Origin of the sequence: Desemzia sp. C1 (genome assembly GCF_020882875.1) — a bacterium.
GTDB lineage: Bacteria > Bacillota > Bacilli > Lactobacillales > Carnobacteriaceae > Desemzia > Desemzia incerta.
In genome coordinates this window covers 436,834-552,176 of sequence record NZ_JAJIZP010000003.1, presented here as the reverse complement: position 1 = coordinate 552,176, position 115,343 = coordinate 436,834, and the positions used below count along the sequence as shown (strand labels likewise).

113 protein-coding genes and 2 pseudogenes (1 of these 115 running past the window's edge) are annotated in these 115,343 nt (G+C 37.9%); 86 read left to right on the top strand and 29 right to left on the bottom strand.

The features are described 5' to 3' along the window. Positions 1-8: 8 nt before the first annotated feature. From flgK to LMF32_RS02885, 34 genes are all read left to right on the top strand, one after another. On the top strand, positions 9-1,448 hold the full coding sequence (gene flgK, locus LMF32_RS03050; protein WP_230523820.1) for a flagellar hook-associated protein FlgK: 1,440 nt from the start codon (positions 9-11) through the stop codon (positions 1,446-1,448). Between the two features lie 6 nt (positions 1,449-1,454). Then, positions 1,455-2,396, top strand: a complete 942-nt coding sequence (locus LMF32_RS03045; RefSeq protein ID WP_230523819.1) for a flagellin — start codon at positions 1,455-1,457, stop codon at positions 2,394-2,396. Positions 2,397-2,594: 198 nt separating this feature from the next. Further along, positions 2,595-3,848, top strand: a complete 1,254-nt coding sequence (locus LMF32_RS03040) for a flagellin (protein WP_230523818.1) — start codon at positions 2,595-2,597, stop codon at positions 3,846-3,848. 132 nt (positions 3,849-3,980) lie between these two features. Beyond that, on the top strand, positions 3,981-4,340 hold the full coding sequence (locus LMF32_RS03035) for a flagellar protein FlaG (protein ID WP_230523817.1): 360 nt from the start codon (positions 3,981-3,983) through the stop codon (positions 4,338-4,340). Between the two features lie 13 nt (positions 4,341-4,353). Further along, positions 4,354-5,820, top strand: a complete 1,467-nt coding sequence (gene fliD, locus LMF32_RS03030; RefSeq protein WP_230523816.1) for a flagellar filament capping protein FliD — start codon at positions 4,354-4,356, stop codon at positions 5,818-5,820. Positions 5,821-5,857: 37 nt separating this feature from the next. Next, complete coding sequence (locus tag LMF32_RS03025) at positions 5,858-6,214, top strand: hypothetical protein (protein WP_230523815.1); 357 nt, start codon at positions 5,858-5,860, stop codon at positions 6,212-6,214. A 41-nt stretch (positions 6,215-6,255) separates the two neighbouring features. After that, positions 6,256-6,621 (top strand): flagellar export chaperone FliS, encoded by a 366-nt coding sequence (fliS, locus tag LMF32_RS03020; protein ID WP_230523814.1) that lies wholly within the window; start codon positions 6,256-6,258, stop codon positions 6,619-6,621. Positions 6,622-7,163: 542 nt separating this feature from the next. Continuing rightward, positions 7,164-7,541 (top strand): flagellar basal body rod protein FlgB, encoded by a 378-nt coding sequence (flgB, locus tag LMF32_RS03015; protein ID WP_230523813.1) that lies wholly within the window; start codon positions 7,164-7,166, stop codon positions 7,539-7,541. 28 nt (positions 7,542-7,569) lie between these two features. Further along, the gene (gene flgC / locus LMF32_RS03010) at positions 7,570-8,001 is read left to right on the top strand and encodes a flagellar basal body rod protein FlgC (RefSeq protein ID WP_230523812.1); all 432 of its coding nucleotides are present in this window, start codon (positions 7,570-7,572) and stop codon (positions 7,999-8,001) included. 75 nt (positions 8,002-8,076) lie between these two features. Continuing rightward, positions 8,077-8,397 carry a flagellar hook-basal body complex protein FliE gene (gene fliE / locus LMF32_RS03005; RefSeq protein ID WP_230523811.1) on the top strand — a complete coding sequence of 107 codons (321 nt, stop codon included), beginning with the start codon at positions 8,077-8,079 and terminating at the stop codon, positions 8,395-8,397. Positions 8,398-8,422: 25 nt separating this feature from the next. Beyond that, complete coding sequence (gene fliF, locus LMF32_RS03000; protein WP_230523810.1) at positions 8,423-10,021, top strand: flagellar basal-body MS-ring/collar protein FliF; 1,599 nt, start codon at positions 8,423-8,425, stop codon at positions 10,019-10,021. A 3-nt stretch (positions 10,022-10,024) separates the two neighbouring features. Continuing rightward, a complete protein-coding gene (fliG, locus tag LMF32_RS02995) occupies positions 10,025-11,032 on the top strand; it encodes a flagellar motor switch protein FliG (protein ID WP_230523809.1) in 1,008 nt (335 codons plus the stop codon). Continuing rightward, the gene (locus LMF32_RS02990) at positions 11,016-11,765 is read left to right on the top strand and encodes a FliH/SctL family protein (protein ID WP_230523808.1); all 750 of its coding nucleotides are present in this window, start codon (positions 11,016-11,018) and stop codon (positions 11,763-11,765) included. Before fliG ends, LMF32_RS02990 begins: the two co-directional genes overlap by 17 nt. Positions 11,766-11,781: 16 nt before the next feature. Next, positions 11,782-13,089, top strand: a complete 1,308-nt coding sequence (fliI, locus tag LMF32_RS02985; RefSeq protein WP_347401925.1) for a flagellar protein export ATPase FliI — start codon at positions 11,782-11,784, stop codon at positions 13,087-13,089. Between the two features lie 35 nt (positions 13,090-13,124). After that, positions 13,125-13,559, top strand: coding sequence for a flagellar export protein FliJ (gene fliJ / locus LMF32_RS02980; protein ID WP_223155932.1), 435 nt, complete (start codon positions 13,125-13,127; stop codon positions 13,557-13,559). Positions 13,560-13,594: 35 nt separating this feature from the next. Then, positions 13,595-14,977 carry a flagellar hook-length control protein FliK gene (locus LMF32_RS02975; protein WP_230523807.1) on the top strand — a complete coding sequence of 461 codons (1,383 nt, stop codon included), beginning with the start codon at positions 13,595-13,597 and terminating at the stop codon, positions 14,975-14,977. A 13-nt stretch (positions 14,978-14,990) separates the two neighbouring features. Then, on the top strand, positions 14,991-15,440 hold the full coding sequence (locus LMF32_RS02970; protein WP_230523806.1) for a flagellar hook assembly protein: 450 nt from the start codon (positions 14,991-14,993) through the stop codon (positions 15,438-15,440). Beyond that, complete coding sequence (locus tag LMF32_RS02965) at positions 15,424-15,798, top strand: flagellar biosynthesis protein (protein ID WP_230523805.1); 375 nt, start codon at positions 15,424-15,426, stop codon at positions 15,796-15,798. The genes LMF32_RS02970 and LMF32_RS02965 overlap by 17 nt, the downstream gene beginning before the upstream one ends. A gap of 79 nt (positions 15,799-15,877) precedes the next feature. After that, positions 15,878-16,729: a flagellar hook-basal body complex protein gene (locus tag LMF32_RS02960; RefSeq protein WP_188203964.1), complete on the top strand. Its 852-nt coding sequence runs from the start codon at positions 15,878-15,880 to the stop codon at positions 16,727-16,729. Positions 16,730-16,810: 81 nt separating this feature from the next. Then, entirely contained in the window at positions 16,811-17,017 is a 207-nt protein-coding gene (locus tag LMF32_RS02955; protein ID WP_188203963.1) for a flagellar FlbD family protein, read from the top strand. Beyond that, the gene (locus tag LMF32_RS02950) at positions 17,017-17,826 is read left to right on the top strand and encodes a motility protein A (protein WP_188203962.1); all 810 of its coding nucleotides are present in this window, start codon (positions 17,017-17,019) and stop codon (positions 17,824-17,826) included. The genes LMF32_RS02955 and LMF32_RS02950 overlap by 1 nt, the downstream gene beginning before the upstream one ends. After that, positions 17,819-18,565, top strand: a complete 747-nt coding sequence (locus LMF32_RS02945; RefSeq protein ID WP_230523804.1) for an OmpA family protein — start codon at positions 17,819-17,821, stop codon at positions 18,563-18,565. Before LMF32_RS02950 ends, LMF32_RS02945 begins: the two co-directional genes overlap by 8 nt. Then, positions 18,565-19,032 (top strand): flagellar basal body-associated FliL family protein, encoded by a 468-nt coding sequence (locus LMF32_RS02940; RefSeq protein WP_230523803.1) that lies wholly within the window; start codon positions 18,565-18,567, stop codon positions 19,030-19,032. The genes LMF32_RS02945 and LMF32_RS02940 overlap by 1 nt, the downstream gene beginning before the upstream one ends. Positions 19,033-19,056: 24 nt before the next feature. Beyond that, positions 19,057-19,446 carry a flagellar biosynthetic protein FliO gene (locus tag LMF32_RS02935; protein WP_230523802.1) on the top strand — a complete coding sequence of 130 codons (390 nt, stop codon included), beginning with the start codon at positions 19,057-19,059 and terminating at the stop codon, positions 19,444-19,446. A 26-nt stretch (positions 19,447-19,472) separates the two neighbouring features. Beyond that, complete coding sequence (gene fliP, locus LMF32_RS02930) at positions 19,473-20,195, top strand: flagellar type III secretion system pore protein FliP (RefSeq protein WP_092479599.1); 723 nt, start codon at positions 19,473-19,475, stop codon at positions 20,193-20,195. A gap of 9 nt (positions 20,196-20,204) precedes the next feature. Continuing rightward, on the top strand, positions 20,205-20,468 hold the full coding sequence (gene fliQ, locus LMF32_RS02925; protein WP_092479099.1) for a flagellar biosynthesis protein FliQ: 264 nt from the start codon (positions 20,205-20,207) through the stop codon (positions 20,466-20,468). Further along, on the top strand, positions 20,468-21,238 hold the full coding sequence (gene fliR, locus LMF32_RS02920) for a flagellar biosynthetic protein FliR (protein ID WP_230523801.1): 771 nt from the start codon (positions 20,468-20,470) through the stop codon (positions 21,236-21,238). Before fliQ ends, fliR begins: the two co-directional genes overlap by 1 nt. Positions 21,239-21,254: 16 nt before the next feature. Next, positions 21,255-22,340 carry a flagellar biosynthesis protein FlhB gene (gene flhB / locus LMF32_RS02915; protein WP_230523800.1) on the top strand — a complete coding sequence of 362 codons (1,086 nt, stop codon included), beginning with the start codon at positions 21,255-21,257 and terminating at the stop codon, positions 22,338-22,340. A 48-nt stretch (positions 22,341-22,388) separates the two neighbouring features. Further along, a complete protein-coding gene (gene flhA, locus LMF32_RS02910) occupies positions 22,389-24,470 on the top strand; it encodes a flagellar biosynthesis protein FlhA (RefSeq protein ID WP_230523799.1) in 2,082 nt (693 codons plus the stop codon). Between the two features lie 48 nt (positions 24,471-24,518). Continuing rightward, positions 24,519-25,235 (top strand): FliA/WhiG family RNA polymerase sigma factor, encoded by a 717-nt coding sequence (locus LMF32_RS02905; protein WP_230525065.1) that lies wholly within the window; start codon positions 24,519-24,521, stop codon positions 25,233-25,235. After that, the gene (locus LMF32_RS02900) at positions 25,228-25,971 is read left to right on the top strand and encodes a flagellar hook-basal body complex protein (protein WP_230523798.1); all 744 of its coding nucleotides are present in this window, start codon (positions 25,228-25,230) and stop codon (positions 25,969-25,971) included. The genes LMF32_RS02905 and LMF32_RS02900 overlap by 8 nt, the downstream gene beginning before the upstream one ends. A gap of 45 nt (positions 25,972-26,016) precedes the next feature. After that, entirely contained in the window at positions 26,017-26,799 is a 783-nt protein-coding gene (locus LMF32_RS02895) for a flagellar hook basal-body protein (protein ID WP_230523797.1), read from the top strand. 147 nt (positions 26,800-26,946) lie between these two features. Further along, the gene (locus LMF32_RS02890; protein WP_230523796.1) at positions 26,947-27,177 is read left to right on the top strand and encodes an excisionase family DNA-binding protein; all 231 of its coding nucleotides are present in this window, start codon (positions 26,947-26,949) and stop codon (positions 27,175-27,177) included. Between the two features lie 22 nt (positions 27,178-27,199). After that, positions 27,200-27,691 carry a hypothetical protein gene (locus LMF32_RS02885; RefSeq protein WP_188203951.1) on the top strand — a complete coding sequence of 164 codons (492 nt, stop codon included), beginning with the start codon at positions 27,200-27,202 and terminating at the stop codon, positions 27,689-27,691. A 48-nt stretch (positions 27,692-27,739) separates the two neighbouring features. On the opposite strand, the gene LMF32_RS02880 is transcribed toward LMF32_RS02885, so the two are convergent. Beyond that, entirely contained in the window at positions 27,740-28,342 is a 603-nt protein-coding gene (locus tag LMF32_RS02880) for a 50S ribosomal protein L25 (RefSeq protein ID WP_230523795.1), read from the bottom strand. A 677-nt stretch (positions 28,343-29,019) separates the two neighbouring features. Between LMF32_RS02880 and LMF32_RS02875 the strand changes: the two genes are divergently transcribed. Beyond that, on the top strand, positions 29,020-29,808 hold the full coding sequence (locus tag LMF32_RS02875) for a 3D domain-containing protein (RefSeq protein WP_092479117.1): 789 nt from the start codon (positions 29,020-29,022) through the stop codon (positions 29,806-29,808). Here LMF32_RS02875 and LMF32_RS02870 read toward each other — a convergent pair. The 4 genes from LMF32_RS02870 to LMF32_RS02855 form a co-directional block, all read right to left on the bottom strand. Next, positions 29,785-29,961: a hypothetical protein gene (locus LMF32_RS02870; protein WP_230523794.1), complete on the bottom strand. Its 177-nt coding sequence runs from the start codon at positions 29,959-29,961 to the stop codon at positions 29,785-29,787. The genes LMF32_RS02875 and LMF32_RS02870 overlap by 24 nt on opposite strands. A gap of 84 nt (positions 29,962-30,045) precedes the next feature. Beyond that, entirely contained in the window at positions 30,046-30,339 is a 294-nt protein-coding gene (locus tag LMF32_RS02865) for a hypothetical protein (RefSeq protein ID WP_188203950.1), read from the bottom strand. Positions 30,340-30,473: 134 nt separating this feature from the next. Beyond that, complete coding sequence (locus tag LMF32_RS02860) at positions 30,474-31,928, bottom strand: UDP-N-acetylmuramoyl-L-alanyl-D-glutamate--2,6-diaminopimelate ligase (RefSeq protein WP_230523793.1); 1,455 nt, start codon at positions 31,926-31,928, stop codon at positions 30,474-30,476. A 264-nt stretch (positions 31,929-32,192) separates the two neighbouring features. Continuing rightward, on the bottom strand, positions 32,193-33,527 hold the full coding sequence (locus tag LMF32_RS02855) for a CHAD domain-containing protein (RefSeq protein WP_230523792.1): 1,335 nt from the start codon (positions 33,525-33,527) through the stop codon (positions 32,193-32,195). 253 nt (positions 33,528-33,780) lie between these two features. Here LMF32_RS02855 and LMF32_RS02850 point away from each other — a divergent pair, with 253 nt between their 5' ends. After that, positions 33,781-35,022: a dicarboxylate/amino acid:cation symporter gene (locus LMF32_RS02850; RefSeq protein WP_092479125.1), complete on the top strand. Its 1,242-nt coding sequence runs from the start codon at positions 33,781-33,783 to the stop codon at positions 35,020-35,022. A 96-nt stretch (positions 35,023-35,118) separates the two neighbouring features. Here LMF32_RS02850 and LMF32_RS02845 read toward each other — a convergent pair whose 3' ends face one another. Together LMF32_RS02845 and LMF32_RS02840 are read right to left on the bottom strand one after the other, a co-directional pair. Then, a complete protein-coding gene (locus tag LMF32_RS02845) occupies positions 35,119-36,663 on the bottom strand; it encodes an AbgT family transporter (RefSeq protein ID WP_092479127.1) in 1,545 nt (514 codons plus the stop codon). A 261-nt stretch (positions 36,664-36,924) separates the two neighbouring features. Then, a complete protein-coding gene (locus LMF32_RS02840) occupies positions 36,925-37,755 on the bottom strand; it encodes an AraC family transcriptional regulator (protein WP_177192455.1) in 831 nt (276 codons plus the stop codon). A 653-nt stretch (positions 37,756-38,408) separates the two neighbouring features. On the opposite strand from LMF32_RS02840, the gene LMF32_RS02835 reads away from it, so the two are divergent. The 3 genes from LMF32_RS02835 (at position 38,409) to LMF32_RS02825 (ending at position 43,630) form a co-directional block, all read left to right on the top strand. Continuing rightward, positions 38,409-40,169, top strand: coding sequence for an ABC transporter ATP-binding protein (locus LMF32_RS02835; RefSeq protein WP_230523791.1), 1,761 nt, complete (start codon positions 38,409-38,411; stop codon positions 40,167-40,169). After that, on the top strand, positions 40,156-41,937 hold the full coding sequence (locus LMF32_RS02830) for an ABC transporter ATP-binding protein (RefSeq protein WP_230523790.1): 1,782 nt from the start codon (positions 40,156-40,158) through the stop codon (positions 41,935-41,937). The genes LMF32_RS02835 and LMF32_RS02830 overlap by 14 nt, the downstream gene beginning before the upstream one ends. A gap of 283 nt (positions 41,938-42,220) precedes the next feature. Next, the gene (locus LMF32_RS02825) at positions 42,221-43,630 is read left to right on the top strand and encodes an ISLre2 family transposase (RefSeq protein ID WP_230523789.1); all 1,410 of its coding nucleotides are present in this window, start codon (positions 42,221-42,223) and stop codon (positions 43,628-43,630) included. 221 nt (positions 43,631-43,851) lie between these two features. Here LMF32_RS02825 and LMF32_RS02820 read toward each other — a convergent pair whose 3' ends face one another. Together LMF32_RS02820 and LMF32_RS02815 are read right to left on the bottom strand one after the other, a co-directional pair. Then, the gene (locus tag LMF32_RS02820) at positions 43,852-44,148 is read right to left on the bottom strand and encodes a hypothetical protein (protein WP_230523788.1); all 297 of its coding nucleotides are present in this window, start codon (positions 44,146-44,148) and stop codon (positions 43,852-43,854) included. Positions 44,149-44,213: 65 nt separating this feature from the next. Next, positions 44,214-44,408: a hypothetical protein gene (locus tag LMF32_RS02815; RefSeq protein WP_230523787.1), complete on the bottom strand. Its 195-nt coding sequence runs from the start codon at positions 44,406-44,408 to the stop codon at positions 44,214-44,216. A gap of 217 nt (positions 44,409-44,625) precedes the next feature. Here LMF32_RS02815 and LMF32_RS02810 point away from each other — a divergent pair, with 217 nt between their 5' ends. From LMF32_RS02810 to LMF32_RS02795, 4 genes and pseudogenes are all read left to right on the top strand, one after another. Then, positions 44,626-45,372: an acyl-ACP thioesterase domain-containing protein gene (locus LMF32_RS02810; protein WP_230523786.1), complete on the top strand. Its 747-nt coding sequence runs from the start codon at positions 44,626-44,628 to the stop codon at positions 45,370-45,372. Positions 45,373-45,472: 100 nt separating this feature from the next. Next, a complete protein-coding gene (locus LMF32_RS02805; RefSeq protein WP_230523785.1) occupies positions 45,473-46,330 on the top strand; it encodes a VOC family protein in 858 nt (285 codons plus the stop codon). Positions 46,331-46,415: 85 nt separating this feature from the next. Next, positions 46,416-47,171: a helix-turn-helix domain-containing protein gene (locus tag LMF32_RS13680; protein WP_091898820.1), complete on the top strand. Its 756-nt coding sequence runs from the start codon at positions 46,416-46,418 to the stop codon at positions 47,169-47,171. Further along, a pseudogene (locus tag LMF32_RS02795) lies at positions 47,129-47,962 on the top strand (IS3 family transposase); the annotation flags it as partial. The gene LMF32_RS13680 and the pseudogene LMF32_RS02795, both read left to right, overlap by 43 nt. A 105-nt stretch (positions 47,963-48,067) precedes the next feature. On the opposite strand, the gene LMF32_RS02790 reads toward LMF32_RS02795, so the two are convergent. Further along, positions 48,068-48,625 carry a general stress protein gene (locus LMF32_RS02790; RefSeq protein WP_092479139.1) on the bottom strand — a complete coding sequence of 186 codons (558 nt, stop codon included), beginning with the start codon at positions 48,623-48,625 and terminating at the stop codon, positions 48,068-48,070. Between the two features lie 181 nt (positions 48,626-48,806). On the opposite strand from LMF32_RS02790, the gene LMF32_RS02785 reads away from it, so the two are divergent. Further along, positions 48,807-50,258 (top strand): DEAD/DEAH box helicase, encoded by a 1,452-nt coding sequence (locus tag LMF32_RS02785; protein ID WP_230523784.1) that lies wholly within the window; start codon positions 48,807-48,809, stop codon positions 50,256-50,258. Between the two features lie 316 nt (positions 50,259-50,574). Here LMF32_RS02785 and LMF32_RS02780 read toward each other — a convergent pair whose 3' ends face one another. Then, entirely contained in the window at positions 50,575-52,203 is a 1,629-nt protein-coding gene (locus tag LMF32_RS02780; RefSeq protein ID WP_092479143.1) for an ATP-binding cassette domain-containing protein, read from the bottom strand. 200 nt (positions 52,204-52,403) lie between these two features. Between LMF32_RS02780 and LMF32_RS02775 the strand changes: the two genes are divergently transcribed. Next, positions 52,404-52,865, top strand: coding sequence for a DNA starvation/stationary phase protection protein (locus LMF32_RS02775; protein ID WP_230523783.1), 462 nt, complete (start codon positions 52,404-52,406; stop codon positions 52,863-52,865). A gap of 248 nt (positions 52,866-53,113) precedes the next feature. Then, complete coding sequence (locus tag LMF32_RS02770) at positions 53,114-54,076, top strand: phosphoglycerate dehydrogenase (protein ID WP_230523782.1); 963 nt, start codon at positions 53,114-53,116, stop codon at positions 54,074-54,076. 47 nt (positions 54,077-54,123) lie between these two features. On the opposite strand, the gene LMF32_RS02765 is transcribed toward LMF32_RS02770, so the two are convergent. Then, positions 54,124-55,107, bottom strand: coding sequence for a LacI family DNA-binding transcriptional regulator (locus tag LMF32_RS02765; RefSeq protein WP_230523781.1), 984 nt, complete (start codon positions 55,105-55,107; stop codon positions 54,124-54,126). Positions 55,108-55,275: 168 nt separating this feature from the next. Here LMF32_RS02765 and brnQ point away from each other — a divergent pair, with 168 nt between their 5' ends. Further along, positions 55,276-56,628: a branched-chain amino acid transport system II carrier protein gene (gene brnQ / locus LMF32_RS02760; RefSeq protein ID WP_230523780.1), complete on the top strand. Its 1,353-nt coding sequence runs from the start codon at positions 55,276-55,278 to the stop codon at positions 56,626-56,628. 100 nt (positions 56,629-56,728) lie between these two features. Beyond that, positions 56,729-57,487, top strand: a complete 759-nt coding sequence (locus LMF32_RS02755; RefSeq protein WP_188203932.1) for a MerR family transcriptional regulator — start codon at positions 56,729-56,731, stop codon at positions 57,485-57,487. Between the two features lie 53 nt (positions 57,488-57,540). On the opposite strand, the gene LMF32_RS02750 is transcribed toward LMF32_RS02755, so the two are convergent. The 3 genes from LMF32_RS02750 to LMF32_RS02740 form a co-directional block, all read right to left on the bottom strand. After that, positions 57,541-59,631, bottom strand: coding sequence for an RNA degradosome polyphosphate kinase (locus LMF32_RS02750; protein ID WP_230523779.1), 2,091 nt, complete (start codon positions 59,629-59,631; stop codon positions 57,541-57,543). Positions 59,632-59,657: 26 nt separating this feature from the next. Next, on the bottom strand, positions 59,658-61,217 hold the full coding sequence (locus LMF32_RS02745; protein WP_188203930.1) for a Ppx/GppA family phosphatase: 1,560 nt from the start codon (positions 61,215-61,217) through the stop codon (positions 59,658-59,660). A 128-nt stretch (positions 61,218-61,345) separates the two neighbouring features. Beyond that, complete coding sequence (locus LMF32_RS02740; protein ID WP_092479160.1) at positions 61,346-61,825, bottom strand: nucleoside 2-deoxyribosyltransferase; 480 nt, start codon at positions 61,823-61,825, stop codon at positions 61,346-61,348. 165 nt (positions 61,826-61,990) lie between these two features. Between LMF32_RS02740 and LMF32_RS13555 the strand changes: the two genes are divergently transcribed. The 3 genes from LMF32_RS13555 (at position 61,991) to uvrC (ending at position 65,348) form a co-directional block, all read left to right on the top strand. Beyond that, positions 61,991-63,142 carry a 3D domain-containing protein gene (locus tag LMF32_RS13555; protein WP_278046253.1) on the top strand — a complete coding sequence of 384 codons (1,152 nt, stop codon included), beginning with the start codon at positions 61,991-61,993 and terminating at the stop codon, positions 63,140-63,142. A gap of 23 nt (positions 63,143-63,165) precedes the next feature. Then, positions 63,166-63,426, top strand: a complete 261-nt coding sequence (locus LMF32_RS02730; RefSeq protein ID WP_092479164.1) for a hypothetical protein — start codon at positions 63,166-63,168, stop codon at positions 63,424-63,426. A 149-nt stretch (positions 63,427-63,575) separates the two neighbouring features. Beyond that, positions 63,576-65,348 (top strand): excinuclease ABC subunit UvrC, encoded by a 1,773-nt coding sequence (gene uvrC / locus LMF32_RS02725; protein WP_230523778.1) that lies wholly within the window; start codon positions 63,576-63,578, stop codon positions 65,346-65,348. A gap of 41 nt (positions 65,349-65,389) precedes the next feature. Here the strand turns inward: uvrC and LMF32_RS02720 are convergent, their stop codons facing one another. Next, positions 65,390-65,737, bottom strand: a complete 348-nt coding sequence (locus LMF32_RS02720) for an iron-sulfur cluster biosynthesis family protein (protein ID WP_230523777.1) — start codon at positions 65,735-65,737, stop codon at positions 65,390-65,392. Positions 65,738-65,824: 87 nt separating this feature from the next. Beyond that, entirely contained in the window at positions 65,825-66,169 is a 345-nt protein-coding gene (locus LMF32_RS02715) for an iron-sulfur cluster biosynthesis family protein (RefSeq protein ID WP_230523776.1), read from the bottom strand. A gap of 696 nt (positions 66,170-66,865) precedes the next feature. Here LMF32_RS02715 and LMF32_RS02710 point away from each other — a divergent pair. After that, entirely contained in the window at positions 66,866-67,432 is a 567-nt protein-coding gene (locus LMF32_RS02710; protein WP_230523775.1) for a GNAT family N-acetyltransferase, read from the top strand. Between the two features lie 63 nt (positions 67,433-67,495). Here LMF32_RS02710 and LMF32_RS02705 read toward each other — a convergent pair whose 3' ends face one another. Further along, positions 67,496-68,020: an LURP-one-related family protein gene (locus LMF32_RS02705; RefSeq protein WP_188203925.1), complete on the bottom strand. Its 525-nt coding sequence runs from the start codon at positions 68,018-68,020 to the stop codon at positions 67,496-67,498. A gap of 250 nt (positions 68,021-68,270) precedes the next feature. Here LMF32_RS02705 and LMF32_RS02700 point away from each other — a divergent pair, with 250 nt between their 5' ends. Next, positions 68,271-68,540: an ACT domain-containing protein gene (locus tag LMF32_RS02700; protein ID WP_188203924.1), complete on the top strand. Its 270-nt coding sequence runs from the start codon at positions 68,271-68,273 to the stop codon at positions 68,538-68,540. Between the two features lie 14 nt (positions 68,541-68,554). Beyond that, positions 68,555-69,910, top strand: coding sequence for a PFL family protein (locus LMF32_RS02695; protein ID WP_230523774.1), 1,356 nt, complete (start codon positions 68,555-68,557; stop codon positions 69,908-69,910). Positions 69,911-70,135: 225 nt separating this feature from the next. On the opposite strand, the gene LMF32_RS02690 is transcribed toward LMF32_RS02695, so the two are convergent. Then, the gene (locus LMF32_RS02690; protein ID WP_092479180.1) at positions 70,136-70,300 is read right to left on the bottom strand and encodes a YvrJ family protein; all 165 of its coding nucleotides are present in this window, start codon (positions 70,298-70,300) and stop codon (positions 70,136-70,138) included. Positions 70,301-70,663: 363 nt separating this feature from the next. Here LMF32_RS02690 and LMF32_RS02685 point away from each other — a divergent pair, with 363 nt between their 5' ends. Genes LMF32_RS02685 through LMF32_RS02675 form a run of 3 tightly spaced genes read left to right on the top strand, consistent with a single transcriptional unit; the run spans position 70,664 to position 71,625 of the window. Next, a complete protein-coding gene (locus LMF32_RS02685) occupies positions 70,664-70,936 on the top strand; it encodes a Gfo/Idh/MocA family oxidoreductase (RefSeq protein WP_230523773.1) in 273 nt (90 codons plus the stop codon). Between the two features lie 11 nt (positions 70,937-70,947). Further along, a complete protein-coding gene (locus LMF32_RS02680; protein ID WP_230523772.1) occupies positions 70,948-71,295 on the top strand; it encodes a hypothetical protein in 348 nt (115 codons plus the stop codon). 57 nt (positions 71,296-71,352) lie between these two features. Beyond that, positions 71,353-71,625 (top strand): hypothetical protein, encoded by a 273-nt coding sequence (locus tag LMF32_RS02675; RefSeq protein WP_230523771.1) that lies wholly within the window; start codon positions 71,353-71,355, stop codon positions 71,623-71,625. Between the two features lie 108 nt (positions 71,626-71,733). On the opposite strand, the gene LMF32_RS02670 is transcribed toward LMF32_RS02675, so the two are convergent. Beyond that, a complete protein-coding gene (locus LMF32_RS02670; RefSeq protein ID WP_230523770.1) occupies positions 71,734-72,624 on the bottom strand; it encodes a Cof-type HAD-IIB family hydrolase in 891 nt (296 codons plus the stop codon). Between the two features lie 157 nt (positions 72,625-72,781). Between LMF32_RS02670 and LMF32_RS02665 the strand changes: the two genes are divergently transcribed. Beyond that, positions 72,782-73,471, top strand: a complete 690-nt coding sequence (locus LMF32_RS02665) for a uracil-DNA glycosylase (protein ID WP_280521781.1) — start codon at positions 72,782-72,784, stop codon at positions 73,469-73,471. 236 nt (positions 73,472-73,707) lie between these two features. On the opposite strand, the gene LMF32_RS02660 is transcribed toward LMF32_RS02665, so the two are convergent. After that, the gene (locus tag LMF32_RS02660; protein ID WP_230523769.1) at positions 73,708-74,982 is read right to left on the bottom strand and encodes a transposase; all 1,275 of its coding nucleotides are present in this window, start codon (positions 74,980-74,982) and stop codon (positions 73,708-73,710) included. 323 nt (positions 74,983-75,305) lie between these two features. Here LMF32_RS02660 and pta point away from each other — a divergent pair, with 323 nt between their 5' ends. The 6 genes from pta to LMF32_RS02630 all read left to right on the top strand — a co-directional run bounded on the left by pta (position 75,306) and on the right by LMF32_RS02630 (position 79,625). Continuing rightward, a complete protein-coding gene (gene pta / locus LMF32_RS02655) occupies positions 75,306-76,280 on the top strand; it encodes a phosphate acetyltransferase (RefSeq protein WP_230523768.1) in 975 nt (324 codons plus the stop codon). A gap of 171 nt (positions 76,281-76,451) precedes the next feature. Then, positions 76,452-76,925, top strand: coding sequence for a tRNA (adenosine(37)-N6)-threonylcarbamoyltransferase complex ATPase subunit type 1 TsaE (gene tsaE, locus LMF32_RS02650; protein ID WP_092479195.1), 474 nt, complete (start codon positions 76,452-76,454; stop codon positions 76,923-76,925). A 3-nt stretch (positions 76,926-76,928) separates the two neighbouring features. Continuing rightward, entirely contained in the window at positions 76,929-77,459 is a 531-nt protein-coding gene (locus LMF32_RS02645) for a GNAT family protein (RefSeq protein WP_188203916.1), read from the top strand. A 116-nt stretch (positions 77,460-77,575) separates the two neighbouring features. After that, on the top strand, positions 77,576-78,319 hold the full coding sequence (truA, locus tag LMF32_RS02640; RefSeq protein WP_188203915.1) for a tRNA pseudouridine(38-40) synthase TruA: 744 nt from the start codon (positions 77,576-77,578) through the stop codon (positions 78,317-78,319). 279 nt (positions 78,320-78,598) lie between these two features. Next, the gene (locus LMF32_RS02635; RefSeq protein WP_230523767.1) at positions 78,599-79,126 is read left to right on the top strand and encodes a GNAT family N-acetyltransferase; all 528 of its coding nucleotides are present in this window, start codon (positions 78,599-78,601) and stop codon (positions 79,124-79,126) included. Between the two features lie 112 nt (positions 79,127-79,238). Beyond that, a complete protein-coding gene (locus tag LMF32_RS02630) occupies positions 79,239-79,625 on the top strand; it encodes a GntR family transcriptional regulator (RefSeq protein WP_230523766.1) in 387 nt (128 codons plus the stop codon). 188 nt (positions 79,626-79,813) lie between these two features. Here LMF32_RS02630 and LMF32_RS02625 read toward each other — a convergent pair whose 3' ends face one another. Beyond that, positions 79,814-80,920, bottom strand: coding sequence for an IS4 family transposase (locus LMF32_RS02625; RefSeq protein WP_230523765.1), 1,107 nt, complete (start codon positions 80,918-80,920; stop codon positions 79,814-79,816). Between the two features lie 100 nt (positions 80,921-81,020). On the opposite strand from LMF32_RS02625, the gene LMF32_RS02620 reads away from it, so the two are divergent. After that, complete coding sequence (locus LMF32_RS02620; protein ID WP_230523764.1) at positions 81,021-82,160, top strand: DUF5808 domain-containing protein; 1,140 nt, start codon at positions 81,021-81,023, stop codon at positions 82,158-82,160. Positions 82,161-82,808: 648 nt separating this feature from the next. Here LMF32_RS02620 and LMF32_RS02615 read toward each other — a convergent pair. From LMF32_RS02615 to LMF32_RS02605, 3 genes are all read right to left on the bottom strand, one after another. Further along, positions 82,809-83,540: an amino acid ABC transporter ATP-binding protein gene (locus LMF32_RS02615; protein ID WP_092479214.1), complete on the bottom strand. Its 732-nt coding sequence runs from the start codon at positions 83,538-83,540 to the stop codon at positions 82,809-82,811. Next, positions 83,533-84,996, bottom strand: a complete 1,464-nt coding sequence (locus tag LMF32_RS02610) for an amino acid ABC transporter substrate-binding protein/permease (RefSeq protein ID WP_230523763.1) — start codon at positions 84,994-84,996, stop codon at positions 83,533-83,535. Before LMF32_RS02610 ends, LMF32_RS02615 begins: the two co-directional genes overlap by 8 nt. A gap of 176 nt (positions 84,997-85,172) precedes the next feature. After that, positions 85,173-85,706, bottom strand: a complete 534-nt coding sequence (locus LMF32_RS02605; RefSeq protein WP_230523762.1) for a 3'-5' exonuclease — start codon at positions 85,704-85,706, stop codon at positions 85,173-85,175. A 163-nt stretch (positions 85,707-85,869) separates the two neighbouring features. Between LMF32_RS02605 and LMF32_RS02600 the strand changes: the two genes are divergently transcribed. Then, the gene (locus tag LMF32_RS02600; protein WP_230523761.1) at positions 85,870-87,273 is read left to right on the top strand and encodes a glycoside hydrolase family 1 protein; all 1,404 of its coding nucleotides are present in this window, start codon (positions 85,870-85,872) and stop codon (positions 87,271-87,273) included. A 58-nt stretch (positions 87,274-87,331) separates the two neighbouring features. Here LMF32_RS02600 and LMF32_RS02595 read toward each other — a convergent pair whose 3' ends face one another. Continuing rightward, positions 87,332-88,204, bottom strand: coding sequence for a DUF368 domain-containing protein (locus LMF32_RS02595; RefSeq protein WP_230523760.1), 873 nt, complete (start codon positions 88,202-88,204; stop codon positions 87,332-87,334). A gap of 317 nt (positions 88,205-88,521) precedes the next feature. On the opposite strand from LMF32_RS02595, the gene LMF32_RS02590 reads away from it, so the two are divergent. Further along, positions 88,522-89,814: a PTS sugar transporter subunit IIC gene (locus LMF32_RS02590; protein ID WP_230523759.1), complete on the top strand. Its 1,293-nt coding sequence runs from the start codon at positions 88,522-88,524 to the stop codon at positions 89,812-89,814. Here the strand turns inward: LMF32_RS02590 and LMF32_RS02585 are convergent. Then, positions 89,742-90,350, bottom strand: a complete 609-nt coding sequence (locus LMF32_RS02585) for an MBL fold metallo-hydrolase (RefSeq protein WP_230523758.1) — start codon at positions 90,348-90,350, stop codon at positions 89,742-89,744. The two genes, LMF32_RS02590 and LMF32_RS02585, sit on opposite strands and share 73 nt — an antisense overlap. Before the next feature lie 208 nt (positions 90,351-90,558). Between LMF32_RS02585 and LMF32_RS02580 the strand changes: the two genes are divergently transcribed. Continuing rightward, positions 90,559-91,989 (top strand): 6-phospho-beta-glucosidase, encoded by a 1,431-nt coding sequence (locus LMF32_RS02580; protein ID WP_092479228.1) that lies wholly within the window; start codon positions 90,559-90,561, stop codon positions 91,987-91,989. Positions 91,990-92,324: 335 nt separating this feature from the next. On the opposite strand, the gene LMF32_RS02575 is transcribed toward LMF32_RS02580, so the two are convergent. Continuing rightward, a complete protein-coding gene (locus LMF32_RS02575; protein WP_230523757.1) occupies positions 92,325-94,961 on the bottom strand; it encodes a cation-translocating P-type ATPase in 2,637 nt (878 codons plus the stop codon). Between the two features lie 616 nt (positions 94,962-95,577). On the opposite strand from LMF32_RS02575, the gene LMF32_RS02570 reads away from it, so the two are divergent. The 3 genes and pseudogenes from LMF32_RS02570 (at position 95,578) to LMF32_RS02560 (ending at position 99,390) form a co-directional block, all read left to right on the top strand. Beyond that, a complete protein-coding gene (locus LMF32_RS02570) occupies positions 95,578-96,972 on the top strand; it encodes a glycoside hydrolase family 1 protein (protein ID WP_230523756.1) in 1,395 nt (464 codons plus the stop codon). Positions 96,973-97,216: 244 nt separating this feature from the next. Beyond that, positions 97,217-98,502: pseudogene (gene celB / locus LMF32_RS02565) on the top strand (PTS cellobiose transporter subunit IIC). 177 nt (positions 98,503-98,679) lie between these two features. Continuing rightward, entirely contained in the window at positions 98,680-99,390 is a 711-nt protein-coding gene (locus tag LMF32_RS02560; RefSeq protein WP_188203902.1) for a GntR family transcriptional regulator, read from the top strand. Positions 99,391-99,462: 72 nt separating this feature from the next. Here LMF32_RS02560 and LMF32_RS02555 read toward each other — a convergent pair whose 3' ends face one another. After that, the gene (locus tag LMF32_RS02555; protein WP_188203901.1) at positions 99,463-100,218 is read right to left on the bottom strand and encodes an exodeoxyribonuclease III; all 756 of its coding nucleotides are present in this window, start codon (positions 100,216-100,218) and stop codon (positions 99,463-99,465) included. Between the two features lie 124 nt (positions 100,219-100,342). Here LMF32_RS02555 and LMF32_RS02550 point away from each other — a divergent pair, with 124 nt between their 5' ends. The 15 genes from LMF32_RS02550 to LMF32_RS02480 form a co-directional block, all read left to right on the top strand. Beyond that, on the top strand, positions 100,343-101,245 hold the full coding sequence (locus tag LMF32_RS02550; RefSeq protein ID WP_230523755.1) for a Gfo/Idh/MocA family oxidoreductase: 903 nt from the start codon (positions 100,343-100,345) through the stop codon (positions 101,243-101,245). Positions 101,246-101,392: 147 nt separating this feature from the next. After that, positions 101,393-102,775 carry a potassium transporter TrkG gene (locus LMF32_RS02545; RefSeq protein WP_230523754.1) on the top strand — a complete coding sequence of 461 codons (1,383 nt, stop codon included), beginning with the start codon at positions 101,393-101,395 and terminating at the stop codon, positions 102,773-102,775. A 188-nt stretch (positions 102,776-102,963) separates the two neighbouring features. After that, entirely contained in the window at positions 102,964-104,343 is a 1,380-nt protein-coding gene (locus LMF32_RS02540) for a potassium transporter TrkG (RefSeq protein ID WP_230523753.1), read from the top strand. 13 nt (positions 104,344-104,356) lie between these two features. Then, on the top strand, positions 104,357-105,028 hold the full coding sequence (locus LMF32_RS02535) for a TrkA family potassium uptake protein (RefSeq protein ID WP_092479245.1): 672 nt from the start codon (positions 104,357-104,359) through the stop codon (positions 105,026-105,028). 232 nt (positions 105,029-105,260) lie between these two features. After that, positions 105,261-106,178: a UDP-N-acetylmuramate dehydrogenase gene (gene murB / locus LMF32_RS02530; protein WP_230523752.1), complete on the top strand. Its 918-nt coding sequence runs from the start codon at positions 105,261-105,263 to the stop codon at positions 106,176-106,178. 313 nt (positions 106,179-106,491) lie between these two features. Continuing rightward, on the top strand, positions 106,492-107,034 hold the full coding sequence (locus tag LMF32_RS02525) for an XRE family transcriptional regulator (RefSeq protein WP_230523751.1): 543 nt from the start codon (positions 106,492-106,494) through the stop codon (positions 107,032-107,034). Between the two features lie 74 nt (positions 107,035-107,108). Next, positions 107,109-108,200: an ABC transporter ATP-binding protein gene (locus LMF32_RS02520; protein ID WP_230523750.1), complete on the top strand. Its 1,092-nt coding sequence runs from the start codon at positions 107,109-107,111 to the stop codon at positions 108,198-108,200. Between the two features lie 10 nt (positions 108,201-108,210). Next, the gene (locus LMF32_RS02515) at positions 108,211-109,026 is read left to right on the top strand and encodes an ABC transporter permease (protein ID WP_230523749.1); all 816 of its coding nucleotides are present in this window, start codon (positions 108,211-108,213) and stop codon (positions 109,024-109,026) included. Then, positions 109,023-109,856: an ABC transporter permease gene (locus LMF32_RS02510; protein ID WP_230523748.1), complete on the top strand. Its 834-nt coding sequence runs from the start codon at positions 109,023-109,025 to the stop codon at positions 109,854-109,856. The genes LMF32_RS02515 and LMF32_RS02510 overlap by 4 nt, the downstream gene beginning before the upstream one ends. After that, entirely contained in the window at positions 109,853-110,926 is a 1,074-nt protein-coding gene (locus LMF32_RS02505; protein WP_230523747.1) for an ABC transporter substrate-binding protein, read from the top strand. The genes LMF32_RS02510 and LMF32_RS02505 overlap by 4 nt, the downstream gene beginning before the upstream one ends. Before the next feature lie 201 nt (positions 110,927-111,127). Then, positions 111,128-111,586: an ASCH domain-containing protein gene (locus tag LMF32_RS02500; protein ID WP_230523746.1), complete on the top strand. Its 459-nt coding sequence runs from the start codon at positions 111,128-111,130 to the stop codon at positions 111,584-111,586. 39 nt (positions 111,587-111,625) lie between these two features. Continuing rightward, positions 111,626-112,297, top strand: a complete 672-nt coding sequence (gene rpiA, locus LMF32_RS02495) for a ribose-5-phosphate isomerase RpiA (protein WP_230523745.1) — start codon at positions 111,626-111,628, stop codon at positions 112,295-112,297. A gap of 180 nt (positions 112,298-112,477) precedes the next feature. Further along, entirely contained in the window at positions 112,478-112,834 is a 357-nt protein-coding gene (locus tag LMF32_RS02490; protein ID WP_230523744.1) for a hypothetical protein, read from the top strand. A gap of 203 nt (positions 112,835-113,037) precedes the next feature. Beyond that, positions 113,038-114,447 (top strand): ISLre2 family transposase, encoded by a 1,410-nt coding sequence (locus LMF32_RS02485; protein WP_230523743.1) that lies wholly within the window; start codon positions 113,038-113,040, stop codon positions 114,445-114,447. A gap of 234 nt (positions 114,448-114,681) precedes the next feature. Then, on the top strand, positions 114,682-115,343 hold the 5' portion of the coding sequence (locus tag LMF32_RS02480) for a pyrimidine-nucleoside phosphorylase (protein WP_230523742.1). It continues 643 nt past the right edge of the window; only the first 662 of its 1,305 coding nucleotides appear in the window; the start codon lies at positions 114,682-114,684; its stop codon lies beyond the right edge, outside the window.

The following is a 115,343-nucleotide window of genomic DNA, read 5'->3' as shown; positions in this document are numbered from 1 at the left end:
GTGGAAAAATGTCCGGATTATTTGGATCGTTAAATTCAGCAACATCAGGAATGACGTCAGCTCAGACAGTCCTGCAAACAATCAGTCACAACGTAGCTAACGCAAATACAGATGGGTATTCAAAACAACGAGTAACGTTGGAAACGAATAACCCGTTCAATAAATCTGGTGTCGGCCAATTAGGTACCGGTGTGCGTGTTTCAGGCGTGATACGTGTAGTAGATGACGCTGTAGTAGAGCAATTGAGAGACGAAAACAGTACATTAGCAAAATTCGAATCAAAATCAGATGCGCTTCAACAATTAGAAGCGATTTTTAATGAACCCTCTAAAACAGGCTTGAGCAACAACTTAAGTGAAGTATTCGCTTCATGGACTTATTTAGGCTCAAACCCAGAAATAGCCACGGCTAAAACAATGGTCGTGCAAAACTCTGAAACTATGACCGATACAATGAATCACATGGCTACTCAGTTGGAAAAACTGCAAGGAAATACATTAAAAGGTATTGAACAAGACGTAAAAGACTTTAATACCAAATTAGAGCAATTACACTCTCTAAACAAACAAGTTTCTTACTCTATTTCCAGTGGTCAAACACCAAATGACTTGTTGGATAAACAAGACGCTTTATTGAGTGAAATGAGTGAACTAGCTGGAGTCGAAGTGAAATTTGACGAGATGCGCCAAGCTACAGTGAGTATTGGCGGACAAGAATTGTTGACACCAACCGGTATGCAAAAATTGGCTGTTGCAGGTCAACCGAATCCTGAAGGAAAAATTGTCTTAGCTGGAGATAACTCTAAAGAGATTGTTTTAACTAGCGGATCAGCTAAAGGCTCTCAAGAAGCATTAGCAGAAATTAACAAGCAGGTAGCTAATTTAAATGATTTTGCCTACACTTTTGCTTCGGCAGTCAATATGATACATAGCGGCGGAGATACAGATGGTAAACAATTCTTTAATTTAAACGATGTGGATGGCAATTATGCTAAAAGTATTTCTGTAAACGCTGAACTGGTTAAGGATCCTGAAAAAGTGAATTCAGGGAAATCATTGACTGACCCAGCTGCGGGAGACGGAAGCAGAGCTCAAGCTATTGCTGACTTGCAAAATACGAAATTGGTCTATTCTTCAAACGAGACACTTAAATATGATGAAACAACCATGACAATCAAAGATCAAGCTAATGGAACTTCTGTTTCTAATGGCTATAACGATATTGTTACAGAAATCGGAATTACAAAACAACAATCAGATAATATGTTTTCTAGTCAAGAGGACTTAGTCCAGCTATTGGATCAACGTCGCCAATCGATTTCAGGCGTTTCGATCAACGAAGAAGTGGCTAGTATGATTCAACACCAAAGTGCGTTCCAAGCAAATTCAAGAATGATATCTACGATTTCTGAAATGCTGGATACTTTGATCAACCGTACGGGGGTATAATGACCGATGAGAATAACGGATTCTTACATGTCTTCGAATTTTATCAATAACTTACAAAGCAATCTGAAAAATCTTTCTAAAGTTCAAAATCAATTGTCTTCTTTAAAAGAAGTCAGTAAATCTTCAGATGATCCTATGTTGGTTTCTGAAATTATGGACTTAAATGACAGCATCATCCAGAATAAAGAATACATGAATACGATTGAAGACTCGATTGATTTTTCTAATATGCAAGACACTGCATATGATGCAGCAACGAAATCAATGTCCAGAATTCGTACGTTGATCCAACAAGCTGGAACAGATACGGTCAACAATGAAGACCGTCAATTGATCAAAGCCGAGGTAGAAGCGGAAATTCAAACGTTAACGGATGCTTTAAATACGAATTTTGGTGGAAAGTATGTATTTTCTGGAATGGAAACCACTACAAAACCTTTCACGTTCAGTACTGAAAAAGATCCGGATGGTAAGGTTATTGGATTAACCTATGCTGGAACGGACAATGAAGGTGTCAGTGGAAACTTAACTCGAAGAATTGCTCAAGGCGTTCAAATAGAATTAAGAACAGACGGCCGTAAATTGTTAAACGAACAAGGAGTTAATGGTGAAAAAGATAACTTAGGAACCTTCTTAAGCGATGCATTGTCTGCCTTAGAAAAAGGTGACGTGAGTGCATTATCTGGAGATTTACTTGCCAGAGCCGACAAAGAAATCGATAATATCGTTACTCAGCGTGCTGAAAATGGTGCTATCTTCAATCGTTTAGAAGCCTCTAAAGAACGTAATACATCAGAAAACTTAAACTTAGAATCCATGCGTTCAGACAAGCAAGACATTGATTTAGCAGAAAAATTCATGGAATACACTATGGAGCAAACAGCATACCAAGCTTCCCTTGCTATGGGAACAAAAATTCTATCAACAAGTATTTTAGACTACATTTAATTATGTGGTCTTTTTTTTCATTTTAGCTTAACTAACCTATTATTGGGCCGATATAGATTTTGAAGACGCGAACTTCAGTGAAAAAGACTTTTATAAAAAATGTAAAAAAGTTACTTAATTACTTAATTAATACATTGAACGACCGATATAGATTTTGAAGACGCGAACTTCAACAATTATCTTAGGAGGAATTATATAATGAGAATTAATACAAATACAGCAGCAATGAATACTTACTCTAACCTTACTTCAGCTAACGCTTCAAAAAGCAGCTCTTTAGCTAAATTATCATCAGGACTACGCATCAACAAAGCTGGGGATGACGCAGCAGGTTTAGCAATCTCTGAAAAAATGAAAAACCAAGTTAGTGGTATGACTCAAGCTTCACGTAACGCACAAGATGGCATTTCATTAATTCAAACAGCTGAAGGTGCTTTATCAGAAACACACAGTATTTTAAACCGTATGCGTGACTTAACTGTTCAAGCTGGCAATGATACTAACACTGCTGATGACAAAACAGCTATTCAAAAAGAAATTAACTCTTTGACAGAAGAAGTTGAACGTATTGCTAAAGACACAGAATTCAATACAAAAGGTCTTTTGAACGGGAAAGAAGCTACAAATATTGTATTGAAACCAGCAGTAGAAGCAAAAGCCGCAGTAGAAGCAAAAGCTGCAGTAGAAGCACAACCAGCAGTAGACCCTAAATCAGCTGATGACATTAGTTCTGCTGCAACAGGTGCAGCAGTTGTTGCAGCAGAACTTGTTGATGCGCTTAAAGCTAGTGATTCAGGATTAGACGCGTTAGCTGCTACAACTATAAAAGACGCAGCCACTGCTGTTCAAGAATTAACAGATCCTGAGGCTAAACTTAAAGCAGCTACAGCATTTGCTGCTGCATCTAAAGGTTCTGTAACTGTAGAGGATTTAACTGGAAAAGCAGCAGTAGCGGCACAACCAGCAGTGGAAGCACAACCAGCAGTGGAAGCACAAGAAGCTGTAATGGCAACTAAGACATCATTCAGTTTCCAAATTGGGGCAAATGCTGGAGAAAATATCAAGATTGATATTGCTAATATGACTAGTGAAGGACTAGGTATTAAAGGCTTAGATATCACTGGTGAAAACTATGTTGCTACTGAAAAAGATGAAGATGGAAACGATCTATCTGCTACAGATGCTGCTTTAAAAACAATTGATACAGCAATTGCATCTGTTTCAACAGAACGTGCTAACTTAGGTGCTGTTCAAAACCGTTTGGACCACACTGTTTCTAACTTAGCTACTACTAAAGAAAACTTATCAGAAGCTAACTCTCGTATTACTGACGTAGACATGGCTGAAGAAATGATGAGCTTTACTAAATCTAACATCCTTTCTCAAGCTTCTACTTCAATGTTGGCTCAAGCAAACCAAATGCCACAAAGTGTTCTTTCATTATTACAATAATCTTTACAAAAATAGAATGATGATAATAGGCCGGCTTTTGCCGGCTTATTATTTATAGGTTGAAAAAAAGTGTTAAAACATTTAAGATAAAGAAGATTTTTCTTCTTTTTCATCATGGTGGAGGTGTGGAGAGTGACTGAACTAAATTTCATCCAAGCAAGTAAACTAGTAACAGCTATAGAAAATAAGCCGTCTACTATTCCTGTTTCTTACAGACAAAACGAAATAGAAACTCAGCTCCAATATGATGAAGCAGAAGAGAAGATTACAATGGAACAACTTGAAAAAGCAGTAAATAAAGCAAATGAGCATATTATGGGAGTAAATACACAACTTCAATATCGAATACATGAGGGAACAGATCGAATCATGGTGAGATTAATCGATACAGAATCCCAAGATGTCATTCGAGAAATTCCACCAGAAAAAATGTTGGATTTAGTAGCAGAAATATGGAAACGAGTCGGACTCGTTGTCGACAAACAAAAGTAATGAGGGATAAAAGATGACAAGTAGTTTAAGTTTTATGGGATCATATTCAGGTATAACTATGGATACTGTAGATCAGTTAATAGAAGCAGAATCTAGAAAAGTCGTTCAGTATAAAAATCAACAAACAGGTTTGACAGGTGAAAAAAATGCTTGGAAAGACATTAATACTCGTTTGGATTCCTTATATAAAAAGTTTGATGCCTTAAAAGAACCTAACGCTTTCGATTCTAAAACAGTTAGCAATACCAATGATAAAGCTGTAAAGGTTACGGCAGGGACGGAAGCTCTTGAAGGGTCATACAAAGTAGAAGTTACTACGTTAGCTACTTCTAGCCAATTAACTTCAGGTAGTATTACAGGAATGTCAGGTAAGAAAATTACTGATTCGTTATCTTTGTCTGGGGAATTAACTTTTACAACCGAAAATAGTAAAGGTACTGAAGAAAACAAGGATCTTGATACTAAATCATTTACTATTAAAATTGCAGAAGGCGACAGCTTAAAGGATATCGTAACAAAAATCAATGAGACTGCTAAAGAAAAAGAGTCTGGATTGCATGCTTCTGTCATTGATAATCGAATTGTTTTGACAGATACAGATATGGGTGAGCGTTCGATTTCTGTAACAGATTCAAACTTGGAAGAAGGTAACGAATCCTTAGTAGGGAAGTTAGCTCTAGGTACTGATGTGACAAGCTTTACTTCTGGGAAACAAGCCAATCTAACTGTAAATGGAATCCAGATGTATCGTAATTCCAATACAATCACAGATGCTGTCGATGGGTTAACATTTAACTTGGTTGGCGTAACTGAAAGCAATCAAGTCAGCACTGTTAAAGTAACTGAAGATGTGGATAAAACAACTAAAGCTATACAAGATTTTGTTGACCAGTACAATTCAGTCATGTCATTTATTGATACTCAATTAGACGTTGGTGATCCTTCAGCGGATGGAAATAAAACTGGCGCTTTGGTTGGGGATAGCTCTTTGATGCGCATACAATCTCAATTGCGCTCAATGATGACTAGTTCATCTAAAGACTCAACGCAACCCATTAAGGGACTATCCGATTTAGGTATCGAAGTAAATCGCTTTGGAGCGGCTACGTTAGACACTGCAAAATTAAAAGAACAATTAGCTAAGAATTCGAACAATGTGCAAGCCTTCTTTTTCCGTGAAGAATCTGTAAAAGATGCTGATAGAAATGAAACTACCAAACAGTTCGGTATCGCTCAACAAATGACTACTTTTATCAATGAATACATTGGTGAAAAAACAGGTATCATTACGACTAAATCAAAAACGATCGATGGTATGATTAAAGGTTTGGATGAGCAAATCACCAAATTCAATGAACGCTTAGAAAAAAAACGCGAACGATACATTGAGCAATTTACAGCTCTTGATGTGGCAATGATGGAAGCAGAATCGCAATTAAGCTACTTAATGAGCCAAGTCACTACTAATCAGCAAAAATAATCATTTCTGGTGTTGAAATATAAAAGAGGTTACTAACATGACAAACCAACAATCTAATCGTTTAGAAATATTGAATCAACTATCCCAAAGTTTGCAGAAGTGGGATGGAAGTAGTGAACAGGCCAATGAGATTGTTGAAAAAAATCATACTTTACTAGCGGAGCTGAAAAAAGCAGATAGTCTGCTGCATCAACAAGGCAATGGAAGCTATACGAAAGAAGAGCAAGCTGAAGTTGCAACTATTGTTGAGGGACAACAATCTTTATTGACTGTTATCAAAGAAGACCGCGCAGCTATATTAGATAAAATGAAGCAAATGAACCAAAAGAATAAAGTTGTGGATAACTATTACACTTCTTTTCAACAGCCTATTTTTGTGGATAGAGGAATGTAACTCGTAACTTGTGGAAGAACATACATAAGGAGAATAGAATCATGATGCAACAACGTAATGCCCAGAATGTGTACAAACAAAACCAAATATTGAATGCTAGTCCTAAAAAGTTAGTTGTCTTATTGTATGATGGATGTATCAAAAATATGAAATTAGCTGAACTAAGTATTGCAGAGAATAAATTGGATCAAGCGAATACAGCCTTAATAAAAGCTCAAGACATTATTGCAGAATTGGCAGGGACTTTGAATAAAGATCAAGGTGGTCAAATCGCTCAAGATTTAAGTGATATATACGAGTATCTTATGACGAAATTGATTGAAGCAAATAGAACCAAAGATGTTACTATTCTTCAAAAGAACCGAGAAATGATGGAAGAGTTGCGCGACGCTTGGGCAGAAATTTAAGTGAATAAAAAAGTTGAAATTTAGACAATTTTAGATAATTGAATAGGATACTAAAAACCATCCTGCTTTGTTAGGATGGTTTCTTTGCTATATCAAGGAAAAGTGTTCCGTTTCACAAAACCTAAAATATTGAGGTATTGAATTGTTACAAAAGTTGTCAAAAAATTACTTTGATTTACAAAGGGCTTACAAAAAAACACGTTGTCAAACAAATTGCTTTAACATATACTTTATCTTGCCGAGAGGTTTTGTCATAAAAGAGAAATTATACATAAAATCCATGTTATTTAATAAAATGAATAAATATGAAGATTAAGCTAAAAGTATATTTTTTCTTTAATAACATGCGTTTGATTAGCTGCTAATTACTTATTCAAATAACAGTTTGAATACCTAAAGAATTTTTATGCATTCAAATAAAAAGATTGGTGTCTTATAAAACGGGAACAATGCCTATGTGAAAGTATTTTAAATTATATAAGGAAAGTTATAGGTCTACAAAAATGAATAAACCTAGTATATAAAAACAAGGAGGTAAACTAGTGGATCAAACATTTGGATTAATTAAAAATGCGTTAAATGCTGCAGAGTTGCGACAAGAAATGATTTCAAGCAATATTGCTAACGTCAATACAGACGGTTATAAAGTGAATAAAGTGGAATTTGAAAGCTTGTTGAATAGTGCATCTAATGGCTTTTCTTTAATGAAAACAGATGATCAGCATTTCGGTATCGCTGATTTGACTGATGTACAGCCAATAGTAAGCAAACGAACAAACACTTCTATCAAAGACAATGGAAATAATGTAGATATCGAAGTGGAAATGATGGATCAATCAGAAAATAGTTTGTATTACAATGCACTGGTCGCTCAGTTGAATACCAAATATTCTATGTTAAATAGTGTAATTACTAAATAAAGCAATTTGGCAATAGGAGGAAGAACAAATGTCTATTTTTGATTCAATGCGTATCAACAGCAGCGGTCTGAGTTTAGAACGATTAAAACTCGATACGATTTCAAGCAATATTGCGAACGTGAACACGACACGTACAGAAGAGGGCGGACCCTATCAAAAGAAAACAGTGGTCTTTGAAGAAAGTTTAATGCAAAAAACATCTGATTTGGCTGGGAGTATCAATCAAAAAAGTTTTGGTGTCCGGGCAACTGGGATTGAAGCTAGTGACGAGATCGTCATCGAGTACAACCCGACTCATCCGGATGCAGATGAATTCGGGTATGTGACTAAATCGAATGTCAATATGGCTGATGAAATGGTCGAGATGATGAATACTATTCGTACTTATGAGGCGAACGTGACAGCTACAAATGCTAGTAAAAATATGTTGAGTAAAGCTTTAGAGATTTCAGCACGATAGCGTGACAACAAAATTAACGTTTCGTTTTGCGTACACTACAGTAGAACGAAAAGATAAGCATAAGGGAGTAGGACAATGAACATAGAATCAATGTACAACAGTTTACTGAATGGTATTTCAACAACAGGCGGTTTAGAGAACGCGACTCAATCAGTGACAACGAATGCCGCTGGTGCTCCATCTTTTGATAATTTGCTTAGTGAATCAATGGAGAAATTAAACCATCAGCAAGTGGCATCAAATGAAGCTATTACAGGGTTGATCACTGGTGATGTGGATAACTTACATAACGTTATGATTCAAGCGACTGAAGCTCAGCTTTCTTTAGAATTGGCCATTCAAGTACGTAACAAGGCAATTGAAGCATATAACGATGTCAAAAATATGCAATTCTAGAAAATGTTGAGGAGATTACGTTTAAATGGATAACATAAAACAAGCATGGGGGAAAGTCCAAGGTGGATGGCAAGCGTTAGATAAGAGCAAAAAGACTCAGTTAGTTATGATTCTGATTGCGATTATTTTAGTCGTCGGGGGCCTTACATATATTACAAAAAAAGTAGATTACAGCGTGTTGTTTTCAGAAATGGAAGCTTCTGATGCTGGTTTGATCGTGGATGATTTGGAAGCTCAAGGAGTAGCCTACAAATTAGAAGACAATGGAACAACGATCTTGATCGACTCTTCTTTAGTCGACAAATACCGTATCGAGTTAGCGATGAACGATATGGTCCCTGAAAACTCTATCGGGTTTGAGATTTTCGACACATCAAGCATGATGGCTACAGATGAAGATCGAAATATCATGTATCAAAGAGCTGTATCAGGTGAATTGGAACGAGCAATCAGTACGTTGGACACGGTAAAGAGCGCAAAAGTCATTTTATCGATGCCGGAAGACAGTGTATTTGTTGATCAAGAGAATAGAGCAGAAGCTTCTGCTTCAGTCGTGATCACACCAAGAAAAGCTGATATCTCTCCTGCAGAAGTCCAAGGGATCGCCTCTTTAATGGCTGGAGCAGTAGACAACCTGCCGCAAGAGAATATTAAGATCGTAGATAACAATGGGAACCTTCTTAGCAGCGCTATAGGGGACGAAAGTGTGAATTCTGCTACTTTGAAAAATCAGTACCGAGATATTGAAGCAAGTTATGAAAAAGATATGGAACAAAAGTTGATTGAAACGTTAGGACCGATTTACGGAATGAACAATTTGACCGTATCTGTCAGCGTAGCAATGAATTTTGATGCAGTTGAAGAAGAAGCTGTTCAATATGATGCTTATGGGAATGGCCCAGTAGTCCGCAGCGAAAGCGTACAAGTCAACGGATCGAATATGACAACTGAAGAAACAGGCGGCAACGACAATACCAGTAACGTCATCGTGGAAGGCGAAGCCGAAGATGGTTCGAGCTACAACCGAACAGTGAACAATGAAATTGATACGACGACTACACATACCATAAAAGCTCCAGGAACAGTTACATCACTGTCAGCTTCTATTGTATATAACGGCAATTTGAATTTAGATCAATCAGCGCAAATTGGGGAAATTGCTCAAATGACTATTGGAGCTGATCAAGACAGCATTGTTATTCAAGGAATACCATTTGCAACGGATGATGCTAATGAAGATGCACCGATTATTGGGGCTGATTTCCAAGAAGAATTGATAAAAGCCTTCAAGAACAACTGGCCTTATGCTGCTGGTGGAATTGGTTTGATTGTTTTATTGACATTAATGTTGCGTATCTTTAAGAAGAAAAGATCAGCAGATGATGAGTTTGACGATCTTTACGATGAAGTAGAAGAAGAACCGATTCAATCTGTTGTGAAAGATGATATTCAAGCGGCTCTTGCTCGAAAAGCAGCTCAACAAGCGGCTGAAAAAGAAGAAGCTGATCTGAAATTGCAATTAAATAAAACAATGAGTGAAAAAGAAAATAAAGTCAAAACGATGGCCGAACAGAACCCAGAAATGGCAGCCGATTTGATTAAAATCTGGATGAAGGAAGAGTAGCGGATGGATACAACGACAGACGGATTAAAAAAAGCAGCAATTTTGATGATTACGTTAGGTTCTGAAGCCTCTTCAAAAATCATGAAGATGCTGCCGGACAATATCATTCAAAAAATCAGTTATGAGATAGCCAATATCGACTATGTTAAACCTGAAGAACGTGATACGATCGTTAACGAATTTATTGAAATGCAGCAAGCTCGAGAATACATCATTGACGGCGGGATCGATTATGCAAAAAGTTTATTGAACAAAGCACTAGGACCTCAACGCGCAAAAGAAGTGATAGACATGTTGAATCAAATTCAATTGCGCGAGCGTCCATTTGATATCGCTCGTAAAGCAGACGTGCAGCAATTGACCAACTTATTATTGGGAGAACAGCCGCAAACAGTCGCGTTGATTTTATGTTACATGCAACCTGAAAAGGCTGCAGCTGTGTTAGCTGAATTTCCGATTGAACAGCAATCTGAAATTGCTGAACGAATCGGTACGATCAGTCACACATCACCGACGATTATTACAAAAATAGAAAAAGTGATCGAGAATAAATTCTCCAACTATGTGGAAAACAAAACTGAAGCAGTGGGCGGAGTTCAAACATTAGTAGAGATCTTGAATTCAGTAGGCAGAGGTACAGAGAAGAACATTATTCAAGTGTTGGAAGAAAGACAGCCTGATTTGGCGGATGAAGTGAAAGCGAACTTGTTTACTTTCGAAGACATCGTTACATTGGAACGTTCCGATGTTCAAAAAGTGTTGCGTGACGTTAACAAAGATGATCTATTGTTGGCACTTAAAGGTGTCGGCGATGACATTAAAAACTTTGTTTACAGCAACTTGTCCAACCGTCAAGTAGAAACCATGAAAGAAGATATGCAGTTCTTAGGACCTGCTCGTTTGTCCCAAGTAGAAGAAGCACAGCAGAAAGTTGTCGCTACTATCCGCAAATTGGATGAGCAAGGCGAAATTTATTTGAGAAGAGGAGAAAGTGATGTCATTATTTCATAATGTGATAAAGGCAGAGCAAGCCTCAAGCGAAGAGCAATTTGCAGAAATCACTACAAATTTTGTAGTGAAGAAAAAAGAAACAGCATTTGTTGCAGGTTCAAAAGAAGAGGAAGCCCTTCAAACACAAGCTGAGCTACTTTTGAAAGAAGCCGAACAAGAAAAAAAACGATTGCTGGAAGAGACATCCTTTGAAGCTGAAAAGATCAAAGAAGCTGCTCAGCAATCGGGGTTTGAAGAAGGTACACAAAAAGGGTACGCAGAAGGCTATACAGCCGGCTTTGAAAAAGCGATGCAAGAAGGCCAAAATGAAGCAGCAATCTTGATTCAACATGCTCATGCAATGGTTCAAGAAGCAGAAGAAAAACTGGCAGAATATTACAGCGAAAAGCAAGACCAGTTGATTCAATTAGCGGCTACGATGGCTGAAGCAATCGTCCATCAAACGATTGATGCTTCTTCTGATCAAGTGTTGGAATTGGTAAAACCTCTATTGATGCGAATGAACAAAACCGAGAAGCTGATCACAGTGACGGTTCGTCCAGAACAAGAAGAATTGGTACAAGAAAAATTAGCTTTATTAGAGCAAAAATATATAGAAGTTCGTTTTATCGTGCTGACTGATCACACATTGGAAAAAAATGGGTGTGTGATCGAGACAGCTCACAATATTACTGATTTGCAGATTGGGAAACAACTAGAAAAAATGGTTCAAGAAATGAAGTCGATGGAGTGAGGATAACGTGATAGAAATTCCTTTTGAAAAGTACACAGCCTCCATAAAAAAGAATACATATTACTTGAAAATGGGAAAAGTCAGCCAAGTTACCGGAATCATCATCAAAGTTGAAGGTCTGGATGCTTTTGTTGGAGAAGTCTGCGAGATCTTGATCAAATCAAGCGGCAAAGTTGCGCTGAGTGAAGTAGTAGGATTTGTTGATGAAACTGTCTTATTGATGCCTCTTGATGAAGTAGAAGGTATAGGACCAGGATGTTTGGTTCGTCCAACCGGGACGACATTGAAAATCGAAATCAGTGAGCAGTTGTTGGGTACCACGATGGATGGTTTAGGCCGTCCAATGTATCAAGACATTGAAATCAATGGAGAACATTTCAATGTCAATCAGAGTGCGCCTAATCCTTTTACACGAATGAAGATCAAAGATGTGATCTCAACCGGTATTAAAGCTATTGATGGATTGCTGACAGTTGGAGAAGGCCAGCGGGTTGGGATATTTGCTGGATCCGGAGTCGGGAAAAGTACCTTGCTCGGCATGATTGCTCGCTATTGTGAAGCGGATATCATTGTTATCGGATTGATCGGTGAGCGTGGACGAGAGGTTTTAGAGTTTATTGAAAAAGACCTTGGTCCAGAAGGGTATAAGAAATCGGTAGTTGTTTGTGCGACTTCTGATATGCCGCCTTTAGTTCGTTTAAAAGGTGCTTCGGTTGCTACGGCGATTGCAGAGTATTTCAGGAAGCAAGGCAAAAAAGTCGTCTTGATGATGGATTCGGTGACACGTGTAGCGATGGCACAGCGGGAAATTGGTTTAGCAACTGGTGAACCGCCGACGTCTAAAGGGTATACGCCTTCGGTATTTACGACACTGCCAAAGTTATTGGAACGAAGCGGGATGTCCGACAAAGGTTCTATCACTGCCTTTTACACAGTATTGGTTGAAGGGGACGATATGAATGAGCCTATTGCTGATACGGTTCGAGGGATCTTAGATGGACACATCGTCTTGTCTCGGAAAATCGCTTCTGAAAATCATTACCCGGCAATTGATGTCCAAAGCAGTATCAGTCGTTTGATGAAAGACATTACGGAGCAGAAGCATTATCAATTGTCAGGGAAGTTAAAAGAAAACCTTGCAATTTATGCAGAATCAAAAGATTTGATTGATGTAGGAGCTTATCGTCAAGGCAGTAACCCTTTAGTAGATAGAGCGATTCAACTGAACCGTCCTATCAAAGATTTCTTGAAACAAAATGTCGATGAACCTTCAAGCTTTGAGGAAACGAAGGAAGCCTTGACGCAATTGTTTCAAGGAGTTTAAGAAACAAGTCAGGGAGAGAAAAAGAGGTGCGATAATTGGCAAGTCAAACATTTTCAATGGAAAAGATATTGGATTGGCGCTCAGATCTTGAAGAAACAGCGAAAAGAAAAGTAGCTCAAATTCAAGTAAAACTAGACGCGCAACAAGCTGTGCTGGAGGATCTGATTAGAGAAAATATCAAAGTCAAAAATGATCGCTTAAAAATCAATAAGATCAATGATATGAGACACCAACAACTCTATAAAGCGTTGTTGGATGAAAAAATCATTCATCAAAAGAATCAACTAGACTTGACGCAAAAAGAACTGGAAGAGGCTCAAGCTGAATTGCTTGAGGCTCATAAAGACAGAAAAGTCATGGAAAAGTTGAAAGAAAAAGAATTATGGACAACTGCTGAACTAATCAAAAAAGAAGAACAGCAGCAATTAGATGAGATAGCAACATTGAGTTTTGGACGAGTTCTTTATTAGGAAGCCTTTAAACCATTTGAAAGGAGGTGATACCTATGCAAGCGACGCAATCTATACCAGCTTTACATACACAATCAGGAAGTCTGCCTGATTCCACTACTCCAGTAGATGCGATTGAATTTGCTGCTCAATTAACAGAATCGATGCAAAAAAATGGGCAGCAATCAGCAAATCAAGCTGAAAGTGAACATGGTTTACAGACGGAGGTCTCTGAAAATGAGATGGACCAAGAAGCAGAACTGGCAGATTCTTTGGAAGAACAAACTGACCCTAATATAGCGGCGTTCTTTTACCAGCCCTTAAAGATGGCTGAACAACAATTGGCGATTCATCTGGAATCTGCTTTAGAAACAGGAGAAGTTGATTCAGTTTCTAAGGAATCAAAACTCATTTCTTCTAAGGAACTTTCTTTTGACCATCCAACAGACATCGCTCTGGAAAGTACAAGAGTGGGACTAGATGATGCTAACGGACAATCCATTGAGCCAAAGGAAGTACACTTGCCAACAAGTGAAAACAAACTAGCAGCTCAACCAGCAGTTGTTGATGATTCACTAGGTGATAAAATAACTCAAGCCACAGTCGTTTCTCAAAACAATGAAGGAGTGTTTAAAACACAAGCTCAAACTTTGAAAAAAGATGCTGCTGACTCAACCTTTATGAATGCTGAAAATACCGTTATTGATTTAGTTTCAACGAACAAGTTGGAGAATAACTTTCTATCTGCAATGGGTTTAAACACAGAAAATACTGTGTTGCCAGAATTTGAACAAGTGATCGAACAGGCCATGTTTGAACAGATAACAGAAGAAGTATCTACTGATCAAGATGATTTGGACATCCAATCTCAACTGAGGATGAAAGTTTCTGGATCCTTTACAGATCAGTTAACTGCAGTACCTACACAGACAGCAAACCCGCAAAAAGAGATAGCTTTGCCGGTAGTGTTGACGAGCGAGAGCAGCAGTAAGAATCAACAAGTTTTAACTCAAACGGTAAGTGAGGTCATTTTTGATCAAAGCGCTGGATTGAAAGAAGGACAACAGACAACAGCACGATTAAGTCTGACTCCAGAATCATTGGGAAACATGAAGATTGAGATCCAAATACGAGAACAGCAACTGTATACAAAGATCGTCGTAGAAAGTACGGAAACAAAAGAGTTGATGGACAACAGCATGAAGCAATTGACAGCTAGTTTAGCGCAGAAAAACATTCATTTGCAAGAAATGACTGTTCAGATCGATTTGCCGCAAGCGACCGATTTTTCATTTGCCGGCAGTTCGCAACATGAAGCTGGAAATCAAGATCACGCTGTTCCAAGCAGATTTACAGAATCTACGGACAATAATACAGACTCAACAGTTGTAGAAGAGGAAACAGCTGCTTCAACAGGGCGTCTGAGTATTTTGGCGTGAAAGGGAGAATAAAATGGATATTCCAACAAATTTTACTATCGGTTCTACTGAAAGCATCAGAGGATCGAAACAAAAAACAAATGCTGAATTAAGTTCAGAAGACTTTTTGAAAATCATGGCTGCTTCAATCAGCAACCCTCCTATTTCATCTGGAGAAGGCGGCGGCAGTAGTGACAGCGGAAGCGGAGATTACATTTCTCAAATCGTTCAGTTCAATATGGTAGATCAACTGACTGCTTTAACAGAAACGGTAACCACAAACATGCTGATGATGCAACAGCAACAAGGATTAGATATGTTGGGTAAAGAAGTGAAAGTTCTGGATGAAACCACTTTTGTCACTGGAACGGTCGAAAAAGTCCGTTACACAGAAGGTTATGCAACGCTTCAAATCAATGGAAAAGAATATGCTTTAAATGATGTAGTAGAAGTAGGTGTCGAAGCAAATGAACCTAAGAATTGAGGGTACTCCATCACCACCAAATCTACAGTCTAAAACTACTGTAAATCCTAAGATCGATCGCACATTCAGTACTTTTTTAACCGATGCAGCGGCGCAAGCAGACAACACAAAAGAAGTGAAGATCTCACGTCATGCACAAAAACGATTGGACGAAAGAGGTCTGCAGCTGAAAAGCAATGATATGCAGACACTGGAATCAGCGTTTGATGAATTGAATCAAAAAGGTTCCAGAGACTCGCTGATATTTTTTAAAGATATGGCATTGATCGCCAGCATCGACAATCGAACAATCATTACAGCACAAAAGACAAGCGAAATGCGAACAGTTACCAACATAGACAGCGCAATACATATTTGATGATAAACTGGCTGGACCTAACGGAAGCCAAGACCCATGGACTGATAGAAGTGGGTACAACTGAATGGAGGAAATCAACATGTTAAAATCACTATACTCTGGCGTTACAGGAATGAAAAGTCAACAAACGAAAATGGACGTTATTTCAAATAACATCGCAAACGTAAGCACCACAGGATTTAAAGCAGGGCGTGTGCGTTTTGAAGATATGATCAGCCAAACGAATGCAAATGCTCAAGAAGGAATCAACGCACAACAAGTAGGTCTGGGGGTACAAACCGGATCGATCGATACGATCATGACAGGCGGATCACTGCAAACTACTGGTAGAGCTCTAGATTTCGGAATCGAAAACGGCGACAGCTCATTCTTCACCGTTAGTGGAAATGGCGGAGTGGAAGTTTCTTATACACGTGATGGCGGATTTTATACGGACGCTAACGGCAACTTAGTGACTTCAAGCGGATTGAATGTTATGGGATATGCAGCTGATGCAGATGGTTTACAAATTCCTCAAACGCCTACATTAACAAGTTTAAGAATTCCAGCTACTCGTACAGTTGGGGGAACTAATTTTAATTTGCAAAGCTACACTGTAGACAACACTGGGACAATCAAAGGTACATACAGCGACGGAAAATCTTATGTTCTTGGTCAAATGGCTTTAACAAGCTTTTCTAACCCAGATGGATTGGAAAAAGCCGGCAGCAACTTATACGTAGCGACAGCCAATTCTGGTCCTGCAACAGTAGGCAAGCCAGGAGATGCAGGCTATGGAAAAGTTCAATCTGGTTTCTTAGAAATGTCAAACGTTGACTTAGCAAATGAGTTTACTGAAATGATTGTTACGAACCGTGCTTACCAAGCAAACTCAAGAAGTATCACGACTTCTGACCAAATGTTAGAAGAATTGATCAACCTGAAACGTTAAGAATAAATAGGTGAATATGCTGCTTAATGGAACAGTTTCTGTTCCATTAAGCAAGTCTTGAAGAGAAGCGGGGTAAGTAGAATGATTGCTTTAACTTCAGTTTCAGGTAAAGATTTTTATTTGAACTGCGATTTGATTTACAAAATGGAACACACTTTTGATACGATCATTACTTTAGTAGATGGAAAAACAATCAGAGTGGTTGATCCTGAAGAAGATATTATTGAAAAAATCATTGCCTTTAAACGTAAAATCTATACTCAATTACCAGAGGGTGAGGAGAAATAATGAAAAAAAATATGGTTCCTTTAATCGGTATAGCCTTAGGGATCGGGTTGTTGGTGTGGTCTATAACGTCAGGCGGTCCTATTGCTGCTTTTATAGACGCTCCTTCACTTGTCATTACACTAGGCGGTTCATTTAGTGCGCTATTAGTTAGTTTTCCTTTAACCGATTTAAAGAAAATACCAAATGTATTGAAGCAATTACTATTACAATCAGAGATCAAAGAAGAAGAGCTGATTGCTACTGTCGTAGATATTTCCAAAAAGACCAGAAGTCAAGGGATACTAGCCATCGAGAATGACATCAAAGAGTTGGACAATGAAATGCTGGTGTATGGTTTAGAAATGGTTGTAGATGGATCTGATCCAGAAGATATTCGAGAAATTATGGAGATCAAAGCAGAAAATATTGAGAAAAGACATAGTGTAGGACAAAATATTTTTAATAAATGGGGAGAACTTGCTCCCGGATTTGGTATGTTGGGAACATTGATCGGATTGATCATCATGTTGGGACAATTAACAGATCCTAGTACTATTGGTTCTGGGATGGCGACAGCGTTGATCACCACCTTCTACGGAAGTTTGCTGGCCAATATGATCTTCTTACCAATAGCAACGAATTTAAAAATTCAAACGGAAGCAGAAATGCAATTATGCGAAATGGCTATTGAAGGAGTATTGTCTATCCAAGCTGGTCAGAATCCGCGCGTCATTGAGCAAAAATTAAGAAGTTACTTGCCTGCCTCCAATAGTGAGCTTGACTCTGATGCAGTCGAAGCTGATTTGACAAAGGAAAGAAATTATGGCTAGAAAACGGAAAACAACATCTATAGAAAGCAGCGGTTCTCCAGGATGGATGACAACCTTCTCCGATTTGATGACGCTATTGTTAACCTTCTTTATTCTATTATTCTCTATGTCTAGTGTGGTTGAATCGAAGTTTGATCAGGCCTCTGCGTCTATGTCATTAGCTTTTACAGGTCAAGATGGATTACTGCCTGAAGAGACAACGGTGGTTCCGACTAATAATGGAGATGTAGAAGAAATCGAGGGTGTCGAAACAACAGGGGAAGAAATCCCGCCAGAATTAGTCGAAATGTATAAAGAAATGGAAAAAGAATTGAAAGAACAAGGAATGGAAGGGAATATTAGTATCAAAATCGATTCTGAAGGAATTTATTTGGATATCAAAGATTCTATTCTTTTCACATCAGGCAGTGTAGATATAGTAGGATCGGGTAAAGAGACATTAGATAATTTGGCAGAACTGATCAACCAAGTTCCTAATGAAGTGATCATCGAGGGGTACACAGATAATGTTCCAATGAGTAATGCACAATACGCAAGCAATTGGGAATTATCTACTTCAAGAGCAGTTTCTGTTTTAAGATATCTTAGCGAAGAAAAAAAAGTTGATCCAACTCGATTATCTGCTCGCGGCTATGGAGAGTACCAACCAATCGCTCCCAATGACACAGCAAAAAATAGAGCAGAAAATAGACGAGTAAACATTGTCATATTATATGAAGAATTTAAGGAGGAAAGTTGATGGAAAATGCAACTCCTACACCAAAAAATAAGTTGAAACCTGTTTTGATCGTAGTCATCATTTTACTATTGTTGACGGTCGGAACACTTGTAGGTATTGGTTTCATTACAGGAAAAATTCAAGAAGTAACGGCAACGGTTTTTGACTCAAGCGAAGAAACTACCGTGCCTTTAGAGCAGTTCTTGGTTAATTTAACTCCTGGAGAGAGTAACAAAGATCAATACTTGCAAATTGAATTATCGATCCACAGTTCGCAAAAAGATGCGGAAGCGACTATTACAGAAAAAACAGCTCAAGTAAGAGATGCCGTTATTGCTGTATTAAGAAATAAAACAAGTGATTCATTGTATGCTGCTTCAGAAGACGGCGAATTGGTGATCAAAAGCGAATTAAGAGCGAAAATCAACCAAGAGATCGGTTCAGATTTAGTCAATGAAGTATACATAACCAACATCGTCACACAATAGAAGAAGAAAATGAGGAGTTAAAGAATGGGGTTTGGAACAGGGCTTGAGTATGTGTTGAAAAGCGTTCTCGCATTAATAGTGATCATCTTTTTAGCCAATAAACTATTGGGGTATATGAATACCATAATGAATAAGCAGACAAAGGCTATTCGTATTATTGAACGGATGCCGGTCAATAAGAATTCGTCTATGTGTATCGTTGAAATGTTGGGAAGCTATTATTTGATGAGTTTTACAGAAGGACGAAATGAGATCTTAAAAGAATTCTCTGAAGATGAGAGCCAAGCAATCATAGCGATGAGAAAAGAAAAAGAACTTTCTGCCGGACAAAGCTCATTAGATACGGAACAATTTAAAGAGATCTACACAAAAATTCAAGAAAAAATTCAAACTTATACTGAAAAGAGGAACTAAACGTGTTGAAAAAAGTCTTGCTTGTCATGGGCGGAATAATAGGATTGTTTGGGTTTCCCCAGCAAGTAGGAGCAACAGAAATCATGGATACCATCACTTCGGCTTTAGATAGTGGAGCTGGAGAAAATGCTGAAACAGTTCAATTGTTTTTATTGCTTACCCTGTTAAGCTTTGGAACAGCCTTCCTGGTTTTGACAACAGCTTTTACTCGAATCATAGTGGTGTTGTCTTTTACTAGAAGTTCATTAGGGACACAGCAGAATCCGCCGAATATCGTTATCATGGGTTTGGCGATCTTTCTGACTTTCTTCGTTATGCGTCCTGTGACAGATGAAATTATGGAAGATGCAATCAATCCGTATTTGAATGAAGAAATCACTACGGAAGTTGCTATTGAAAGAGCAGAAGGACCGTTAAAAGAATTTATGGCTGCTCAAACGCGTGAAAAAGATATCCAATTGTTTTTAGATATTTCTGGAGAAGAGAAACCGGAAAACTTAGAAAATTTATCAATGACAGTTTTGACACCAGCGTTTGCGATCAGTGAGTTGAGGACAGCTTTCAGTATCGGATTTTTGATCTTTATTCCTTTTCTGGTCATCGATATGGTCGTTGCAAGTATTTTGATGTCCATGGGGATGTTCATGCTGTCACCAGTCATGATTTCATTGCCGTTTAAATTATTATTATTCGTATTAGTAGATGGTTGGTATTTAGTAGTAGAATCCCTTGTTTCAGGATTTCAGTAGAGGTGAAAAATGAAAGTAGAACAAGCATTAGACATTGTGCGCGAAGCTTTTTTCGCCATTATTCAAGTAGCAGGCCCAACATTAGCTATTGCCTTGATTATAGGATTGGTAATCAGTATTTTACAAGCGACTACTCAATTGCAAGAGCAGACGTTGAGTTTCGTACCTAAAATATTAGCTGTCATCGCTTCTTTGATCATATTTGGTAATTTCATGCTGAATGTGATGATTGAATTTACTGAAAAAATCTTTGAAACTATTGCGAGCCTATGATGGATAACGCCTTACTAGCAGAATTGAACGGAGCTTTATTGATCTTGATGCGAGTGTCTGCATTTATCTTGATCTGTCCTGGATTTTCTTTTACGGGTCTGCCGAACTTAGTCAAAGTGGTTTTGTCAGCAGGAATTTCAATTGGAGTTTATTCTGTGGTGCCGAGTGTGACCACTATTGATGGCATAGTTGAATTTTTCTTTATCGGATTAAAAGAGGTTTTAGTCGGATTTGCGATTGGTTACATTTGTCAGTTGTTTTTCTCAGCAGTCGAAATGGCTGGTAAGCTGATCGACTTTCAAGTCGGATTTTCAATGAGTGAAGTGTACGATCCCAGTTTAGGAATCAGCGTTTCGAATTATGGGAAAATTTTTTACTGGATCTCGATGTGTATTTTCTTCTTTACGGATCTGCATCATGCAGTCATCAAGACACTGGTAAAATCATTCAGTTATTTACCGTTAGACAGCACGGATTTAGGTTCTTTTGGAACGGAAGGTATTGTAACTTTATTCGGAATGATTTTTGAGTTGGCACTGAATTTAGCATTGCCGCTCATGCTGACGTCATTGATTGCTGAAGTGGTATTAGGGTTGATTTCCAGAACGGTTCCGCAGATCAACGTATTGATTTTAGGAATGCCGCTGAAAGTATTAGTCAGTTTGTTGATGACATTAGTGGTTTTGACACCGATGACAGAAAGTATTAAAGATATTATGCCGATGATGGTGAAATACATGAATGAATTCATGCGTTCATTACCTGGTTAAAGAGAGGTGATTGATCATGCAAGATAAAGACAGTAAAACAGAAAAAGCCAGCCCCAAGCGAATAAAAGACGCTCGAAAAAAAGGGGATATCGCTAAAAGCAGCGATTTGACTTCGGCGATTTCTTTTACAGTGTTTGCCTTGATGACAACCTCCCTTGGCTGGTATGTATTTGAGAGAAGCTTTACTTACTTGAAAGGCTTCTTGGCAAGTGGACTAACGATGGGAAGCCAGTTGGGTACAGAAGAATTAAGAAATAACCTAGCCAGTATCGGAGTTCAATCGATCATCATGCTGTTCACTATTGCGGCTCCTTTTTTATTGATTGCCTTTTTTGTTTCTTTATTGGCAGCTGGATTACAGACTAGGTTCTTATTTTCAAAAGAACCGATTAAAATGAGTTTGAAAAAAATTAATCCTGTCAGTGGTTTTAAGAATATGTTCAGTAAAAAAGCTGCTTTCACTTTAGTAAAAACCATTTTTAAGTTGGTTCTTGTGTTTTTGGTAACGTACAATGCATTGACAGATTCTATTGACGTAATCGTGAATTTAGGCAAGTTGGGCACTGAAAAGATTTTTAGTACTCTTTTGGAATTGATCAAAACAGTGGGCACGAATTTGGCTGTACTGTTGATGGTTTTGGGAATTGCGGATTATGTGTATGAACGCTACGAATTCAGCCAAAAAATGAAGATGACGAAACAAGAAGTCAAGGATGAGTACAAAGAAAGTGAAGGAGATCCGCAAGTGAAATCTCAACGGAAACAACTTCACCGTCAAATGATCAATGGAAATATGAGAGATGTAGAAACAGCGGCTGTTGTCATCACCAACCCGACTCATTTGGCGATTGCGATCCGATATGAAAAAGGAAAAGATGAAGTGCCTATCGTAGTCGTAAAAGGAGCAGATCTGATTGCAGAGAAAATCCGAGAACGAGCTCGAGAACACGATGTTCCAATTGTAGAGAACAAACCGATAGCGAGAAATCTGTACAAAAACATCCAAGTAGGACAACCCATACCAGTAGATCTTTACCAAGCAGTTGCTGAGATCATGGCGCTAGTTTACCAAATGGAAGAACTGAAAAAAGACAAGATTTAATCCGGTATAAAACGAATACTATCAGAGTCAGACGAAGGAGATCATGTAATGATAAGTGCTTTAAATGAAAGAATAGAAAAAATTAGTCGTTTTTCTGATATAGGAATTGCTGTTTTAGTGGTGGGAATTCTAGCAATGATCATTATCCCGTTACCAGCACCTATACTAGATTTTATGTTGGCTGCAAATATTTCATTATCATTGATTATTTTGCTGTTAACATTATTTACGAAGACGGTTCTAGAATTTTCTACTTTTCCAACTTTATTATTGGTCACAACAATGTTCGGTTTGGCGCTGAATATTTCGTCTACCCGTTTGATATTGACTCAAGGAAATGCCGGGCAAATGATCGAGACGTTTGGAAACTTTGTAGCTGGGAATAATTTTATTGTTGGAGCGGTTATTTTCATTATTATTATTCTAGTGAATATGATGGTGGTGACAAGCGGTTCTGGACGTGTATCAGAAGTGTCAGCTCGTTTTACGTTAGACGCTATGCCGGGGAAACAAATGTCTATTGATGCAGACATGAATGCCGGTTTGATTACAGAAGCACAGGCAAAGAAACGACGTAAAGATTTAGAACGGGAAACGCAATTTTTTGGAGCGATGGATGGAGCCAGCAAGTTCGTTAAAGGGAATGCCATTGCTGGTATCATTATTACCTTGATCAATTTGATCGGAGGAATCCTGATGTTTTCTCTGCAACAAGGAATGGGAATGATGGAAGCTTTGGACCATTTTGGGAAATTGACGATCGGAGACGGTTTAGTGAGTCAAGTTCCTTCATTGATGGTATCTGTTGCATCCGGTATTTTAGTGACTCGTTCTGGAAGCCAAACGGGTTTCGGAAGCTCATTAAGCGGAGAATTATTCGGCAATGCTAAAGTTATCAAAATCGCAGCTGGAGTTTTACTGTTGTTCGCTATTGTACCAGGTATGCCGACAATACCATTCCTATTGATTGGGTTAATTGCTTTTGCTGCTGGTTATTTGATTGACGAGAACGAAAAAGCCAAATTGAATCAAGAAAAGGATACTGAAATAAAAGAAGCAGCGGCTCAACGGACGGAGAATGAAAAAGTCCAAGAAGAATCGATCACGGCTTTCCAAGTAGACCCAATCTCGATCGAAATTGGATATGGTTTGATTCCATTGGCGGATGAACGTCAAGACAGCAACTTAACGAGTCAGATCCCTACCATACGTCGTCAGTGTGCTCAAGAAATGGGGATCTTACTAAACCCGATTCGTATCCGAGACAATCTGCAATTAGCGCCAAATGATTATGTCATCAAAATCAAAGGGAATGAAGTTGCGCAAGGAAGTTTGTATTTAGATAAATTCTTGATCATTGATCCAGGAGAGTCTACGTTTGAATTCAATGGAATTCCAGCTAAAGAACCTTCATTTGGTTTAGATGCTATGTGGATCGATGAAAGCGATCGAGACATGGCAGATATCAAAGGCTACACCGTTGTAGATCCGTTGACCGTATTGATCACTCATTTGAAAGAGACGATTACACAACACAGTTTCGAATTATTAGGCAGACAAGAAGTGAAACAATTATTCGAAGGTATCAAAGAAAAATATAGTGTGGTCATTGATGAACTGATCCCAGATATTTTACGCTTGGGAGAAGTACAAAAAGTGCTTCAAAGTCTATTGAAAGAACATATTCCGATCAATGATTTAGTCACTATTTTGGAAACATTGGCAGACTACGGAAATACAACAAAAGATACAGAAGTGCTGACAGAGTATGTGCGGCAAGCGTTGAAGAGAACGATCGTGAAACCTCACTTAGATCAAAATGGTGTGCTGCATGTAGTAACGCTTCATCCAGATTTGGAAGAACGAATCAGCCAAAGCACACGAAAATCGACAGCAGGATCTATACCGGCTCTTCAGCCAAATGAGATCACGAATTTCTTTGACAACTTGACGTATTCCAATAATCAATTGGACAGTCATGGAATCCCGCATGTGTTGTTGGCGTCGCCTAAGATTCGTCCGGCAGTCAGAAATTTATTGGCTTTCAATTTCCCGGACTTGCCGATCTTGTCTCTAAATGAAGTGCCGAATGATATTCCAATTGAAACACAAGGTATGATTGAAACATGACATCACTAATGATACACCCAAACAAAATGGCTAGGAGGAAGGGCAATGATGTATTATGAGACTGACCGAGAACAGGAAATCTTAAAGTATCTTCCCTTGGTCGAAAAAGTAGTGAATGGGTTGAATATCAAGCGAAGCGATTATGAACGGTCTGATTTGATTAACATGGGCGTGATCGGGTTGATGGATGCATTAAATAAATTTGATCATTCGAAGAAAGTTCCTTTTGAAGGGTATGCTTATATTCGAATCAAAGGTGCTATCATTGATGAAGTGCGTAAAACGTCTAAAGTCTCCCGGTCGCGCATCACAAAATTAAATGATTTCTACAAAGCCAAAGAGAAATTGGAAAAGACGCTGATGCGTACACCTTCGGATCATGAAATTTGCGCAGAATTAGGAATCGGAGAAAAAGAGTTGAGTAAGATTCACGAAACTGTTCATCAGTTAGCTTCGGTATCTTTAGAAGATGTGCTGTTTTCTGAAGAAGGGCATGATGTTGAGATACAGGATGTTTTGGAAGATACCACTGCAGTGAATTCTGAAGAGGCTCTTTTAGAGATCGAACGAAAAGAAATGTTAGCTTTAGCGATCAAAAAGTTAGACGAGCGTGAGCAGCAGATTTTAAATATGCTGTATATAGAAGAATTAAGTTTAAAAGAAATTGCATTCGTATACGATTTATCTGTGCCACGTATTTCTCAGATCCATGGGAAAATGATTGTAAAATTAAAGAGTCATATGAAAGAGGCTTATAATGATTAGAGGATTTATTACCACAAATAGAAACTTACATATATTAGAAAAAAAGCAGGAAAATTTAAGTACGTCTGTTGCTAATTTAAATACAGTCGGATATAAAGAGCAAGAAATCATCCAAAGCAGTTTAATGGAGCAAAATTTGTTCAACCGACTAGATGGCCCTGAATTGAATCAGCAGTTCAATGTTGGGGGACTGTCATTAGGGAGTCAAATCGATGAAGTGTACCGTGATTTTAGCCAAGGCGGTATCAAATTAACCAACTCATCAACTGACTTAGCTCTTCAAGGTGAGGCATTCTTTACGGTTCAAACGGCGAATGGCGAAACGATGTATACACGTAACGGAAACTTCACGGTCGATGCAGAAGGGTTTCTGGCGACTCAAGATGGTCATCAAGTAATGAGTACTGCCAATACACCGATTCAAGTAGGCAGTATGGAGTTTACGGTCTCAACGGATGGAACGATTCTTGAAACGGGGCAGCAACTGCAATTAACCAGTTTTGCTGATCCTGCTGGACTGACTAGTCAAGGAGATACGTTATTTTCAGGTAATGGCGGTATGATGGCTAACGATACAGCTGTTTTCCAATCAGCAGTCGAAACGGCTAACGCCAATACAGCGGACGTGATGATTGATTTGATGCAAGTGTCCAGAGAATACGAAGCGAATCAAAAAATCTTGCAAGCAGCAGATCAAACCTTGCAAAAAGCCGTCAATGAATTAGGAAAAGTGTAAAGCTGTTTTAAGATAGCTGGATAAAAGGGAGATTGGAGAAATAAAATGAGTATTTCTTTAAGCACAAGCAGAAGCGGAATCCATGCACATCAAAAAGCTATGGATGCTATTGCTAATGACATTTCAAATGTCAATACAACTGGATACAAATCAAAGCAAGTCAATTTCCGTGAATTGATGACCAATCAATTGGTAGAAGACAAATTGCTTTTATCCGATAATGCAGAAGGCGGAGAAATCGGCGTAGGGTCATTAAGCGGAGTAACAACTTCGAATTTCAAACAAGGATCTTTGACTGAGAGCCAAGGGGAGTTTCACATGGCTGTTGCTGGAAACGGCTTTTTTGGAGTCACAGATGCTGCTGGACAGTTTTACCTGACTCGTGATGGCGGATTCCAACTGAATGCTGACGGAACGCTGACAAATGGGAACAATGAATCGTTGTCGATCAATACGACGGTGCCGGTTGATCAATGGCCTGCCGGAAATGTTGCCATACAAGATTCAGGAGCTGTTATGATCTTAGATGACAATGGAAACCAAACCCAAGTAGCTACTATTCCATTGTTTTATCCGAGTGTAGCTGATGCTTTGCAACCTGCAGGAGGAAACAAGTATCAAGTACCAGCCGGAATCGAATTAATGACTTCAAATGGCGACAATGATGCTTTTGGTAGTATCAAGCAAGGTTACTTAGAGAGTTCCAATGTAGATTTGGCAACGACTTTTACGGATATGATCGTCACGCAACGAGCTTATTCATTGAATTTAAAAGCCGCTCAAAGTACAGATGAAATTATGGGAATGATCAATAACTTTAAGCAATAAAATCGAAGAATCAACTGTTTTTATTTAAAAACAACCGCTCAAGTCATTACGATGGGGCGGCTGTTTTTTTGTTACATAAAATAGTTCTTTTCAGCTTCTGACATTTAAGCTATGATGGAAGAGAAAAAGCGAGGGATCGATGATAGTATGTATTTAACAATAGAAAAAACCGCTGAATATTTGAATGTGCCTATCAGTGAAGTCTATCGATTGATTCGGGAAAAACAAGTACGGACAATCCAAGTAAATGACGAGTTGTTGCTGAATAAGGAACAATTCAACTTATTCATGAAAGAAATGGAAAAACAAAAAGAAGCGCTGGAAGAGTATTTGAATACACCTATTCCAGAAGATATCGATATTAAGGATGAAGATTGATTTTTATAAGGATGTGACACTTATGAGCAATTATCAATTCATTGCCAGTACGATTGAACTGCCTGAAATTGAGAATCCGCATGTCCATTTGTATTCTATTAATGAAGCTTTAGCGAACGGACTCTCGATAGAGGAAAGTATTTTGGAGATGGATATTGATCCTGACGAACCTGAAGTGCTGCTTTGGTTCGAAAGCGAAGAGTTGTTAGGAGAGATTACAGTGCAAAAAGAGGAAGATGGCTATTATTCTGATCCGTATACTCAATTGCCTTATCGGTATACTTTCGAATGGGGCAGATACACACAAAAAAGAGCGGAAGAAATCATCACTTTTTTGAATCAACATATGCAATCAGGAAGCATAGTAGAGCTTTGGGATACGTGGATGGATGATATTGAAGAACCTGTAGTAAAGATATTATCTCTTGATCATGTTACTCCACAACATATTCAAGCGATATTTGGCAACACAGAGTACGAGAAACCGACAGTTTTGTCCATACAAAAAAGCTGAAACAAACAGTTTTGAACTGCTTATTTCAGCTTTTTAAATGTTTAACGATTATTTAGCTTTATCTTCACCGATAACTTCTGGATCAGCAGCATCTTCTTCAGGCTCTTCTTCTACACGAGGAGCTGAAACTGTTGCGATCAACGTATCAGGTTCTTCCACAATTTCTACATCTGGAAGTTGTTCTAAGTCAGCAACCGTTAATGTGTCACCAATTTCTAAACTTCCTGCATCCACTGTATATTCTTCAGGCACCTTGTCAGCTACTGTTTCAACAGAAACTTCATAAAGGGCTTGTTCTAATACCCCAATTTTTACATTTTCTGTATTTTCTAAAACCACAGGAACAAAGACCGTTAATTTTTGTCCAGGTTTTAATGTTTGCATACTTACATGTAAAATTTGATTTTTTAATGAATGACGTTGAACTTCTTTAATGTAAACTTGAAGTTTTTTGCCGTCTTCCATGGTAACGTCAAAGATTGCACTATCTCCTTGAGTTTTTAAAACTTCACGGATTTCTTTTTCATTTAAGAGTACAGAAATCGAGCCTTCTTCTTTCCCGTAAATCACGCCTGGGATGTTTTCTGCACGACGATCCTTGTGTGATGCGCCTGTACCGACTGATTCTCTTTTCATAGCTTTGATGTTCATATTACTATTCCCCCTTAAGATAATTACCTTAACATCAATGATACCCCAAATAGAATGGAAATGAAAGCGATATGACTTTTTGGAGCTTTATGTAAAATAAAGCATGGCTCTATTAAGCAAATAAAATGAAACAAATTGGATTGCTTTTAGAGATAGGTAAATTTATTACTTAATACTATAGAAGAAAGACATTAATGAGAGAGATTTTTACTCACAAGAAAGAGACGAAAAACTAAATTTGTGTGTAAATGACAATATAGTTGGAACAGATCAGCCGAAATACTAGTCGATAGTAAAATAGCGAACGTTTGTTTTATGAGACAGCTTACAACATCGTTTTTGAGCTGATATAAACTATAAAAGTTGGAAATAGTGCATTTTGAGCATGAATAACGAATAATTACAAAATGTTGCTATAACATGTTGTATTTTACGTAAAGTTTGATTTTGTCATACTTCTGCAATGAACACTTACTTTTAATACAAAAGCAATAAAGAACCATAACAAAAGCTCTTTTTAACAGACTTCTCTTTCGAATCATGGTACTATTCATTTCGTGGCAAAGGAACACTTAATAGAACACTTTAAGAAACACATGAAGGCTATTAAAAATACAAAGAGGTTCTTTTGGAAATGTGGAAGAAAATAAGCATTTGGAATAGAGAGGGAGAAAATAATGAGAAACATAAAGTCAAAATTAGTAGCTGCAGGATCAACTTTAGCAATGGTAGGACTATTCTCAGTAGCTAACCCGTCAGAAGCATCAGCAAACGAATATAACGCTAATTCATGGCAAGCACGTACTGTAGCAGAGGTCAAAGAGGATATCCAAAGTGATGAAACAGGATCAAAATATACTTTCCAATGGGGAGATACATTATCAAGCATCGCTTTAGCAACAGATATTTCTGTAGATTCATTAGTGAAAATCAATGATATCAGCAACGCAGATGTGATTATTGCTGGAAATTCGATTCATTTATCAAGTGATCATTCAGTTGTAACGGTAGAAAACAACAACGAAGTGAAAACTTATAATGTAAGTGAAGAAGAAGTGAAAGAAGTAGAAACGCCAAAAGAAACAAAAGAACAACTAGCTAAAGAAGAAGTTACAGAAGAAGCTGTTGAGACAAAAGCACCAGCTGCTGAAACAACTCAACCGGCTGCAGAAGAAAAATCTGGTGAATGGGTTACTGTAGAAGCTACGGCTTATTCAACAAATCAACCAGAATTAAGTGATACAACGTATACTGGAATCAATTTGAATGAAAATCCAAATGTTATCGCTGTTGACCCAAGTGTTATTCCATTAGGTTCAACGGTATATGTACCAGGATATGGAACATTTATTGCTGGAGATACTGGTAGTGCAATCAAAGGACACCGTATTGATGTCCACATGACTGATTTAAATGCTGCATTACAATTTGGAAGAAAAACATTAGACGTTCAAATTTTGAACTAATAAATGGACAAAATCTGAAAAATTAAAAGAAGAAGGAGCTGGGAAATAATTCCCAGCTCCTTCTTCTTTTACGAATATTGGTTTCGTAAACGCGCTCAAAAAGGCAGCCCCGACATCCACTTCACGAATAATGCTCGAATGGTCTACGACCATCCTGTGCTTATTCGCTCCAGTGATTCGGGCTAAATGCCTTTTTTCCCACTCTCTTCTTTTTTGTTTGAAGATGAGATGAAGGGATTAATACAGCACTCTGATATAGACGATTGTTGCTCCTAAAGCTGCTCCAACAATAAAATAAAGCAGCATCTGTAAAAGCAAGTACCAATCTATTTGATTAGGAGAGCTGTTTTTCTTTTTTTGAGTTGTTTTATTCGTTTCTTCTCGTCGAGATAAGATCAAATATCCCAAACCAACGATGATACCTACAACAGATAATAGAGATTGTGAGACTTCAGGGCGCAGATACCCCATGACCAAGCCCACTAAAGCCGCGAATACTAATAAAGCGTAACGTCTCATCTTATTGGACATACTTCAAACTCCTTCGAGGAATATATTTTTCGTTTATTTTACCATAAAGAATTCCCATCACTGTAATCATTTCATTTGAAAGATGTAAGCCGAAAAAAGAAACGAGACTTCTCAAAGACTCGTTTCTTTTTGTATTAATATTGCATCAATTTTAATTGAAGAACCGTTTCTTTATCCGAGTGAGTTCCCATTTGAAATTCTTCTTTATACGATTCCGGCCCTTTTCCTGTCAAGATAACGTAATCACCAGGTTGAGCTATTTTTTGAGCTTCTTGAATCGCGATGGTTCGATCCATAATGATATCTATGTGATCCTCTAGCTGAGCTTCTTCAACCAATGTTTCGTAAGTCTGTTTCATTTCCTCTTCATATGTCCCATTTAAATCATCCGTAGTTAAAATAGTGTAATCACTTAATCTATGAGAAGTTTGAAGCATCGGAACACGTTTTGTACTATCCCTATTTCCGCGGAAACCAAATATATGGATGATCTTATTTGCTTTGCATTCTCTAATCGAGTCTATGCAATACTGCAATGCCAAGTCTGTATGTGCATAGTCGCTGATGTAATGAACTCCATCAATTATGGCGAGTGTTTCAAATCTGCCTGGAATTCCAGCGAAATCCTTAAGGCTATCGTTAATATGGTCAATAGTGTAGCCCATATCTACAATTACTCCACTAGCCATAGCTAAGTTGTACACATTGTGCATACCGATCAAAGTAGAATAAATAGTTTCGACTGAACCTTCCGTATCTACTTGAATATCTTTGCCTTTTTTTGATAAGAGTTTAAAAGTGGCTTTTTCGTCATGGCCGATAGTGATAGTTTCGACATTTTTAGCCAGTAACCGTTGAGCTAGATGCTGTCCCCAAGTATCATCAATATTGATGACGGCTTTTCCGTCTGGTTTTAATTTATCAAATAACAAAGCCTTAGCTTCAAAGTATTCTTCCATCGTATGGTGATAATCTAAATGATCGTGCTGCAAATTGGTAAATAAAGCATAATCAAACGTTATTCCTTCTAAACGATATTGAGTTAATCCATGAGAAGAGACTTCTACGATAACTACTTGGTCTGTTGATTGAGCCATCATTTGATGAATGAGCAATGCGCTGGGGGTAGTGTTCAGGGATTTAGATGTCTGTCCATTGATCACATATTCTATCGTGCCGATCAACGAAGTAGAATAACCCGCTTTTTCCAATAAATGCTTCAATAAGTAACAGGTCGTTGTTTTACCATTCGTACCAGTCACCCCGATAACGATTTTATTATCAGAAGCATTTCCGTAAAAAGTCTTGCACAATTGTCCAAGCATTTTTCGGCTGTTTTTTGTGAGGACATAAGGAGTATCCCCGATATTGGGTTGAACTGTTTCGCCAATGATCAATGATGCGCCATTTTTTGCAGCGTCTCTTATATAATCATGTCCATCAAATTGGTAACCTTTGATAGCTACAAAGAGCATCCCTGGTTTTACATTTCTTGAATCATCCGTTATACCCGTAACCTCCATTTCAAGATCTACTCCTGAAAATTCAGATAAAGAAGAGAAGGATTCAATTAGTTGTTTTAATTTCATTGTAAAAGTTGCCTCCTTCTATAAGACAATCCATATAGGATAAACGGTCTTTTGTTGTAAGTATTCTTCTAGAAGAACTGAAGAAGATGTATGTCTTATATTCAAGTATAATTGAATCATTAAACCATATCATTAAAAAAGCTTAATATAAATAATGTTATTCGTAAAAAGGAAAGAGGCATGTATTTCTTGCCTCAATAGAGATGATAAGTAAAGCGAATAAAAATAGAAAAAATACATGAGTATTTGGTAAGAGGAGAAACACTAGATGAGGTCTGTAGAGTTTTCTTGAAGGTGCATCAACTCTGAATCTAGTTGCTTTGTTTCATAATCGATTAAAGTCAGCAAATCTTTTTCCAGCCATTCCGGTAGTTCTTGATGCATGAAAGAATGAAGAGCTAGAATATTTTCATGAAAATCTGTAGCAGGGCTCAACTTTTTTTGAAGTATTTTTGCAAATTTTTGTTTTTTCTTCAACGCTTTCTTGTTTTGTTCAGAAAGAGAGGCAAAATTTTTGAGCACATAACGATAATGTTTAGCTTTTAGGCGAACATGATGGACTGCTTCTATATCCGTATAATCGAGTTGGTTAATTTTTTCTGCAACCTTTTTGTGTTCTTTCTTGGACCGTTTTTTTACAAATGAAGACAAGTCTTCTGTACCTAGGATCAAAGAAGCCCATTCCACAGATTCGACCCACTGGTACAAATGAGCGAAGACAAGCCGCATTTTCTTCTGGTTGCTTGAATGAATCAGTCTGCGCTGTTCTTTTAATCGCGCTTTAGAGATTAATTCTACAACCCCTTCAGGATCTTCCAGCAAATCGGGTTCTTTGTTACAAATCAACTCGACTTCTTCTAATAAGACATCCAATTCACGCAAACGGGAAAATTGTTTGAACAATTCTTTTGCGGGATTGCGAGCGTCTTGATAAACATTGTCGGGCAATAATGGTTTGAGAAAATTCAATTCAGAACGGAATTGTCTAGTATGGACACGCAATTGATGGACGTTCTCTTTGTCATAAGGAGACGCTAGAAAAGCTTTATGAAAGCTAAGCATATTGTTTAAAGAGTTTCTTAGCAAGATAGCTAAAAGATTTGAAGGATTGTCCTTTATTACACGTAAATTTTTCAATGATTTAGATTGATGAAACCAGAGCAGTTGTGCTTCAGAAGCATTTTTTAGTTGAACGCCTGCACAAGCTCCTTTGCCAAATGGCAGCAGCGATCCCGTCAACTGTTCAACCCAAGTACTTAAAGTTGGCTCATGTCCTACAATAATGATGGTGCAATCTTTTGTTGTACTTTCGATTTCAGACAAAAGCTGATCATAATCTCCTTCAACAATAAAACCTTGTTCTATAATAGGCAGTCCACCTAATGAGCGGGAAATAATCTCAGCAGTTTCAACAGCACGTGATAGAGGACTGGACCAAATTAAAATCTCTTTCTCCATATTAATCAAGTAGTGAAGATTAGGAGCGGAATATTCCAACTTTTTTCTACCTTCAGAAGTTAGAGTACGATTAAAATCTTCTTCTACTACTTCTTTGTTTTCAGCAATCCCGTGACGAAAAAAGCATACGAATCGACTCACAGCACTCATCCTTTCTTGACGGTAAAACCATTTTAAAACAGAGGAGACATCTTTTCTAGTTTGACAACTCTATTATCGCTTCTTTAATGGTTTATTTCCACTAATAAGACATTGTTCTACCCATAAAAACACCCAATAATAGAAGAAAATCAAATAGTATAAAAATCTCCTTTAGTTTCTATTTTGAATATGATATGATGGAATTTAATTTATGAAAAAATGATTAAAATTTTAATCAGTAGGAGGAACCACAATGAAAAAAACAAAAATTGGTTTAGTGCCAAAATTAATTATTGCCATTGTTTTAGGTATTGTATTTGGGCAACTAGACGTCTTACCCGCTATTATTTTGCAGATTCCAATTACAATATCCAGTTTGTTTAGTAGTTTATTATCTTTTATAATTCCACTAATGATTATTGGTTATGTAATAGTTGGGATAGCAGATCTCACTCAAGGAGCCGGTAAACTACTTGGTGCGACTACACTTATTTCTTATGGATCAACACTAGTAGGTGGAGTAATCGCCTATACGATTGCTTCCATTGTTTTCCCAATGTTCATTACTCCAGAATTGAGTCAAAAAGTTACTGAAAGTGGAGAAGGGTTGGCAGCGTTGTTTACCATTCCTTTAGAACCAATGTTAGATGTAACTTCCGCTATTGTATTTGCTTTCTTATTTGGTATTGGTATCTCTTGGTTGAGAGGACAGAACAAAGGAGAGACGATCTATCATTTCTTTAGTGATTTTAGTGCCATTATCACGCGTATATTGAACACATTAGTTATTCCTGGATTACCTATTTATATCTTCGGAAACTTTGTAAACTTGAGTTACACTGGATCTATTCAATCTATCCTATCTGTTTTCTGGAGAGTTTTTTTGGTTGTGTTAGCTTTGCAGTTAATAGGAGTCCTAGCTTTGTTTGTCATTGCAGGTATCTACCGAAAAGAAAAACCATGGCAATTTATTAAGAACCAAGTACCAGGCTATATTACGGCTCTAGGAACACAATCTTCAGCTGCTACTATTCCTGTTAACATAGAAATTGCTCGTAAAAACGGGGTATCGCGTCAAATCAGAGAGTTTGTAGTACCTTTGTGTGCGACAATCCATTTATACGGAAGTATCACAACAGTTATTTCATGTGTAACAGCTGTTTTGATCATGTACGATATGCCTTATGATTTTCAACTGATGATGGGATTCATCTTGATACTTGGAATAGCTATGGTGGCAGCACCAGGAGCGCCAGGTGGGGCAATCATGAGTGCTCTTCCTTTTCTAACTGTCGTAGGAATTTCAGCAACTGGACCAATCGCTACTTTATTGATTTCTCTTTATTTGACGCAAGATAGTTTTGGAACTGCGGCAAATGTTTCAGGAGACAATGCGATTGCTTTGATGGTGGATAAAATCTATCATACTAAAATTTTAAAAGAAAAAAATTGGGTTCCAACTAGAGGTAAACCAATCAACAGTGAAGTTCTGTAATAATCAATAAATAGTTGCCCAGACAAAAACCCCCATCTCTACTAGTGATAGAAAACTAGTGGAGATGGGGGTTTAGTCATGTTCAATGGTCAATACTTAAAAGGTCATGTAAGAACCTGGTCCGATTGGAAGACCGCTGAAATACCAACCGATCAACATGATCAACCAAACTACTAAGAAAGACATCGAGTAAGGAAGCATGGTTGAAATCAGGGTTCCTAAACCGCTCTTTGGTTCGTAACGTTTCATAAAGACTAATACCATAGCAAAGTAACTCATTAAAGGAGTAATAATGTTGCTGGTAGAGTCGGCGATACGGTAAGCGATTTGCGTCAATTCAGGTGTTAACCCTACATTGAACAGCATAGGGATGAAGATTGGTGCCATAATAGCCCATTTCGCTGAAGCAGAACCTAAGAATAAATCTAAAAAGGCTGCTAACAGTGTGAAAGCGATGATTAATGGAATACCGGTAAATCCAACTGATTCCAAAAACTCTGCCCCATTTACTGACAAAATCATACCTAAGTTGGTATAAGAGAAGTAACTGATGAATTGAGCTGCAAAGAACGCAAGAACGATATAACCGCCCATTGAACTCATTGATTGAGTCATACCTTCGACCAAATCGTTACTGTTTTTTATTTTCCCTACTGTTTTTCCATAAACGAAACCAGGAATCACAAATAATAGGAAGATTGCAAAAATCAAACCTTGGCTTAAGAAATTGTCCATCGTCATCAACCCAGTGTCTTCGTTAAGAGCACGAAGCGGAGCATTTTCCGGAACAAGCATCAAACCAATAATAAAGACGTATACTAGTACAGATAAACCAGCTAGTTTCAAACCTTTGTGTTGAAGATCAGTTAGAGGCTCGTCATCCGGTTTGTATGAACCTTTGTATTCGCCTAACTTAGGTTCAATAACTTTCTCGGTAATAATCGTTCCAACGATCGTTAACAGGAATGTTGAAACAACCATGAAATACCAGTTCCCTGTTACAGCCATTTCATAATCAATATTGGCACTTTCTAAAGCCGCATTAGTGATACCCGTCAAAAGAGCATCTGTAGGTCCAATCACTAAGTTTGCTGAATACCCTCCAGATACCCCTGCAAAAGCAGCGGCCAAACCAGCGAGCGGATGTCTTCCAGCTCCAGCAAATACAATAGCTCCCAATGGAATAATGACAACATACCCAGCATCAGAAGCAATATTCGATACGATACCTGCGAAAACCACTACAGAAGTTAGTAATGCTGTAGGAACCGATTTGATCAGTTTTTTCAATGCATCTCCAATCAATCCAGACCATTCTGCAACTCCAACCCCAAGCATAGCTACCAATACAGTTCCTAAAGGAGCAAAACCAGTAAAGTTGGTTGTCGCGTTGTTAAAAATGAAACTCAACCCTTCACCATTAAATAGTGAGACAGCTTCAATGGTGACTTCTTCACCAAGCCGAGCATCCACAAAAGTTGCGGCTAACCCTGCACGTACTGCAATTTCTGAAATAACAATAACCATAAGTGCTAGAATAACAAATAATATTGCGGGATGTGGCAACTTATTCCCGACATTTTCAATTATCCCTAAAAAACCCTTAGACCTTTCTTTCGTAGGTCGTTCTTTCTTGCTCATTTTCTATTCCCCCGTTTATATAGTTCTCTTCGTGATATAAATAAAAGAGAAGTATTTATCGGTCCCTATTAACCGATAATTTTTATATTACAGGATTTCAAAAGGGGGGTCAATGAACTTACGTAAGTGAATAGGTCATAGCAAGTATTGTATTCGCTAACAATATTTATAAATAAAGTTTTTAAAATGTTCAGAATTTTTAAAAAAGAACCTGAATCCACCAATAGGCTAAAGTTGCCATCGGTGAATTCTGGTTCTATCTTATTCTTTTTGGAATAGTGTCGGCGACTTGCCGTAATATTTTTTGAATAATTTGCTGAAATAATAGGCGTCTTGGTAACCTACTAATTGAGACACTTGACGGATGCTGATATCTAAGTTGTCCTCAATCATTTCTTTCGCTTTTAACAAACGCAATTGGATAAGGTAGTTGATAACGGTTTCACCTGTATGTTCTTTAAAAGCTCTAGACAGCGAAGTTGGGCTTGTGTAAAAATGATCGGCGATTTGATTTAATGTCAGATCTTCCATGTAGTGATTCTCTAAGTACTGAACAACTTCTTCTATCAAGGTTAGTTTTTCTTTTTCATCCGCGGTCAATAATAAAGAACTTTCATTGACAGGCAAGATGGAAGCGTCTCTAAGCAAGAGAACAAAAAGTTTCAAAATCAACCCTTTTAATAATAGCTCGGAACCTGTTCTGAACTGTTCGCGTTCCTTGAGGATCTCATCGCAGCTGTCAAAAAAGTTCTGTCGGTTTTTTGACAAGCGGATGATAGGTTCTTTTATAGGGAAATAATCCCTTGGAAATAGATCGATCGTAAAATTACGGATTCCTATATGAATTTGCCTATTTTTCATATCAGAAGGCATATACTCATAATGACTGACTCCAGGGTTTAATAAAAGCACAGTCGGTTCTGTTAGGTGAGTCGTTTTTCCTTCTATATTATAGAAAACTTCTCCGCTGACAAGGATACTCATTTCTACGAAATCATGATGGTGGTTTTTTCCATCAAATGGTCCTTTGGAATCTGCATCAAAAATGTAAAGAATTTCTGGATTAAACGTTTTAGCATCGATTTTAAGCATCCCTTCACCCCCATACATTCTATTGACATAAAATGTAAACTCACGTGTATTATATGCTTTTTTCAAACAAATAACTATCACAATAAGAAAACTTTTGGATACAGTTAGTTCAATTATAAAGTATTTAAAAATTGAACTCAAAAAGGATGATCAAAAGTTTCCTTGAAGAATTGAGAAACGATCTTCACATGTTGAAATTCAGTTGCGTGCCTCATCTCCTCGGATAAAATCATTGCCTGTTTTGAGAATAAAGAGCATTCTCTAAACAGGCAATAGATTTTTCTGTCGGAGCTAAACGAGGCACTCCGCATGTTTATTATCAGCTGCGAGGCCTAGCAACTGTGCAAAAAAGATAAATTTTGGTTGGGATAGAAAGCATCCCAATCAAAATTTCCTATTTTTGCTTCGTTGCTGTCAAGTCCTCTCCGCATATTGGAATTCAGTTGCGGTCGTTTGACTCTCGAGAAAAATCATTCTCTTTTTTGAGAATAAAGAGCATTCTCTAAAAAGAGAATAGATTTTCTTTTCGAGTCAGAACAACGACCTCCACATGTTAGTAATTTTATCCATTGTTTTTGTTGGTTATGTCCATTTTATGCGGGGTGGTTTTGGCTTAAGATTTGGGTAAGAGATTTATTGGGGGGAGTGGGAGTATGTCTAGTTTTCGTTGGATTTGGGAGTACATTAAGCCGTACAAGGTGTATTGGTTTTGGGCGAGTTTGTGGACGGTTGTTGTAGGTTTGTTAAATGTGGTAACACCGTATATCGGAGGAATGATCGTTGATGAGGTCATCAATAAGGAGAGAGGGTCTTTATTGGTGCCGTTGTTAGTGATTATGATTGTTGCTACAGTGTTGAGGACGGTATTGCGGTACGTGTACCAAATGATGTTTGAAACGACAGGCCAGAATGTACTGTTTAAGATCAGAGAAGATTTGTACACAAAGCTGCAAGAAATGGACTTTGTTTTTTTCAATACGACTCGTGTTGGAGATATCATGGCGCGTATGACAGGGGATACGGATGCGATCCGTCATGCGGTTTCGTGGGTTTATTTTAACATTTTGGACAGTGCGATATTGTTTATTTCAGCCATCATTTTTTTAGGCGCCATTCAGTGGCGATTGATGCTCTCTATGTTGATCATCACGCCTTTCATTGGAATATTGACTATCATGTTATCTTCTCGCGCAAATGCTGCTTATTATGAAATTCGAGAAAGTTTTTCGAGATTGAACTCCATGGTAGAAGAAAATATTGGAGGAAATAAAGTCGTTAAGGCCTTCGCCAATGAAGATTACGAGACAAAAAAATTCAATAAACGAAATGAGGATTACAGAGAGCGCAATTTATTTTCTGCTGAAATCTTAAGAACCTATTTGCCGGTTTTAGAAACTTTGGCCGGTCTACTGTCTGTCATAACTATCGGATTAGGCGGGTTCTTTGTTATTAGAGGAATCATGACAGTCGGAGAATTGGTTGCTTTTAGCGGGCTGACTTGGATGCTGAATGTACCGATGCGGAGTATAGGGATGTTTATGAATGACTCCCAACGGTTTATCACAGCAACGTATAAAATCAGACAAATGTTGTCTGCTAAACCTCTGATTCCAGTGGAACAGCAAAGAAGAGAGCAACGGATTCGAGGAGAAGTGGAATTTCAGCATGTTTCTTTTGCCTTTGCTGATGACCCAGAGAACAAAGTATTGGAAGACATTTCATTGAAAGCTAGTCCTGGGCAAACTATAGGGATTTTAGGAGAAACCGGTTCAGGTAAATCAACGTTAGTAAACTTGATTTCCAGATTTTTTGATCCTACTGAAGGCAGAGTGCTGATTGATGGAGAGGATATAAAAAATTGGAACGTACGCGAATTGCGACAAAATATTTCTATCGTCATGCAAGATGTGTTTCTGTTCTCAGATACGATTCAAGAGAACATTTCTTATGGTACTCCAGAAGCTCCAATTGAAACTATTCGAGAAATGGCCAAAGTGGCTGATGCCAGTCCTTTTATTGAAAAAATGCCGGAAAAATACGGCACGTATTTGGGTGAACGAGGCAGCGGGCTTTCTGGGGGACAAAAACAGCGGCTATCATTAGCTCGCGGATTGATGAAAAATCCAGCAATTTTAATTTTAGACGACACGACTTCTGCAGTAGATATGGAAACAGAAGTGAAAATCCAAGATGCTATGAGAAAAGTCAGCCAAGAAAAAACAACTTTCATTATTGCGAACCGAATTTCTTCTGTAAAAGCTGCAGATGAAATCGTGATCTTATCTAAAGGTAGAATCGTTGAGCGCGGACGTCATAGCGACCTGCTTCAAAAACGTGGCGCGTATTACGACATTTATAGAGAACAACTTGGACAATCTGAAGTAGAGGAGGCGTTTGATGATGGCACAGAATAGGTTGGAGGAAGAACAACAACTAGGAACCAAATTCAACACCGAAAACTACACAAGAATTGCTAAATATTTACTGCCCTATAAAAGTTCCATTGCTAAAATATTTGGAGTAATCATTTTCTCCAATATCGTGCTTGTTCTCGGACCTTTCTTAACAAGTGTTGTTATCGATGAGACTATTCCGAACCAAGATGCTACACAGCTTTTGTGGATCACGATTATTTATACGTTGGCAACTATTTTGAACGGAGCCGCTATTCGTTACCGCTTATACAATATTCCTTTATTAGGACAAAATGTCTTACGAGATATGCGGTATGACTTGTTTACTCATTTACAGCGCTTATCTTTCTCATTTTACGACAGCAGACCTCACGGAAAGATCTTGACCAGAGTGGTCAACTATATCAATACGTTGAGCGATTTGCTATCAAATGGGGTCATCAATGTGTTGTCAGATATATTAAGTATTTTAGTGACATTAGTATTTATGTTTTCTTTAGACGTCACGCTTACTTTATATAGTTTCATTCTGCTGCCGATTTTATTTGTGATCACATTGGTAATAAAGAACAAACAACGGATCGCATATGATGAATTAAGTGCAGAACAAGCCAACTTAAATGCCTACATTCATGAAAGTATCGCAGGGATTAAAACAACTCAATCCTACACGCGCGAAGGAATGAACTACGAGATTTTTTCTCAGTTCAGCGACAATCAGCGAAAAGCATGGATGAGAGCTGTCCGAGTTCAATTCTTGTTGGGACCTATCGTACAAAATATCGCCACTATAACGATCGCGTTTATTTACTTCGCCGGAATCAGCGGGTTAGGCGTAAACGTTTCGACCGGTATTTTGATTGCATTTGTCGGCTACGTCAATAACTTTTGGAATCCGATCATTAACCTTGGAAACTTTTATAACTCATTAGTATCTGGATCCGTTTATTTAGAACGAATATTCGAATTGATGGACATTGAACCTAGTGTTAAAGATTCTGAAGATGCTTTTGAAATGCCGCCGGTCAAAGGCGATGTAGAATTTAGAGATGTAACTTTTGGTTACAAAGAAGGACAAACGATTTTTGAAGAATTGAATTTCCACGTCAAACCAGGAGAAACGATTGCTTTAGTGGGTCCAACAGGAGCTGGTAAATCAACGATTACCAACTTGATCAGCCGATTTTACGATGTACAAAAGGGATCGATTTTGATTGATGGGATCGATATTCGCGATGTTACATTAGACTCTTTGCGCAACCAAGTAGGTGTCATGCTGCAAGATACATTCATCTTTTCAGGTACGATTCTAGAAAATATCCGGTACGGAAAATTAGACGCCACACATGAAGAAATCGTTGAAGCCGCAAAAATCGTTCGAGCAGATGAATTTATCAGCGGAATGAAGCATGGGTATCGTACGATCGTTCAAGAAAGAGGAAGTACCTTATCAGCCGGGCAAAGGCAGTTGATTTCATTTGCCAGAACGCTATTGGCTGATCCTAAGGTATTGATTCTTGACGAAGCAACTTCAAGTATCGACACTCAAACAGAAGTCCTATTACAAGAAGGATTGGATCGATTGTTGGAAGGTCGAACTGCCTTTATTGTTGCCCATCGTTTATCAACTATTCGCAATAGTGATCGTATTTTCTATATTGGAGATAAGAGAATTCTTGAATCCGGCTGTCACGAAGAATTGATGCAGCAAAAAGGCTTGTACTACAAATTGTATCGAACACAATCTGAGTTATTGAAGAAAGTATAAAAAGCAGCTCTATAGTTGGTCTCAAAGATGAGCCGAACTATAGAGCTGTTTTTTTAGTGAACAAATGAACATCATTTTTTACCTTGTTTAATCCAGTAATCAGCGATTCCGCCCATTTTAGACAAGCTCCAAATAACGATCCCCAAACCAAGAAAAGACAACAGCAGCAGTATGTGTAAAATAGTTCTCGAGAGCCAATAATTTTACTGGAAAAAAGAAAGAAGGCACTTTATCATAAATGTATGCTTTGCACGGCAAATACATAAATGAAAGAGGCCTTCTTATGGATAAGATTATATCAAAGGTTTATCAAATAATAAAGGATTCAAGCAATTTAATAGATACAGAGGAAGCTATTCAAGTCTACATGTATGATGTGTTCGCTCAATTAATGAGTCAGATTTTCACCAACATTAATCAAATGATCAAAGAGGAAAAACAACAGGAAGGCTGGAAAGTGAAACGAGACGATTGGAAAACGGTTCAATTTATCTTCGGTCCCGTTCGGTACCGGCGTACGCTAATGGTGGATACTAATAATCAGAACCATTATCCACTAGATGAATGGTTAGGCATTCGAAAATATCAACGCCATAGCCCACTAGTAGAAGTAAAAGTGGCAGAGTTGGTGAGTAAAGCTACTTATCGAGATACCGCAGCTATTCTAAACGAATGGACGGCCATTACGCTGAGTCATCAAACAGTCGGCAGTCTTCTTAAACGCGTTGGAGCAGCACAATCACGTGAGGATGAAGAAAATGTATTGGAACTAGAAGAAGCCACGGAGTTGCCCGAAGGAAAAAAGGTGGACTATTTTTACGCCGAAGCGGATGGGGTTTTTGTACGTGGGACAGAAAAGAAAAAAAGCTTAGAAGTTCGTCATGCCATCCTTTACGAAGGCTGGGAGAAAAACGGAAAGCGCGTCTCTTTAAAAGAACCCAAAGCCATCATGACGACTAAAAAAACCGCTGGTTTTTGGGCAGAAGTTCAAGCCTTTACAGCGAGCCGTTATTCGTTGCAGCAAGCTCAAATCATTACCAATAGTGACGGTGGACAAGGGTATACCGCAGACAAATTCCAAGAAGCTTTTTCTCAATCGAACTATCCTGTTTTAAATCAACTAGACTCTTATCATGTCTTCCAAGGCTTAAACCGCGCGTTTGGATCGCAAACTAACGTTTTTAAACAGCATGTCCGTCAAGCATTAAAAACGCATGATTTAGATGAATTAACTATTTGGTTGGATACGTATGAAAGTACATTAGACGAGACACCGGCAGTGGAAAAATTGAATACGTTCAGAACATACGTATTACGGAATTGGGATCGGATTTTCGACTGGCGTGAAAAAGCAGAACAAGTGCCGAAGGACGCAAGAGGTTTAGGCGCAATGGAGTCGAATCAACGGCATATTTCTTTTCGAATGAAAAAACGTGGGATGCATTGGAGCGCAGAAGGCTGTGAAGCTATGGTAAAAGTAAAACAAGGCATGTTCAATCACACCTTACGCGAAGCCTATCTTCATCAGCAAAATAGAAGTACTCGGCAACAACGCAAGTTGAAACAAACGGTTCGTTTATCGTCGTTATTGCATGAGAAAACACGGCAATCAGTTGGTGCAAAGAATGGGACGATTCCATTATATGCCTCTCGTTCATCAGCAATAGGACAATTAATTAAAAGTTTTCGTTAATTCCTGTCTTATGGGAGAAGGTTCCTGGTTTTAGGAACGTTCTTCCATAAGATGGGCCAGCAAACGGTGGAGCCGTGCGGTAGCTGACAAGTGTACAAAAATAGAGTGCCTAAACTAGCGGAGTAATAGGACGCTCGAGAAAAACTTGACACAAACACAGCAGCATGATCATCCCTCCTAAAATTAGAGATATAATAATATTGATTTAATCAATGATTATGTTAAAAAATCGTTCCAATAAAAGCTTTATGATTTTGGAATATGGTTTTCAAACTTTTGTTTTCAATCTTTATCGTATTTAGTAGTAGTGTTAATTGTTTTTCATCATCACTATTTATATAGAAAAAATCACTTAGCTGTATTTTGCCTTGCCAAACGGCACGTCCTTTTGACTCGTGAGATATAAAATACTCTACTCCATCATACTTAAACTCTATCTCCCTGCCTTGCTTCAAATAAAAAACAAGAAGTTCGTAGCTGAAAGGATCATCTAATAGATGTTTTTTTATCTCAGGCACCTCCTTATTAATAATTCAAAGTAAGAGTTGTTCTAACAAAGAAACAGCATATAAACACACACTCTTCAATTTCTGCGTCTAGTACTATAGGAAAGGAGACCTCTTGTGATCAATGCCGTCCCGATGATAAATAAAAACCAAAACAGTAAAAAACGGTTCAAAGAAAGGTGATCCGGCACAAAGTAATTTTTAAAGAAAAGAGTCATAATTGCTGCATCCACTATAAGATAATAAATCAATCGTTGTTTTTTCAAACTCATCTAAAAACCACCTAAAAGTTAGTTGTACGATCTTTTATAGTTATCCAAACGCAAGTTTTCATCTAAAGTATACCATTCCACAAGTGGCTTGCAATCGTTTTTATAACAAATCCGATTTATTAAAGATGCAGTCCTTAACGCTCTGACTTTTTTCGCGCTCTGACTGATTTTGTGGTAATCTAGTTAGTATGAATAATTTGAAAAGAGGTTATTTTGAATGAGTGGAAAAATTTATCAAGCAAAACATTTAGTGAAATATTATGAGTGTGATACGACTAAAAAAATGACTTTACCTATGTTAGTAAATATTATGGTACATACTTCTGGGGAGCAGAGTCACCTTTTAGGTGTGAGTGATGAAGTGGTAAATGAAAGAGGTTTGTCATGGATCATTCTGCAATATGAAATGAAATTCAATAGAATACCGGAATTTGCAGAAGAAATCACAATCACTACTCAAGCGATATCTTACAATAAACTGTTTTGTTACCGTGAGTTTAAAGTATATGGAGCTGACGGAAAAGAATGTGCAACAGCTATGACGACGTTTGCTTTAATCGATACTGAAAAACGGAAAATGTCTCGTATTCCGGATGATCTTGTAGAGCCTTATGAAGCACCTTTTGATAAAAAATTAGTTCGGACTCCTAAACCAGAAAAAGTGGGCGAGGATGCATCTTCAACAGAATACCGCGTGCGCTTCTTGGATATTGATCGGAATCAACATGTGAATAACTCGAAATATTTTGAATGGGCCATTGATGCGTTAGAATACGATTTCTTGATTCAATACGAGTTTGATGCAGTAAATATCAAATTTGAAAAAGAAGTTCATTACGGAAATATGATTTCCAGCGAATTCAGTAGGACAGAACTGGAAGATGGTAAAGTGTTGACAGCTCATCGAATCAGAACAGATGAAACTGTCAATTGTGAACTAAGTGTCGTGTGGAGGAAGCGATAAGTTAGAAAAACATTTTTTGTCCTTGAGTTTTTCTGATTCGCCTAGTATACTTATAAAAAGTAAGTTAATAAACGAATTGTAAATAAGAAAGGATACTGATATGTTTAAATTAAACGAGAATACAAAAATAGGTAAAGTAGTTTTAAATGTAGAAAATCTAGAAAATATGAAGAATTTTTACCACACTTATATTGGATTAGATATCAAAAAGGAAACCGCTGAGGAAATTTCTTTTGGGGCTCATGGAGAAGACAAAGTGATTTTAGTTCTGAAGTCTGTACCGGCTTCAGGTGCAAAAGGACGTTATGCAGGTTTGTATCACTTAGCTCTTTTAGTACCAACTAGAAAAGATTTAGGGGAAGTGCTTTACCACTTATTATCTGCTAAGTACCCAATAACAGGCGCTAGCGACCACGGTTATAGTGAAGCTATTTACTTAGACGATCCAGAAGGCAACGGAATCGAAATTTACCGCGATAAACCAGTAAGCGAATGGGATATCCGTGACAATGGAGATATCGCTGGAGTTACAGAGCCGATGGACGCTGAAGGAGTTATTGCTGAAGCTACAGAACCGTTCAAAGGTATGCCAGCAGGAACTTACATGGGACATGTTCATTTATTCGTTTCGGACTTGGAAAAAACAGAAGAGTTTTATAAAAACCTATTAGGGTTTGATTTGAAATTCGACTTCGGTTCTCAAGCTAAATTCTTTGCAGCTGGTCTGTATCATCACCAAATCGGTTCAAACGTTTGGGCTGGAACAAATATTCCTGCAGCTCCTAAAGGAACTCATGGAATGGACTTCTACACAATCGAACTGGACTCTGCAGAAGATTTTGAAGCGATCAAATCAGGGTTAGACGAAAAAGCTTATGCTTACGAATTAATCACTGAAAAAATGCAGATTACTTTGAATGATCCAAATGGCATCCATATAGTTATCGAAATGGCGTAATAGAAAGAGCGTTGATTGCACTAAATTGATATGCTCCCCCTAAAGTAGACACTTAAAAAAGTAAAATTACTTTAGGGGGATTTTTATGCGTTCAAACAGTAAACATACAACTGAAGAAATCGAAAGATATATTTTGATGTATCTGAATGAAGGAATCAGTTTCAAAGAATTAAAAGAAGCCTATGGTTTATTAATTAATTGGACGTCCTTTTGGGATAAAGTCTTAAGATACCAAGAGCATGGAATTAGTGGGATTCAAGTTAAATCTAAGTACAATAAATATAGCAAAGAATTTAAGGACTTAGTCGTGAAAGAATATTTAGAAGATAGATTACCTATAGGTCAGCTAGCTGTTAAATATAATATCCCAAAAGTTGATACTGTCAGGAGCTGGATAAACAAGTATACTAAAGGGGAAGAAATGAGGAGCTATTCTCCAAAATCCGAGGTGTATACGATGACAGATAAAAAATCAACACAAGAAGAAAAAATCAAAATAGTCCAAGACTGCCTAGCTAATAGTTTATCTTATAAAAAAACTGCTGAGAAGTATCAGGTATCCTACAATAGCGTGTATTCATGGGTTCAAAAATATAAGAAGCATGGTCCTGACGGACTAGTAGATGGACGAGGTCGCGGCAAACCAAACTCTGTTCAAACGGAAGAAGAAAGAATCCGGGCTGAAAATGCAGCTTTAAGAGCACGAAATGAGTATCTAGAAACGGAGAACGTAGCGTTAAAAAAGTTAGAAGAAGTGGAAAGAGAGTTGATGTCACGCAAACGAGGTATGAAGCGGAATACCAAACGATCAAGAAACTACAAAAAGAAGGATACAAAGTAATCCATCTCTGTGATGCTTTGGGTGTGAGCAGAGCGGGTTATTATAAGTGGTTGAAACGCAAGCCGACTGCGTCGGAAAAACGGCTTCGAAAGCTTGTTGAATTAATCCTTCAAGTCTATGAAAAGCATAAAGGTATTTATGGCTATCGTCGAATAACTATCTATCTGAACCACTTCATGAACGCTAAAGTAAACCATAAGTGTGTCTATCGTTTGATGAAATTACTGAACTTGAAAGCTGTTATCCGTCGGAAACGATATCGTTACAAGCCCCACAATCCTGCACATATCGCCGATAATGTCCTCAATAGAGAATTCCGAAAGGACTATCAATCGATGGAAGTCTTATTAACCGATGTGACTGAATTTAAGTATGGAGAGAACGCCAAAGCTTATCTTAGTGCCATATTGGATTATGGCGAAAATAAGATCGTAGCCTTTAAACTATCGAAGCGTAATGATAATGCCTTAGTTCGTGATACAGTTCGCCAAATTGAAGACAAGATTATACCAACCCAAACGCTTATTCATAGCGATCGGGGATATCAATACACGTCATACGACTTTAATAATTTTGTGAAGAAACATCAACTCACCCACAGTATGTCTCGTGTGGGGAAATGCATTGATAACGGTCCAATGGAGAACTTTTGGGGAATTATTAAAGAAGAAATGTATCGGCTGAACACTTATGTGAGCTTTGAAGAATTAGAGAATGATATTAAACAATATATTGGGTTTTATAACACCCAACGGGTGACGTTAAAAATGGGCTTAAGCATTCCGGCATAAAAAAAGCCATGGATGAAAAGTATCATACATGGCACAAATATTTTGTTTATTTACCTGTCTACTTGACAGGGAGCAGTTCAAATAGGCAATCAACGCTCTTTTTGTTTAGGATTCGCTTGGATCTCTAGGTGTTCCTGGAGAGAATGGAATGTTTTGTTCATTTGCTGTTTGTTTTTGATCAGAAGTTTCTCCAGGTATATTGTCTAAAACTGGCCGGTCGCTTTCTGGTGTTGGTTTACCTCTATAAGACTCTGACACTTCTCCAATATTAGAGAGAGTAGGATCACTTTTTGATTTGATCGGGGAACGGTTCAAGGCCGCTCCTTTTTTGTTGTCTACTGCTTCTTTTTCGACCAGAATGACATATCCGCCGTTTTTAACGGTTTTGTTGTAGTGTTCAGTTGTATCTTTATCCAATTCATATGCGGCAAGAGGATTGGTTTCATCCCCGTAATCGAAGAAATCGGGATGTCCTTTAGCAACCCCTTTTTTATCCGCTACCGGGTCCACATTTGCTACAGTCAGAGATTCTAAAGCACCTTTATTAGCGCTCTTTGTTACAACAACAAGATCCGATGAAGTGTAGCCTACTGTCAGTAAATGTTCTATTTCAGCAGCTGCTTCTTCTACAGACATGTATCCACCTATTACTTTTTTGACCATCGAATGAATTCCTCCTTTGATTAGCTTTGTTTCAAGTTCATACTAACAAATTATGTAAGCGAACCCAAATGATTAGTTTGTGTCGGAAATGACAATTGGGGGAAGTTATTTTTAAGAATGCTTATACTTCTAGGTGAAATCCTGTTATACTGGAAAAAAATGGACGACGAAAGAGGCTATTATGAACAAACAGAAGAGTTTTAAAGATTTTGCAGTCAGCGATGAAATTGTAGAGGCATTAACAGATTTGCGCTACTTTCATCCTACTACAGTACAAGAAGAAGTTATCCCTGTAGCATTAAAAAATGAAGATATTATTGTAGAGGCTCAAACTGGGAGCGGAAAAACAGTCAGCTACGGTGTGCCGTTGGTCGAAAAAGTGGAATGGGCAGAAAACAAACCCCAAGCGTTAGTGTTAACACCGACTCGTGAGTTGGCTATGCAAGTAAAAGAAGATTTGACCAATATTGGGCGTTTCAAACGTGTGAAAGCAGCAGCCATATTTGGAAAAGCTTCTTTCAAAAAGCAGCAGCTTGAATTAAAGCAAAAAAACCATATTGTAGTGGGTACCCCAGGACGATTATTGGATCATTTGCAAAAAGGAACCATAAATGTAGACAAAGTCCGTTACTTAGTTTTGGATGAAGCAGATGAAATGTTGAATATGGGATTTATTGAACAAGTAGAAGCTATCATTGAATACATTCCTAAAGATCGTCAGACATTATTGTTCTCTGCTACGATGCCAAAAGAAGTTGCCAGATTAGCGGCTTTTTATATGAAAGAGGAAACGACCTCGATCAAGATCGAAGCGAGCGAAACCAATAAATCAACGATCCATCAATCATTCGTAAAAGTACAAGAAGAAGACAAAGAGAAACAATTGCTGAACTTATTGACTGTTGAAAATCCGGATAACTGTATGATTTTCTGCAATACGCAAGCGGCTGTCAATGAGGTCTATGCTTACTTGAACAAAGCTGGATTGCCGATCGATAAATTGCATGGCGGAATGTACCAAGATGACCGATTTGAAGTTATGAAAGAATTCAAAGAAGGCCGTTTCCGTTATTTAGTGGCTACAGATGTAGCAGCCAGAGGAATCGATGTTGATAACGTGACGCATGTTATCAATTATGATGTGCCCGTTGAAAAAGAAAGTTTCATTCACCGTACTGGTCGTACAGGCCGTGCAGGTAAAGCCGGATTAGCATTGACAATGGTAACACCAAAAGAAATGAGCTGGTGGAGAGAAATACGCGAGTATGCACAGCAAGATTTCGAAGAAGTTCCATTGCCAAATGCTCGTTTAGTTCAACGTCACCAAAATGCATTTGACGAAAAAATTGCTAAACGTCCGCCATTGAAGCGTCCACGTGAAAAAGACTTGAATAAAAATATCACTAAAGTCTATTTCAACGGTGGGAAAAAGAAAAAATTGCGTGCAGTTGACTTCGTAGGGACGATCGCTAAAATTCCTGGAATCAATGCAGAAGACATCGGAATCATCACTATTCAAGAAAGCTCGACTTACGTAGAGATTTTGAATGGAAAAGGACAGTATGTCATCGATGCAATGAAAGACCGCACGATTAAAGGAAAACAACTAAAAGTTTATAAAGCTAAGAAATAAAGAGAGCAGAACAAAGCGCTCAGAATACTGGATATAAGAAGGAATAGCCTCGTTGATGTTTTTTATCAATCGGGCTATTTCGGCTTATAGACATGTAGTCTGCTTTGTGCAGCTCGTTTAAGAGCGGAACAAAGCATTTAGACTGCTGGATAGACATGTGATTTGTTTTTGCAGTCCAGTCCGTCTGGGAGTTAAATAATTTGGAACACAAAAGAGGAAGAGAAAGATAGGTAAGACTATCTTTTTCTTCCTCTTTTTTATTTAAAGCAAAAAAAGATTGGAACAGTAATTGTCCCAATCTAAAAGTTATGTCATGTTATTTTGCGTAAAGTTCTGCAATTTGTTTTTGAACTGTTTCATTTTCCAAGAAATCTTCGTAAGTTGTTTCCGCACGGTCAACAACTCCGTTTGGTGTAACTTCGATAATGCGGTTAGCGATTGTTTGGATGAATTGGTGGTCATGAGAACTGAACAATAATGAACCTTTGAAAGCAATCAAACCATTATTCAAAGCAGTGATCGATTCTAAGTCCAAGTGATTTGTAGGGTCGTCCATTACCAAAACGTTTGCTTTACTTAACATCATTTTAGATAACATACAACGTACTTTTTCTCCCCCTGAAAGGACAGAAACTTCTTTCATTACTTCTTCTCCAGAGAACAGCATACGACCTAAGAAACTACGTAAGAAAGTATTGTCGCTTTCTTCTTTAGAAGCGTATTGACGCAACCAATCCACAATAGTTAATTTACCATCTGAAAATTCAGCTGTAGTATCTTTTGGCAGATAAGCTTGAGAAGTAGTTACTCCCCACTTAATAGTACCAGAATCTGGTTCCATTTCTCCCATAATGATTTTGAAAAGAGTCGTAAGAGCAATATCGCTTTCTCCAGTGAAAGCTACTTTATCGTCTTTGTTCAAACTAAAGCTGATATTGTCTAAGATTTTTTTGCCGTCAATGGTTTTAGAAATATTTTCCACACGTAACAAGTCGTTTCCAATTTCACGTTCAGGTTCGAAGCCAACAAATGGGTAACGACGAGTAGAGGGTTGGATATCATCCAAAGTGATTTTTTCCAGTGTTTTCTTACGAGAAGTCGCTTGTTTTGATTTGGAAGCATTAGCACTAAATCGAGCGATAAATTCTTGTAATTCTTTCACTTTTTCTTCTTTTTTCGCATTTTGGTCAGCTTGTAATTTAGCAGCTAATTGACTAGACTCTAACCAGAAGTCATAGTTACCAACATACAATTTGATTTTACCAAAGTCCACGTCACACATGTGCGTACAAACTTTATTTAAGAAGTGGCGGTCATGAGAAACTACGATGACAGTATTTTGGAAATTGATCAAAAATTCTTCTAACCATTCGATAGACTTTTTGTCTAAACCGTTGGTAGGCTCATCCAATAATAGAGCATCCGGTTTGCCAAATAGAGCTTGAGCCAAAAGGACTTTTACTTTTTGTCCACCAGATAATTCGCTCATTTTCAGGTAGTGCAAGTCTTCAGAAATTCCTAAACCTTGAAGCAATGTTGCTGCTTCTGGTTCAGCTTCCCAACCATCTAATTCTGCAAATTCACCTTCAAGTTCAGCAACTTTAATACCGTCCTCGTCAGAAAAATCTGCTTTCATATAAATAGCGTTTTTCTCTTGCATAATGTCATATAAGCGTTTGTGTCCCATAATAACAGTGTCTAAAACTGTTTGGTCTTCATAATCATAGTGATTTTGTTTTAAAGTTGCCATACGTTCATCAGTAGCCATTGAAACATTACCAGTAGATGGTGAAATTTCGCCAGACAAAATCTTCAAAAATGTTGATTTTCCAGCACCATTTGCTCCAATCAATCCATAACAGTTCCCTGGTTTAAATTGCAAATTCACTTCGTCAAACAATTTACGATCAGGAAATTGCAAACTTACATCAGATACAGTGATCATTAATTAATTACCTCTATTCTTTATATTATCTGCATCATTTTAGCATACTAATAGTTAGAAAGCGATAGAATTGTAGCTTTTCTCATATTAAGAGGTAACAATTTGTTCAAACAAAAAAGGTTTTTCTTGACAGCAAAACTACGTTAGATTATACTAATTATAAAGTAATAAACAATATAAAAAATGAGGAGGAATTTTTCATGGCAACCCAAGAAGTACAAGAGTATTTGAATAATACAGTCGCAACTTTAGGTGTTTTTTACACGAAACTGCATCAACATCACTGGTATGTAAAAGGGACGCATTTCTTCACGCTTCACGAAAAATTTGAAGAATTGTACGATGATGTAAATGAGACGTTTGATGAAGTAGCTGAGCGCTTGATTACAATTGGCGGAAAACCTTACTCTACATTAAAAGAATTTCTAGACCATTCTATTATAGAAGAAACTCCATATACAACAGAAAAATCTGGTGAAGATATGGTCGCAGAAGTGGTATCTGATTTAAGAACCCTAGCAGATAATCTGTCAAAAGGAATTGAATTAACAGGAGATGCCGGCGACGATGTAACCCAAGACTTGCTGATCGGATATAAAACAGACGTAGACAAACACATCTGGATGTACCAAGCATTCCTTGGAAAAAGTCCAGTAGAATAATTAAACTGACTTTGAGTTAAGAGACGGAAGATTTCTTCCGTCTCTTTTTTCGTATAAGTGGACTTTGATACTTAATCGTATGCGGGAACGCACTTCTGACTCACAAGAACCGGTTCAGAAGAGTTGGAAATGTGAGTAAGAACCAAGCAAGCACTAAGCGAGCCCACCCCAAAAGAGGGATTTCTTTTCTAACAATCAGAAAAATGACATAATAGAAAAGTGAGAAGCTATAAAAAGGGGGAATAATAATGAGTAAAAAAGGGATTTGGCTATTAAATGACATTAAACCGGAACACTTAGAAAAGCTGAAAGAACTAGCACCCGATCATAAGGTCATAAACAGCAATGATGGAGAGAACGATTTTCCGGTAGAAGATATAGAAATCGTTTATGGATGGGATAAAAAGAAAGCTGAAGAAGCAGGTTTACTTGAAACAGAAGGTCAGCTGAAATGGATTCAAGTATCTTCAGCAGGTGTGGATTATATGGATCTGGATACATTAAAAGAACGTTCTATCCTGTTGACGAACGCTAGCGGGATCCACAGTGTTCCAATCGCCGAGTCGGTTATCGGTATGTTATTGGCCTACTGCAGAAAAATTCAGCAAGCCATTGCAGATCAAGCTCAACACCATTGGAGAGAAGACCAACGGCTTATTGAGCTTTCTGGAAAAACCATCATGATCGTGGGGACGGGAAATATTGGAAAAGAACTTGGGAGATTGTCAAAAGCCTTTAACATGAAAACTATTGGAATCAACCGCAGTGGTCGAGAAGTAGAATATATGGATCATATTTTCCGACAACCGGATATGATCGACCATTTAAAAAAAGCAGATGTGGTAGTGAATATTTTACCTTTGACTTCAGAGACCAAAGCATTTTTCGACCAAAAAATGTTTGCTGAAATGAAAGAGGGTACGTTGTTTATCAATGTGGGAAGAGGTCCGACTGTAAACACCGAAGACTTGATCCAAGCTTTAGACGATGGAAAAGTCTCCTTTGCCGGGTTGGATGTTTTTGAAACAGAACCTCTGCCAGAAGATAGTCCATTGTGGGATAGAAAAGACGTTTTGGTCACTCCCCATATTTCAGGAAATGCAGAGCATTATAATACAAGATTATTCAATATTTTTGAAGAAAATATCCGAGCTTTTGTTGAAGGAGAAGAACTGCCGCGTAACTTAGTGGATTACGATAAAAGTTATTAAAAAAATGAACCATCAGGCATATTATTCATGCCTGATGGTTCATTTTTTTAATGAATCGTTCTTTTCGTAGATCCTCTTTGGATCAATTTGAAATCTAAGGGCTGGACTTCTTGTTCCTTGTTGACCAATCGTTGGTAGATCAAGTGGAAAGCATTCTCGGCTTGCAAATCAACGGGGTAATGGATAGTGGTGATGTCCAGCATTTCAGATAAGAAAATATTGTCAAAGCCGATAATTGAATAATCTTCTCCAGCTATGTACCCTAAGTGCATGGCTTCAGCTACGAAACCAGCAGCTACTGAATCAGAGGCGCACATAAAAGCGTCAGGTTTTTCAGTTTGCTGATGAAACCAACGTGCGGCTTGGGCTCCGTCTTTGGTGCCGGCAAGGTTGATAAATAAAGAAGGATCATGAGAAGGTAAATGGTACTTTTGAGCAAACTCTTCAAAAGTCTTGATTCTGATTTGAGTGTTCAATCCAGATTCATTGCTATATAAATTGATGATTTTTCGGCACCCAGTATTGTACAGATGTTCCAATCCTAATAAGTAGCCGCTGTACTGATCCATGTAAACAGAAGGGATAATATCTGAATCCACTCGGTTTAGGGTAACGATGGGACCATACTTTTCATACTTCTCGATAATCTCCCATTCGTTTGTTCGATAAAGCAAAAAAATACCATCTAGTTGTTTGCTTTTCAACATTTCTAATGCATCTAATTCTTTTTGTTTGTTTTGATTGGTAATGAAAATAGTGACATTATAGCCTTCTTTTTGTGCTTCCATCGTGAAACTTCTTAATAAAACAGAAGCTGTATCAAAAAAGTCGGTCGAGATGATGCCTAAGGTTTTAGTAGAGCCTTTTTTCAATGAAACGGCTTGGCTGTTGGGGACATAATCGAGTTCTTGAATAGCTTGTTTCACTTTCTCTTTAGTGGATTTGCTGACGTAACCATTTTTATTGATCACTCTTGATACAGTAGCGGAAGATACGTTTGCCAAATGAGCAATATCTTGAATTGTCGTCATGTCTTGTCTGCTTCCTTTCACTTAACTCATGGTCTGTAAGGTAATACCTTTTCAATGACAGTATAACAAAGAGAGCAGAAGTTTTGGGAAAATATTCTTGTTGTCGCCGAAGGGAAAAGACGTTATTATAAGACTATTCGAATCTAGATGAAATGAAGGGAGAAAATAATGAAAAATGAAACAAAATTAACAGCAGCATCCTATCTGACAATAGGGTCTATGTTGTTTGGGCTTTTCTTTGGAGCTGGGAATTTGATTTTTCCAGTCCATATGGGACAACTCGCCGGAGCCGAAGTGCATTCAGCTATTATAGGATTTTTAGTTACCGGGATCGGTTTGCCTTTCTTAGGGATCGTCGCTATGGGAATCACCAACAGCAATAGTCTGTTTGATTTAGCTAGTCGTGTTCACCCTATTTATGCTTATTTTATGACGATCGCACTTTATTTGACGATTGGTCCGTTTTTCGCGACACCGCGTTTAGCAACAACTTCTTTTGAGGTTGGATTTTCATCTTATGTACCAGAAAACTACCGAACAATCGCTCTTGCGGTATTTACGCTCTTATTTTTTGGAACAGCATTATTGTTATCATTAAAACCAACCAAAATTTTAATGTATGTCGGTAAAGTACTAAACCCGCTGTTTTTGGTGTTCTTAGGTATTTTGATCGTTACAGCATTTATTCGTCCGTTAGGCTCAATCAACGATGTAATGGTCAGCGAACCTTATACCGCAGCACCATTTGTTAATGGCTTTTTGGAAGGGTATAACACAATGGATGCTTTAGCTTCCTTAGCCTTTGGAGTGATCGTCATCCAAACGATCAAAGACTTAGGGGTCACAAAACCTTCTCAGATCGCTTTAGACACTATTAAATCAGGGTTTTTAAGTGTTGTTTTGATGGGGATCATTTATGCCAGCTTGGCGTATTTAGGAACCATGAGTATTGGACAGTTCCCGATTTCAGAGAATGGCGGAATCGCACTTGCTCAAATCTCAAATCATTACTTTGGGACATTTGGCAGTATTTTACTAGCTGTTATTGTTACGGTAGCGTGTTTAAAAACGGCTATCGGACTGATCACTGCCGGATCGGAAACGTTCCACGAGATGTTTCCTAGATTACTCAGCTACAAAGGTTATGTGGTCGTATTGAGTATTGTTTCAGGAGTGGTAGCAAACGTTGGATTGACCAGCATTATTGCTTATTCGTTGCCTGTATTGATGCTGCTTTACCCATTTGCGATTACATTGATCTTACTGGCTATTCTGTCACCGTTATTTAAGAATCGTCAGATCGTGTATGTGTGTACGACGTTATTTACGTTGCCAGTTAGTTTGGCAGATTTTTTCAAAGCAGCTCCAGCTTTCCTCAGTGATTACAATTGGATACAAAACAGCTTAGCTTTTCTTACTGAACATTTGCCTTTATTTGAAGTCGGACTAGGATGGATTATTCCTTCTTTAATAGGATTCCTTATCGGATGGGGTATTAGTTTAGTGAAAAAAACCGCTTAACAAAAAAGATTCTGCCATATCACAGGCAGAATCTTTTTTTGTTCTTGACCTTCACGTTACGTAAAGGTTTAAAATGGATATCAAGGAAGGGGGAGCGTGAATGGAGTACACGGTAAACGCATTGAGCCGGTTGGCTGGGGTCAGCAAACGAACACTTCGGTATTATGATGAAATCGGCTTATTGCATCCCAAACGAAAAAGTTCAAATGGATACCGAATCTATGGCGAGGAAGAAGTGGAAAAGCTTCAGCAAATCTTATTTTACCGTCATTTAGATATGCCGCTCGAAGAGATTCTGCGTATCATGGACGATCCGGAATTTGATACTCAAAAGGCTTTGGAAAATCATCGCCAACAACTAGCGGCAAAAAAAGCTCAACTGGATCTGTTACTCGAAACGATTGATAAAACCTTAGCCAGCAAGAGAGGAGAAACAAAAATGACAGATGAAGAAAAATTCGAAGGCTTTAAACAAGAAGCCATTGAAAAGAACGAGAAGCAGTATGGTAAAGAAATCAGGGAGAAATACGGCAGGGATACTATAGAAAAATCGAATCAAAAATTAGCTGGGCTAAGACAGGAAGACTATCAATTGATGCAGGAGTTGGCTGAGCAGATTCTCACAGCATTGAAAAAAGCGATGCAGACAAATGACCCAACCAATGAAGAAAGTCTTCAGTTAGCCCATTTGCATAAGGAATGGTTGTCTTATAGTTGGCCGACTTATTCTAAAGAAGCCCACAGAGGCTTAGCGCAAATGTATGTAGATGATCCAAGATTTACGGCTTATTACGATGAGCAAGCAGGAATCGGAGCGGCAGCATTCTTAAGAAAAGCCATTCTTCACTATACCCAATGACAACATTTCATAACAAAAACACACATCTTCGATGAAAGAAGATGCGTGTTTGTTTAATTTGATTCAAAAAAGCCTCTTTTATCCCGTTCATTGACGACTTGTTCCATAAAGTATTGTTGACTGTTTACTAAAGGCGCATCATTTTGGATCAATTGATAAGAACCATCCGCCAGTTGTTGGCGTGCTTTTACGTTATCTTTTAAATAAACCTCTAAGATAGATAAGATAGTTTGATTGATTTCGTCATCTAAAATGGGAAACTCAATCTCAACGCGCTTGACCATATTTCGTGTCATCATATCTGCAGAAGATAAATACAACTTATGCGCTCCGTTATGACGGAAGTAGTAAATCCGACTGTGTTCCAAAAAGCGGCCGACAATACTGACTACACGAATATTTTCGCTAACTCCAGGGATTTGTGACCGCAAGCAACAGATTCCTCGAATGATCAAGTCGATTTTAACACCAGCTTGACTGGCTTCATACAATTTTTCTATCACGACTTTGTCCGTTAAAGAATTCATTTTAGCAATCATATGCCCATTCCCGAATTGTTGATGAAAAGCTATTTCTGTATCAATATCTTCTATATAAGAATCCCGGATATCAAATGGGGATACAGACAAATGGTTATAAACAGGCTGTTGGGAATAACCGCTCAAATAGTTGAAAAAATTGGTGGCATCTTCTCCAATTTCCTTATTGGTAGTAATCAGTCCCATGTCTGTATACAATTTAGCTGTAGAATCATTGTAATTTCCGGTTCCTAAATGAACATAGCGGGTAAGAGTGTTGCCGTTCTTTTTGACCACTAAAGAAATTTTACTATGCGTTTTAAGATTGTTCATGCCATAAATCACGTGACAACCGGCTTCTTCTAGTTCTTTTGCCCATTGAACATTTCGTTCCTCATCGAAGCGAGCTTTTAATTCCACTAGCACAGTTACTTGTTTCCCGTTATCAACCGCTTGTTTCAGTGCTTGGACGATAGGAGAATCGCTGCTGACTCGGTACAGCGTTTGTTTGATCGCCAACACATGCGGATCTTCAGCTGCTTGCTGGATAAACTCGACGATCGGATAAAAGGAATCATACGGATGATGAAAAAAGAGGTCTTTTTCATCCGCTAGTTCATAAATGGTTTTGTCGATCAATTCTTCAGGGTACACTGGAGAAAAAGGCGGGTAACTCAAAGTCGGCAGCCTCTCTGAAAGATAGGTTGCGATGTCACCTAAAACAGTCAAATCTAACGGACCATCCATCAGATAGACATCTCGGGCTTCCAGTTCCAATGCAGTTGTTAAATAATCGATATCTTCTTGGATAGTTTTATAAGGATTCCTGAAGTCGACTTCTAAACGAACAGCCATCCCTTTTTTTCGCTCTTTCAAATAATCTTCAATCACAATGAGCAAATCTTCAGCACCTTGTTCGTGGATCTCCAAATCTGCATTGCGAGTTACCCGAAAATTGAAGGTGCTAGTGACCGTGTAGCCGTTGAACAAAGAACCGATATAATGAGTCACTAAATCTTCTGTATAGAGGATAGTGACTTCATCACCGATTTCAATCGGAACGAATTGGTCCGCTAAAGCAGGTAAAGGAACGACCGCTATTTCTGATGCCCCATCTTTTTCTAAATGGACGAAGACGTTGATCAACTTATTTTGCAAATTAGGAAAAGGGCGATAAGCATCAATACCTAAAGGCGTCAATGTTGGAAAAACCAGCTCGAAAAAAACATTTTCTGCCAACTGTTTTTCTTCAGGAGATAAGTCGTTGATGGATTTGAAAAAAACACCATACTGGGTCAATTCTTGGGTCACTTCTTTATATAGTGAATACTGATATTCTACATTTAAGCGATTTTTTACCGAAATAGCTTCTAATTGTTCCTCAGGAGATAATTGAGTCTTGTTATCAGTTTGAGTGTAATTGGACTTTACTTGATCTTGTAATCCCGCTACACGAACCATAAAAAATTCGTCTAGATTCGAACTCCCGATTCCAAGGAACCGCAGCTGTTCTAATAAAGGGTTTTGTTGAGAGTCGGCCTCCGATAAAACCCGGTAATTAAAATCCAGCCAACTCAATTCTCTGTTTTCATATAATTCTGGATTCGCATAGTCTATTTTTGACATTCCTCTACCCCCCTTTGAAGAAGCTGTTAAGACGTATAAACCGGGTCATCAGCCTCTATAAATTGAATATCCACTTTTGCATCTAATATGCGTTCTAAATGTTTTTTCTGTCTATTGGCCCTGTACTCCTCAGCTAAAACATCGCCTTTATGAACAATACGAAGGGTATAAGTGTCATCATCTGTTTTTTCAATAGCCAGATCTTTGACGACATTGATATGGGAATCATTTAAAGCTTCACTGAATTTGATAATGCCGCCAAGATGATGCAGCAGGGTAAGTTCATCCTCTGTGAACCAGTCTTTTATTTCTTTGATGTACTGCTTCAATAAAGACTTGTTTTTATAACTTGCTAAGAGAGCCAATATAACGCGGTCTTTATGGTTCAAACCAGCTAAGTTGCTGTTGGCAATAATGTAAAAAGTATTTTGAGATTGAGCATCGTTGTCGATGTAACTGCCCAAGTAATACAAGTAAGATCCAGAACGCAAACACGTTTTCCAATACGCATCAGCTTCTAAAATATTTTCATTGGCTAGGACAGAGAATAATTTATCTGCGATAGAGACCCGCTGTCTAGCGACCATAGGATGAATATTATATAAGCGAGCAGTGCGTTCTACGGTTTGTTTACGAATTTCATGCAAATCGAATGGGTGATTGTGGTGAATGTTCAAGTACTCCATTATGACCCCTTCGCGCAATCCTTTATTGCTGAAAATAAAAGCAGAGGCTTTTACAGTATCGAATAAAGCATTGAACACTAGATTTGCCGGCAAAATAATATCTGTCCGGTCACGGCTCAAACCATCTAAATCATTCAACTCGTCGGTATCAAGATCTTCCAATGTATCTAATGTTTTACTTAAATGTTCTCTTTCCATTTGGTAACCATGAATCCCGGCAAACGGATAATCAATCATCCGCTGATGGATATTGGCAATATTCCTTGCGCTCCCGCCGATAGCAATAACAGGGACTTTTTTCTCTTGGATCCAAGGAAGAGAAGAAAATTGTTCTTGAATAAAACTGTTCGCTTTCTTGATCGCTTTACGGTCATTATGAGCTTTTCCGTCAAAAAACATCTCTTTCAGTGTGACGACTCCAAAAGGGAAACTAGTAGAATGCACTAATTTCTTGTCTTCAAAATAAGTGATTTCTGTACTTCCTCCACCAATGTCTATTGTAACTCCATTTGGCTCGTCGATAGAGTGCAGTACGGCGTAATTCCCGTAATAGGCTTCTTGTTCTTCAGCCAATAAAGTAATTTTGATGCCAGTTTCTTCTTTAATATGGTCTAAAATTTCTTGCTGATTTTTTGATTGCCTTATAGCTGCAGTAGCTACCGGCATCAAAGTGTCTACTTCGTATTGAATCGCTACTTGTTTAAAGCTGTGCATGATTTCGGTTAATTTGTCGATACCTTCTTGGTTTAAGATTTTCTCTTCTGAAAGGTATAAATACAAACGAGCAGGAGTTTTAATGTTTTGCAATTCATGAAGATTGTAATAAGCGTCTGTTTCAAAAATAACCAACCGAACGGTGTTGGAACCGATATCGATTAAACCAATTCTCTCTGTTGACATAAAAAGACCTCATTCCTGTAAGAAACTTTTATAAGTTTATCTTACTGGAATGAGGTATTTTTGTCTAAAATTTGAAATGTAGCAAGGTTTTTAAGCAAATTAGAATGTTCAGAAAGATGTCAGACGTGTTACAAATATGACTGAATGCCTTTCAATAAGTCAGCAGAGTTAGTGTAGATTGCTCCATTCATTTTTATCAAGCCGACTGTATAAAGATTAATGTACGCAAATTGCGACTCTGCCGGCTGTTGCAAGGCGTCTAATTTTTGTTTATTGGTTGCTCCTTGTTGACGAGAATCACTGAATAAGCCGACAATCGGTATTCCAGCTTGGTAAGCTACACCGATCTCTGAAGCTACTCCGACATCGATTGCAGGACCGTCTAATACAGCTACCATTAAAGAACTGCTTAGTAAAGCATCGGTATCATATTTGGCGATAGCAATAGAATCTGCATAAGCGTTTTTATCATTGATGTCACCTTGTTCTTGAGGAGCATAAACCTCAACTTCAGGATAGTGCTCGCGAATTTTATTTATTAAAAATTCATTATAAGTATATTCCATTTCTGAAAAAAGCGGACTGGCATAATAGATTTTATTCGACATTTTTCTTCCCCCTTATGTAATGTTACAGAACCATTATACTACAAATAGATATTGTAATAAAAAGTAAAAGGAAAGAAATGTAGTAAACTAGATTATTGGGTATAATGTAGAAGGCTTAAGGAAACGGATAAAAAATATAAAAAACATTTAGAAAGGCGTTGTCTTATGAAGAAGAGAACCATGAGTTTTTGTTTAGTGCTTGGAATGATGATGACAGTTTTTGTTCCAACAGTAGGAGAAGCAGCAACTTTAGAAGAAATCAAAATACAACAACAATCTAAACAGAGTGAAATGATTTTGCTAGACAACCAAATCAACGACAAATTGAGTGAAGTAAATGCAAAAAATGCTGAACTGGAATTGGTCGAACAAGAAATGGTCACTCTAGAAAATACAGTAGAAGAAACAGGGAAAGAAATTGCAGCACAAGAAGAAATCGTTGAAGAACGTTTAGAACAAGCAAAAGATCGACTAAAAACGATCCAAACAACAGAAGTCAATCAAAACACTGTACTTAGTCTGATTGAATCAGAAAGTGTTACTGACTTTTTGAATAGAGCTTATGTACTTATGACGCTTCAATCTGCTGGAAATGACCAAGTAGACATGGCGCAAGAAGAAGCTGAAGAATTGGAAGCTTTAAAAGAAGAACAAGCAGCAGAAATTGCTGAATTGAAAGAGCAATCACAATTAGCTCAAGAACAAAAAGAAGAGTTAAACAAAGAAGTTGCGAGCTTGCAACAAACAATGGATGAAAATAAAGCTTTATTAGATCAATTAGATAAAGAAAGAGCTACTGAAGAAACGCGCTTAGCAGAAGAAGAACGTTTAGCTAAAGAAAAAGCAGAAGCTGAGAAAGCTGCAGCTGAAGCTGAAAAAGTAAACAATGAAAAAGTTGTTGCAACACAAACTGTTTCAACAGAAAAAACAGCACCTTCCACAACTAAAGTAGCTGTTAAAGAAGAAAATCCAGTCAGCAACAAGAAAACAGAAGAGAAACCAGAACCTGCAAAAACAGAAAATAGTTCATCAAGCAAAACGATTGTCGTTTCAGCAACTGGTTACTCAACACAACAAGCTGGGTTGAGCACTCATACGGCAACTGGTATTGATTTGAGAGTCAACTCGCGCGTAATCGCAGTTGATCCAAGCGTCATTCCTTTAGGTTCTAAAGTAGAGATTCCAGGATATGGTGTATTTATTGCTGGAGATACTGGTGGAGCAATCAAAGGAAATAAAATCGATATTCACTTCTCAACTGTTCAACAAGCATTGAGCTGGGGAAGAAGAACGATCACAATCAAAATTTTAGACTAAAATGAGCTAAACAGGTGATGAAAATGGAAAATACAATAGATATTGATTTTTATCAAGATAAAGACGAAGATGCTTTTTTAGATGCATGGGAAGAAAAGTATGGCGAACTTGAAGAAAGTGAGATAGATGCACTTTATCAAGCCATTGCTGAAGATATTCACCAGCAAGTAGAAGCGCAAGAACACAAATTAGGCAAGAAATACGTCTATAAAGAAGTGTTCGTTGGATACTCTGATTTCAACAATTTCAATCAGCTGTATTTATTCAGTCAAAAAAAGAACTAAATATTGTTACAAAAAAACAACGACAGAGCTCACATCTGTCGTTGTTTTTCAATTACTGATATAATAGAAGTCATACGATAGTAACTAAAATTCCGATTTTTTTAAAAAATAAATGACACATAATACAAGTAGACAGGAGAATTTAGTAAATGGCAAGCGACCTTATTAACAATAAACTCATGTTACTACCTGATTTACCAGGTTGTTATGTGATGAAAAATAAAGACAATGAAATTATTTATATTGGAAAAGCTAAAAACTTAAAAAATCGTGTTCGTTCTTATTTCAAAGGAAGCCACGAAGGAAAGACTCAATTATTGGTAGAAGAGATCCGAGATTTTGAAACGATCATCACGCAGACAGAAAAAGAGTCACTGTTATTGGAAATCACACTGATCAAAAAACATCAGCCGAAGTACAATATTAAACTAAAACAAGGTACACATTATCCATATATTAAAATTACCAATGAGCGTAATCCACAATTAATCATTACTTCTGATGTCAAAAAAGATGGAGGCTATTACTTTGGGCCATACCCAAACGTTTATGCTGCTTCTGAGACACAGCAATTGATCCAAAAAATCTATCCCCTCAGAAAATGTAACGGACGGCAAACCAGAGCTTGTCTTTACTACCATATCGGACAATGTATTGGTCCGTGCGATCATGAAATTCCAGAAGAAGAATACAAAGCTCAAATTGATCGTATCAGACGCTTTTTGAATGGCGATGTAAAAGAAATCAAAACAGAGTTGCGCAGCCGGATGAAAGAAGCTGCAGAAAAACTTGAGTTTGAAAGAGCGGCAGAGTACCGGAATCAAATTCAACACATCGAAACCACTGTGGAAAGACAAAATATCATTACTAATGATCCTACGCCTAGAGATGTGTTTAGTTTCTATATGAATAAAGGATGGATATCCATTCAGACATTCTTTATCCGTCAAGCAACATTGATCAAAAGAGAAGCGACTATTTTTCCTTGTTACGATACACCCCAAGAAGAATTAGCTTCTTACATCGTTCAGTTCTATCAAGAGAAAAATCATATCTTGCCAAAAGAGATTCTGGTGCCTGAAGGAATGGACACTGATGTTTTAGAAGAGGTATTGCAGATTTCGGTTCGGACTCCGCAAAAAGGGCGTAAGAAAGATATGCTGGATCTAGCGACCAAAAATAGTGAAGTCGCATTGAATGAGAAATTCAAATTGATTGAAATGGATGACAAGAAGACTGTTGGTGCGATAGAAGAATTGTCAGAAGCTTTAGGTATTCCTTATATTCATCGAATCGAAGCCTTTGACCATTCCAACATCCAAGGTACAAGTCCGGTTTCAGCAATGGTTTCGTTTAAAGACGGATCCCCGGATAAAAGCCAATACCGAAAATACAACATTAAAACCGTTGAGGGAAGTAATGAGTTGGCAACAACTAAAGAAGTCGTCCGCAGAAGATACTCGCGTTTGCTGAAAGAAGGCAGCCGATTGCCAGACCTGATTTTAATGGATGGGGGCAAGATTCAAGTCAATGGAGCGATCGATGTGTTGGAAAATGAGTTGGGCTTAGACATTCCAGTAGCTGGGATGGTAAAAGACAACAAACATAGAACATCCTCGTTGATATTTGGAGAATACCATCAAATCGTTCCGCTAGAACCGACCAGCCATGCGTTTCATCTTGTTCAACGAATACAAGATGAAGTTCATAGATTTGCGATCACTTTCCACCGTAAAGTGCGCAGCAAAAACAGTGTCGCTTCTAGATTAGACAGAATAGCCGGTATCGGACCAAAACGAAGAAAGAAAATCATGACACATTTTAAATCCGTGAAAAATATCCGTGAAGCCGATGTGGAAGAGATCACTCAATTAGGTATTCCGTTAGAGATAGCTAAAAAAATAAAAGAAGAAATCAATTAAACAAAAACTCCGAGAATCAGATACGATTCTCGGAGTTTTTTTTAGTATAATTTGTTGTTAGTGTCATCCACAACAGCAATGTCTGGATTGATCATACCAGCGTCGCCAGTCAGGTATAAAGTGTTTTTGTCTTTTTTGTAATCTAATTTTATATTTTCATTCAAGTCGTCTAAGTGCGTACTTTGAGTGTAGACATCACCAATAGTAGACTCGATAGGTGTGTCTAGTTCTGGATGATCAGAAGTTACTAATTTTAAAGAAAATTCTCCTCTGATCCCACATGCAAAACCACCTGGAACATCGTTGTAAGAAAGAGCCAATTGCCCTTTATGCTGCTCTTGAATGTGAGTTAAGCGTTCTTGAGCTGATTCAGTTACCGTTAAAAACATGGGATGCCTTCTTTCGTTTGAATTATTCTTATTATTTGTAAGTGATTATACTATAACGCATTTTTTACAAAAAGTCCATACCATTGCTTAAAGCAGCTGTTGTCCTTCTTGATCTGTGATGATGACGTTCGGGTTCAGCATACCAGATTCACCTTTTAATTCGAGCGTATTTTTTGCCGGTTTATAATCTAAGGTCATCTGTTGATCTAAATAGGAAAGACTCCATTTTTGTATCGACAATTTACCAAGAGATGTTTCGATTTCGCCGTCCATGTCAGGGTTTGGAGTGTTTTGTAACTGAAGAGTAAAAATACCTGTATTTCCACACTCGCATCCAACTTTTGATTCATAATAGACGGTTAAATCACCTGAGTTGGAAGATTCAGCTTTTTTGATCCGCTCGTGTGCAGCATCTGTAATAGTCAAAAACATTAGAAAAACCTCCTTTGTACATCAAATGGTAGACCTATTCTCTAGTAGAATAGGGATGTTTCATCTATAGTATACTATTTTTTCAATTATTAACCAACCACTGCTAAAGCGTTTTGAGTAGGAGTAGTAAGGAGAAGTTGTTTAGAGGGGATCTACTTAATAAGTTAGAGTGAAAAAGATGCGGGGATCTCAAGTAGACGGTGTCTATTTGAGAAGTTGGAGTGGAAAAGATGCTGTGATATCAAGTAGAAGGAGTCTACTTAACAAGTTAGAGTGAAAAAGGTGCTGTGATATCAAGTAGAAGGGTTCTACTTAACAAGTTAGAGTGAAAAAGGTGCTGTGATATCAAGTAGAAGGGTTCTACTTAACAAGTTAGAGTGAAAAAGGTGCTGGGATATGAAGTAGAAGGGGTCTACTTAACAAGTTAGAGTGAAAAAGATGCGGGGAATCAAGTAGACGGTGTCTGCTTGAGAAGTTGAAGTAAAAAAGGTGCTGAGATGTCAAGTAGAAAGTGTCTGCTTGATAAGCAGCAACGAAAACAGTATTTAGTTGGTGTTTAGCAGCAGAATACTCCACCAATAAGAATGTTAAACCAGGTAAGAAATGATTTAGCTGTCTCTTCAGTGGGGTTTGTTTAACAATTATTTTTCATGTAGTATAGATTGAAAGAAAATCAAATAATAAGAGGTGCAAAAAGTGATACGACAAGCTGAGTTGAAAGATAAAGAAAAACTGATAGAAGGGATTCTAGCCATTTGGAGAGACATGGAAGCTCCATTTGTGACAGAGATCCCTATAGCAGAGTTAAAAGAAATAATAAGTGAAAGTATGAAACAGGAAGACTTTCGATTCCATTATGCCAACGGGATTGTTTATGAAATTGATGGTGAAATCGCTGGCTTTGCTTACGGGTATAAAGGCGAAATGGAAGAAGGCATCGATCAAGGTTTTAAACAGTTGCTGATTGATAGAGGTTATCATCATAAGATCAATCTGACGTTTGATTTGGAAACAGAAGCCGGAGAATGGTATTTAGATATGTTATACACTTATCCTGATTTTCGAAAACAAGGGGTAGCAACTAAACTATTGGCTGAATTACCCGCTGTGGCAAAAAAAGCAGGAGAGTCTGCGATTGGGTTAAATTGTGATGTAGCCAATCCAAAAGCAAAAGCGTTGTACAAAAAGCAAGGGTACAAAAAAGTAAAAAACATTACGATTGTTGGTCATGAATATGATCACATGGTAAAAAATATTGATTAAAAGACTTTACATTACAAAAAACGGCATCAGAGCCTACTCGCTCTGATGCCGTTTTGACAATTTTTAAATCGGGTGTATCGCAACCGTTTTTTTCTTTTTAACTGTTAAGAAATCTTGTTGGCGTCTTCGCGCATAGTGATCCACGATCAAAGCAATGACCACACAAAGAGGAGCTTGATGCGGTTCATGGACTGTTAAGGCATAGAAATCGCCTCGTGCAAAGCAACTTTTTTCCATTTCCATAATGGTAGTGGTACCGCGGCGAATCACGTAATGGCCACGTTCAAAATCTCCAGAAACTATCCAATTCAATTTATGAACCTTGAAATAGGTTTTAGAAAAAGCAACATGCTTGGTAATAGTGCCGATTTTTTCTCCTCGTACATATAAATCAAATTTAGGCAATAAGGAGAGCGTTGCTTGTTTTACCTTCACAAGCAGCGAACCGTTCATAGCGTATAGCGAAATTGAGTCTCCTACTCGTCCCCAAGTCCCTACAGCTAAAAATACATCTTCTCCAGCATGGTTTTTCACGATCACTTTATCTTGTTTGGAGACAAATTCTTCTCTCATATAAAGTCGAACCATTTTTATCCACACCTCTAACGATTATGACTTAGTTTATTGTGTTAGAAAATAAGCAACACATATACCTTTATCGTTTAAGAAATAACGACTATTCTATACCATATTTATTATACCAAAAAAAGAAGAAAAATCGAATACCTGACTATTACTATTGTTTGATTTGCGAAATGAGAAAGTAACAGAACTTTAACGCATAAAATGGTAAACTGGACTAAGATACAAAAAACGGATTATTCAGGAGGAATCAGTTATGAAAGCTATCGTTACAGTTATCGGAAAAGACAGAGTAGGGATCGTCGCAGGAGTCAGCAAGAAATTGAGCGATTTGAACATCAATATCAACGATATTTCACAAACGATTATGGAAGGCTACTTTACCATGATGGTATTGTGTGATTTGGCCAATAGTGAATTAGAGTTCAGTCAAGTAAAAGAAGAGCTTGCTGCTGTAGGAGAAGAGTTGGAAATAAAGGTGCGCATCCAACGTCAAGAAATCTTTGATGCTATGCACACGTTATAAAAGGAGTACACAAAATGGAAATCACAAACATAGTCGAAACGGTTCGCATGATTGAAGAAGAAAATTTGGATATTCGTACAATAACGATGGGGATTTCATTATTGGATTGCATTGATGCAGACGGAGAAAAAGCGCGTCAAAAAATCTACGATAAAATCACCACCAAAGCAAAAGATTTGGTGAAAGTAGGAGAAGAAATCGAAATGGAATATGGAGTTCCGATCATCAACAAACGGATCTCAGTCACTCCTATTTCACTCATCGCGGGGGCTTCATCTGATAAAGATTATGTTGCTTACGCTAAAACCCTTGATGCAGCAGCAAAAAAAGTAGGCGTAAACTTTATCGGCGGATTTTCAGCGTTGGTTGAAAAAGGCTATCACAAAGGAGACGAAATTCTTCTTCGCTCTATCCCGAGAGCTTTAGCAGAAACAGAAAGAGTTTGTTCTTCTGTTAATATTGGATCTACCAAAGCAGGAATCAATATGGATGCTGTTCGAGATATGGGAGAGATCATTAAAGAAACGGCTGAATTGACTGCAGATACTCAAGGACTTGGCTGTGCAAAACTAGTCGTTTTCGCTAATTCAGTAGATGATAACCCATTTATGGCCGGTGCGTATCATGGAGTTGGAGAAGCTGATTGTGTAGTAAGTGTCGGAATCAGCGGACCGGGCGTTGTAAAGAAAGCTTTGGAGAAAGTAAAAGGGGAACCATTCGATATTTTGGCTGAAACAGTGAAGAAAACAGCTTTTAAAATTACAAGAATGGGGCAATTGGTAGGGCAAGTAGCTTCTGAACGATTGAATGTTCCATTTGGTATCGTAGATTTATCATTAGCTCCTACACCCGCAATAGGAGATTCTGTTGGTCGTATTTTAGAAGAAATGGGACTGGAGAGAGTAGGGACGCATGGGACAACAGCGGCTTTAGCGTTGTTGAACGATGCAGTGAAAAAAGGCGGTGTCATGGCTTGTGGTCATGTAGGCGGTCTGTCGGGAGCTTTCATTCCAGTCTCAGAAGATGAAGGAATGATTGAAGCGGTGGAGATTGGCGCATTGAACATCGAAAAATTAGAAGCTATGACTGCTATTTGTTCCGTTGGATTAGACATGGTAGCAGTACCCGGAGAAACTTCAGCCGCTACAATATCTGCTATCATTGCGGACGAGGCAGCTATTGGAGTATCCAACCATAAAACGACAGCTGTGCGTATTATCCCAGCACCAGGAACAAAAGTAGGAGACCGAGTTGAACTAGGCGGACTCTTAGGAACAGCCCCAGTAATGGCCGTAAACCCATTCGGATCAGAAGCCTTCATCCAAAGAGGCGGAAGAATCCCAGCACCACTACACTCATTCAAAAATTAGAGCGCTAAAAAAAAACGTTCAGCTCACCGAACAAAATCTCTTTAAGGACTGTTAGGTTCTCTTTACCTAACATCCTTAAAGAGCTCTTGGCAGTGTGAGCTGCTTTTTTTTAGCGCGTTTAAGACCAAGAGCGTGGAGAAAAACGTTTTGGCTTTAAACGACAAACCCATAAAAAGACAGCTTATCCTTATTGGATAAGCTGTCTTTTAGCTTAGAAACAATTGACTATGCAGCTGATTTGATGACGGTACTCAAATCGTGCAGTGCTTTTACCACGTCATCCAGTTTGGTTTCCATGCGCTGCAATAAAATCAATGAAATAAAAATTGGAAAACCAACATTACTGATCAATTCTATGACAGAAGTCCACCACTGTATTTCAGTTCCCATACACTCACTCCTTTCAGAATAGATTTGTCTCTAATGAAATAACGTTCGAAATGAAAATCTGTTACCTTGTATTATATGTGTCTTTAAACAAGAAAGCGGTTTCGGTTAATTATAATTGGGTAACTGCACATGGAGAGACAATGAAATAGAGGAGTGGAAGCGTTATACTAAAAGAGCGTTAGTAGAAACCGATTGCGTAACAAAATCTACCTGTCTTATTTCTATGAACCTTTAAAGAAATAAAGACTTTTAATCTTCCAGCAATGAAAGCGGTTATAAAATCATTATTTGAATAGGCAAGATTTAAGCAATAAGGTGGCTAAGCACTTAAACAATAAAAATTTAAGGACAGGTGAAGTTAACATGACAAAAAAAGTTAGACTTGGCATTATTGGACTTGGAGCTCAAGGAAGTATGTATGCTAAATTTATCAAAGACGGCATGGTACCAAGTATGGAAATTGGGGCTATTTGCGACATCGACACAAGTAAAGAAGCTGTTGCAAATACAGATTATCCAGGAGTTCCTTTCTATGAAGATTATATTGAAATGATGGAAAGTGGAAAAGTGGATGCTATTATCACTACTGTTCCGCATTACCTTCACCCTGAAATGGGAATTGAAGCTTTGAATTAGATGTTCACTGGGTGCAGCGTGGAGGACGCAATCCTGTAGAAGTATTGAAAGAATATGCTGGGAAAGTGGACTTGGTTCATTTGAAAGATTACCGAATCGTTCCAGTTCCTCAAGAAGCAGTAGATGAGTTATTGAAAGGCAATGGAGGAGACTTCATGAATGCATTCACTAACAATATCCAATTTGCTGAATTAGGACAAGGAACATTGGACTTGCCAGCGATCATTGAACAAAGTATCGCCAGCGGAGCTCGTTATTTGCTGGTAGAACAAGACGAGCAGTATGGACGCGATCCGTTTGATTGTTTAGCAGATTCTCGCGACTATTTAAAAGAAGCAGGATATGCAGACTTATTTTAATCATTTAAAGTAGATTGGTTCACTCCAGACGGCTTGAATACCTGGGGAGATGGACGTGTGTTCATTACCGGGACAAAAGGGACAATTGAGGTCCGCAAATATATTGATGTGGCGCGTGAAGAAACAGGAGATCATTTATACTTGGTAACAGCTGAAGGAGAAAAGCATTACTCTTTAGCTGGAGAAGTAGGATTCCCATTCTTTGGTGAAATGATTAAAGACTGCATCAATCGTACGGAACATGCAATGACTCAAGAACACATCTTTAAAGCACAAGAACTTTGCTTAAAAGCTCAAGAACAAGCTATGGTTATCCAATCTAGCATATAACAAAAAAAGAGTTGGACGAGAATGCCTCGTCCAACTCTTTTTGTATTTTAAATGATAGATTTTTATTGACGTAGAACTAATAAGATGTGTAGTAAATAAGTTTTTTACTTAATTCACGTTCAACTTCTCTTCTAAACGGTCATTGAAAATCAATGATATACCTTCTGCAACTCCATTTTCGCTGTTAGAAGATGTCAAGTACCTTGCTACTCGTTTTGCTTCTTCTGCGCCATTTTCCATAGCGAAACTGTATCCAGTGATTTCCAGCATAGATAAGTCATTGATGTTATCCCCAAACGTCATCACATCTTCCAAATCGATATCCATTCTATCAGCCAGCTCGCGAACCGCAATGCCTTTTTGAGCTTCAATATGGTTGATCTCGATATTATTCTCAAAAGAAGAAGTGATAGCCAAATCACCAATCATATTTAATTCAGCTGAAATAGGATTTAGTGTTTTTGCACCATCTTGACTGAATGCAATAATTTTCAAGACATCTATCGTCTCATCTTCAATCAATTTATCATAATTATCGATGTAATGGATATTCATGATCTCCAAACGAGCTGCAGCTAATACGACAGCCATTTTATAGGTAGTATCAGGGTTCGTTTCAAAAAGCAAAGAAGCAACAGACTCGATACGTTTTGCTCTATTGTCTGAAAAGATTCCTTTACCGGTAGTGATCTCACAATACAAATTGTTCTCTCTGATAATTGTCAGGATTTTACGAGCTGTAGCTTTGTCGATGCCAGCCGTTTTTAAAATCGTTCCATGTTCATCATAAACTTGAGCACCATTTAAGGTTATGATCGGACAGTTCAATTCAACTTCTTCCAATAAAGGTTTAGCTTCCGTGTATCCACGTCCAGTAGCTACTACAAAAGGAATCCCTCTTTTTTTTGCTTCGCGAATTGCTGAAGCATTTGCTATCGAAATCTGCATCTTTTCATTCAGCAATGTTCCATCCATATCCGATACGATCAATTTTACCATTTTCCAGCCTCCAGAATTGTTTGATTACTTCCAGTTTAGCATGACAAAGTCAAAATAGCACATTAAAATAAGGAGGGGTTATTTCTTGTGAAAGAAAAACAACTCTTGTAGGATAAAGACAGGATAATAGAGATAGAAAAGAGGAATAAATGTGACGATTCCAGTTGAAAACGATTGGGCACCTATTTTAAAAGAAGCTAGTGAGACTACTAGTTACCAACAATTGAGAGAATTTTTAAAAAAAGAATACGAAACAGAGACTATTTACCCAGAAAAAGAAAATATCTGGCAAGCATTCGAATGGACGCCTTACAGCAAAGTCAAAGCTGTCATTTTGGGACAAGACCCTTACATTCGAGAAAACCAAGCACACGGACTGAGCTTTTCTGTAAAACCGGGGGTAAAAGTACCGCCTTCGTTAAAAAACATCTATAAAGAATTGGAATCCGACTTAGGGTATCCACCTGTAGATCATGGTTATTTAAAATCGTGGGCAGAGGAAGGAGTATTGTTGCTGAATACTGTACTGACTGTTAGAGAAGGTCTGTCTCATTCTCACAAAGGAAAAGGTTGGGAAGCGTTGACTGATTTTGTGATTCAAAAGCTGAATGAACGAGAGGAGCCGATTGTGTTTATCTTATGGGGAAATCCTTCTATTAAGAAAAGAACGTTGATTGATGAGACGAAACACATTGTTTTAACATCGCCGCATCCAAGTCCTTTATCTGCCAGAAGAGGTTTTTTTGGAACTAAGCCGTTTTCTAAAACGAACGAAGCTTTGATACAAAGCGGACAGGAACCGATCAATTGGAAATTGCCTGTTGCAGCAAAAGAAACAACACCTTGAAACTGTAATAGTTTTATCCTATAAATAAAAGTTATTTGTGTAATAGAATAAATTACGTTGTACCATTTTTTGTGAAAATAACTAGCATAGAAATAAGCCATAGGCTTCATTATTTGTAAAATAGCGAAAAGTAGTCAGTTCATTCCATGGTTTGTGTAAAAAAAGCGTCTGTTTTTTAACTCTGCTTTTATTTTTGCGCACGCCAAATAAGCTATCCCTTCTAATTTTTTAAAAAATTAAGCTACCCAAGCAGTTAGATGAGCTAGATGGTTTTTACTGATCTTATCTTTCGCAAAGGCTAACATAATGAGAAAAGTCATTGTCACAAAAAGATTCAGTTTCTTTTTTCCTCGTATCGTATGATTCTCAAATAGGTAATCTCGATCGATTCGTCCATTTACTCGCTCAATAGAGGTTCGCTTTTTGTAGATTCGTTTGAACTTAAAACTATCCCTAGCGACTTTGTTAAATATACGTCTGTCTTCTTCACATTTTATTCTGAAAAGCCGGTTATCCTGATATTGAGGTTTAAATCCATAACGTAAAGAATCTGTTTTCTTATCATATCCCTTATACGCTAGCTTTATCTCATTTCCTTTTCCATCGACATAGGAAACCGCTCCGTTATACGTATAAATCAAATCTGTATCTCGATATTGTTTGGTTAGCGTATCTTTATCCCACTGGTTTTTAATATCAATAATAGGGATTATTTCTTTAGATTCAATGAGACTTAATAATGGAGCTCCATCATATCCTCTGTCAGCTAGAAGATAGTCACACTGTTTCGCTTGTGAGGTAGAAAAATGTTTGATCAGTCTTTTTGCGACCGTCGGTTCGCCTTCAGATGCTTTAGTCACTTCGTAGGCTACAGGCAATTCATAATTTGCATCAACGATTAAATGAAGTCGATAACCAAACCATGTTTTCTTCTTTGTTATCTTCTCGCCATTGGCTGTCGTAGTGGTATATTGTTTTAGTGTGAAATCTGCTTCAGTATCTCTTCTGCCATCATATTCTACTTTTTTATTTGGTTTTGTAGCATAAGAAGGGATAATTTTTCCATCTAAAGCTAAAGTTTGCCCAAATCCATCCAGTGTTTCATATAAATTAGTGACCAATTCAGTAAACATCTCATCTAATAGGTGTTGATGGAGCAGTAACTTTTTTAAAAATCGAGAAAAAGCAGCTTCTGTGGGAGCTAGTTGAACCCTATACTTTCCTTTTTGTGAGCGCGAAAAATGAGGTTGAAATCCGCATAGTTCTCTGAGTTGGCTATTCCGCTTCAACTCTCGAATCAAAGAAGCGACAGAGCGATGTTGAAAGACAAAGCTAGCTACGAAAGCACGCCACATGGTATGAACTGGATAATCATTTCTGCCCTTTCCGCGTTCTTCTTCTAATGCAGTTAACAGGTTTTCATCCGGTAATGCAGTTAATACATCATTCAACTTTTCTAAATCGCCTAATTCATGGTTTTCAAATAATGATAATTGTGTTATTCTATTCATGGAAAAAGTGACCTCCTTATATGAGTCTGATAACCATATTTTACTACTGTTTCAGTAGTTTGAGGCACTTTTTCTCTTATCTTTTTTAGTTAGTCGCAAAATATCAAAAATGATAAATCGCCAATAAGAAAATGCTGATACAGCAGTCTTTCTTATTGACGATTTTTATTTTAACCACATTTACAGCCCTAGAGCCCCATGGGCTCGCCAACAACGTGATTTATTCGTAATAAGTATAAAAGATAGTTGAAACAACTGTATTTTTTCGTGATATAGTAGTATCATAGAAACTGTAGTATAAAACGATGTTGGAGGGAATTAGATTGGAACTATTTGAAAGTTTAAAATCCAAAGTTTTAGGAAAAAATGTGCGCGTGGTTTTTCCAGAAGGAACTGAACCTCGTATTTTAGGAGCAGTTGTACGTTTACAAGCTGAAAACCTAGTACACCCAGTACTTTTAGGAAACGTTGAGGAAATCAAACAATCGGCTAAAGATAATGGATTTGATGTTGAAAATATCGAGATCATCGATCCAAGCAGCTATGGCGAAATGGAAGAAATGGTAGAAGCTTTTGTAGAACGTCGTAAAGGAAAAGCAACTGAGGAGCAAGCTCGCGAAGTTTTGAAAGACGAAAACTACTTCGGAACAATGTTGACTCACATGGGCAAAGTAGACGCTCTTGTAAGTGGAGCAGTTCACTCAACTGGAGATACTGTTCGTCCAGCATTGCAAATCATCAAAACTAAACCAGGCGTTAGCCGTACAAGTGGTGCGTTTATCATGATGCGTGGCCGTGGACAAGAAAAATACTTGTTCTCTGACTGTGCAATCAACGTGAACCCTTCTGCACAAGAGTTAGCTGAGATCGCTGTTGAAAGCGCTAAAACGGCAGAAATGTTCAATATCGATCCTAAAGTAGCTTTGTTGAGCTTCTCAACTAAAGGTTCTGCTAAAGCTGAAGAAGTTACAAAAGTAGCTGAAGCAACAAGAATCGCTAAAGAACTAGCTCCACAATACGAAATCGATGGAGAGATGCAATTTGATGCAGCATTCGTTAAATCTGTAGCAGATCAAAAAGCACCAGGTTCAAACGTTGCTGGAGAAGCTTCAGTATTCGTATTCCCAGAATTGCAATCAGGAAATATTGGTTACAAGATTGCTCAACGTTTTGGTAACTTTGAAGCTATTGGACCAATCTTGCAAGGATTAAATAAACCAATCTCTGACCTTTCTCGTGGATGTAACGAGGAAGATGTTTACAAAACAGCGATCATCACAGCTAACCAAGCTCTATAATCTGCTGTTGTTCACTCCAAAGTGGATAGACTAAAAAGGCGCTCTTAGGGGCGTCTTTTTTTATGAGTTGATTTTGAATTCAATCGGGTTCGTTTTTCGAAAGTAAAAGACTTCTTTTGGAATCAATGTTAAAATAATCCATAAATACTTGTCTAAAGAAAGGTGAGTTTGATGCTGACATTTTACGCAAAAGACGAACAAGAAACGAAAAACATCGCCGCAAGCTTAGCAAAACTGTTGAATGCTGGGGATGTTGTATTGCTGGAAGGAAATCTAGGTGCTGGAAAAACAACCTTCACTAAAGGATTAGCTGAAGGATTGGGCATTAAAAGAGTCATCAAAAGTCCCACCTATACGTTGATTCGCGAATATGATGAGGGACGAGTGCCTCTTTACCACATGGATGTTTATCGTTTAGAAGAAACTGGTGGTACAGATCTAGGTTTAGAAGAATATTTTGAAGGAGAAGGCGTCTCTGTGATTGAATGGGCCACGTTTATCCCTGAAGATATTCCAGAACAGCATTTAGAAGTCCAATTAAAACCAGTAGGGGAAGAGCTGATGGAACGTAAAATCACTTTTATCCCAAAAGGTGAACGCTATGAAGCTTTGATTGAAGAGTGGAAACAACTAGAAGGAGAATAGTGTATGGGAGAAAAAGTAGATGTGGTCATCAGAGAAGCTGTTCCAAAAGACGCGGAAGGTATCTTAGCCCATTTAAGCAGCACAGCTCTTGAAACCGGGTATATGACGATGGGAGAAGAAGGCCCAGGCATTACAGTAGAAGAAGAACAAGAACAATTGGCCAAACTGTATGAGTCGGATAATAACGTTTTGCTGGTAGCCTTGATCGACGGGAAAATCGTTGGTACGGCTTCTATCCATGGTTCTTCAAGTCCAAAACTGAAGCATATCGGGGAAGTAGGAATTGTGATTGCAAAAGAGTATTGGGGCTTTGGATTAGGAACGACGATGATGGAAGAATTGATTTACTGGGCAAATGAGCAGTCAAAACTCAAACGTCTGGAACTGACTGTACAAGCCAGAAATAAAAAGGCTCGTCATTTGTATGAAAAATTAGGATTTCAATTAGAAGCTATTATGCCGCGCGGAGTAAGAGACAACGGAGAATATTTAGACGTTTGCTTAATGAGTATGATGATTGGTGAAATAGACTAAGTTAGTCATACATAAAACTAAGTTTGAATGAAAAAGCAAAGATTTACTGCAAGCTACTGTGCATCACTGAGGTATAAACATTAGGCAATGCAGATACAGATGATAAGAGGGATAACATGAAAAATATTAAAATGACGATCGAGTACGATGGCGGCAGATACTTAGGCTGGCAAAGACTGAGTAATTCAGATAAAACGATTCAAGGGAAAATAGAAAACATCTTAACAAACATGACAGGAACGAAAGTGGAGATCATCGGATCAGGACGTACGGATTCGGGGACACATGCCAAGGGACAAATCGCTAATTTTAAAACAGATTCGACTATGGCTTTTACAGACATGCTGGACTATCTTAATCGTTATCTACCACAGGATATTGTCGTAAAGAAACTAGAAGAAGTACCTGAAAGATTTCACGCACGATATAATGCGGTTGGAAAGACTTACAGTTATCGCATATGGAATAATACGATCCCATCGGCATTTGAGCGTAATTACAGCTATCAGTATCCAGATAAACTAGATATCGATAAGATGAATGAAGCGTGCGAAAAACTGATAGGTACACATGACTTTATCGGTTTTTCTTCTCTTAAGAAGTCTAAAAAATCAACTGTCAGAACGATTGACGAAATCAAGATTCAAAGAGAAGGCAACATCATCCGCTTTACCTTCACGGGAAATGGTTTTTTGCATAAAATGGTCAGAATTATTATGGGAACTCTTTTGGACATTGGAGCCGGAGTGATGGAACCGGAATATATAGATACCATCTTTAAAAGCGGCGTCAGAAGCCAAGCTGGCGAGACAGTGCCCGCTCAAGGATTGTTCTTAGAAGAAGTTTATTACACTAAATAATACTAGTTTTACTGCTCTTTCTGTAACCAACATGCTATAAAGATTTCCGTACTCTCTCTTTAACAGAGGGAGTTTTTTTGTACAAAAAAATGACAAAAATTTTATGAAAAAAAGGATTGTTTCTTAGTCTTTTACCGTATATAATTTGATTTGCCGCAAAGATGAAGGGAACTACATAACCAAAAACTTGATCCTATAGAGTAGACAGACTAGATGGTTCGAATTGGACTTGCGAGTAGAAGATAGGTTGACGAAAGTCACAAAAAAGGAGAATTAAAATTGTTAAACGTAACCTATATTATGCCAAAAACTGGTATTCGCAAAGCTGCTCTTTCAGATTTACCAGACATAGTAAGAATTTATAATGACGCTGTTTCGTTAGGCGGAATTACTTGCGACATTGATCTATTCACGACAGAAGAAAGAGTTCCTTGGTTTGAATCGCATCAATCCAGTGAATATCCATTGTTTGTCTATGAAGTGGATGGAGATATTGCAGGATACAGCCATTTAAGTGCTTATCGAGCTGGAAGAAGAGCGGTAGAAAAAGTAACAGAGATCAGTTACTACGTAAATAAACAGTACCGCAAACAAGGAATCGGATCTCTTCTGGTCAGCCATACGATCAATCAAGCTATAGAGATAGGATACGAACAGATTATTGCAATGATCGTAGAAGGGAATCAAGGAAGCGAAAATATGCTTCTGAAACATGGTTTCTCTCAATGGGGACGCATGCCTAAAATAGCCGTATTCAACGGAAACAGACATGATCATATCTATTATGGGTTAGATTTGATGAATTAGATGTGGAAAACTCTTACGCTGAAAATTAAAGCGTAAGAGTTTTTTGTTTTTTATTGACTATTTCTTAATTGTTGTTATACTTATTATATAACAAACAGAAGGGTGATGAATAATGATTATCAAAATCAATCCCCATGATGAAACACCTATCTACACGCAATTGATGTATCAGATCAAAAAAAATATTATTCTGGATCGACAAGCAGTAGAGGATGGATTGCCGAGTGTTCGAAGTCTGGCAAGCGACTTGGGAATCAATATGCATACTGTGAACAAAGCATACAACCTGTTAGTAGATGAAGGCATGCTGATCAAAAGCAAAAGAGGGTATTTTATTCAAGATAGAGCTACTTTGAAGCCGCATGATAACGTGAAACAAGCGATGTTGGAAAAGTTGGCACAAGTCCAAATCGATGCGGAAATTTATGGTCTGTCTGAACAACTGATTGAAGAATGGTTGACGGATATCAAACAGCAATTGAAAGGAGAGGTGAAATAACATGTGGCTATTTTATAGTATAATGATAGGTCACTAGTGTTGCATAAAAGTAGTCAGAATATTCTGTATTGTTGTTTTTTGGAAAAAAATAAAAAAAAGACAAGTGCTTGCGCAAAGGATGGCTATTTCCAGAAAAATTTTGCTTATTTAGCTGATTCAATGAGCAGTCGACAACAGTTTCTTGTGTGTCAACTAGGCACTAAAAGTTCAATCCATTTCTCTGCAGGCTGAAATATGAGATAGCGAAAAAGACGTTTGATTTGGAAAATAGACTGATTCGTTTGGGTTTCTAATTGAATTAAATAGGTTAATAAGCTGGCAATCATGGCTAAAATCAATTGATTCTTGACTCCTTGTTCGCTTCTTGAAAAAAACTTTTTGATTGTCATGTGCTGCTTAATGTGTTTAAAAAACAGTTCTATTTGCCAACGAGCTTTATACATCTCTGCAATTTCAGTAGCTGAGCAGTCAAAACGATTGGTGATAAATGAAAGAATTTTCCCTTTTTGATCTTGAATAGTCACTAACCGAAAGCGGGAAGTTAGGTAATTTTGAGCACCTAGTGCGACCATTTGGTCGCTGAGAATAAAATCCTTTTTAGAGTCTGTGAATGTTTCCAGAACATGAAATTTCGTATTTTTTTTGATTCTTGTCACAAAAAAGTAGCCCTGCCAATGCATCTTATCCATTCGTTCAAAATCTAGGTATCCACGATCGAATACATAAGTTGCTTCAGGTTGATTGACTAACACTTCTAATTGATTTGTATCATGTTCAATCGCATTCGTTATCGTAAAATCGTCTGGATAAAGATGCTCATTGTCCATAAAACAGAGTTTTAAGTGAAGTTTGACTCCTGATTTTGTTCTACGAAAATCAGCCCATTGATAAAGATTTTGATTCAGTGAAAAGGTTGAAGAGTCAATAAGATAGAGACTATTTCGTTTATCCACCGGGCGGTTCTTTTTAATCTGACTAAGAAGCTGGTAAAAAATAGCTAATAGAATTTCTGTGTCCATTTTGGAGAGAACTCTGGAAAGCTGAGAATAACTAATACTGTCAATCCCAATCTCTTTCTGCAGTTCTTCGGAAACAAAAGCAGTATCGATATCTCTAAAGCTTTCTTTCTCTTCATTGATAGCATGAAGAAATAGTTGTAGAGCTCGAAAGAAACTAAGTTTCTTCTGGTATTTATCAAAGGTAAGAATCTTTTCACGAATAGCAATCGGTAATTGTTCTAATTTAATTGCCGAAAGCCATTTATTAAAAGCAGAATTTAAGTTATACTTATCCATACGTAGGTCCTTTTTATTGGTCTTGGATAAGTCATCCGAGTTCAGTATAAAGGATTTTTTTGTATATTGGAATAGAACACGCAAGCTCGTGAAACATACGATGTTTCATGCAACACTAGTGATGATAGGTATTTTTCTGATTTTAGGTTTTGTCAACGGATTGACTCCCTACTATAGCAGGAGAGGGACACCCTTTGGGATAACCGTTCCAAGTTCTCACCAACAAGATTCGTTTATTCAAATGCGAAAGAAAAGATTTTTCATCCAAAGTGTTCTGCTGAGCATTCTTTTATCTATACCTATTGTGTTCTTTTCCAATTTTGAAGATCAAACTGCACAAGACATGTGGAGTGGTGTCTATGTAATAGGTGCTATGTTGGTGTTTTTTGTACTAACTTTTGTATTGTATCTGAAAAATAGAAAAGCTATCCAACTGTGGAAAAAAGAAAAGCAGATTATTGTAGAAACTAAAAAAGAACGTATTGTGGTGGATACCAACTATCATAGAGACCTTAACGCCGTTTCTACTCGAACCATAGTCATTGTCCAATTGGTAATCGTCTTGATATCGGTTGCTGTAATAGGATTCTTCTATAATCGGATTCCAAATCAATTCCCAATTCATTGGAATAGTCAAAATATTCCGGATCGGTCAGTAGAAAAGTCGCCATTATCAGTTATGATGATGGCTGCAATGCAATTGTTGATGATACCAGTTTTAGCTTTCAGCCATTATGCTTTTATCAAATCAAAGCAAAAATTACTAACAAATTATCCTCAAATCACGAGCTATCAAAGCAAAAAGTTTCGTCGAGCTTGGTCTATCAATTTTTTAGTAACCTCAATAGCTACCCAATTGTTATTGACATCGACGAATTTCTTTTCTCTGTTTTTCGCGGAAGATATGGCTTTTGGATGGATGGGACTATTGATTGGCCTATTCATCTTCGGTATTGTGGGTTATAGCTCATTCTTAACATGGAAATATGGACAAGGCGGAGAAAAGCTGGTCTTTTCGGAAATAGACGAGCCGGTAGAAGAAGTGACAGAAGTAGATGAAGAAAAGTATTGGAAATTAGGCGTCTTTTATTATAATCCAGATGATCCGTCTATTTTTGTAGAAAAAAGATTCGGTATCGGCAGTACAATCAACTTGGCGAGATGGCAATCTTGGGCTTGTATTACTGGATTAGTACTTTTTTGTATTTTTATTGGAGTTATTCCATTGATTATGGAATAAGATTTACACAGGGTTTTACCTGAGAGTATCCACTGCAATCTTGCAGTGGATGCTTTTTTTGTTGATTTAAACTAAATAGGTTTAGTAAAACTTTACTTTTGAGGAGTCTTGTTTTTTGTATTTAGGAATGATGAATTGTAATATTAAGTGCAACACTTTAGGGTAAATTAAAAGAAACCCATGACGGCCTCGTGTAGAATGAAGTTACCACACTAGATGCTGTGTAAAGGGGTTAAGGGTTCTACTTGATAAGTAGGCTCAAAAAATGAGTCAGGATGATAAGTAGACAGGTTCTACTTGATAAGCAGGCACAAAAAACGAGTCAAGATCTCAAGTAGACGGGTTCTACTTGATAAGTAAGTACAAAAAATGGGTCAGGATGATAAGTAGACAGGTTCTACTTGATAAGTAGGCTTAAAAAACGGATCAGGATCTCAAGTAGACAGGTTCTACTTGATAAGCAGGCACAAAAAACGAGTCAAGATCTCAAGTAGACGGGTTCTACTTGATAAGTCGGCACAAAAAACGGGTCAGGGTGTCAAGTAGACAGGTTTTTACTCGATAATTAACGAAAAAGAACGCTCATTGGATCATTGTCCAATGAGCGTTCTTTATTTATAGAAAAAATTTTCTTTCTTAGAGTAGTAATTAAATCAATACTTTATCTAAAAAGTCTTTTGTACGTTCATGTTGTGGATGGTTGAATAGTTGTTCTGGTGGTCCTTCCTCGACAATGTAACCACCGTCCATAAAGATAACACGATCCGCAACCTCTTTAGCAAATCCCATTTCATGGGTAACGACTAACATCGTCATTCCTTCACGAGCTAATTTTTGCATAACTTCCAGAACGTCCCCAACCATCTCAGGGTCAAGTGCACTGGTTGGCTCATCAAACAACATAATATCAGGCTGCATCGCTAAAGCACGAGCGATAGCCACACGTTGTTTTTGTCCACCAGAAAGAGATTTCGGATAGTCGTCCGCTTTCTCAGCTAACCCAACAGTTTCCAACAAGCTTAAAGCCCGGTTACGAATCTCTTCGTCTGATTCATCTTTTAATTCTTTAGGTGCCAACATGATATTTTCGATAACTGTTAGATGTGGGAACAAGTTAAAGTGTTGGAACACCATTCCGATATTTTCGCGAATCTTATTGATGTTTTGAGATGGATCAGTCAAATCACGATCATCGATAATAACTTTTCCACCTGTGATTTCTTCTAGGTTGTTCAAGCAGCGAAGGAATGTACTTTTACCTGATCCAGAAGGACCGATGATACAAATAACTTCTCCTTCTTGCACTTCCGCGTTTAAATCCTTTAAGACTTCTAAATCGCCAAAACTCTTTTTAAGGTGTTCTACTTTTAATTTAGTCATTTGACAATCTCCTTTCCAATACAGATGAAACCCATGTCAGAAGCGTGATGATCACAATATAGATGATTCCGACAATCAACCACATACTACCTGATGAGTACGTACGAGCAATAATAATTCGTCCTGTTTGTGTTAATTCTACTATACCGATTACCGAAAGAATAGACGTATCTTTCAGAGTAATAACAAATTGGTTGATCAATGATGGAATCATGATCTTAATAGCTTGCGGTAAAATGATTTTTCTCATTGAAATATTGTAAGAAAGCCCCAAACTTCTACCGGCTTCTAATTGTCCTTTGGCTACGGCTAAAATACCTCCACGTACTTGTTCAGAGATATAAGCGGCTGTATTCAGTGTCAATGTTGAAACACCAGCTACAAAGGCCGTCATTTTAATATCAAACAATTGTGGTACTGAGAAGTAAATAAAGAAAGCTAATACGATCAATGGAATACCACGCATGATTGTAATGTAAATAGATGAAATAGCGTTTAATACTTTATTTGGACTAGCATTGAATAAACCAAGGATAGTTCCTAACACTAAAGCAATAGCAAATGAAATCAGTGTTAAGACTAGAGTTTGACCTAAACCACGAGCTAAATCCGACCAGTTGCTTGCGATTAAGCTGAACAAACCAGTTCCAGTTGCTTCTTCAACATCTTCGCTGATGTAAGTATCAATAATTTCGTCGTAGGTTCCGTTTTCTTGGATATTTGCTAAACCTTCATTGAACATTTCCAATAACTCTGGGTTTTGATCTTTGTTTACTGCAAAACCGTAAACATCTCCTGCTTCAGGCTCAAGAGGGAATTTTAATTTCAACCCTTGTTGAACAGCGTATGCCATAACAGGGTAGTCATCAAACACAGCATCTGAGTGACCAGCGATAACATCTTCGTACATTGTAGCTGAATCATCAAATTGATTGACTTCAATGTTGTATTCTTCTTTTAATTTATTCACGAAGTTTGCACCAGTCGTTCCAACTTTTACAGCGACTGTTTTGCCTTCCAGGTCTTCATAAGTAGTGATTTCTTCATTATCTTCAGCAACGGCCATTACGGTTCCGGCTTCAAAATAAGGATCAGAAAAGTCAAATGATTCCTCGCGTTCAGGTGTGATACTCATAGCAGCGATCATACCGTCAACTTGATTAGTCTCCAAGGCTTGTAAGCCGGCACTAAAGTTTAAAGGTCTTAATTCAATTTCAAAACCTTGATCTTCTGCAATAGCTTTTATAATATCAACATCAATTCCGACGTATTCGCCGTCTGCATTTTGAAATTCAAATGGAGTGTAAGTAACATCCGTTGTAATGAGGTATGGATTTTCGGGGGTTCCTTTGTTGCTTTCTGTTTCTGTTGCTTCCGCCTGTAAGGGAATGAAAATGGCAGCCATACTGGCTAAAGCCATAATAAAGGTGAATAATTTCCTTTTATGTTTATGCATGGTTCTCTCCTCCAATTTTTTTATACCCTTAACTGTACTTTAATGTTAGGTTTATTTCAAATATTACGCCTTCAAAAGGACTGGTTTCTATCAGAAAAAGCTTTAAAATAACTATTTTTAAGCAATCAAAAACACCTTATCCGATTCTTTATCAAAGAATCGGATAAGGTGTTTTTTTAAACATATTTAACTAGTTTTTTCAATGGAGCAGTTCCGAAGTGTTCTTCTAAATACAATAAGATATTGGCGCAAGCCACACTATCGGCTAAAGCATTATGGTGATTATCTAACCTGATGTCTAAAGCATCGCAGACAGTATTTAATTTGTGATTTGGCAATTCATACAACAATTTCCGGCTGGACTGAACAGTACACAAGGTTTGGTAACTTGGACGTTCGATTCCGTAATAATCCAAACATCCGTGAAGGACGCCACGATCAAATGGAAGATTGTGAGCCACGATCAACTGGTTTTGAGTGAATAAAGGTTGGATCTCAGGCCATATTTGCGCAAAAGTTGGAGCATCAACGACATCACGTTCATGTATTCCGTGGATTTGAATGTTTTTTTGATTAAAAAAGGTATCTGGTTTCAAGAGTGTATAATAATTGTCGACGATTCTACTGTCGCGAACGATCGTAAGAGCTACAGAGCAGGCACTATGTTTCTGGAAGTTGGCTGTTTCAAAGTCAATAGCTGTAAAATCCATTTCTTTCCTCCGCTTTCTGATACATTAAAGATAAAGATATTGTAGCACAACTTTTTTAAAGAAAAATCATTATTAAAATAAAATGATATTCCTGCTTGAATGTAATCCATTACACAAGATATAGTCTATTTGTGAAAGCGGTATAATTTAAGGAGGCTGAATTATGAAACATCAAACATTGCGCCCATTTCCAAATGACTTTCTTTGGGGAGGCTCGACCAGTGCTTATCAAATAGAAGGGGCATGGAATGAAGGCGGAAAAGGACCTTCAGTTCAAGACACGAAGACCATCCCTAGTGACACATCTGATTTCAAAGTAGCTGCTGACCATTACCATCATTATAAAGAAGATGTAGCGATGTTAGCAGAAATGGGATTCAAAACGTATCGGTTCTCTATAGCTTGGACACGTATTGTTCCAGATGGCGACGGAGAGGTAAACGAAGAAGGAATCCAATTTTACGATAACTTGATTAATGAACTGTTAAAACATCGTATTGAACCTTTAGTAACGGTTTACCACTTTGATCTGCCTGCAGCATTAGAAGAAAAAGGTGGATGGAGCAACAGAGCAACGATTGATGCTTTTGTACGTTACTGCGGGATTTTATTTGACCGCTTCGGGGATCGTGTCAAATTCTGGCAAACGATCAACGAACAAAACATGATGATTTTATCTGCTGGGGCAGTGATTGGCGGCGGAGCAACCACGATGAAAGAAACTTATCAGCAAAACCACCACATGCTGTTGGCTCAAGCTCGCGTGATGAAAGAGTGTCATGACAAATTGCCGGATGCTAAAATCGGACCTGCACCAAATATCTCAACGATTTATCCAAAAACAAATGATCCATTGGACATCCAAGCCGCGCAAACGTTTAATGCGGTACGCAACTGGCTGTATTTGGATATGGCTGTTTATGGAAGATACAATAATGTAGCCTGGGCTTTCTTAGAAGCCAATAATGCCACTCCAGATATGGAACCAGGTGATGAAGAGACGTTGAAATCTGGATTGGCTGATTTCATTGCATTTAATTACTACAGCTCCGGCACCGTAGAATATTACCCGTTGGAAGAAGAAACAGATTCCGTGGAGGCTGATCAGCAAAAAGGTCAAGGAGTACCCGGCTTTTTCCGACAAGTAGAACATGGGGCTCTTGGCAAAACAGAATTTGGGTGGGAAATTGACCCAGAAGGATTGCGGATCACTGCAAATGATATTTACTCGCGCTATGCTTTACCGTTAGTAATCACCGAAAATGGTTTAGGCGGAAGAGACACATTGACAGAAGACGGTAAAATCCATGACACTTATCGAATCAATTACTTGCGCGATCATATCAAGCAAGTTCAATTGGCGATCACAGACGGTGTAGAACTATTTGGTTACTGCCCATGGAGTGCAATTGATTTGATCAGTACTCATGAAGGTTTCCGCAAGCGTTATGGCTTTGTTTACGTAAATCGTTCTGACTTTGATTTGAAAGACCTTGCACGGTTACGAAAAGACAGTTTCTATTGGTACAAAGAAGTTATTGCATCGAATGGCAGTCATTTAGCGTAAACAAAAAAGACGTTCAGAAACTATTCGGTTTCTGAACGTCTTTTAATTAAAGTAGCTTTTATTTAGAATATTTTTGTTCGATTCCGCTGAACCAGTATGAAAAGACTACACCAATAACGAACATGACGATAGAAAATACCAATGTCATTGCAAATGAAAGTCCTGATGAAGCCAAACCTTCCGTTGAAAAAGCAGGGAAGATGACGGTCGGGAAAATAGCCAACGATGAACCGATGACCATACCTAGAATAAAGTGGTACATTTTAGCGTAAAAGCGATCGAATAACCAACTAGCTAATTTGGCTAACAACAGCACACACAATATACCGCCAAGAGCTAAGGGGATAATAACGCTAAAATCAAATGCGCTGATACCAGCAGACATTTTTTCGTATAAACCAAAATAAATCAGGAAGTTGCTGGGGCTCATCCCTGGAACGATCACACCAAGACCAATCAAAGCACCAGAGAACATCCATGTTAAAAATCCAGGAGCTAACTGCGTCAATGATTGTCCACCAATGACCATCAATAAGAACAGCCCAACAGCACTCACGACAAGAATACTCATATCTGCTGCACTGCGACCTTGTTTTCCGGCACTTTTCCATAGAGAAGGGAAGGTTCCTACAACAAAGCCAATAAACAAACAGGTAAACATAGCTTCATATTGCCCAAAAGCTTTCTCCACAAAGGCAGAGAAAATCACTACCCCTATGACTCCACCTATACCGACTGGCAAAAAGTAACGCACATTTCTTGCAAAATTTTTGGTAATATTGGCTAAGAAATCAATAATTTCGTCATACAAACCAAAAATAACGGCTAATACGCCACCTGATAAACCTGGTAAGATTCCGCCGATTCCTACAGCAGCCCCTTTAAGTAATCTAATAAACCAATCTCTCGATGAGTTTTTCTCGTTTATCACTCATTTTCTCTCCTTTAAGAACTACTTTTTTCAATAAGTTTCATTATAAACAGAATTTGTGACGATACACAAGCATTTATACAAAACGTAATAAAACATTAAAAGTATATGGATAGACAAATTATCTTAAAAAAATTCTAGAAAACGCTTGCCTATATCATTTAGTTATATTAAAACTAAGTCATAAATAAGTAAGCGCTTACAAAAAAGGAAGGTGGATAGCATTAAGCGCAAAGAAGTCTCTATTTTTTTGTCACCTTTTTCAATTACTCGTTTATTATATGGCATGATTAATGCATTTATTAGGAGGAAAAAGAATGGATAAGGTTATGAATTTTCTTGAAGAAAAAATGGCGCCAATTGCTTATAAATTAGATTCCAATCTGTATTTAACAGCTATCAAAAGTGGTTTTTTTGCAGCAATGTCTATCTTGATTATTGGTTCGATTTTTTTACTATTAGCTAACTTGCCAATTAACGGATATGCAGATTTTATGGCCAATATTTTTGGCGACAACTGGTCAGAATTCTTTATGGTTCCTTATAACATGACGATGAACATCATGACACCGTTCGTAATTGTAGGGATAGCTAAATCATTGTCAAGCCATTATAAAGTAGATGATGTAGCAGGTATTGTATTATCTTTAGTAGCTTTCCTTATTCTTACACCTAGTTTAGTAACACCTGAAGGCGCAACTGGTATCCCTGCTTCTAACTTAAGTGCCAGCGGTTTATTTGTTGGTATGATCACAGCCATCTTAGCTACTGAAATTATGAGAGCTGTCATACAACGTGGTTGGGTCATCAGAATGCCTGAATCTGTTCCAAGTAACGTAGCACGTTCTTTCTCTTCATTAATTCCTGGACTTTTTGTTATTCTATCTTTTAACATTATCAGAATGTTGTTTACTTTGACTCCATTTGAAACAGCACACAACTTTATTTTTGAAGTGTTGCAAACACCTTTATTAGCTTTAGGCGGATCACTTCCAGCTATGATTATTGTCTTATTATTTGAAGCTATTTTATGGTCTTTTGGTATCCACGGATCTCAAATCGTATCTGGTGTAATGTCACCGATCTGGTTGTCTTTGACTGCTGGAAATGCTGAAGCTTTCGCAGCAGGACAAGCTTTGCCTAACATCATCAACTCTCAATTTTACGACAATTTTATCAAACTTGGAGGAGCAGGAAGTACATTAGGGTTAGCATTATGTGCATTATTTTTTACAAAATCCAAACAATTTAAGACTTTAGGTAAGCTAGCTATCGGACCTGGGCTGTTCAATATTAATGAGCCATTAGTATTTGGTATTCCTATTGTATTGAATCCTATCATGTTGATTCCGTTTATTATAAATCCAATCATTATGGCTATTGTTGCTTATGTAGCGATGTCTACAGGACTGGTTAACGTTGCTAATGGGGTCAATATCCCATGGACAACTCCTCCAATCTTCTCCGGATTCTTGGTCAGTGGTTGGACAGGAGCGCTATTACAAGTCTTCCAAATTGGATTAGGCGGATTAGTATACTATCCATTCTTCAAAACGAAAGCATCTGCTGCTATTAAGAGACGATCTTTTTCTCTAAACAAAGCTACTTGACCTGGAGTATGTCCAGGAACGTGAATCCATTTGAAATCAGGCAGGTGAGGAACTGTTCTGTCAGCCGGTAATGAATGGATGTGTGAGGCTAAATTAATGGGTTCGACAGGGAAAGCTGCTGACATTTTAGCAATTAATCCGCCTTCTACAGTAGAATCCCCAGTAGGATAGCTTTCTTTTCCTGTAAGGTACGGAAGTTCCAATTCATGAGCATATACAGGAACGTCCCAGTGATTTACCAATTCAATAACTGATCCTACATGGTCGAAATGTCCGTGAGTCAAAATAATGGCTTTTGGACGACTGTTTTTTCCAAATCGGTCTTCTACAGCTGCAATAATGTCTTCTGATCGATTAGGTGTACCAGCATCAACGAGTACAAAATCCCCACTCACAATATCTCCGATCATATACAAATTAACAAATTGAACAGTGTACAAATAAACATCAGGTGTTACTTCTCTTCCTTCATTCCGTTTGCGAGAGGTCATAGGAATAGTTTTATAGTCATTTCCATAATACATAGATGAATCCATAATTAGCCTCCTTGTAATAAAGTTTTAGACATCATTATTCTAACAAGTAAATGAAAAAAGTTCAGTTGATACCTCCTGGCTAACGATGATTTTCTTGCCGAATGATTTATTGTTGAAGATTCTTTTGGAATAAAGCTTGACTGTAATGGATTACACAAATTATAGTGAAGACGTAACCAAAAGAAAACGTTTTCCAAGGAGGATAACAATGACTAAAGAAGCTTTGAAAATTGTTACAATTGGTGGAGGTTCAAGTTATACACCTGAATTGATTGAAGGATACATCAAGCGTAAAGATCAATTACCTATCAAAGATATCGTGCTGGTGGATATTGAAGAGGGAAAAGAAAAGTTAGAAATTGTTGGAGAAATGGCAAAACGAATGGTAAAAGCTGCGGGACTAGATTGGAACGTAGAACTGACATTAGACCGCAAAACAGCTTTAAAAGGCGCTGACTTCGTGACCACTCAATTTAGAGTCGGTTTACTGGATGCACGTGTGAAAGATGAACGAATTCCTTTGTCACACGGCGTTTTAGGACAAGAAACAAATGGAGCAGGCGGAATGTTGAAAGCTTTCCGTACGATTCCGGTTATTTTAGATATTATTGAAGATATGAAAGAACAATGTCCAGATGCTTGGTTGGTCAACTTTACAAATCCAGCTGGAATGGTTACTGAAGCAGCAATCAAAGTAGGTGGATGGGAAAGAACAGTTGGTTTATGTAATGTGCCGATCGGTCACTGCTCATCAGCTTCAGAAAAATTAGGAATTCCTGAAAATGAATTGTTCTTTAAATTTGCGGGAATCAATCATTTCCATTGGCATCGTGTATGGGACAAAACAGGAAAAGAAAGAACAGCCGAATTGATCGATATTCTTTACGGACCTGATCAAAATGAAGATAACAATCATTTGAAAAATATCCATAGTGCTTCATTCCACTATGAACAAATCAAAGACTTAGGTATGCTGCCATGCGGATACCATCGTTACTACTATATTGAAGATGAAATGCTGCAACATTCGATTGAAGAGTTCGAAAAAGGGGAAACAAGAGCTCAAGTCGTAAAAGAAACAGAAAGACGCTTATTCGAACTTTACAAAGATCCAGCATTGGATTACAAACCAGAAGAATTATCTCAACGCGGCGGAACACACTATAGTGATGCAGCGTGTGAGATCATCGCTTCTATCCAAAACGACAAACGCACAGAAATGGTCGTGTCGACTCAAAACAACGGCACAATCACTGATTTGCCATACGACAGTATCGTTGAGGTTTCTGGTGTGGTTACGGCTCATGGAGTAGAACCGTATAACTGGGGTGCATTCCCGTCAGGAGCTGCAAGAGGAATCATCCAAAATATGAAAGGGATGGAAGAAACAGTTATTCGTGCAGCAGTAGAAGGGAACTATGGGGCTGCATTACAGGCCTTCACAGTAAATCCTTTAGTGCCAGGCGGAACGATGGCTAAAACGATTTTAGATGAATTACTTTATGCCCACAAAGATCATTTGCCTCAATTCGCTGATAAAATCAAAGAGATAGAAGAAACACAACCTGAAACAGTTGCGTATGTCGATGAATTGATGAAAAGCAATAATCCTGCTTTAGTAGGAAACGTAGAAAACTAATCAAAAAGAGGAACAAGCAGTCAGTGTTAGAAACTTGGCTGCTTGTTTTATTTTGTTAGTGGAAGGAGAGTCTGGATTTAGGTAAAACAGGTGCTGTTTTCGGCCATGGTGATCAAAGATGATGTGCTCATGGCCGATAAAAAATGAGTTTGGGCCATAAGCGCGGTTTTATAGTAGCTGATGGCAGAAATACAGACAATAGTCGGCCATGAGGGTGAACACCCAGCTGCTCATGGCCGGACTCTTGTTAAAAAGAAGCAGCACAAATTTAGGCAAACAAAAAAACCTCCAACAAGAAATTAATTTCTTGTCGGAGGTTTTTCATCATGAATCGATTATTTATCTTTTGGTGGGAAAACGACTTTTCTTAATTCCATAAGGACAACTGCAGCTAAAGCTAAACCAGCAGCAATTCCCCATTGTTCTAGACCGAAGTCAGCAGGAATATCAAAGATTGAACGTACACCAGGCAACATTGTGATACCATATAATGCCATACAGAAGATAAAGGCATAAATAGCATACATGTTAGAGAAGAAACCTGCACCAATAGATGTTTGTGTGTTTGAACGAGCTGGGAAAACTTGCAACGTACGAGACAAGATCAATGTCGTAAATGCCATTGCAACACTCATTTCGTCAGAGTAACCTAAACCAATGTATTGAGAAATGATAACAGCAGTACCAATCAAGACACCACGGAAGACTACTGAAGAGAACGTACCGCCTGCGAAAATACCTTCATTTGGATCACGAGGTTTACGTTGCATTACATTTGGTTCACCAGGCTCCATACCTAAAGAAATAGCTGGGATAGAGTCGTTTACTAAGTTAATGAACAATAATTGTAGAGCAGTGAAAGGGCTGACCCAGTTCATCAATAAAGCAGCAATGATCGCGATGATCGCGCCTAAGTTACCTGAGAATAGGTAAGCAATAGCTTTTTTGATGTTGTCATAAACATTACGTCCAACTTCAACAGCGTTGATGATAGAAACAAAGTTGTCGTCCGTCAATACCATAGCTGCAGAGTCTTTCGCAACGTCAGTACCACTACCCATAGCAACACCAATATCAGCTTGTTTCAAGGCAGGAGCGTCATTAACACCGTCACCCGTCATAGCAGATACTTTATCTTGATCTTGCCATGCACGAACGATACGAATTTTATTTTCTGGAGAAACACGAGCGTATACAGAAATGTGTTCCAATTTGCTGTGTAATTCTTCTTCACTAAGAGCATCTAATTCTTGACCAGTCAAGGCAATATCGCCTTCTTCGAAAATACCGATGTCACGAGCAATAGCACGAGCTGTTGTTTTGTGGTCACCAGTGATCATAACAGTTTTGATTCCAGCACTTTTCGCTTCAGCAACCGCGCCGTATACTGCTTCACGAGGAGGGTCGATCATAGCCATCAAACCAGCTAAAATCAAGTCATTTTCATCATCAAAACTTAATTCGTTACCTTCAGGAAGTGGTTTGTAAGCAAATGCCAACACACGCAACGCACGGTCTGAGAAAGATTCGTTTTGATCTTGTAAAGCTTTTAGGCGTTCTTCAGTCAATTCAACGACTTCGCCATTCAACAACATCTTAGTACTGCGGCCAAATACAACATCTGGACCACTTTTAGTTAATAGAAGGCGTTCGCCATCAATCGTGTGGACTGTTGACATCAGCTTACGATCAGAATCAAATGGCAATTCAGCTTCACGAGGGTAAGCTTTACGCACATTTTCGTATGGTTGGTTCAATTTGTTGCTGAAAGCGATCATGGCAACTTCAGTAGGGTCGCCCAGTTCTTGTCCAGCTTCATTGATGTTAGAGTCGTTAGCTAAAACAGCAATTTCCATCAAACGTTTTTCATCAGCTGACCATGATTCAGGAGAAGCGTTAAACTCACCAGATTGACCGTTTGGTAAGAAGTAATCTACAATTGTCATTTTGTTTTGAGTCAATGTACCCGTTTTATCTGTACAAATGATACTTGTTGATCCTAAAGTTTCTACAGCAGGCAGTTTACGGATGATCGCATGTTTCTTCGCCATCTTGTTTGTACCCACAGATAATTCGATCGTTACGATCGATTGCAAAGCTTCTGGGATAGCAGCAACTGCAACAGCTACAGCAAACATGAATGCGTTCAATAATTCAGTTTGAACATCTGCAACATCACCGAAGAAAATACGAGCAGCTTGGATACCGAAAATCAAGATACTTAATAGCAAGATTCCGACACCCAATTTTTTACTGAATGAATCTAGTTTCCTTTGCAACGGAGTTTGTTTAGTTGAAGCGTCATCGATCAAACTAGCAACTTTACCCATTTCCGTGTTGTTTCCAGTTCCGGTAACAATGAACAAACCACGTCCGTAAGTTGTCAATGTACCGCTAAACACCATATTTGAACGGTCACCTAATGGAACATCTCCGCTCAACTCTTTAGTATCTTTCTCAGAAGCGACAGACTCACCTGTCAACATACCTTCTTCGATTTGCAATGAGCCGGCTTCGATCAAGCGTCCATCTGCGGGAACATAATCTCCAGCGTCTAAACTTACGATATCTCCAACAACCAATTCTTTTGCCGGGATCGTTTCTTTTTTGCCATTACGTTGCACTTTAGCAGAAGGAGCGGACATATTTTTCAAAGCGTCCAATGAACCTTCAGCTTTTCTTGTTTGAACAACACTTAAAATAGAGTTGATCATCAATACAGCAAAAATGATAAGAGATTCTGTTACTTCACCTAGTAATACTTGAATGACGGCGACAATTAAAAGGACGATAACCATTGCATCTTTAAATGTTTCTAAAAACAACTTCAAAACGGAGTCGCGTTTCTTTTGCTTTAACTCATTAAGACCATCACGCTCTTGTCTGCGTTTAACCTCCGCATCTGATAGCCCTTCTCTTGAAGCTTCGAATTCCTGAAAAAGTTCTTCAGTACTTTTTTGATAATTTTCCAAATTTTACACCCTTTCTTAATTTCGTAGCAGTATGTTGATAAGTAGTGTTAAGGAGATCTTTTACTACTATTGAGATAGTTGTATTGTATTTATACATCTAACATACTATTCTAGCTGTTTTTTCACAAGAAACAGAACTTGTAGTTGAACTGTCAAAATGCCTGACTGAACTTATTTTGGCAGCTGATTAGCTGGATTAAAATGTGCTATCTCTTCTATCGACTCCTCCTGAATAAATTTGACAATAAAATCGAAAAAAAAGAGACTTATGCGGAATTGTTTATGGTTCAACAACTGCATAAGTCTCACTATTTAAGACAACACCAGTAGAACGTTACCCCTACTTGCTGGTGATGTTGCCACAGCATCTGCTGCCAGTTACTCCCTTATTGGTTCTTATCGATTTCATCGTTATTTAGTATATCGTATTCTGAAACCTGACGCAACAAAAAAAGACAAACTCATCATGTAAAAATATTTCATAAAAGAAAAGAAAAATGAAAACGATTTAATTTTTTTTGAAATATACGAGACAAATCGAATTTTTTTTGATATGCTTTAAAAGTATAAAGGTTAAAAAATAAAAGTATAGTCATTTAAAAAGGAGCTAATAAACATGCAATATAAATTTCCCGAGAATTTCTGGTGGGGTACAGCAGCAAGCGGCCCACAAACTGAAGGTGTTTTTGAAGGCGATAACAAAGGAGACAGCATCTGGGATTACTGGTATAAAGAAAGCCCAGAATTATTCTTCAATCAAGTAGGACCAGAAAAAACTTCTGTCTTCTATGAAAAATTCCAAGAAGATATTCAATTGATGAAAGAAACAGGTCATACGACATTCCGTACATCAATTCAATGGAGCCGATTGATCCCAAATGGTACAGGAGAAGTAAACCAAAATGCAGTCCGCTTTTATAATGAAGTTATCGACGAATTGATTGCTAATGATATTGAGCCGTTTATTAATCTGTATCATTTCGACATGCCAATGAAAATGCAAGAAAAGGGTGGCTGGGAAAGTCGCGAGACAGTAGAGGCTTATGTTGCTTTTGCTAAAGTATGTTTCGAGTTGTTTGGAGACCGTGTTAAAAAATGGTTTACGCATAATGAACCGATTGTTCCTGTAGAAGGCGGTTACTTATATCAATTCCACTATCCAGCAATCGTAGACATGAAAAAAGCTGTTCAAGTAGCTTTCCATGAAATTTTAGCAAGTGCTAAAGCTATCAACGTTTATCATGAAATGAATTTAGGTGGAGAAATTGGAATCATTTTGAACTTAACTCCAAGCTACCCACGTGATGAAGAGAACCCTGAAGATGTAAAAGCCGCTAAAGCAGCTGATGCATTCTTTAACCGTTCATTCTTAGATACAGCCGTAAAAGGGGAGTTCCCGACTGATTTAGTTGAGATTCTAAGTGAGATCGATGTTTTACCTATTATTGAAGAAGGCGACTTAGAAACAATCAAAGAAAATACCGTTGATTTACTAGGTGTAAACTATTACCAACCGCGTCGAATCAAAGCTAAAGAATCAACAACCAAATTAGCTGAAGGTCCGATGCCGGATGATTTTTTTGACAACTACGAAATGCTAGGACGTAAAATGAACCCTTACCGTGGATGGGAAATCTACGAAAAAGGGGTTTACGATATCTTGAAAAACTTGCGTGAAAATTACGGCAACATCAAATGTTACATTTCAGAAAATGGAATGGGTGTTGAAGGGGAAGAACGTTACGTTAACGATCAAGGAATCATTGAAGACGATTACCGTATTGAATTCGTACAAGATCATTTGAAATATGTGCACCAAGCTATTCAAGAGGGAAGCAACGTACGTGGATACCATATGTGGACATGCATGGACAACTGGTCATGGACAAATGCTTATAAAAACCGTTATGGATTGATTGCAGTAGACTTAGACAATAACCACAAACGTACCATCAAGAAAAGTGGGCGTTGGTTTAATGAATTGGCAAAAAACAATGGTTTTGAAGCCTAATAGATAGTTAGCAATAGGCAAATACGGATGCACTCTGCCATATTGGTATGAGTGCATTTTCGCTTCATTTAAGTAATAAAAAACTTCAGTAATTAATTAAAATGTGAACGATATGTGAAAAATACAAACTTCTTTTATAAAAGACTAGACATTTTATGAATAAGTGTTATACTTTATTTTGTAAACGTTTGCTATAATAATCAAATTATTCAAAAAATCAAAAAAGGAAAAGAGGATTTTACTTATGAATGGCTTTATTGATAAGTTAAGTGAAAAATTGTTACCGATTGCAGGAAAGCTGGGTCAAAACAAATATTTACTAGTATTACGTGACGCTTTTATGTTGGCTTTCCCGATCACGATGTTTGGTTCATTGGTTGTAGTAATTAACAACTTGCCTTTCTTCAGTGATGAAATGAAAGGTACTTTAGGAACATTGTTTGGTAGTGGACAAAACGCTACAATGTCTATTTTGACTATATTTGTTACATTTGGTATTGGTTATTATTTATCTAAAACGCATGATGTGGATCCTGTTTATGGAGGAGCTGTATCTCTTGCTTCATATTTGATCTTAACACCTTTTGTTACAACATTAGAATCTGGTGAAGTAGTATCAGGAGTATTAACACTCGACCGTTTAGGTGCTAAAGGTATGTTCGTTGGTATGATCGCAGCATTCCTTGCTGGCGAAATTTACAGTCGAATCACTAAAAAAGGAATCGTTATCAAAATGCCAGATGGCGTACCGACAGCTGTTTCCAAATCATTCGCAGCTATGATTCCTGCTATTCTTACATTAAGTGTATTTACTATTGTTAACGCTATCGTAACTGGTGCATTTAACACTAACTTGCATGACTTTGTATACAACGTGATCCAACAACCATTAACTGGTTTAGGTAGCGGATTGCCTGCAACGTTGATCGCAGTATTCTTTGTTCATTGCTTTGGTTCTTCGGATTACATGGACAAATTATTGTCAACTCAGTAATGGACCCAATTTGGAACACTTTGATGTTAGACAACTTAGAAGCTTATGAAGCTGGAAAAGAATTGCCGAACATTGTTACTAAATCATTCATGGAAATGTATACTGTTGGTATGGGTGGATCAGGTAGTACATTGATCGTCGTTATCTTGATGGCATTTGTTATGAAGAGTCGTCAAATGAAAGATGTTGGTCGTTTAGCTTTAGCTCCAGGAATCTTCAATGTTAACGAACCGGTAATCTTTGGTATGCCGCTAGTATTGAACGCTTCAATCTTTATTCCTTGGCTTTTAGCTCCATTAGTAACTACTACATTGAACTATATCGTAATGGACTTAGGAATTTTCCCAATTCCGACAGGGGTATCCGTACCATGGACTGTTCCAGTATTCTTTAACGGTATGTTAGCAACTAACTCTGTAATGGGTGGGGTTCTACAATTGATTGACATGGCTATCATTGGCTTAATCTGGTTCCCATTCTTGAAAGTAGTAGACAAAGCAAACCTTCGTTCAGTAGATTTAAGTACGGCAGAATAATCACTCTTTATTAATTGAATAAAAAGCAGTTCTGAAGATTCCATTTAGAACTGCTTTTTTTATACAAAAAAAGTATACACTTTTTTAATATATGATACATTATATGTTCAAAAAAACTAGTCTTTTAACTTTCGTTAGAGTATGCTAGGTATAGAGAATAATTAATGGAGGTAAACGATGATAAAGTACGAAATGATAGCCAATAAAATTAGACAACGTATTCAAGATGGAGTCTACCTAGCAGATTCTCTCATACCTGATCAAGTTTCTTTAGCGAAAGAATTTAAGGTAAGCAGAATGACGGTAAAAAAAGCTATGGATGTTTTAGCATTTGAAGGCCTGATTTTTAGAAAACGCGGATCTGGAACGTATGTAAAAAAAACCGCTCTAAAAAATGGATTAAACGCGAATTTAATGGAGTATGAAGGTCTGACTCAGCAATTATCTGGTCATGAAGTGAAAAGCCAAGTGATTTCTTTTACAGTAGAATTTCCAGATGATTTTATAAAAGAAACATTGATGCTGGATAAACATGATCCGGTTTATAAAATTATCCGTTTGCGTATTGTTGACGGGGATCCGTACATCATTGAACACACCTTTATGAGCGTTAATTGTATACCAGGATTAAGCGAAGAGGCTTTAGATACATCTGTGTACCAATACATTCATAATGAACTAGGATTGCAATTTGGAGGAGCTTACCGCAAGATCCACGCGGCTAAGTCATCTGAATACGATCAAGAATACTTAGGGTGTGCTGTAGATGATCCAGTACTGGAAGTAGAGCAAGTCGTTCATTTAGAGGATGGAACACCATTCGAATATTCCAGAAGCAGAAATCGATACGATAAACGCAGCTACACAGTGGTGGATTTGCAAAAATAAATATCTATTAAAAAGGATTGTTTCATTAAGAAACAATCCTTTTTAAAATCCTGTTAGGTAGGTGCTGTTTAATTAAATATTCAGTGTCAATTCAACTGGACAGTGATCAGAACCCATAACAGCATCATGAATTTTTGCATCTTCCAATTGAGAAGCCAGCCTTTTGGAAACGCAGAAGTAATCAATACGCCATCCAGCGTTGTTTTTACGTGCATTGAAGCGGTAATTCCACCACGTGTAGCTGCCTTCTTTTTCTGGATAGAAGTAGCGATAAGCATCGATGAATCCTGACTCCAGAAGAGTGGTGAATTGTGCTCTTTCTTCATCTGAGAAACCCGCATTGCCTCGATTGCGTTGTGGATTTTTTAAATCTATGTCTTTGTGAGCGACATTCAAGTCTCCACACAAAATAACGGGTTTTTGATTATCTAATTTCTTAAGATAATCGAGAAAATCATGTTCCCAACGCATGCGGTAATCCAATCGTTTTAGTTCAGATTGTGAATTGGGTGTGTAACAGGTCACTACGTAATAGTTATCGTATTCTAAGGTAACGACGCGGCCTTCGGTATCGTGTTCGGGGACTCCGATTCCGTAAGCAGCACTCAGTGGTTCATGCTTAGTGAAAATGGCTGTACCAGAATACCCTTTTTTCTCGGCATAATCCCAAAAAGAATAATAGCCTGGAATATCTAAATCTATTTGACCTTCTTGCAGTTTAGTTTCTTGTAGACAGAAAAAATCTGCATCAAGTTCTGTAAAAATGTCTAAGAAACCTTTTTTAACGATAGCGCGTAATCCGTTTACATTCCATGAGATTAGTTTCATTTTAATAATTTGCTCCTTTAACGTAAAATGGTACTATTATTGTACAGGAAACAAGAATAAACATGAAGCAGCTTAACTTGTAAAAATTTTAGTGAAAATAACAGAAAAAGAAAAGAGGAAGAAAATGAAAATAGGTGTAGTTGGTTTAGGAAGTATTGCTCAAAAAGCTTATTTGCCTGTGATGATGGCAATGAGCGAGGAAGTAGAATGGCATTTTTACACGCGGGACCAAGAAAAATTAGCTAAAATCGGCAAACAATACCGCGTAACAAATCTACACCCAACGGTAGAATCAATGATCGACAGCGGTGTAAAAGGAGTATTTATCCATACTGCTACACATACACACGCTGCTTTGATTCAACAGTTTTTAGAAAATGGGATTCATGTTTATGTAGATAAACCAATTAGTGAAAACTTGGATGAAGTGGAAGCCTTGATGGCATTGGCTGAAGAAAAAGAATTGTTGTTAGTGACTGGATTTAATCGTCGTTTCGCTCCAATGATCCAAGAATTAAAAAAGGTTTCGAACAAAAATATGATTTTCGTACAAAAGAATAAGCCCAACGGATCAGGAACGGTTCAATTTGGAATTTTCGATATGTTCATCCATGTGATCGATACAGCAGTTTACTTATTAGATGAAGAGATTCTAGAAATGTCACATACGGTTACGGAAACGGATGGACAATTAGAAAACTGTGTCGTCCAATTGGAGACTGAAAATACGATTTGTATTGCTTCTATGAACTATAAAGCAGGTGCAAACCTTGAAGTCGCCGAAGTACAGTCGCCTGAAGGGACCTATAAAGTAACGAATTTAACAGATTATGCAAGCGACTCTTATGGAGAACAAGAAACGAGAATATTTGGAGATTGGGAAGGGACTTTAGAAAAAAGAGGTTTTGCCCCTTTGATTCGTGAATACATCGAAGCTGTCAAAACAGGAGGAAAGAACCCTGTTAGTTTAGAATCATCTTTCTTAAGTCACCAAATTTGTGAAGAGATCGTCTCTGAAAACGAATAGGAACGACTAATAAACAAAAAAATAGACAGGATATCTGTCTATTTTTTTGTTTATCTATGTTATCCTACATTTACTATTGATGAACTAAACATCAAGCAATAGACGAAAAAATTGTAGAAAGACATCAGTAAGAAAGGAGTGTTCTGAATGATCAGAGATAAATTTCGGTTATTATCGCCGTCTACCAAAATCGCAGTCAGTTTCTTGGTCATTATTTTTATTGGCTCCTTATTACTGTCTATGCCGATCAGTCATTTACCTGACTCAAACGTCAGCTATTTTGAAAACTTGTTTACATCTGTTTCAATGGTTTGCGTAACTGGGCTCTTAACCACGCCGATCGTGACCACATACAGCTTGTTTGGGAAAATCGTTTGTATTTTGTTGATGCAAGTAGGTGGACTGGGACTGATGACTATATTAGCAGCATTTATTGTCGGAGTAGGAAGAAGAATGACTTTTAGAGACACCATTGCTGTCAATGAAGCTCTTAACAGGCACAAAATAGGGAATTTTAAGGATTATTTAACATCCATTATCAAGTATACAGCTATTATCGAAGGTAGTGCATTTGTTTTATTAGCATTGCGTTTTGTACCTGATTTCGGAATGAAAAAAGGGTTGTTTCATGCCTTGTTTCTTGCGGTATCTGGATTCAGCAATGCTGGTTTTGACAGTTTTGAAGGAGACAGCTTACAAAATTACGTTCATGATCCACTAGTAAATGGTGTCATGATGGGATTGATTATTCTAGGGGGAATCGGATTCTCAGTCTGGTTTGACGTAACGGAAAATGTACAGTCTGTCTTCAAAAAACGTGTCAAAATCGGTTTTATGAAAGATTATAAACGACTTCAAGTGCATACGCGATTAGCATTGAACATCTCGCTTTTTTTACTGATTTTAGGAACAGTAGTATTCTTGGCTCTGGAATGGAGCAATCCTGAAAGTATTGGAACATTTAATGTTGGAGATAAAATACTAGCGGCTTTATTTCAATCAACCACTTTTCGAACAGCGGGTTTTACGACAATTGATTTTCTGGATTTTAACCATTTGACTTTGTTCTTCCTTATTATCACTAGTTTTATCGGTGGATCCCCAGGAGGGACAGCTGGTGGATTGAAAACGACCACTGTGGCCTTAGTGGTATTGTTGATGTACAACGAAGTAAAAGGACAGCGGTATGTGAATTACGCTTATCACACTATTCCGACTGAAACAGTGCGTAGAGCTTTAGTGGTCGTTATTACATTCTTTGTATGCTTTATGCTGGGGACTAGTTTATTGCTGTATTTTGAGCAAGACCAACAACCCTTCCATTTGATGTTTGAAATTGCTTCTGCATTGACGACTATTGGGCTGACGATTGATTTGACGCCTGAATTATCAGCAGCTAGTCAGGTAGTGATCATGGTGCTGATGTTCATCGGACGCATTGGACCTATCACCATATTTTTGAGTCTTGGAAGAAGCCACAAGAAACAGAGAAATCACAAGTATGCTAAAACGAATATCTTGATTGGATAAGGATAGAGTTGATGGTCTGGGTTCACTTTCGAATTAGGGGTTTATGCACTAAAAAGAAGCTGGATAGAGAAGGATCTGCAGCAATTAAAATATTTTGTTTTTTTGATATTGAAACCTCTTTACTTTTACACTAGAAAGATTATAATACATTAGAACTTGAGAAAGAAACTATCATAAAGGAGGACGACATGTCTGCAAAAAAAATTAGGGAGATGTCCCCTGCTGTCAAAATTGCAATTAGCTTTGCTATGGTTATTTTTGTAGGATCCCTACTGTTATCATTGCCAATAAGCAACCTTGACACTTCTGAAACTACTTATTTTGACAATTTATTTATGGCTGTTTCTATGGTGTGCGTTACTGGATTATTTACTATACCTGTTGCAACATCTTATACTTTGTTTGGCCAAATAGTAACTATTTTATTAGTGCAAATCGGTGGTCTTGGATTAATGACCCTGCTAGCTACTTTTGTTTTAAAATTAGGTAGAAAAATTAGTTTTTCTGATACTTTAGCAGTAAATGAAGCATTAAACAGAAGTGAGCTTAGCGATTTTAATCATTATTTAGCTTCAATTTTGAAATACACACTCATTATTGAAGGTACAGGGATGTTCTTGTTGAGTTTTAGATTTGTTCCAGAGTTTGGTTGGGGGAAAGGGTTATTTACTTCTTTATTCTTAGCTGTTTCTAGTTTTAGTAATGCAGGTTTTGACAATCTAGGAGCGCTCAGCCTTCAGAAATATGTTCATGATCCCCTAGTCAATATCGTCATTATAGCGTTGATTGTTTTAGGCGGAATTGGTTTTTCAGTTTGGTTCGATGTCACTCATAATATCCAATCTATTGTAAAAAAGAAAGTACGTAGTGGCTGGAAACGTTCTTATCGCTTGCTCAAAACACACACTCGATTGGCTATTAACATGACGGTTGGTTTGATATTCGTAGGTACGCTTATGTTTTTACTGGTAGAATGGAGTAATCCAACATCTATTGGAACTTACTCAGTAGGAGAAAAGATATTAGCGGCTATGTTCCAAACAGTAACAATGAGAACTGCTGGATTTGCTACGATTGATTATGAACTTGTTAAACCTTTTACATTGCTATTTTTTATTTTTACCATGTTTATCGGCGGATCTCCAGGTGGAGCAGCTGGTGGTATCAAAACGACTACATTTGCGTTAATATTTTTATTGATCATTAATGAAGTCAAAGGCCAAAAGTATGTTAATTATGCAAACCATTCAATTCCGATTGAGCTCGTTAGACGGGCAATCGTTGTAGTAGCTACATTTTTTGGTTTTCTTATGGCAGGAGTCAGTATCTTGATGCTTGTTGAAAATCAACCATTTTTATATTTGTTATTCGAAGCAGTTTCTGCGCTAGCAACTGTGGGAGTAAGTGTCAATTTGACACCTGAATTATCTCCAGTTAGTCATGTGGTCTTGATGTGTTTAATGTTTGTAGGAAGAATCGGACCGATTACGATCTTACTGGGATTAAACCGAAACAACAAAAAAACGAAAGACAAACTATTTGCAAAAACGACAATTTTAATTGGATAGGAGAAAAGTTAAAATGGCGGTTAGAACAATTGGTGTATTGGGACTTGGAGTATTTGGTTCTTCGATAGCAAAAGAACTAAGTGAATTCGATTGCGAAGTCATAGCAGTTGACATAGATATGGATAATGTTGAACGGGTTGAACCTTATGTTACTCAAGCGGTTCAAGGGAATATCACAGATTTAGATTTCTTACAAAGTATTGGGTTAGAGAATTGTGATGTTGTAGTAGTTGCAACGGGAACAAGTTTAGAGGCTAGTGTGCTAGCTGTTATGAACTGTAAAAAACTGGGCATTACCACTATCGTCGCAAAAGCTAAAAACAAATCATTTATGGAAGTGCTGCTTGAAATTGGAGCTACTAAAGTGATTCGTCCAGAAAAAGAAGCTGGAACACGTGTAGCAAAAAGTGTTATTAGAAGACATATCACAGATATTGTTGATTTGGATGAGGACTATGCCGTTATCGAGTTTATTCCGCCAGAACCATGGATCGGGAAAACATTTGATGAATTAGATTTAAGAAAACGTTACGAGATCAATATTATCGGAGTTCGTAGAGCGAGTCAAAAACGGATGGATGTCTCGTTTAGTCCTGATTATCGTATTGAAGGCGGTACTATACTGGTAGGAATAGCTGAATCAGAAGTATTTGAGCGTTATGACTATTTGAACAAATTAAAATAACCCGCACGAGGTATGGTGGAGCGAAAACTCTGTCATACCTCTTTTTGTTCAAAAGTTATTCTAAAAGATGGCTAAAAATTTATTTATTTCATAAAGCAAACTACAAAAAGACAACATTGCATGGTAAACTACAAAATAAGAATGAAAAAATTTCTCGTCAGCAATGGAAATTTGCTCAGATTATTATAAAGTGGAATCTTTTTTTATCCACACGAAAGGGTATTTTAACGCGATGGTAATTGAAGAAATTAAGAAGCATTTCCCTAATTTGATTGTAAAAGAAAATGAACCTTTAGCTTTGTATACGTACACTAAAACTGGAGGCCCAGCCGACATTTTAGTTTTTCCTACCACTATCGAAGAAGTAAAAAACGTAGTGGAATGGGTCAATAAAGAACAACTTCCTTTAACAGTACTAGGCAATGCCAGCAACTTGATTGTTAAAGACGGTGGAATCCGTGGAGTTGTGTTGATTTTAACCAAAATGAACCAGATTCAAATCGAGAAGAAAAAAGTGATCGCACAAAGCGGGGCACGTCTGATCGATACGTCTTATGCTGCTTATGAAGCTGAATTGACAGGGTTGGAATTTGCTTGCGGTATCCCTGGAAGTATTGGTGGAGCAGTCTATATGAACGCTGGAGCCTACGAAGGCGAAGTCAGCGAAACAATTGAATCAGTGACTGTTTTAACACTTGCCGGCGAGTTGAAAGTCTTAAAAAATAAAGACTTGGACTTCAGCTATCGTCATAGTGCTATTCAAGAGAGTCACGATATCGTTTTGGAAGTTGTTTTTGCTTTAGATCATGGCAAGAAAAAAGAGATCAAAGAACGTATGGATGAATTGACGTTCTTAAGAGAGTCGAAACAACCTTTAGAATTTCCTTCGTGCGGCAGTGTCTTCAAAAGACCTACTGGATATTTCACCGGAAAATTAATCCAAGAAGCTGGTCTGCAAGGGTTAGTGTGGGGCGGAGCACAAATCTCTGAGAAACATGCTGGATTTATCGTGAATATCGATCATGCTACAGCGACAGATTACATTGAATTGATCGAACATATCAAAGAAGTGATCTTAGAGGTCAATCAAGTACAATTAGAAACAGAAGTCCGTATCATCGGCGAAGACTTAGTGAGAGAGTTTTCCTAAAACCCGCTTCGCAAATTGAATAGACAAGCAAAAGACCATTTCATTGAGTTGGAATGGTTTTTTTGTGTATACAAGGAAAATTTTTATGAGAAAACGCGCTTGCGTTCGCTGATGTTCCAATATTGGGAGAAAAAGAGCACGCAAATGCAGATAAAAGCAATGTTATAGTCACAAATTTTCATCCATAAAGTATTGCAATTTGAATAGAAATCCCTATAATAAAAAGAGGTTTTACTAAACAAAATAATTAGTCACAGAACACTTTTGTGCTTTTTAGTTTAATAAGAGTAAACAAAAATGAGGATGTATAACTATGGAAATCGGTAATCGGATCAAGAATCTGCGTATTCAGAAAAATTTGACACAAGAAGAACTTGCAGAGCGTACTAATTTGAGTAAAGGGTATATCTCTCAAGTAGAAAGAGACTTGAGTATGCCTTCGATGGATGTGTTTTTTGATATGTTGGAAGTGTTGGGTTGTAGTCCGAAAGATTTTTTTGATGAAGAACAAGAAGAACAAAAAGTAGTGTATAAAAAGAGTGACCGGACCCATTTTGAATCAGTGGACAGCCAATACACTATTCAATGGCTGGTACCAGAATCGAACGAGAACGAGATGGAACCCATCGAACTGACACTGGAAAAAAATGGAGCCTTTAAAGAATTTCCTCCATCGATGGCAGAAACATTTGCCTACGTGACCAAAGGGGCTGTTTGTATTGAAATCGGTTTGAATCGATACTACGCCAAAAAAGGGGACGCGATTTATTATCACGCGAATGAGACTCATCAAATTTTCAACCAAGCGGATGGAGAAAGTCATTTGCTGATGGTGGTAACAGAATCCTATTTATAAAAAGTACTTGAAAGCATTTCACTTGTCATTAAGAAGTATAACCAATAGATTGAGACAAAAAGGAGTCCAGAAAAATGCCAGAAAATCCAATTATTACGTTTGAAAATGTAAAGAAACAATATGAAGAAGATGTTGTATTAAAAAACATCAATCTAAAACTTGAACGTGGCAAGTTTTATACCCTATTAGGACCTTCTGGTTGTGGAAAAACGACCATTTTAAATTTGATCGCAGGCTTTACTGAAGTAACAGAAGGTACTGTGACGATCAATGGAGAAAAAGTCAACGATGTGCCGCCGAACAAGCGAACAGTCAATACTGTTTTTCAAGATTATGCACTATTCCCGCATATGAATGTATTTGAAAACATTGCTTTTGGATTGCGAATCAAAAAGATGGACAGTAAAACGATTGAAGAAAAAGTGGCTTCTGTTTTAAAGATGATGCGGTTGTCAGGATATGAAAACCGTGCGATCAGTGAGATGTCAGGTGGTCAGCGTCAACGTGTGGCCATTGCTCGAGCGTTAGTCAATGAACCAGATGTATTATTGCTGGACGAACCTTTATCAGCCCTGGATTTGAAATTGAGAACAGACATGCAATACGAATTGCGCGAATTGCAGCAACGATTAGGTATCACTTTTGTTTTCGTTACTCATGACCAAGAAGAAGCCTTGGCGATGAGCGATGAGATTTTCGTTATGAAGGACGGAAAAATCGTTCAAAGCGGAACTCCTGTGGATATTTATGATGAGCCGATCAACCGTTATGTAGCGGACTTTATTGGGGAAAGCAATATCGTTGAAGCAACGATGATCCAAGACTACGAGATTTCATTTGTCGGGCGCACATTTGAATGTGTGGATGCTGGAATAGCAGCAAATGAACGAGTAGAAGTAGTCATTCGGCCAGAAGATCTAGTACTTACGACGCCTGAAAAAGGAAAATTGACTGTCAAAGTAGATACACAACTATTCCGAGGTGTGCATTATGAGATCATCGGCTACGACAGTGAAGGAAATGAATGGATGGTTCATTCAACGAAGAAAGCAACAGTAGGCGAAATGGTCGGATTGTTCTTCAATCCTGAAGATATTCACGTAATGCGTATTGGAGAGACAGAGAAAGAGTTCGATGCACGTCTAGAAAGTTACGAAGAGGAGTAGGAGGGAAAAAATGAAACAAACAAAAACATTTTATTTTGTACCTTATTCGATTTGGCTGCTCCTATTCGTAGTAGCACCATTGATATTGATTTTGTATCAATCATTTTTTGACATCCAAGGAAACTTTACTTTTGCTAATTACGCAACGTACTTTCAGTCAGGAACGTATTTGACGATGACATTCAATTCTATCTTTTATGCATTTTTGATTACGTTGTTCACTTTATTGATCAGCTATCCGACAGCATATTTGCTGGTGAGAACGAAACATAAGCAATTATGGCTGTTGTTGATCATCTTACCGACTTGGATCAATTTATTGTTAAAAGCTTACGCATTTATCGGCATTTTTAGTATGAATGGAACGGTCAATGATTTCTTGAGTTTTACTGGAATCGGCCGTCAACAAATCTTGTTTACAGATATGAGTTTCTTATTGGTAGCTTCTTATATTGAGATCCCGTTTATGATTTTACCGATCTACAATGCTTTGGAAGAAATGAACCCTTCTTATTTGAAAGCCAGTAATGATTTAGGGGCAAATAGTTGGGAAACATTTAGACGAGTGATTTTCCCGTTATCCCTAAATGGCGTAAAAAGCGGTGTTCAAGCTGTATTTATCCCGTCACTATCCTTATTCATGCTGACACGCTTAATCGGAGGGAACCGAGTGATTACATTGGGGACAGCGATTGAGCAGCATTTCTTAGTAACAGAAAACTGGGGAATGGGTTCGACGATCGGGGTCATTTTGATCATAGCGATGTTCTTAATGATGTTGGTGACAGGAGAAAAGAAAAAGAAAGGAGCAGTTCATAAAAAATGACAAAGAAAAACTTTAAATGGTCAAATTTATATCTGTTGTTGGTTTTTGTGGTCTTATATGCTCCGATCATGTATTTGATTTTTTACTCTTTCAATGAGGGCGGAACGATGACGTCGTTTACTGGCTTTACATGGGACAATTATGCGGCTGTATTCGAAGATACCAGGTTGATGGGAATAGTCCTGGACACGTTTCTGGTAGCATTGTTGGCCTCTTTGTTGGCAACTGTGATAGGAACTTTTGGAGCCATCGGCATTTATTACGTTAAAAACCGCAAAATGCGCAATACTTTTTTGAGCATGAACAATATCTTATTGGTTTCACCAGATGTTATCATTGGAGCCAGCTTTTTGATTCTGTTTACCTTTATCGGTTTTAGATTAGGTTTCACTTCAGTGGTGTTGTCTCATGTAGCTTTCAGTATTCCAATCGTTGTTTTGATGGTATTGCCGAAGTTGCAAGAAATGAATCCGACGATGTTGAAAGCAGCTCAAGATTTAGGTGCAACGAATCTGCAAGTACTGACAAAAATCGTTTTGCCGGCGATCACGCCTGGGATATTAGCTGGTTACTTTATGGCGTTTACGTATTCGTTAGATGATTTCGCCGTAACGTTTTTCGTTACTGGAAATGGATTCAGTACGCTTGCGGTAGAAATCTATTCTCGCGCACGTCAAGGTGTATCTTTGGAGATCAATGCTTTGAGTACATTAATGTTCTTATTTGCATTGATCCTAGTGATCGGATACTATTTTATCCAACAATACAACATGAGCAAAAAACACAAACAGAACGGTAAAAAGAATGCTAAGGCGGTGACTTTACTATGAAACGATTGGTAACGTTGGCAGCCATTATTCTAGCAGCTTGCGGAGTTTTGTATTACTCTTCCAACAAATTGGACCAAGCGCAAGGAATTACCGGTGAAAACACATTGAATTTGTACAACTGGGGAGATTACATCGATCCAGAGCTGATCACTAAATTTGAAGAAGAAACGGGTTATGTGGTTTCTTATGAGACGTTTGATTCGAATGAAGCGATGTACACTAAAATCAGCCAAGGTGGAACAGCTTACGATCTGGCTGTTCCTAGTGAATACATGATTGAACGGATGATTGAAGAGGATATGCTGATCGAATTGGACCATTCTAAAATCGAAGGAATGGAGCATTTAGATCCTGATTTGTTGGATATGGCATTTGATCCAGGCAACCAATATTCAATGCCTTATTTCTGGGGAACGTTAGGAATCGTTTATAACACAAAGTTTATTGAAGAAGGTTCTATTGAACATTGGGATGATTTGTGGAAACCTGAATTTCAAGACAACTTGATGTTGATTGACGGCGCTAGAGAAGTGATCGGATTATCGTTAAACAGTTTAGGGTACTCCGTCAATTCTAAAAACGATGCAGAGTTAGCTGAAGCTGCTGAAAAATTGGATACATTGACACCAAATGTAAAAGCAGTCGTTGCTGATGAAATCAAAATGTATATGATCCAAGAAGAAAGCTCGATCGCGGTAACCTTTTCTGGAGAAGTTGCGGACATGATGTGGGAAAATGAAGATTTACAGTATGTTATTCCACCAGAAGGTTCGAATCTTTGGTTTGATAACTTTGTCATCCCTAAAACAGCTCAAAATACGGAAGCTGCTTACGCGTTTATCAGCTTTATGTTAGATCCGGAAAATGCTGCTCAAAATGCTGAGTACGTTGGTTATTCCACACCAAATTTGTCGGCATTGGACATTATGCCGGCTGAGATCACTGAAGATGAACAATTTTATCCTTCAAAAGATACGATGGAACATTTAGAAGTATATGAAAACTTAGGACAAGAATACATTGGTATCTATAATGATTACTTCTTGAGGTTCAAAATGCACCGCAATTGATTATTTATAAAGAGGTTCAGCGTCTTTTAACAAAGGTGCTGAGCCTCTTTTTTGGATGAGAGAAACTTTAACGGAATCACATGCTTAATAAGTTTTCAAATTGACTAGAAAAGAGTATGATAGTAGACAGTGAGGGTTTAAAGAAACTATGAGTTGCTTAGGTGCAGCAGATAGATTTATAGATAAGGTTAAGGTGTAAAAATGGAGAATGAGTCAGCAAAAGATTTGTGGGAGAGTTTTCAACAGCAAATTACAAATTTGCCGGAGAAATACGATGTTTGGTCTTTTGGAGATACGAAAGAATCAGCAGATGAATTGGCAGCTTTGGTTTTGGCAGGATTAAAAACGGCTACTTGCAGCCTAAAAAGAATGTATGAAATCGACGGTGCAGATTTGCCGCAAGTTGGAACCTATTCAGTGATTCTCGATGGAGACGATCAAGCAGTAGGGATCATCCAAAACTTGGAAGTGAAAGTTTTTCCGTTTGACGAAGTGACGGAAGACATTGCCATAGCTGAAGGTGAGGGAGATCGAACAGTAGAATATTGGTCAGACGTTCATAAAGAATTTTTCAAAAGAGAATGTCAATCGATCGGCGAATCTTTTTCTACTAAAATGGAAGTTGTGTTCGAACGCTTTGAATTGGTGTATGCTGCTTAATCAGCAACAAGAATACTAAAGATGAGGAGAAGTTATCTGATGAACTTGAAAGAAATGGTTGGAGAAAAAGCTGCAGAATATGTAAAAGATGGAATGGTAGTAGGGTTGGGCACAGGCTCAACAGCTTATTATATGGTAGAAGCCATTGGAAGACGTGTGAAAGAAGGATTGGAGATCGTTGGAGTAACTACTTCTAATCGTACAAAAGAACAAGCTGAAGGACTAGGCATCCCATTGAAAAGTGTGGATGAAGTCGACCGTATTGATCTGACAATAGACGGAGCAGATGAAATCAGCAAAGACTTTCAAGGCATCAAAGGTGGCGGAGCGGCTCATTTATTCGAAAAAATAGTTGCCGACAATTCGGATAAAGTGATCTGGATCGTTGATGACAGTAAAATGGTCGAACAACTAGGAGCTTTTCCATTACCGATAGAAGTGATTCCTTATGGAAGCCAACAGTTGTTCCGCACATTTGAACAAAAAGGGTATAAACCTGCGTTCAGAAAAACGGAAAGCGACGAAAAATTGGTGACAGATGCAGGGCATTACATCATTGACTTACATATGGAAGTGATTGAAGAGCCACATTCATTAGCAACATGGTTGGATAGTTTGACAGGTGTGGTAGAGCATGGTCTGTTTTTAGACAGTGTGAATACCGTGATTGTCGGAGGCGAAAACGGCGTAGAAATTTTAGAAGCCAGATAATTTTAAAAAAATGAAATGGGTCCAAACTGGTCAATCAGTTTGGGCTTTTTTTGCATTTGTTAAGGATGATGTAAAAGAAGAAAATTTCCCTTCTAGGATAAACGAAATATGCTATAATAACTTAAGTAATCGTTTCCAAAAAGATGCTTACATAAATAACAAACTATTAGGGGGGATAAGATGAGTCCTATATACACACTATACTGGTCGTCATTTCGGCTTGTTTTTGTATTTTTAGCTATCACATTAACTATCGTGTTAGCTTCAGCGTTTATTAAGAAAGTGAAAGAGAATAAATTGATTGCTCTAGCACTCTGGGGAACTTCTTTCAGTTCATTCATCACAGTAATTTTTGCCTCTTATTTTTCAGGCATTTTATACGATGAATTAAACATTCCGACTGATAATCTCATTTTATTTTTAATGGGTTATGCATCTATTGTATTCATCGTCCACACAGGATATTTTCTATTTACGTTGATTCGTAAAAAGAAATATTCTTCAGTGAATTCTGTTGGACGAGGTTATTACCTGTAAAAAACGCAAAAGGATCGAAAAGGAAACTTTTCGGTCTTTTTTGTATTAAGAACAGCCGGTTATTTTACTAGAAATTTCTCATAATCATAGTATGTGTAAAATAGTTCTCGAGAGCCAATAATTTTACTGGAAAAAAGAAAGAAGGCACTTTATCATAAATGTATGCTTTGCACGGCAAATACATAAATGAAAGAGGCCTTCTTATGGATAAGATTATATCAAAGGTTTATCAAATAATAAAGGATTCAAGCAATTTAATAGATACAGAGGAAGCTATTCAAGTCTACATGTATGATGTGTTCGCTCAATTAATGAGTCAGATTTTCACCAACATTAATCAAGTGATCAAAGAGGAAAAACAACAGGAAGGCTGGAAAGTGAAACGAGACGATTGGAAAACGGTTCAATTTATCTTCGGTCCCGTTCGGTACCGGCGTACGCTAATGGTGGATACTAATAATCAGAACCATTATCCACTAGATGAATGGTTAGGCATTCGAAAATATCAACGCCATAGCCCACTAGTAGAAGTAAAAGTGGCAGAGTTGGTGAGTAAAGCTACTTATCGAGATACCGCAGCTATTCTAAACGAATGGACGGCCATTACGCTGAGTCATCAAACAGTCGGCAGTCTTCTTAAACGCGTTGGAGCAGCACAATCACGTGAGGATGAAGAAAATGTATTGGAACTAGAAGAAGCCACGGAGTTGCCCGAAGGAAAAAAGGTGGACTATTTTTACGCCGAAGCGGATGGGGTTTTTGTACGTGGGACAGAAAAGAAAAAAAGCTTAGAAGTTCGTCATGCCATCCTTTACGAAGGCTGGGAGAAAAACGGAAAGCGCGTCTCTTTAAAAGAACCCAAAGCCATCATGACGACTAAAAAAACCGCTGGTTTTTGGGCAGAAGTTCAAGCCTTTACAGCGAGCCGTTATTCGTTGCAGCAAGCTCAAATCATTACCAATAGTGACGGTGGACAAGGGTATACCGCAGACAAATTCCAAGAAGCTTTTTCTCAATCGAACTATCCTGTTTTAAATCAACTAGACTCTTATCATGTCTTCCAAGGCTTAAACCGCGCGTTTGGAGCGCAAACTAACGTTTTTAAACAGCATGTCCGTCAAGCATTAAAAACGCATGATTTAGATGAATTAACTATTTGGTTGGATACGTATGAAAGTACATTAGACGAGACACCGGCAGTGGAAAAATTGAATACGTTCAGAACATACGTATTACGGAATTGGGATCGGATTTTCGACTGGCGTGAAAAAGCAGAACAAGTGCCGAAGGACGCAAGAGGTTTAGGCGCAATGGAGTCGAATCAACGGCATATTTCTTTTCGAATGAAAAAACGTGGGATGCATTGGAGCGCAGAAGGCTGTGAAGCTATGGTAAAAGTAAAACAAGGCATGTTCAATCACACCTTACGCGAAGCCTATCTTCATCAGCAAAATAGAAGTACTCGGCAACAACGCAAGTTGAAACAAACGGTTCGTTTATCGTCGTTATTGCATGAGAAAACACGGCAATCAGTTGGTGCAAAGAATGGGACGATTCCATTATATGCCTCTCGTTCATCAGCAATAGGACAATTAATTAAAAGTTTTCGTTAATTCCTGTCTTATGGGAGGAGGTTCCTGGTTTTAGGAACGTTCTTCCATAAGATGGGCCAGCAAACGGTGGAGCCGTGCGGTAGCTGACAAGTGTACAAAAATAGAGTGCCTAAACTAGCGGAGTAATAGGACGCTCGAGAAAAACTTGACACAAACTAATCATAAGAAAGAAAACGCTATCTTATTGAAGTGTGTTACACTATTCTTGTACTAATGATAGGGAGATGATATTGAGTGAGAATGGTAGATTTGATTCACAAAAAACAACATCAAAAAGAATTGAGTACGGAAGAAATTCAATGGATGATCGAGCAATACACAAACAATGAGATTCCTGATTATCAAATGAGCGCTATGTTGATGGCGATCTATTTTGAAGATATGACAGATGCTGAACGTGGTGCATTAACCATGAGTATGGTCAAATCAGGAGATGAGATCGATTTATCCCAAATCGAAGGAGTAAAAGTAGACAAACATTCCACAGGTGGAGTGGGTGATACAACAACTTTGATCTTAGCTCCATTAGTAGCCAGTGTTGGTGTACCAATCGCTAAAATGAGCGGTAGAGGATTAGGACACACAGGCGGAACAATCGATAAATTAGAAGCCATTCCAGGTTTCCATGTGGAATTGAGCCAAGAAGAGTTCGTAAAACAAGTAAATGAACATAAAGTAGCTGTTGTCGGACAATCCGGAAACTTAACTCCAGCCGATAAAAAATTATATGCTTTAAGAGATGTAACCAGCACAGTAGATTCTATTCCATTGATTGCTAGTTCGATCATGAGTAAAAAAATAGCTGCCGGAGCAGATGCCATCGTTTTAGATGTGAAAACTGGTGCCGGAGCGTTCATGAAAACTCCTGAAGATGCACGCAATTTAGCTGATGCAAT

Coding starts and splice junctions, on each gene's coding strand:
- LMF32_RS03025 (WP_230523815.1), top strand. CDS start 5,858: ATGACAAACCAACAATCTAATCGTTTAGAAATATTGAATCAACTATCC.
- LMF32_RS03045 (WP_230523819.1), top strand. CDS start 1,455: ATGAGAATAACGGATTCTTACATGTCTTCGAATTTTATCAATAACTTA.
- LMF32_RS02525 (WP_230523751.1), top strand. CDS start 106,492: ATGGAAATCGGTAATCGGATCAAGAATCTGCGTATTCAGAAAAATTTG.
- LMF32_RS02630 (WP_230523766.1), top strand. CDS start 79,239: ATGATTATCAAAATCAATCCCCATGATGAAACACCTATCTACACGCAA.
- LMF32_RS02765 (WP_230523781.1), bottom strand. CDS start 55,107: ATGACGACAATTCAAGATATTGCTCATTTGGCAAACGTATCTTCCGCT.
- LMF32_RS02775 (WP_230523783.1), top strand. CDS start 52,404: ATGGCAACCCAAGAAGTACAAGAGTATTTGAATAATACAGTCGCAACT.
- LMF32_RS13680 (WP_091898820.1), top strand. CDS start 46,416: ATGCGTTCAAACAGTAAACATACAACTGAAGAAATCGAAAGATATATT.
- fliF (WP_230523810.1), top strand. CDS start 8,423: ATGGATAACATAAAACAAGCATGGGGGAAAGTCCAAGGTGGATGGCAA.
- LMF32_RS02490 (WP_230523744.1), top strand. CDS start 112,478: ATGAGTCCTATATACACACTATACTGGTCGTCATTTCGGCTTGTTTTT.
- LMF32_RS02560 (WP_188203902.1), top strand. CDS start 98,680: ATGATAAAGTACGAAATGATAGCCAATAAAATTAGACAACGTATTCAA.
- LMF32_RS02810 (WP_230523786.1), top strand. CDS start 44,626: ATGAGTGGAAAAATTTATCAAGCAAAACATTTAGTGAAATATTATGAG.
- LMF32_RS02555 (WP_188203901.1), bottom strand. CDS start 100,218: ATGAAACTAATCTCATGGAATGTAAACGGATTACGCGCTATCGTTAAA.
- LMF32_RS02485 (WP_230523743.1), top strand. CDS start 113,038: ATGGATAAGATTATATCAAAGGTTTATCAAATAATAAAGGATTCAAGC.
- rpiA (WP_230523745.1), top strand. CDS start 111,626: ATGAACTTGAAAGAAATGGTTGGAGAAAAAGCTGCAGAATATGTAAAA.
- fliQ (WP_092479099.1), top strand. CDS start 20,205: ATGAAAGTAGAACAAGCATTAGACATTGTGCGCGAAGCTTTTTTCGCC.
- LMF32_RS02645 (WP_188203916.1), top strand. CDS start 76,929: ATGGGAGAAAAAGTAGATGTGGTCATCAGAGAAGCTGTTCCAAAAGAC.
- LMF32_RS02900 (WP_230523798.1), top strand. CDS start 25,228: ATGATTAGAGGATTTATTACCACAAATAGAAACTTACATATATTAGAA.
- LMF32_RS02960 (WP_188203964.1), top strand. CDS start 15,878: ATGTTAAAATCACTATACTCTGGCGTTACAGGAATGAAAAGTCAACAA.
- uvrC (WP_230523778.1), top strand. CDS start 63,576: ATGGCAAGCGACCTTATTAACAATAAACTCATGTTACTACCTGATTTA.
- LMF32_RS02790 (WP_092479139.1), bottom strand. CDS start 48,625: ATGGTCAAAAAAGTAATAGGTGGATACATGTCTGTAGAAGAAGCAGCT.
- LMF32_RS02950 (WP_188203962.1), top strand. CDS start 17,017: ATGAAAAAAAATATGGTTCCTTTAATCGGTATAGCCTTAGGGATCGGG.
- fliG (WP_230523809.1), top strand. CDS start 10,025: ATGGATACAACGACAGACGGATTAAAAAAAGCAGCAATTTTGATGATT.
- LMF32_RS02505 (WP_230523747.1), top strand. CDS start 109,853: ATGAAACGATTGGTAACGTTGGCAGCCATTATTCTAGCAGCTTGCGGA.
- LMF32_RS02705 (WP_188203925.1), bottom strand. CDS start 68,020: ATGGTTCGACTTTATATGAGAGAAGAATTTGTCTCCAAACAAGATAAA.
- LMF32_RS02755 (WP_188203932.1), top strand. CDS start 56,729: ATGGAGTACACGGTAAACGCATTGAGCCGGTTGGCTGGGGTCAGCAAA.
- LMF32_RS02750 (WP_230523779.1), bottom strand. CDS start 59,631: ATGTCAAAAATAGACTATGCGAATCCAGAATTATATGAAAACAGAGAA.
- fliP (WP_092479599.1), top strand. CDS start 19,473: ATGGGCGGAATAATAGGATTGTTTGGGTTTCCCCAGCAAGTAGGAGCA.
- fliE (WP_230523811.1), top strand. CDS start 8,077: ATGAACATAGAATCAATGTACAACAGTTTACTGAATGGTATTTCAACA.
- LMF32_RS02835 (WP_230523791.1), top strand. CDS start 38,409: ATGTCTAGTTTTCGTTGGATTTGGGAGTACATTAAGCCGTACAAGGTG.
- LMF32_RS02965 (WP_230523805.1), top strand. CDS start 15,424: ATGAACCTAAGAATTGAGGGTACTCCATCACCACCAAATCTACAGTCT.
- LMF32_RS02955 (WP_188203963.1), top strand. CDS start 16,811: ATGATTGCTTTAACTTCAGTTTCAGGTAAAGATTTTTATTTGAACTGC.
- flhA (WP_230523799.1), top strand. CDS start 22,389: ATGATAAGTGCTTTAAATGAAAGAATAGAAAAAATTAGTCGTTTTTCT.
- LMF32_RS02670 (WP_230523770.1), bottom strand. CDS start 72,624: ATGGTAAAATTGATCGTATCGGATATGGATGGAACATTGCTGAATGAA.
- LMF32_RS02990 (WP_230523808.1), top strand. CDS start 11,016: ATGTCATTATTTCATAATGTGATAAAGGCAGAGCAAGCCTCAAGCGAA.
- LMF32_RS02945 (WP_230523804.1), top strand. CDS start 17,819: ATGGCTAGAAAACGGAAAACAACATCTATAGAAAGCAGCGGTTCTCCA.
- LMF32_RS02720 (WP_230523777.1), bottom strand. CDS start 65,737: ATGTTTTTAACGGTAACTGAATCAGCTCAAGAACGCTTAACTCACATT.
- LMF32_RS02870 (WP_230523794.1), bottom strand. CDS start 29,961: ATGGTCGTAGACCATTCGAGCATTATTCGTGAAGTGGATGTCGGGGCT.
- LMF32_RS02740 (WP_092479160.1), bottom strand. CDS start 61,825: ATGTCGAATAAAATCTATTATGCCAGTCCGCTTTTTTCAGAAATGGAA.
- LMF32_RS02570 (WP_230523756.1), top strand. CDS start 95,578: ATGCAATATAAATTTCCCGAGAATTTCTGGTGGGGTACAGCAGCAAGC.
- fliD (WP_230523816.1), top strand. CDS start 4,354: ATGACAAGTAGTTTAAGTTTTATGGGATCATATTCAGGTATAACTATG.
- LMF32_RS02890 (WP_230523796.1), top strand. CDS start 26,947: ATGTATTTAACAATAGAAAAAACCGCTGAATATTTGAATGTGCCTATC.
- LMF32_RS02815 (WP_230523787.1), bottom strand. CDS start 44,408: ATGAGTTTGAAAAAACAACGATTGATTTATTATCTTATAGTGGATGCA.
- fliS (WP_230523814.1), top strand. CDS start 6,256: ATGATGCAACAACGTAATGCCCAGAATGTGTACAAACAAAACCAAATA.
- LMF32_RS02660 (WP_230523769.1), bottom strand. CDS start 74,982: ATGAATAGAATAACACAATTATCATTATTTGAAAACCATGAATTAGGC.
- LMF32_RS02745 (WP_188203930.1), bottom strand. CDS start 61,217: ATGTCAACAGAGAGAATTGGTTTAATCGATATCGGTTCCAACACCGTT.
- LMF32_RS02600 (WP_230523761.1), top strand. CDS start 85,870: ATGAAACATCAAACATTGCGCCCATTTCCAAATGACTTTCTTTGGGGA.
- brnQ (WP_230523780.1), top strand. CDS start 55,276: ATGAAAAATGAAACAAAATTAACAGCAGCATCCTATCTGACAATAGGG.
- LMF32_RS02510 (WP_230523748.1), top strand. CDS start 109,023: ATGACAAAGAAAAACTTTAAATGGTCAAATTTATATCTGTTGTTGGTT.
- LMF32_RS02500 (WP_230523746.1), top strand. CDS start 111,128: ATGGAGAATGAGTCAGCAAAAGATTTGTGGGAGAGTTTTCAACAGCAA.
- LMF32_RS02620 (WP_230523764.1), top strand. CDS start 81,021: ATGTTTCATGCAACACTAGTGATGATAGGTATTTTTCTGATTTTAGGT.
- LMF32_RS02905 (WP_230525065.1), top strand. CDS start 24,519: ATGTATTATGAGACTGACCGAGAACAGGAAATCTTAAAGTATCTTCCC.
- LMF32_RS02880 (WP_230523795.1), bottom strand. CDS start 28,342: ATGAACATCAAAGCTATGAAAAGAGAATCAGTCGGTACAGGCGCATCA.
- flgC (WP_230523812.1), top strand. CDS start 7,570: ATGTCTATTTTTGATTCAATGCGTATCAACAGCAGCGGTCTGAGTTTA.
- LMF32_RS13555 (WP_278046253.1), top strand. CDS start 61,991: ATGAAGAAGAGAACCATGAGTTTTTGTTTAGTGCTTGGAATGATGATG.
- LMF32_RS02585 (WP_230523758.1), bottom strand. CDS start 90,350: ATGGATTCATCTATGTATTATGGAAATGACTATAAAACTATTCCTATG.
- LMF32_RS02830 (WP_230523790.1), top strand. CDS start 40,156: ATGGCACAGAATAGGTTGGAGGAAGAACAACAACTAGGAACCAAATTC.
- LMF32_RS02895 (WP_230523797.1), top strand. CDS start 26,017: ATGAGTATTTCTTTAAGCACAAGCAGAAGCGGAATCCATGCACATCAA.
- LMF32_RS02825 (WP_230523789.1), top strand. CDS start 42,221: ATGGATAAGATTATATCAAAGGTTTATCAAATAATAAAGGATTCAAGC.
- LMF32_RS02590 (WP_230523759.1), top strand. CDS start 88,522: ATGGATAAGGTTATGAATTTTCTTGAAGAAAAAATGGCGCCAATTGCT.
- flgK (WP_230523820.1), top strand. CDS start 9: ATGTCCGGATTATTTGGATCGTTAAATTCAGCAACATCAGGAATGACG.
- LMF32_RS02605 (WP_230523762.1), bottom strand. CDS start 85,706: ATGGATTTTACAGCTATTGACTTTGAAACAGCCAACTTCCAGAAACAT.
- truA (WP_188203915.1), top strand. CDS start 77,576: ATGAAAAATATTAAAATGACGATCGAGTACGATGGCGGCAGATACTTA.
- LMF32_RS02515 (WP_230523749.1), top strand. CDS start 108,211: ATGAAACAAACAAAAACATTTTATTTTGTACCTTATTCGATTTGGCTG.
- murB (WP_230523752.1), top strand. CDS start 105,261: ATGGTAATTGAAGAAATTAAGAAGCATTTCCCTAATTTGATTGTAAAA.
- LMF32_RS02785 (WP_230523784.1), top strand. CDS start 48,807: ATGAACAAACAGAAGAGTTTTAAAGATTTTGCAGTCAGCGATGAAATT.
- tsaE (WP_092479195.1), top strand. CDS start 76,452: ATGCTGACATTTTACGCAAAAGACGAACAAGAAACGAAAAACATCGCC.
- LMF32_RS02885 (WP_188203951.1), top strand. CDS start 27,200: ATGAGCAATTATCAATTCATTGCCAGTACGATTGAACTGCCTGAAATT.
- LMF32_RS02730 (WP_092479164.1), top strand. CDS start 63,166: ATGGAAAATACAATAGATATTGATTTTTATCAAGATAAAGACGAAGAT.
- LMF32_RS02685 (WP_230523773.1), top strand. CDS start 70,664: ATGACAAAAAAAGTTAGACTTGGCATTATTGGACTTGGAGCTCAAGGA.
- LMF32_RS02845 (WP_092479127.1), bottom strand. CDS start 36,663: ATGAGCAAGAAAGAACGACCTACGAAAGAAAGGTCTAAGGGTTTTTTA.
- LMF32_RS02970 (WP_230523806.1), top strand. CDS start 14,991: ATGGATATTCCAACAAATTTTACTATCGGTTCTACTGAAAGCATCAGA.
- LMF32_RS02770 (WP_230523782.1), top strand. CDS start 53,114: ATGAGTAAAAAAGGGATTTGGCTATTAAATGACATTAAACCGGAACAC.
- LMF32_RS02700 (WP_188203924.1), top strand. CDS start 68,271: ATGAAAGCTATCGTTACAGTTATCGGAAAAGACAGAGTAGGGATCGTC.
- LMF32_RS02860 (WP_230523793.1), bottom strand. CDS start 31,928: ATGAAATTAAAACAACTAATTGAATCCTTCTCTTCTTTATCTGAATTT.
- LMF32_RS02625 (WP_230523765.1), bottom strand. CDS start 80,920: ATGGATAAGTATAACTTAAATTCTGCTTTTAATAAATGGCTTTCGGCA.
- LMF32_RS02580 (WP_092479228.1), top strand. CDS start 90,559: ATGACTAAAGAAGCTTTGAAAATTGTTACAATTGGTGGAGGTTCAAGT.
- LMF32_RS02690 (WP_092479180.1), bottom strand. CDS start 70,300: ATGGGAACTGAAATACAGTGGTGGACTTCTGTCATAGAATTGATCAGT.
- LMF32_RS02875 (WP_092479117.1), top strand. CDS start 29,020: ATGAGAAACATAAAGTCAAAATTAGTAGCTGCAGGATCAACTTTAGCA.
- LMF32_RS02935 (WP_230523802.1), top strand. CDS start 19,057: ATGGGGTTTGGAACAGGGCTTGAGTATGTGTTGAAAAGCGTTCTCGCA.
- LMF32_RS02610 (WP_230523763.1), bottom strand. CDS start 84,996: ATGCATAAACATAAAAGGAAATTATTCACCTTTATTATGGCTTTAGCC.
- LMF32_RS02975 (WP_230523807.1), top strand. CDS start 13,595: ATGCAAGCGACGCAATCTATACCAGCTTTACATACACAATCAGGAAGT.
- LMF32_RS02540 (WP_230523753.1), top strand. CDS start 102,964: ATGTCTGCAAAAAAAATTAGGGAGATGTCCCCTGCTGTCAAAATTGCA.
- LMF32_RS03040 (WP_230523818.1), top strand. CDS start 2,595: ATGAGAATTAATACAAATACAGCAGCAATGAATACTTACTCTAACCTT.
- fliR (WP_230523801.1), top strand. CDS start 20,468: ATGGATAACGCCTTACTAGCAGAATTGAACGGAGCTTTATTGATCTTG.
- LMF32_RS02840 (WP_177192455.1), bottom strand. CDS start 37,755: ATGCTTAAAATCGATGCTAAAACGTTTAATCCAGAAATTCTTTACATT.
- LMF32_RS02865 (WP_188203950.1), bottom strand. CDS start 30,339: ATGTCCAATAAGATGAGACGTTACGCTTTATTAGTATTCGCGGCTTTA.
- LMF32_RS02780 (WP_092479143.1), bottom strand. CDS start 52,203: ATGATCACTGTATCTGATGTAAGTTTGCAATTTCCTGATCGTAAATTG.
- LMF32_RS02615 (WP_092479214.1), bottom strand. CDS start 83,540: ATGACTAAATTAAAAGTAGAACACCTTAAAAAGAGTTTTGGCGATTTA.
- LMF32_RS02550 (WP_230523755.1), top strand. CDS start 100,343: ATGAAAATAGGTGTAGTTGGTTTAGGAAGTATTGCTCAAAAAGCTTAT.
- LMF32_RS02940 (WP_230523803.1), top strand. CDS start 18,565: ATGGAAAATGCAACTCCTACACCAAAAAATAAGTTGAAACCTGTTTTG.
- LMF32_RS02715 (WP_230523776.1), bottom strand. CDS start 66,169: ATGTTTTTGACTATTACAGATGCTGCACACGAGCGGATCAAAAAAGCT.
- LMF32_RS02805 (WP_230523785.1), top strand. CDS start 45,473: ATGTTTAAATTAAACGAGAATACAAAAATAGGTAAAGTAGTTTTAAAT.
- LMF32_RS02850 (WP_092479125.1), top strand. CDS start 33,781: ATGAAAAAAACAAAAATTGGTTTAGTGCCAAAATTAATTATTGCCATT.
- LMF32_RS02535 (WP_092479245.1), top strand. CDS start 104,357: ATGGCGGTTAGAACAATTGGTGTATTGGGACTTGGAGTATTTGGTTCT.
- LMF32_RS02520 (WP_230523750.1), top strand. CDS start 107,109: ATGCCAGAAAATCCAATTATTACGTTTGAAAATGTAAAGAAACAATAT.
- flhB (WP_230523800.1), top strand. CDS start 21,255: ATGCAAGATAAAGACAGTAAAACAGAAAAAGCCAGCCCCAAGCGAATA.
- LMF32_RS02695 (WP_230523774.1), top strand. CDS start 68,555: ATGGAAATCACAAACATAGTCGAAACGGTTCGCATGATTGAAGAAGAA.
- LMF32_RS02545 (WP_230523754.1), top strand. CDS start 101,393: ATGATCAGAGATAAATTTCGGTTATTATCGCCGTCTACCAAAATCGCA.